Here is a 115343-nt window from a genome sequence, read left to right as displayed (position 1 = left end):
TGCTGCTAAGCCTCGATCGATTGTTGTTATTCCGCCAAAAAATAATACGGTAGAGGTAAATGCTCCCTATATTTATCTCTCTACTATCAGTCGCCCTTTAGCAGAGAAAGGCTATTATGTTTTTCCTGTTGCCGTGATTGATAATTTTATGAAGGAAAATGGGCTACCTACACCAGAAGAAATGAATCAGGTTCCGCTAGATAAGATTTATGAAAACATTGGTGCTGATGCGGTGCTCTATGTGGAAATTAATGATTGGGGACAAAAGTATAATGTGATTTCATCGGACACTGTGGTTAGCGTTACCATGAGATTAGTAGATGCACGTACTGGGAACTTATTATGGGATGCAAGTGCTCATGCTTCTACTGATAATAATTCTTCAAATAGTAGTCTTGCCGGAATGTTGATTAGCGCGGTCGTTAACCAAATTGCTGGATCCATTTCTGATCACACTCCTGTCATTGCTCGTACTGCAAATAACGCTGCCATTAATTCTGCTAATAGAGGTTTGCTCAAGGGGCCTTATGCTAAAAAGTAGAAAGACAATCTAGCTATTTATAGGTCTTACTTCAAAAAAAATAGCCTTTTATTGGATATAGGGGGAAGGATATATTTTTTCCCCCTAACCCTTTCAACTAATGTTTTAAATGAATAAAGACGTTATATAAAAATGCTCAATTCTCCGTTTTTGAATTTGATGAGACAGGGGAATTGAAAGACCACCGCCTGAGAATGAGTGACCATCTAACAAACGCATGAAATTTCGAGCGTTAGCATGACTCCACACAAAGCAAGCCCAGAGCTTACCCCACTTGATATGTCATGGCGCTGGCTTTACGCTAATCGGTGAAGTCTGAGGCGAGTTCTCATGATAAATTATTATGCAGATAGGATCGGAGGAGTATGGAAAAGTTAGCAGATGACATATGGATATTTAATGGTGACTCTGTTCAATTCTTGGGGTTGCCATTTTCCACTCGGATGACAGTGGTTCGATTAACGAGCGGTGAGCTTTGGGTTCATAGCCCAATTAAGCTGTCGGACTCAATCAAAGCGCAACTTGAGGGTTTAGGTCGCGTTAAATACTTGATTGCCCCTAATCATCTACATCACCTCTTCTTACCTGAATGGATCGCGTTTTATCCAAATGCTGAAGTCTATGGTACAAATGAGGTGATCAAAAAGCGTCGTGATATTTCCTTCCATGGCTCTCTTAATACTATTCAAGATTGGGCTTGGGGGGCGGATATTGAGCAAGAGTTATTTTCTGGGTCCCCTTTAATGGAAGAGTGTGTGTTTTACCATACAGCCTCAGGCACGTTAATTGTCACGGATTTGGTCGAAAACTTTTCAGGTAAGGACTTTACTTATTGGCAAAGGGGGGTTGCCAAATGCGTTGGTATTCTTGCGCCTAATGGGAAAACTCCTTTAGATTGGCGTTTAAGCTTTATATTTGGTAAGTCTGATGCTCGCAAACACTTCAAGCGGTTATTCGATTGGTGTCCAAAAATATTGGTCATGTCTCATGGTGAGATTGTAAGAGAGAATGCCGACCAATTTTTAGCTGAGTCGTTCAAATGGCTGAGGTGAAATAGGCTTAGTTTTATCTGATGTTGATTTTCTATCCTCAACAAAAAAGACGCTCCTCGGCGTCTTTTCCAATCTTAATAAACCTATCCACAATGAGCTCAAAAGCGCTTATTATTTCTGATCTGTTAATAACTTAGGCACTTATCCACTTCGTTGGCGGCACCTAAAATCACGGCCACACGTTGGTGAATGGCTTCTGGTTGGATGTCTAGAATACGCTGTGTATGAGTGTGGGCTTTACCGCCAGCTTGCTCTAGCAGCATGGCCATTGGGTTGGCTTCGTACATTAGACGTAGTTTGCCAGGTTTGCTTGGGTCTTTGTTGTCCCACGGGTAGATGAAGATACCACCACGGCATAAGATGCGGTGTACATCGCCGACCATAGCGGCTACCCAGCGCATGTTGAAGTCTTTGTTTCTACTACCATTTTTTCCAGCGACGAGATCGTTCACATAGTTTTGCATGCTGTTTGCCCAGAAGCGTTGGTTGGACATGTTGATGGCAAATTCTTGGGTGTCTTGGGCGACTTGTACGTTTTCTCTGGTGAGTAAAAAGGTATGAGTATCAGGGTCGAGGGTAAACATATTGACACCCTTCCCAGTCGTTAACACTAGCATACTGGATGGGCCATAGAGGACATAGCCAGCGGCCACTTGTTCTTTGCCTTGGATCAAAAAGTCTTGTTCTGTCGCAGGGTTATCCCCAGTTTGGCGGTAGAGGGAGAAAATGGTACCGACCATGGCGTTAATGTCGATATTGGATGAACCATCGAGCGGGTCAAAGGCGATTAGGTATTCGCCATCGGTGTTGGCGGGCACTATGTCGTCTTCTTCTTCAGAGGCAATGGCGCGAACTGCGGGGCAAGCTAAAAGAGCGTCTTTTAACATGTTGTTGGAAATGACATCCAGTTTCTTCTGTTCTTCACCTTGAACGTTTTCGTTGCCAGCCATGCCTAAAATGCCAGCAAGAGAGCCTTTTTTGAGTGCGTTGGAAATATCGACACAGGTACTGACGGTGACGTTCAGAACGGATTGTAACGACTCAGGGGTGGCGCTGGCTGCTAAAACTTGAGATAGGTTTTGCATGGTCTGCTTTTCCTTGTTTTTAGAGAATGTAGAAATTATGCCATTGCCTGAGGAAGGTGTCAGCCAAGTGATGAGTTGTCAGTAAAATAATTGTTCATGGCTTTGTATTTCGACTAGGCTATCTTGACTGGGTTACGGTGAAAGAATCGTTTAAGGAAACGCTATGTCTGAGTTTGTTTTGTATAATCTGGAGTTGGATGGTTCTGGTGGGGCAAAGGTATTAGCAGCAAGCGATCTTCCCGTTGCCTTGCCGCAGGAAGGGAGCCGTTGGATACATATGGACAGAAGTGATGATTTAGCAAAAGACTGGTTCGCCTCATTGCCTGATGTGCCATACAGCTTGGTGGAAGCCTTGTTTGCGGATGAAACACGGCCCCGTTTGGTGAAAATGGGAGCGGGGATCCTGTTAACGCTTAGAGGTGTTAACCTCAACCCCGGTTCTGACCCGTCCGATATGGTGTCTTTGCGCCTTTGGGTTACACCACACTTTATTATTTCCGTTCGCAAGCGCCGCTTACTATCGGTTCAAGATGTGATCGAGAACTTGGAGAATAATGAAGGGCCAGTGAGTACAGCAGATTTAGTGTCGACTTTGACGCATACCTTGATTAGCCGCATGGCATCGGTGATTGATGGCCTCGAAGATGAACTGGATGATTTAGAAGAGAATATGAGCCAGCGCATCGAAGCAGATCAGCGTAGCGAGTTGGTACAGCGACGCTTGGCGTCGATTCGTTTACGACGCTTTCTTGTTCCGCAAAAGGAAGCCATTAACAAATTGATAGTGGAATTCCAGACATGGATGACAAGAGATCATCTGGTTCGGGTGCAAGAAGCGGCTAACGAACTGACACGTTATGTTGAGGCGTTAGATTCACTGCGTGAACGCTGTATTTTGATGCAGGAAGAGTTCGTGAACGCGCAATCTGAGAAGATGAATGCGCGTATGTATGTTCTGTCCATATTGTCAGGTATTTTTATGCCTTTAGGATTTCTGACCGGATTGTTTGGTATCAATATCGGTGGCATGCCTGGCACAAATAATAGTGCCGCGTTCTGGATTTTTTGTGGTGCGTTGGCGCTGTTAGGCACCACTCAATTTCTGGTTATGCGTAAGAGTCGCTGGTTCTAGACGAAGTAAGCTAATTGAAAGAGATCAAAGCCTTTGATAGAGAATCTAAGGCTTTGTCTGATTTATTTTTTCAGGGTTTTGATGCCGTCTTTGGTGCCTAATAACAATACATCTGCTGGGCGGGCGGCAAATAAGCCATTGGTCACCACGCCTACGATGTTGTTGATGCTTTTCTCAAGTGCCACGGGATCGAGGATGTCGAGGTTGTAGACATCTAAAATCTGGTTACCGTTATCGGTAATGACGTTTTCACGATAAACAGGCGTTCCTCCCAGTTTGACCAGTTCTCGAGCCACATGACCGCGTGCCATTGGAATGACTTCAATTGGCAGCGGGAAGGCTCCCAATACATCCACTAATTTTGACTCATCCGCGATGCAGACGAATAGATCACTACAGGCGGCCACGATTTTTTCACGGGTAAGCGCCGCGCCACCGCCTTTGATCAGGTTTAAATGATGGTCTGACTCATCGGCACCATCGATATAAACACGTACTTCGTTGACGGCATTGAGGCTGTAAACAGGAATACCATGGCCTTTTAGGCGCTGCGCTGAGGCTTCAGAGCTGGCGACGGTGCCATCAAAACGATGTTTGTGTTTGGCCAATTCATCAATAAACAGATTGGCGGTGGAGCCAGTACCGACACCGACGATGGTATCGGCTTGTAGCATAGGGAGAATGTGCTCGATTGCCGCTTCAGCGACGGCTTGTTTTAATTCATCTTGCGTCATGGGTCGTTTCGCCTTGTCTTTTATTATAAGAGATAAGCGTTCTTTGCACTTGCCACGTGTGAGGGGGGCAAAGAACACATGATTTTGGGGCATTATTATGACAAATAAGCCTCCTCTGATGGTGGGGGTATTATAAGTGCTTCAGTTGTCTATTGTTAGCCTCGTATTTACCGATTTTCTGCGCTTTTGATGGTGTCTAAGGGGGGATCGGCCTTTGCGTGAAGTGAGCCAAAAGAGTATATTTCCTACTCAGTTTTTTTGACTAGCAGCGACAACGTAGGCGTCACCAAGAATGTTGCGTTGTCGATTTATTTTTCATTTAGGACACACTATGCCTCATACCATGATCAAAAAGATTCTACAGGCGCGCGTTTATGACGTTGCCGTGGAAACACCACTGTCTCGTGCCAATCAATTATCGACTCGATTAGGCAATGAGATTATTTTGAAGCGAGAAGATTTGCAGCCAGTCTTCTCTTTCAAAATTCGTGGGGCATACAACAAAATTTGTCAGTTAACACCCGAAGAACGCGCTCGTGGCGTGATTGCCGCTTCGGCGGGTAATCATGCACAGGGATTGGCTTTGGCGGCCAAAAAACTTGGTATTCAAGCGACAATTGTCATGCCTGCGACGACGCCAGAAGTCAAAGTGACGGCGGTGCGTAACCATGGCGCCGAAGTGGTGTTATTCGGTGATGCGTTTGATGAAGCGTCTGCCAAATCTCGCGAAATTATGGATAAGACGGGCCAAGTCTATGTGCATCCCTTCGACGATCTTGACACCATTGCGGGTCAAGGAACCATTGGTATGGAGATCTTGCATCAACATGAAGGCAACATTGACGCGATTTTTGTGCCTGTTGGCGGTGGTGGCTTAATTTCAGGGATTTCCGCTTATATCAAATATCTGCGTCCAGAGATCAAAATTATTGGCGTTGAGCCAGAAGATGCTGCTTGCCTAAAAATCGCTTTGGAAAAAGGCGAGCCCACTCGCTTGGCTACTGTGGGGATTTTTGCGGAAGGGGTTGCTGTGGCTGAAATCGGGAAAAACACCTTTGCCATTGCCAAAGATACGGTGGACGAAGTGATAACCGTGACCACAGATGAAATGTGTGCAGCGATCAAAGACATCTATGATGATACGCGTTCTATCACCGAGCCGGCCGGTGCATGTGCGCTTGCTGGTTTGAAAAAGTATATTGAGCGTGAAGGGGCGAAAGGACAAACGCTGATTGCGATCAACAGTGGGGCCAATGTGAACTTTGACCGTTTGCGCCACGTGTCAGAACGTGCCGAGTTGGGGGAAAAACGTGAAGCCATCATCGCGGTTAAGATCCCTGAAAAGCCCGGCAGTTTTAAAGATTTCTGTCAGGCACTAGTAGGGCGCAATATTACAGAATTCAATTACCGTTACGGTGATGATAACCAAGCGGTCATTTTTGTGGGGGTGGCGTTGGGTGGCAGTCCACATAGTCGCAAAGAATTATTGGCCGATTTGAAAGGCTATGAAATCATCGATTTGACCGACGATGAAACCACCAAAGTGCATGTTCGCCATATGATTGGTGGACACCTGCACAGCGATAAGGGCGAATTGATCTACAGTTTTGAGTTCCCTGAGCGCCCAGGTGCGTTGCTGAAATTCCTCAATACGCTGGGCGGTCATTGGAATATTTCTATGTTCCATTACCGAAACCATGGGGATGCCTATGGTCGTGTATTGGTGGGACTACAAGCCGTCGGTGAGGAAACCGATGTGACCCGTTATTTAGACGAGTTGGGTTATCCTTACCAAGATGAGAATGACAATCCAGCTTGTAAGCTGTTTTTCGCTAACTAGGCAAAAATCGGTTATTATTAAGCTAATTTTATAACATGCCACACAACCCGTGTTTTGCCAGAGCAAAACACGGGTTGTGTGGTTCTGATTCGGCACAAAATGTTGTGCATTAAGTCGAGCATTAAAGGTTTCCTGTGAACATTCAAACTTTGTTAAATCAACGTATTCAAGCGGCTATGGTGGCAGTTGGTGCACCTGAAGACGCCCCCGCACTGGTTCGTCAATCGGCGAAAGCGCAATTTGGTGATTACCAAGCTAATGGCATTATGGGGGTGGCGAAAAAGTTAAAGATGAACCCTCGCCAATTAGCGGAGCAAGTATTAGAAAAGCTTGAACTGGACGATCTTGCCGACAAAGTCGAAATCGCAGGCCCAGGTTTTATTAATATTTTTCTAAAAAATACTTGGTTGAGTGAAGCGTTGATGCGTTTGCGTCACAGCGATCGATTAGATGTGCCGATGGCCGACAACAAAGAAACCGTGGTAGTGGATTACTCTGCGCCTAACCTTGCCAAAGAAATGCACGTCGGTCATTTGCGTTCTACCGTGATTGGGGATGCAGTGGTTCGCACCTTGGAATTCTTAGGGCACAAGGTGATTCGTCAGAACCATGTGGGCGATTGGGGCACACAATTCGGTATGTTGTTGGCGTATATGGAGCGATTGCGTGCCGAAAACCAACAAGTCAGTATGGCACTGTCCGATCTTGAAACCTTCTACCGAGCGGCCAAACTGTGCTTTGATGAAGATCCTGAGTTTGCGAATCGTGCCCGTGAATTAGTGGTGGCGTTGCAATCTGGCGATAAAGAGTGCTTGGCGCTTTGGGATGAGTTTATCAATATCTCGCTGAATCACTGTGAAGAGACCTACACCATGTTGGGTGTCTCTTTAACACGAAAAGATGTGATGCCGGAGAGTGCTTATAATGATGATTTGCCACAGGTTGTCGATGATTTAAAAGCACAAGGATTATTAACCGAATCCAATGGGGCACAATGTGTCTTCTTGGAAGAGTTTGCCAATAAAGACGGTGAAATTACCCCGATTATTGTGCAAAAAAGCGGTGGTGGTTTCTTATATGCAACGACCGATTTGGCAGCCGTGCGCTACCGCTACAATACATTAAAAGCCGATCGTTGTTTGTACTTCGTCGACGCTCGCCAATCCTTGCATTTCCAGCAGATCTTCACGTTATCTCGTAAAGCGGGTTTTGCTCCACAGGACGCTCGTCTTGAACACATGCCATTTGGTACCGTGATGGGCAGCGATGGCAAACCCTTCAAAACGCGCTCTGGCGGTGTGGCAAAATTGTCGGCTTTGTTAGAAGAAGCGCAAGAGCGTGCTTTCAAATTGGTGGCGTCTAAAAATCCAGACATGCCAGAAGACGAGCAGCGTAACATTGGTCGTGTGGTGGGCATTGCGTCAGTCAAATACGCTGACTTATCGAAAAGCCGCACCAGCGACTACCAGTTTAACTGGGACAGTATGTTGAGCTTTGAGGGGAATACCGCCCCTTACCTGTTATACGCCTACTCTCGTGTGGCCAGCATTGTACGTCGTTCAGAAATGAAGATTGATGATTTACAAGGTGATATCGTAATCCAAGAGGCTCAAGAACGGGCGCTTGCGATGCAATTGGTGCAATTTGAAGAAGCGATTCAGCAAGTGGTGAACGATGGGATGCCCCATTTTCTGAGTGCGTATTTATACGACTTGGCGGGTACTTTTATGACTTTCTATGAAGCTTGCCCAATCTTGAATGCCCAAGACGATGTGAAAATCAGCCGTTTGCAATTGGCATTGGCGACCGCCTCGACGTTGCAGCAAGGCTTGAACTTGTTGGGTATTGAGACCTTGGAGCGTATGTAGTCGCTAACGAGGCGTTTGTCCGTCATGGTATGAGGTAGAAATTGTTGTATTCATACCTCGTTAAAAGGCGCTTTTCTCATGGGGAAACGCGCCTTTTTGTTTTTCGTGTTTCTTTGGCTATCACATAATTTGAGACCAATATGAAAATTTATATTGCTTACACTGGTGGCACCATTGGCATGGTACCTTCTGATAATGGTTTAGTGCCTGACGCCGCTTTTGCCGATCACTTAAGCCAGCATCTCAATGAATCGGACGAATTCGTGCATGAATTTGTGATTCAACGTTATGAGAATTTGATTGATTCTTCTAACGCGACACCAAAAGATTGGCAAAATATCGCCCATGATATTAAAAATAAATGGCATGAGTTTGATGCCTTTATCGTTCTTCATGGCACGGATACCATGGCCTATAGCGCCTGTGCTTTGTCTTTGATGTTTGCCAATAGTGACAAGGCTATTATCCTGACCGGATCACAAGTCCCTATGTATAAAGTGCGTACAGACGCCATGATCAATGTCATGGGGGCCATTTCAGCATGTGAAGAAGGGGTTCAAGGTGTGTTTCTCTTCTTTGCTGGTCGATTGATCGAAGGGGATCGAGCACACAAAGCTCACACCACGGATTGGCAAGCCTTTAGTTCTCCTAATTACCCAGAACGTGGCGTATTAGGCATTGATTGGCGTTGGCGTTCTGAAGACATTCATCAAGCTCCCATGAGTATTCACATTCCAGCGATGCAGGAGAGTGCGGTGACGATTCTTCCTGTCTTTCCGGGCGTACAAGCAATACATTGGCAAGGGTTGCTGAATGATAAGGTGAAGGGCGCTGTTTTATTAAGTTATGGTGCGGGGAACGCCCCAGATAAAGACCCTGAATTACTTGCCTTGCTAAAAACCGCGTCCGACCGGGGCGTGACCATTGTGAACGTTAGTCAATGTGGAGCGGGCAGTGTCGCGGCGGGCGCTTACGCTGCGGGGTCTGCGTTAGTTGAAGCGGGCGTGATCTCGGGTCTAGATATGACTTACGAAGCGGCTTTTGTCAAACTGCATTTTTTGATTGGTCTAGGACAGTCGCGTCAGCAAATTATCGCGGCTTGGTAGAAAATAAAATAGGCCATCTTAAGGAAGAGAGGCTAGCCAATGACGGGATAAAAAACTTACAATGCGATTATGTAAACTTTTGTTTCTAGTGAACCCTCTCTTTAAAACGGATTTTATATGGCGCTCTTGTATGTACTCTTGGTTCTCATTTGGTCGACTGGCTTTATTACCGGTAAGTTTTTAGTCGGCCTAATTGATCCGAATATCTACCTTACTATCCGTTTTTTAGGCGTGGGTGGGCTTTTTACTCTTATCGCCGTGTTTCAAAGGCGCCGCTTTCCTAGTTGGAATGAACTACCTAAGCACATTATCGCAGGGATGCTGATGAATGGCTTTTACTTAGCGTTTGCCTATGTGGCCATCGCGAAAGGTTTACCTGCAGGTATCATGGCGCTGATTGGAGCGCTACAGCCAGCGTTAGTCACCCTACTTGCCTTCTTGCTGATCAAAGAAAAAACCTCGATAAAAGGCATCATAGGGATGCTGATTGGTATGGTGGGGTTAGTGTTGGTCTTGAGTCCGGTTTTTGAGCTGGATTTGAGCCATGGTGGGGTTTCTTTTCTCACCTTATTGTTTGCGTGTTTAGGTATTTTATCCTTATCCCTAGGGGTGACTTACCAGAAAATGTCGATTTCTTCTTCCGATTTATTCTCATCAATGGCAATACAAAACTTGGCTGCCGCCGCCGTGACGTTCTGTTTTGCATTGGTGTTAGGTGAACATGTCTTTAAAGTACAACTTGAAACCTTCGCACTTATTGCATGGGGCATTATTGTTTTATCGTGTGGTGGCGTGTTCTTAATGGTTTGGCTACTGCGCAAAGTGAAAGCCTCGCAAGTCACCACCGTCATGCTATTGGTTCCACCCCTAGCGGCGGTCGAAAGCTACTTCTTATTTAATGAGCATATGACATGGGTACAAATCACGGGTTTTGTTGTGACCATTGCAGGTGTGTATTTAAGCCGAGCGAAGCCCGCTTAGAGTTCATTTTATGTTGGTTATTAAAAAGGCCTGGTGACGTACACCAAGCCTTCTAGAACATGAAAACCTGTTTACCAGTATCTGGTAAGCGTTCTATCAAGCGCGTTTTTTATCTAATAGTCGGACTTTTGCTTCGGTGCGGTCGAGTTGTGTGCCAAGGCGTTCCATATCGTCGACGAAGCTGTTGAATTCGATTTTGCTCGGTAGTAGTTTGCTGTTGGTTTGTAGGTATTGAACCAGTTGTAGACGAAGCGTGGTGGCGGTTTCTTTGCCCCAAGACCATTGCTTGCGAAGCAGACGAGCTAGGGCGGCGGCAGGCAGATCACCAAGATGGTCGGCAAGTAAACCTTCCCAATCCAGTTCAAAATTTTCCATGACTTTGTGTAGTGTCATTAAGGCTTGTGCGTTGCCTTGAATACGTAAGTCGCCATCGAACAGACCATCGCCTTCGAGCAGCTTACGATAGGCTGAGCTGGGTCCTTGAACTAGGGTGTCTAGGCGAGGATCCAAGTCTATTTCATCTAAGCTTTCTGGACGATGCAAAATAACGCCTTGTTCAAGAATATGAACTTGCAGCGTCAGAGAAAAGTCTTCGATATGTAGGAAAATTTGCTGGCCAGCCAGTTTGCTTAGACGTGTTTGAGAAGGTTCATCTTGTTTTAGGGCAAGATTGACGGCGCGTTCAATGGCGCTAATGGCAGACAGACTAAGCGAGCTCATGACAATTCCTAGTGATGATAAAACAACGGGTTAAACTTGATGAATTTGAATCACGGAAGTTTCTCGCGTCTGACCTTCTTTTTCAAGGCGCTCTAGGTATATTTGCCAAAGTTCATCATAGTGTTGGCCGAGATTATAGAGATAATCCCAAGAGTAGAGGCCAGAGTCGTGGCCATCATCAAAGGTGATTTTGAGGGCATAGTTGCCCGCCCCTTCAATATTGTTAATGGCGACGTCTTTTTTGCCAACTTGTAAGATGGGGATGGTTAAACCATGTCCGCGCACTTCCGCAGACGGAGAGTGCACTCGCAAGTATTCCGCGCTGAGGCGAAATACTTGCCCATCAGCAAACGCCAGCTCCAATTCACGGGACTGCTTATGATAGTGAACCTTGGTTGGAGCGGGTGTGGTTGCCATGTATGCTCTCTTGCTTATGTTGGGTTAAAGGATGTATTGGCTAAGGTCTTCGTTTTCAACAATCTCACCTAGCTGTTCATCGACGTAAGCGGCAGTAATGTCAACTTCTTGACCATCTGGCATGTCACTGGCCGAGTAAGAAACTTCTTCTAACAGTCGCTCTAACACGGTATGAAGACGACGCGCACCGATGTTTTCTGTCCGCTCATTCACTTGGAAGGCGATTTCCGCAATGCGATGAATCCCTTCTTTGGTGAAGTTGATGTTAATGTTTTCTGTCGCTGCCAAGGCAATGTATTGCTGAGTCAGTGAGGCGCTGGGCTCTACCAAAATACGCTCAAAGTCATTCACTGTGAGGGCATCCAGCTCAACTCGAATTGGTAAGCGGCCTTGTAGTTCAGGAATCAAGTCCGATGGTTTGGTTAAATGGAACGCTCCTGAGGCGATAAATAAGATATGATCTGTTTTGATCATGCCGTATTTGGTACTGACCGTACAGCCTTCAACAAGAGGCAATAAGTCACGTTGTACCCCTTCTCGGGACACTTCACCACCAGAGCGCTCAGAGCTTTTTGCCACTTTATCGATTTCGTCTAGGAAGACGATGCCATTTTGTTCAACGGCTTCGACGGCGCGGGCTTTTAGTTCATCTTCGTTAACCAGTTTAGAGGCTTCTTCGTCGCGAACTTGGCGAAGGGCATCTTTTAGTTTCATTTTGCGACTTTTGGTCTTTTGGGAACCTAAGCTTGAGAACATGTTCTGTAACTGACTGGTCATTTCTTCCATGCCAGGAGGGGTCATGATCTCGACGCCAACAGGCGTATCAGCCACATCGATTTCAATTTCTTTATCGTCTAGTTTGCCTTCGCGCAATTTTTTACGAAAAGCTTGACGTGTGCTGTTGTTTTCCAACTCAGGATCACCGCCACGAGCTGGCGGCAAGAGTGCATCCAGAATACGATCTTCTGCGGCGTCTTCTGCTTTATGACGCAGTTTAGCGGTTTCTTGCTCGCGTAGCATTTTGATCGACATTTCGACCAAGTCACGAATGATGGATTCTACATCACGACCAACGTAACCCACTTCGGTAAATTTCGTGGCTTCGATTTTGATAAAAGGAGCGTTGGCAAGTTTTGCTAAACGACGGGCGATTTCGGTTTTACCGACACCTGTCGGGCCAATCATCAAAATGTTTTTGGGAGTGATTTCGGCACGCATGTCTTCAGGGAGTTGCATGCGGCGCCAGCGGTTGCGTAAGGCAATGGCCACCGCACGTTTGGCTTTTTGTTGACCAATAATATGATTGTCTAACGCGTTAACCGTCTCTCTTGGGGTCATGCTGCTCATCTTGGCTCTCTTAATTATCTTTGTCAGAAGTGTCTTCTGAGGGAATGTTTTTAGTTGAGTTGTCTTCAAGCTTAGGGTCAATAATGATTTCTTCAATGGTTAAGCTATGGTTGGTGAAGACACAAATATCGGCGGCGATGTTTAGGCTTTTTTCAACAATTTCTTTCGCCGATAGATCAGTATTGTCGATTAGGGCGCGAGCGGAGGCTTCGGCAAAGTTGCCACCAGAGCCAATGGCTAAGGCGCCGTGTTGTGGCTCAACAACATCTCCCGTCCCTGTAATGATTAAAGTACTGTCTTTGTTAGCAACAATCAACATGGCTTCAAGGCGACGTAATGCCTTGTCGGAGCGCCAGTCTTTCGCCAGATCGACCGCGGCGCGTACCAAATGACCTTGGTGCTTTTCTAGCTGCCCTTCGAAGCGTTCGAATAAGGTGAAGGCGTCAGCTGTACCGCCAGCAAAGCCCGCAATGACTTCACCACGATATAAGCGGCGCACTTTACGTGCGTTGCCTTTCATGACTGTATTACCTAGAGACACTTGTCCATCGCCGCCTACGACGACTTGATTACCTTTGCGTACCGTTAAAATCGTTGTCATGGGTCTACTCCAGTTTCGATTCTAAACAAAGTGGGGGCGAGTTCGCTGATTTTCAAGCAGGGGAGACTATGACAAATGTCTTCCTTGTTATGTGCGAACTTTTGAGATGGCTTTTGCTTTATTTTTTTGTGGGGCTGGTGGTTCTGTAAGCGGCAGCTCTCTGCTTGTGATAAGGAGACTTTCTTCTGGCAACGGTCAAAAGGGCGCTGCCAGAAGAAAGTAATAATCGAAGATTATTGGTTTTCTTTTTTGATTTTGTAAGGGTAAGACTCGATGCGCATATCGACTAATTTATCTTCAATATGGTTCATGACAGAACGATCATTGAATGGCCCAATGACAACACGATACCAAGGCTTACCATCTTTCGTGCTAAGGGTTTTGCGCACGCTGGTGTCGACGATACCGGATAGAATCAGCTTAGCACGTAAACGATCCGCATCTTTAGGGTTTCTAAAGGAGGCCGCTTGAAGCATGTAGAGGAAGTCCTGTGCACCGCGAGGCTCGTACTGATAGGCCTTAACGTGTTCTGTTTTGACTTCGCTATCTTGTAAAATGCTATAAAAATCAAACGACTCTTTCTTTTTCGCCTCAGCTTTTTTGTGCTCAGCTTTCTTCGCTTCTGTTTTAGGGGCAGCTTTGCTTGCGACTTTTGGTTTCGCGGCTGGGACAGATTGAGTGACCGGTTTTTGTTTTACGTGACTTAACTTGGTTAAACCATAAATAAAGGCGACTAGAATCACCGGAACAATGATCCATAACCACCAAGGGGTTTTGCGTTTTGGTGGGGGGGGCGTCCGGCGAGTTGCACCCTTTTTCGGTCGATTTCCTTTGGCAGCAATATTGATTGGTGTAAACATAGTTTAGGCTTTATTAGAAATAGGGCACATTATGCTGGCTTGATCCTTAAGTTTCCAGTCTAGGTAAAGTAAATGATCCATGGATTGCCTATTTAGCCTTTTCTAATAGGTTTCCAGCGGGTCCACATCGACCGCATAGCGAACCTTATGTTGTTGGCGAGTGGCGTGCTCAAGCCATGCGGTCATCATGGCGGTCACTTGATGAAGCGGGGCGCGTTGGGCCGATTTGAGTGACAGCAGGGCGCGATGTTGGCCGGCTTTACGAACGATAATGGCGGTGTAAGGGCCAACCATAGAGATATCTGGAGGGAAATGGGGCTCAAGTTCTAAGCGCATATTGGTCAAGAGTTGCATGGCTTCTTGCTCATTACCGGATTCGGCCCGAATCAATACTTGGTGATAGAAAGGTGGCAGAGAGAGCGCTTTACGCTCTGAAAGGCCACTCAAAGCAAACTGTTCATAGCCTAATGTGCATAGGCACTCGATGGCGGCGTGGTCAGGATGGTAGGTTTGCAGTAACACATGACCTGGCTTTTTCGCACGTCCTGCTCTTCCTGCCACTTGGGTGATGAGCTGGGCCGTTCGTTCCATGCCGCGAAAATCCGCGGAAAATAATCCTGCGTCGGCGTCCATAACGATGACTAGAGTCACATTGGGAAAATGATGACCTTTGGCGAGCATTTGGGTGCCGATTAAGATGGCTTGGTCGTGCTCATGGATTTTTTGTGTTAGTTGCGTCATCGCCGATTTGCGTTGGGTGCTGTCTCGGTCAATACGCAAAATCGGTACGTCTTTGAATAAGGGGCTTAATTGCGTCTCGATTTGTTCTGTCCCTTCGCCCACGGTGAAAAGCTCGGTTGATTGGCATTCAGGGCAGGTATGAAGCAGTGCCTTTTGCGCATCACAATGATGGCAGTGGAGTTTATTGGCGCGCTTGTGCACGGTGAGGTTGACATCACAATGGTCACAACTGGCAATCCAGCCACAATCGTGACACATGAGCGTTGGGGCATAGCCACGGCGATTTAAAAAAATCAGCACTTGTTCACGTTGATCTAAGCAGCGCTTCATGGCTTGCAGAGCCTGTTCACTGAAGCCGTGAACCAGCGTTTGGCCGCGTAAATCCACACGCTCCATTTCTGGAATGTGGGCGTTGCCAGCCCGCTGACGTAGCTTTAGCCAAGTAAAGCGCTTTTGTAAGGCATTGGCGAGGCTTTCAAAGGAAGGTGTTGCCGACGCCAACAGTACCGGAATGCTTAGATTTTGGGCGCGTTTGATGGCCAAGTCCCGAGCGTGATAACGGAAGCCTTCATGTTGTTTGTAGGAAGCGTCATGCTCTTCGTCTATGATAATCATGCCAAGGTTGGCGGCGGGCACAAAGGCGGCTGAACGTGTGCCGATAATGACCTTGGCATGGCCACTTGAGGACAACAGCCAGGCGTCCAGACGCTCTCGATCCGTCATGTTGGAATGCATCAGTACAATATTGGTATTGAGGCGATTTTCAAAGCGCTTAAAGGTTTGTGGCGTCAAGCCGATTTCGGGCACCATCACGAGGATTTGTTTGTCCTCGGCGATCAGTTCTTCCATAACGCGTAAGAATACTTCGGTTTTGCCACTGCCAGTAATGCCATCCAGCAATGCCACGCCAAAGCGATTTCTCATATCAAGTATTTCTTCCATGGCCATGGTTTGCTCACGATTCAGCACGGGTGGGACTTGTGTTTGGTGAGAGTGCTTTTCGCCCGCGGTATTGAAAGCGCGCTGTTCGCGCCTGACTAGGCCTTTTTCTTCAAGAGACTTGCCTGCATTCGGCATGAGACCGAGTAAGGATATGGCGTTTTGGCTCATGCCATTTGGGTGTTGTTGTACAGCTTTTAAGAAGTCTTGCTGGCGAGGGGCTCGACTGAGCAATTCAATATCGATTGTTTGGCCAGCCTCAGTGACAAACCACCAGTTTTCCGTTCGAAACTCAGCGTTTTCGCCTTTTCGCAAGGAGACGGGCAGAGCATGAAAAATCACATCGCCGATGGGGTGGTGGTAATAACGTGCCGCCCATTCAGATAAGGCCATGAGTTCACCCGGAATAACAGGGGCTTCATCTTTCAAAGAAGTGAGGGATTTAAGCTGGCTTTCATCCCACTCGCTTGTCTGACTAAAGGAAACGATGACTCCTAGACGGCTGCCTTTTCCAAAAGGGACTTTCACTCGCATACCAGGCTGCAAGGCGTGACGTAATGCCATGGCCTTAGGGATTTTATAGTCAAATAGCGTACGCATGGGCACGGGCAGCGCCACTTGAGCGTATGGGTAAGGAGTAAGAAGCGCCTCTTGCATGCTTGGATTCGTAACCTTATATCGAAAAATACATCTAATGGATCCTAGTCTCTCTAGTGTACGTTACTCTGGCCAGTGGGGGCGAGAGAGAATTTTATTGATAAAGCGCTATAAAAAGGTTGCTGATTAGTCAATTGATCCCTAAAATACGCAGCTCTTGGAACCACTGTACAATGTCTGTACAACGAATCGTGCGGTGCTTGGCTAGGCGAAAGCCCATTTGTAGACGGCGAAAGCTAATTATTAGACTAAGTGGCGGCACACCAAACTTGAGGTAAACGCAATGAAAAAAGATATCCACCCAGATTACGCAACTATTACTGCAACTTGTACTTGTGGTAACACATTGACTCTTAATTCGACTGCTGGCAAAGACATGCACATCGACGTATGCAGCCAATGCCACCCTTTCTACACAGGTCAACAGAAAATGTTGGATACTGGTGGTCGTGTTGATCGCTTTAAGAAACGTTTCGGAGCGCGTCGTTCAACTAAGTAATTGGCTGAATAAACGTGTTTTTCCAGAAAAAGCGTCAAGTTATCTTGGCGCTTTTTTTGTTTGTATTTTGCACTACCGGGGTTGCCAAGACACTCCCAGATAATGCCTTATGTCACGCTAAAGGCCCACTTGAACGCGCCAAAGTGCAACGCATAGTCGATGGAGATACTTTGTATCTTAGCGATGGTAAAAGAGTGCGTTTTATTGGCATTAATACCCCAGAGTTAGGTCATAAAAAAGGCCACAATGAACCCTATGCTGTGGCGGCGACCCAGACGCTACGAGCTTTAGTGGGCAATTATGTCTATTTGCAGGCGGGGAAAGACCCCCGTGATCATTATGGACGTTATCTATTTTACGTTTTCGATAAAGATCGTATTTCATTATCAAGTCAGTTACTATCGAAAGGGCTTGGATATCGTATTGCGATACCACCTAATGTGGCTTATCAATCTTGCTTTATTCAAGCAGAGCAAACCGCCCGTAGGGCGGGGCTCGGTGTTTGGACACAATCACTGACGTGGCGACCGCATAGCGGTTTTGTTGTATCGCAGGTAGTGATCTCGTCCATCACAAAGAACCGAGGTGGTTGGTGGCTAGCGACAGATCATGATCTGGTTATTCATTTACCCCTCAGTTCTGAGGACTATTGGCCTGCCCAGAAGGTTTACTTTTTAAAAGGGCATAACGTCGAAGTCCGTGGTTGGCAACATCATAGAAAAAGCCGCTCATCGCGCTATAAATCTTGGATTTTGTCGGTCAAACACCCAAATGATTTACAGGATTTGGGTATGCCCGAATGAGAGATGTGATAGGCTGTTCTGTGACTATAATAATAAGGTGTCGTTTCTTGGCGTAATGTCGTCAGAATCAAGACCCAATTTGTACTTTTATTAAAACACCAAATTAGAGACGGAAACATCAAAATGGCAGAAGATCTAAAACAAGCTGCGCTGGAGTACCATGAACATCCAGTACCTGGAAAGCTAAGCGTCACTATTACCAAACCCACAGCAACCGCTCGCGATTTATCCTTGGCTTATAGCCCTGGTGTGGCAGAGCCGTGCCGTGAAATCGCCAAAGATCCAGAAGCCGTGTACCGCTATACGGGTAAGAGTAATCTTGTGGCTGTCATTTCAGATGGCACGGCGGTTCTTGGCCTTGGCAATATCGGTCCATTAGCAAGCAAACCTGTTATGGAAGGTAAGGGCGTTTTATTCAAGCGCTTTGCTGGCGTAAACTCTGTTGATGTGGAAGTTGAATCAGAAAGTCCACAAGCTTTCATCGATACAGTAGCACGTATTGCCAATACTTACGGCGGTATCAATTTAGAAGATATCAAAGCCCCTGAGTGTTTTGAGATCGAGCGTCAGTTGATTGAGCGTTGTTCTATCCCTGTTTTTCATGATGACCAACATGGCACGGCAATTGTCACCGCCGCTGGTTTATTGAATGCGCTTGAGCTGCAAGGTAAAGACATCGAAACAGCGAAAATTGTTCTGTCTTGGGGCGGGAGCCGCTGCAACGGCGTGTATGAAGCTGATCATTGCCTGTGGCGCGCAAATTGAGAACATTCTTGTGCTTGACCGCAAGGGTGTCATTCATTCTGGTCGCGATGACTTGAACCAATTCAAAGCGATGTTTGCGAATGAGACAGACAAGCGCACATTGGACGATGCCGTTGATGGCGCTGATGTGTTTATTGGTGTGTCTGGTCCAGATCTTTTAACTGGCGAGCAATTGGCTAAGATGGCACCCAATCCAATTGTCTTTGCTTGTTCTAACCCTGATCCTGAAATTAATCCAGACCTTGCCCGTGCGACTCGTGATGACTTGATCATGGCAACAGGCCGTTCTGATTACCCAAATCAGGTAAACAATGTTTTGGGCTTTCCCTTTATCTTCCGTGGCGCGTTAGATGTTCGTGCTACCAAGATTAATGAAGAGATGAAAATCGCCGCCGTTCACGCACTTAAGAACTTGGCCAAAGAAGAAGCACCCGCAGATGTGGTGGCCGCTTACGGTGGGGCAGCATTGAGTTTCGGTAAAGAATATATTTTGCCAAAACCAATGGACACTCGTTTGTTAACGGTCGTGTCTGATGCGGTTGCGAAAGCCGCGATTGAATCGGGAGTGGCAACTTTACCTTATCCTGATTTTTACCCGCTTCAGAGCCTGGACCACTTCGGAGTGTAAACCGAATGGGTCGTCTTGTGTGTCATAACAAGGCGATTGGCACGATGAAAAGACGATGTTGATGAACATCGTCTTTTTTGTTTCTGGTACTTGTGAACATGATAAAAAAGATACTCGATAGAACATCAACAGAATGAGGATGGATATGAAAGTTGCGATTTATTGTGGTTCTGCGAAAGGAAACAATCCTAATTTCGTTACGGGTGTGAAGGCACTGGCCACCTATTTTGCAGAGCAAGAGATTGAAGTGGTATACGGTGGTGGGAAAGTTGGGTTAATGGGTGAAATGGCCGATGCAATGATCGCCGCAGGCGGTAACGTCATTGGTGTGATTACCAAACACCTTGAAGACAAAGAGATAGCGCACCCCAATTTAACCGACTTATACGTGGTCGAAGACATGCATGAGCGTAAGGCCAAAATGGCGGAATTGGCCGATGCTTTTGTGGCGTTACCGGGTGGTATTGGCACCTTAGAAGAGATTTTTGAAGTCTGGACCTGGGCGCAGATTGGCCTTCATGAAAAGCCCTGTGCCTTTTATAACATAGAAGGCTTTTATGATCCCTTATTCACGATGGTTGATCGGATGTTTGAAGCAGGCTTTGTCAAAGCCCCTTATGTGGAGATGCTGATTCGTGCGGAAACCCCACAAGATTTGTTGGAAGCGTTTCAAAATTATCACGCACCGGCGCAAAAGTGGGTGTAATGTTGCCAAGAAGGGTATGAGCAGTAACAAGAAAGCCAAACAATTTGCTTGGCTTTCTTGTTACTAATAGAAATGATCTGTACCACCTGTATTGGATACATCGTTAAGCAACATGCTGTTCTCAAAGTTGATTTGTACTAGTTCAGACCTAAGCTAGTACAGGTAATATTATTGAGGTGGTTCTTCTCTTATTGATTCAGTTGCAAGTCTATCTGCAATACTCCATAAACTTCTTAGTTTGAAAAATACCGGTAAACAGGTTCGCTCTTCCGCACTTATAGATCGTTGAGATTCATAACCTCTGAGCATGGCCTCGCACTGCTCGCTGGGCAGGTATAAACAGATAGCTAGGTCATAGGCTCGCCATCCATAAGCACAATGATCAAAATCAAAGACCATCAATTCATTACCTTCAAAGTGGACATTCCCTGTATGTAAATCAGCATGAATTATTCCAAATTCATCTTGATTAAGCGGTATTTTATTAACGGCTTTAACGAGGTCTTCGATACTTCCCAATGACTCTATTCTATTGGTTAGCATCTTTTTTTCTTTTTCATTTAAGAAGCTGGGTTGTTTTTCATTTATTAGTTTGTGAAACAATTTTAAAGGTTCATCGAGCAAACATTTCAAATCTAAGTGATAGCGTTTGTGTTTCGAATGGAAATGGTTAGCAGAAAGATGTAGCTTCGCCATTGTGCTGCCAAGCTGAAAACATTTTTCTATTGTAAGGGTGTCACTTTTAATCTCGCTACCAGCGGCATAGGGAAATAATGCAAACGCTCTATCTCCAGTTTGGGTCGATACAGAACCAAGTAATTCACCATTATTATTACTCAGAGCATTGGCAACAGGTACACCGTCATGGTGTAAATGCTCTAGCAGGTCCAATTCAAATTGAAATGCGTCAAAGGACTCAATGTAGTACTTATGGTTTAGATAGACTCGAAAAACATATCTAGCATTTTCTAACTCCACTAAATAGTGATCATTAAATCTCCGTCTAATTAAATGACAGCTTTGAATCTTATCTAATGAATAATGGGCATTTAGAAGCGCTAGTACTTGTTCTGATTTTAATAACGTATTCAAATGATTTATCCACGATTTGTTGAAACAGCGAGGCCATTACCTATAAGGGTCGCTGCTTCTTGTTAGCTATTTGTTCTAAAAGAGGTTTTCCAAGGCGTTATCCGTTTGTTTTTCTTGCTGGGCATTACTATCTTGCCCGCTGTCTGATCCTAAACTACTTTGTTTACGGCGCGGTGGTACATGATCTTTACGGAAGATCTCGAAGATAGCATTTTTCTGGCCTGGTAACGCTCGTTGTCCCGTTTTTGGATCAATTCGAACGGTAACCAATGAGGAAGGCTTATAGATATAAGCAGGCGGTGTACCCGCCAAGGCTGGACGCATATAATCGATCCAAGTTGGTAAGGAAACCGATCCCCCCCATTCTTGATAGCCATTGGTGTTTGTCCCCAAACTGGTTGAATTATCAAAGCCACTCCAGACTGTTGCAACGATTTTGCCATTAAAGCCGGAGAACCACGCATCTTTACCATCGTTGGTGGTACCCGTTTTACCAGCAAGGTCGGGACGATCCAGTACTCGAGCGCGACGCCCCGTACCGAGTTTGATAACGTCTTGCATAATGCTGTACATGATGTAATCAACACTTGGACTCAGAACCTGCGGTGCGACAGGGAGGCTGCGTACGCCTTCTGGTGTATTAAATAAGCCCATTTGTTGATCGCTATCTGAGGACTTATCTAACAGAGTACAGCTATCGCATACCGTGACAGGGTTGGCTTGGAAAATGACTTTATTGTGACGATTCGTAATGTGATCAATCAAATAGGGTTTGACTTGATAACCGCCGTTGGAGAACACGGCATACCCTGTAGCAATCTGCAATGGCGATAGGTTCGCGGTACCTAGTGCAAGAGACAGGTTATGGGGTAAATCGTCTGGATTAAACCCAAAGCGACGTAAGAACTTCAGTGTGGGGGGAATACCTAGATCATCCAGCAGGCGCACCGACACAATGTTCTGAGAGCGATATAAGGCGGGTCTTAAACGTGTTGGACCATAAAATTTACCGCCGTCGTTGGTTGGCCGCCAGGCTTTGGCTAGTCCTGTATCACTAAATACCACAGGGGCATCATTGATCGTCGTCGCGGCGGTATAACCATGACTCAGGGCGCTGGAGTAGATGAAGGGCTTGAAATTAGAGCCTGGTTGACGCTTGGATTGCGTGACACGGTTATATTTACTTTCGTAGTAGTTAAACCCGCCAACCAAGGCTTGTATTGCGCCATCTTTGCTGCGTAAAGAGACTAGGGCACTTTGTAGTTTGGGGATTTGCGCTAACAGCCAGCCTTGGTTTTGATCGGGCCTGAGGCGGATAATATCACCCGCTTGCATAATATCCGTCGTTTTAGTGGGAGCTGGACCTTGCGAGTTTTCGTCAATATAAGGTTTTGCCCAACTCATGCCGTCCCATGGTAGGGTGTAGGTGGTGCCATCAGACAATAACAGGTTGGCTGTTTGATCCGTTGTAGAGAGTACCAGAGCAGTTCGCCATTTTTGTAATCCTGGATAGTCCTTAAGTGCTTTTATCTGCTCGGCTTGAGTGTCTTTTAATAAGCCTGGTTTTTTATCGAGTACGCCGCGATAGCCATGGCGAGTATCGTAGGCCAATACACCATTGTAGACCGCTTCATTCGCGTCTTTCTGTTTTTTGGAATTAATGGTGGTGTAGACCGTCAGACCAGCCGTATAGAGGTCGTCTTTATAGGTATCGTGCAGTTCTGAACGTACCATTTCAGCTACGTAGCCAGCATTCACCTGCGGTGAGATACCGTGGTCTTTGGCGGTAATTGGTGCTTCTACCGCATTTTGATATTGATCTTTGGTGATGTAGCCCAAAGAGAGCATACGCTGCAAAATCCAATTTCGGCGGATAAGGGCCCGAGAAGGGTTCGCCACCGGGTTAAAGCTTGATGGGGCCTTGGGGAGTCCAGCTAGCATGGCATATTGAGCAATGTCTAAATCTTTTAAGGGTTTGTTATAGTAAACCTGAGAGGCAGCTTGGAAGCCATAGGCACGATTACCCAGATAAATTTTGTTGACGTATAGGGTTAAAATATCGTGTTTGGTCAGCTCGTGCTCCATTTTTAAGGAAATAAAGATTTCGGTGAATTTACGGGTAAACGTCTGCTTGAAAGATAAGAAGTAGTTACGGGCGACCTGCATGGTGATGGTGCTGCCGCCACTTTGGATTCTCCCCGTGGTAATTAACTGCATGAAGGCGCGACCTAAGCCCATGATGTCCACCCCAGGGTGGTGATAGAAGTTACTGTCTTCTGCAGACAAAATAGCGTGTTCTAATCCTGGTGGTAACTGGGCATAGGTAATAGGGGTTCGACGCTGTTCGCCAAACTCACCAATTAATTTGTGATCCGCTGTGTATATCCGTAATGGGATTTGTAGCTTAATGTCTTTGAGCTCTGCCACAGTGGGGATGCGATCTTTGACGTGTTCATAGACGACAAATGTTGCAATGGCACCACTGACGATGCCAAATACCGTTAAATATAGGAAGATTTTGAGTGCTTTCAACATACAGATCCGATACAGATGGATTAAAAAAGCGTCATTATAGCGAACTTCATCACAATGTAGGTGCTTAACTTTGCAGCAAATCGTGTTATCTTGCTAGTATTTGGTAGGATACCTAGTAAATTGTGAGCTGCATACGTCAAGGATGAATAATGAAGCCGATTACGCCAGATTGTGTGGTGCTTTATAGCGCCACATCATGTCGTTTTTATGATATTGAGCATATTCCTGTTCAAAAAAATTCTCAATTAGACTTTTCTGATTCGCCACCAAGCGAGAGTAATCTAGCCGAACTTCAGACGCAGGTTGCCCCAGATAGCTACAAACACAAAGCGTTTGCTCTTATTGTTTTGCCCGACGAATGGCTGTCGAGCACCGAGCAGGATTTGGATTATCCGATGCCAAGGGAATTAGCCTCGTTAGCAGCACTGGCTTGTGCAGCAGAAAAGCACTTCTCTCCTCCCGAAACCCTGTGGTTCCATTATCATGTCTCCCGTCGTCGTCGGGGCTCTCATTTGGCCGTGCTGTCTTGTCATCAAAATTTAGTCGAGCAAGTCTGTCGACCATTTAAAACGGTGGGCTTACGCTGTTGCGTGGTGTCTTTATCCCATTGGAATGCTTATCAGTCGTTGCCATTTGGCCTATTTCGTTTACAGAAACAGGCGTTATTGCCGTTTGAACCGGATCGAGACATTGGTCATCGACATCGAATTGTATGGCTGGCGTTTTTTGTGGTTTGTGTGGTCTTAAATGTGGGGTTGCTGCTGTATGATGATTATTTAAACAAAGAGTTTGAGCATCTTGCGGGGGAGCATCATCAAGTGATTCATGACATCTCGCTTTATGATTCTCCCTCGCCTTTGCTGACGAAGGTATTAGCAGCGGTTCGTGCTTTACCAGAACCGGTGCGCTTATCCGCGCTGAAGAGTTACGACAATAAAGTCTTTGTCGCATTGAGTTTATCTATGGAAGAGATGAAATCATTATTAGCGCGTTGGCAAACGGAGTTTCCTGATTGGCAGCTTAATGTACAAGAAGAAGGGCACTCTTTAGTCGAAGTCAGAGGTACGAATAAGAGAGGTAACAAGGAGGTTATTAATGTGGGCATCTCGATTTCATCGGGCTAACTCTCTGTCCTTACCTACTCCCAGAGGGTCACTGTTGAGTCTTCTGGTGTTGCTACAACTTGGTGCATGGTATTCACCGATTAGATCAAGGCTGGACCAGGTGAATCGAGCAGAACAGCGGGTTCAGCAAGATGCACATGACAAAAAACAATGGCAGTGGCAGGTCCAACAATTACGTCATGATGCATGGATTGATAAGGCACTTTTTCAGACCCAGTTGCAGGTTATGCCGGCAACCCATCAGGCCCATTGGCAATTAACCGGAACGGCATCTTTGGTGGATTGGCAAGTATTGCAAGAAACGCTTCAGAAACAGGTATTTCTGCGTCTGCGGTCGGTTCGCTGGTGGTTGCAAAATGATGGACGATGGAAAGGTCGCCTACAATTTGATGTTGCCCCTGCACGGCCCAATGCCACCTACCAAAATTGGCTGCCAGTGCGTGTCGAAGTACGGTCTATCAAGCTAACGGGCTGGCAGTTGGTGTCGGTTATGCGGCAGCAGGGTAAGGCCTCAGCGCTGCTGAAAGATGGCTATCATCATTCTCTTTGGGTGACAGAAGGGAGCTGGTTGCCTGAGTTGGGAGCCTCTGTGGCGTCTATCACGTCAAAGCAGGTACGCCTTATGTCGCGAACCGGGGACTTAACCGCTTTGCGTCTCCATCCACAAGGAGGCGTTCATGAATAAGCGCGTCTTCCTACTGTTGGTGGGGGTGTATTGTTTTTCGCCTTTGCAGGCGATGGATGTGTTTTTTGAGTCGCGTCCCATTCAGGAAGTGTTGCCGTGGCTAGCCGCTAAAATGAATAAAAGTTTGGTGATTAGCCCCAAGATAGACGATGTACTCACTCTCTCCATTAAAAATGCCACTTGGAAAGAGGTGATCAATGCCGTGTCTAAAGAGCCTGATATTTCATTACAATGGCAAAATGGCGTGGCGGTATTGATGCCCGCTTCAACGGCCCCAGCGACCACAACAAGCTCCCAATCTTGCCAACGCTCTTTCTGGATGTTGCGTAATGCTAAAGCCAAAGAAGTGGGCAAGCAGCTTAAAATCTTGTACCCCAAGATGTCTATTGTGGTGGATGACAGAACCAACTCTATCATTACTTACTCCTGTAACGGGGCGGGTGGGCTGACGAAAACACTCGCCTGGCTGGATGTGCCGCTCAGACAAATTGAGATCAGTGCTCGTATTGCTCAAGTGAGCACCTCTGCCCAATCCCAGTTTGGGGTGAATTGGCAGGCGAACCTAGCTGATAGCGTACGGACTTCTGTGGGCGGAGCGGTGGATTTAGGGGCCTTGGCTCCGACAAGTCAGTTGTCTTTTGCCAATCACAATGGGCTGGGATTATTGTCTTTTACATTGGACATGTTAGAGAGTGAAGGGCTGGCAAAAGTATTGTCTAAGCCTAAAGTGGTGGCGTCGGAAGGGGAAAAAGCGCGGATTGAATCGGGCACCGAAGTGCCTTATCAAACGGTAGATGACGATAATGTGAAGGTGGAATTCCGTCAGGCGGCGTTGGTATTAGAGGTGACGCCTTATGTGAAGGAAAAGAATCGTATCTCTTTGAAGCTCACCATCCATCAAGATTCTGTCGGAGATCTGGTGAATGGTGTACCAAGTATCAAAACCAACATCGTAAGAACACAGGTGGTTGTGAAAGACCAAGAAACCTTGGTTTTAGGCGGGATTTTCCGTAAAGAAAAGTTCACAACCAACAGTCAAGTTCCTTTGCTAGGAGACATTCCTTATCTGGGGGCGCTTTTTAAAAAACACTCAGAACAAGAAGAAAAGGTTGAATTACTTGTATTTATTACACCAAAGCTGCTACAAATGTCAGTTAACTAGGCAATAGCCTGAATCAGCTAATTCCGATGTAATTGAATACAATGACAAACGTCCCCAATATTATTTTAGTCGGCCCAATGGGTGCCGGAAAAACGACAATAGGTCGTTTACTGTCCCAGTCTCTGGCCAGAGAGTTTTATGACTCTGATAAAGTCATAGAAGAAAATGCTGGGGCTGACATCCCATGGATTTTCGACAAAGAAGGCGAGGAGGGGTTTCGTAAGCGCGAAACCTGCACACTGGTTCAAATGCTCAACCATCAAGATAACCGTATCGTGCTCGCCACAGGCGGAGGTATCGTCACGCGAGATGAGAACCGTAAGCTTCTACACGACAGTAATGCACTGGTGGTTTATCTCTATGCTTCTGTTGCACAACAATTATATCGTACATCCAAAAGTAATCATCGACCGCTTTTACAGAATGGCAATCCGAAAGCTATATTAAAAAAGCTGTTTCAAGTACGAGACCCTTTGTATCGTGAAGTGGCGAATGTGATTGTAGAAACCGACTCTCGTCATCCTAAATCAGTGGCTAATAAAGCGTTAGAGGCCATTAAACGTCATTTAAAAACGGAGAAAACACTTTTCAATGCAAACGTTAACCGTTGAATTGGGTGATCGTAGTTACCCTATTTACATAGGCCATGGCATTCGTCAGCAAAAGGTACTGTTTGATGCGGCCATTCATGGTAAGCAGGTGATGGTGGTCACCAATGAGACGATTGCCCCTCTTTACTTGGATGCTTTGGTCAATTTGCTGTCATCAGATTATAAAGTGGATACATGCATTTTACCGGATGGCGAGGCCTATAAAAATCTAGAGACCTACGCCCGTATTATGACGGCTTTATTAGAAGCCAAACATAACCGTACGACCACCGTCATTGCGTTAGGTGGTGGGGTCGTTGGCGACATGGCGGGTTTCGCTGCGGCGACTTATCAACGAGGGGTGCCCTTTATCCAAGTGCCGACCACGTTACTCTCTCAGGTGGATTCGTCTGTAGGTGGGAAAACGGGCGTGAACCACCCATTGGGTAAAAATATGATTGGGGCCTTCTATCAGCCTCAAGCCGTGATTATTGACACGCAAACCCTAGAAACCTTGCCTCAGCGAGAATTGTCCGCTGGTATGTCAGAAGTCATTAAATATGGATTGATTTGTGATGCCTTGTTTTTTGACTGGTTAGAAGCAGAAATTGACGCTTTAATGTCGTTAGATACTGTTAAAATAAGTGAGGCCATTTACCGCTCGTGTGTTGCCAAGGCTAACGTTGTTGCTCAAGACGAAAGAGAAGGGGGGATTCGAGCGATATTAAACCTCGGACATACCTTTGGCCATGCCATCGAAACGCAAATGGGATATGGCCATTGGTTGCATGGTGAAGCCGTGGCGGCTGGCTGCGTGTTAGCGGCCGATTTATCTTGGCGTATGGGGAACATTACCGAGCAAGACCTTAGCCGCACGGTGAACTTATTTCACGCCGCAAAACTGCCCGTGTTGCCGCCACGAGAGATGACTCGTGATAATTTTGTTGCGCACATGGCATTGGATAAAAAAGTGTTAGATGGTAGTTTGCGTTTAGTGTTATTAGAGACGTTAGGGAGTGCGATGGTCACATCGGATTTCCCTATGGATGATTTCAATGCTTGTTTAAGCGATGCCATAGAGGCAAGTCAGTAACTTAGTTTAGTATCGACTCCAAAGGACAAATATGTCAGAGCCGAATTTTCAGTTCGATTTAGAAAAAGCCCTTGATCAGCCGCCCAAAGCGACGCTGCGGGATCCTTTCGGCTCGAAAGACACTTCTGCCTACTTTGCTAGTGAAGAAGGCAATCAACAGCTCGCACTTTTGGAGCATCTCAGTCGTTACAGCAATTTGTTATCTATCGTACTGGGCCCAAAAGGTAGCGGTAAAAGTCGCTTTTTAATGGAGTTTGCCCGTAATCAGGATGACAGCACCATTATTAGCGAAGTTAAAGCCAGCATGCTAATGACCGCTGGGCAGTTGTTGCAAGCTATCTATGAGGGCTTTTCTAAGTTCATGAAGGAGCCGCCAAATGAAGCAACGTTTGGTCCTTTATTGAAATTTGCTCATGACTTGGAATCCCGTGGGCAAAAGGCGCTGGTGTTGGTTGATAATGCCCAAGAGCTGAATACCGATGCCGTCACCATGTTACTGGATATGATGTCTTTGGCGACGGAGAGTCAGTCCGTGCCGCATGTGGCACTGTTTTCGGAGCATTCTCTAGGACGAAATCTGGATGCCTATCAGCGTACGCGTTATGAGCAGCTAAGCCATTCTTTGACAATGACACCCTATTCTTTGGAGCAGACGAGAGCGTATTTACTGCATCGGGTGCGCGCCGTAGGGGGCAATATTAATTTGCCCTTTAATGATAAGCAGATTAAACACATTCATCATGACTCTGGCGGTTACCCAGGACCCATTAATGAAATGGCTCAGGCCATGATGGGTAATGGTGGTAAAGCACCGAAAAAAGGCCGTTTTAATATCGCCATTGGGTTTCCCTTGGTTCACATGGCACTATTGTGCGTGGTGATGTTGGGCATTCTGGTCGCCGTTTTGTTTAATGGCTCAGGGTCGGACAAAGACGAGGATGGATTCGTATCGAAAGATGGTAATGTGATTCCTCTTACGACGCCGAAAATTGCGTCACAGCAGAAAAAGTCTGCCTCGGCTACGATGGCTAAAATTGACGAAATGCAGCGTAAAATCGGGGAAGGGAAAATTAACTTACCACCCATTCCCCCTGAACCTAAAGAAGACCAAGTTACTTCTGTTCAACCTTCAATGACTCAGTCTGTGCCGACTGCGCCTATTCGTAATGAGGCACCACAAGCCAAACCTGCGCCAACGATTGCGCCATCATCTGAATCGGCGGGGGGCTCGACAGTCGCATCCTCTACCCCCGTTCCCATCGCTGTCTCAAAAGAGAATGTTGATGTAGACAAAAGTGTAGACCCATTTAATAAAACCCAATGGTGGCTGACTCAAAACCCTAGAGATTACACCCTGCAGTTACTTGGCACTTACAGTCTCAGTACGGTGAAAGATTTTATTAAAGATCAGGGTAGCATCAGTGTGTTTAGTTATTTTAAAGCAAAACACAAGGGGCGCGACTGGTATGTCGTAGTATATGGTTTATACAGCAACCGTAGTGAAGCGATTAGTGCCTCTGAGTCTTTGCCAAAAGACTTACGCAAGTTGGATCCTTGGTCGCGAAGTGTGCGAGGCATTCAGCAAGACATCAAAAAAGCAGAATAATCTGCTAGTGATGGCAAACTTAGCCGAAACCTCTGAGAAAGGCGGGAATCTTCTCTTAGTCAGGGCGTTTTTGGGCTGAATCGACGCTTTTTCGTGTCAGTTTCGCGTCTATTTTTTATGCGCCATCCCAATAAAAAGTGTAAAAAACCATTTTTCTCTGAAAAAACTCAATGAACAGAGGATTTTTCTGTTTGTAAATTCTCCAACCATAGATAATTCTCTTTAGACGCTCTAATTCCTGTTAAAGCACTGCTAAATAACGCCAAATTAAGCGAAAAGGAACCGAACATGATTTGAGTCATGTCTCTTCGCGAGGTAGTATGATTTTCCTTTTAGGTAGATTGGACGCAAAAATAATCATTTCGAAGCGTGTGTTGAACTTTAATAAAGCTTCAATAAAGTCCATCTGTCCAACAAACTTTTAATTCAGTTCTATTCAAATTATTTACGTTTCAACTGTGGGAGTTGGTGTATGAATGCAGGCCTTTATCGTCCTGGCGAGTTCAAAGACAACTGTGGCTTTGGCTTAATTGCACACATGGAAGGCAATACGAGTCATGAATTGCTTAAGACTGCCATTGAGTCTTTGACATGTATGACACACCGTGGAGGTATCGCAGCCGACGGCAAAACCGGTGATGGCTGTGGTCTTCTGCTTCAGAAGCCTGATCTGTTTTTACGTGGCGAGGCACAAACCTTATTCAGCCATACCTTGTCTGATCTTTACGGCATTGGCATGGTATTTCTTGATCAAGACGAAGCGCTTGCCAGTGAGCAACGCGATACCGTCACCCAAAAGCTAACGGATGAAGGCTTAAATGTCGTGGGTTGGCGTGAAGTGCCAATCGATGCGTCTTGTCTTGGTGTGATCGCCATGGAATGCTTGCCTCGAATAGAGCAAGTGTTTGTTGATAGCAACCGTATGGACGCACGTACCTTTTCAACACGCTTGTTTGTGGCACGTCGTCAAAGTGAAATGGCGCTCGCGGAGTACGAAAACTTCTACATCTGTTCTTTGTCCGACAAAGTGTTGGCTTACAAAGGTTTGATGATGCCAGTGGATTTGCCTTTCTTTTATAAAGATTTGGGTAATGAAAAAATGCAAACGGCGATTTGTGTTTTCCACCAACGCTTCTCAACCAACACCTTGCCTAAATGGCCATTGGCTCAGCCTTTCCGTATGTTGGCCCACAATGGTGAAATCAATACCATCGAAGGCAACCGTAATTGGGCCTTGGCGCGCAGCAGCAAGTTGCGCACGCCACTGATTCCTGAGCTACAAGACCTTAAACCGTTGGTTAACCTAACCGGTTCTGACTCGTCTTCCATGGACAATATGCTGGAAATCCTCGTCACTGGTGGGGTGGATATTTTCCGTGCAGCTCGTTTGATCATTCCACCTGCGTGGCAAAACGTCGAAAACATGGATCCAGAGTTGCGTGCTTTCTACCAGTACAACTCGATGCATATGGATCCTTGGGATGGCCCAGCGGGTTTGGTGATGACCGATGGTCGTCATGCCATTTGTATGCTGGATCGTAATGGTCTACGCCCCGCGCGCTGGGTGGTCACTAAAAATGGTTTCATTACTTTGGCATCAGAAGTCGGCACCTATGGTTACAAGCCAGAAGATGTAGTGTCCAAAGGGCGTGTGGGTCCAGGTCAGATGCTGGTCGTTGATACGCAAAATGGTGAAATACTGCATACAGACGATATTGATAATCGCCTAAAATCCATGCATCCATATAAAAAATGGTTGAAACAAGAAGCCATTCGCATCGAATCCTTGTTGGAAGAGTCATCCCTTGAATTTGAACCTTTCACCAAAGATCAAATGTCCACCTATCAGAAGATGTTCCAAGTGTCTTTTGAAGAGCGTGAACAGATTTTCCGTCCTTTGGCCGAGAGCGGTCATGAAGCGGTTGGCTCCATGGGGGACGATACACCCATGGCGGTCATGTCGAGCCAGACACGCCCTGTGACGGATTATTTCCGTCAGAAGTTTGCCCAGGTGACCAACCCGCCCATTGACCCGCTACGTGAGTCTGTGGTGATGTCGTTGGAGACCTGTATTGGTGTCGAACGTAACTTGTTTGAAGAAACTCCCAAACACGCTAACCGTATTATTCTATCGTCGCCCATTTTGTCGGCACGCAAATACAGCCGCTTGTTAGCATTGGATGATCATCGCTTTCGTTTAGTGCGTTTGAGCACCTATTACAACCCAGAAGAGATTTCCCTTGAGCAAGCGATTAAAAACTTACAGTTGAGCGCAGAAGAGGTGGTGCGTAACGGTGCTGTGATTGTCGTTTTGACGGACCGCGATTTAGAAAAAGGCTTATTACCGATTCCTGCCCCCATGGCGGTAGGTGCGGTTCACCATTATTTGACCAAGAAAGGTCTACGCTGCGATTCGAATATCGTTGCCGACACTGGTTTTGCTCGTGACCCTCATCAATTCGCTGTGTTATTGGGCTTTGGTGCCACCGCTGTCTACCCTTATCTGTCTTATCGTTTAATCAACGATATGATTGATAAAGGTGAAGTGTTGGGGGACCCAATTGCCTGCCATGTGAAATACCGTAAAGGGATTAACAAAGGGTTGATGAAAATTATCTCGAAAATGGGTATTTCAACCATTGCCTCTTACCGTGGTGCACAATTATTTGAAGCGGTTGGTCTGGATGACAAAGTTGTCGACCTATGTTTTAAAGGGGTTCCTAGCCGTATTAAAGGCGCACGTTTTGAAGACTTCCAGAAAGAACAGCAGAAGATCGGCAATAATGCTTGGAAGATGCGTAAACCCATTCAGCAGGGTGGCTACTTAAAATACGTTCATGAATCTGAGTATCATGCGTTCAACCCTGATGTGGTGCGTAACCTTCAAGTTGCCGTGGGCAGTGGGCATTTTGAGGACTTTACTCAATACACCGAACTGGTGAACAACCGTCCAGCGTCAATGCTGCGTGATTTGTTTACCATTTCCGATAAAGCCAAGCCTATCGCCCTTGATGAAGTGGAGTCGATTGAAGAGATTTTGCCACGCTTCGACTCGGCAGGTATGTCCTTAGGAGCGCTGTCGCCTGAAGCTCACGAAGCCTTAGCTCAGGCCATGAACGAATTAGGTTGTCGCTCTAACTCTGGTGAAGGTGGAGAAGATCCCGCACGCCATGGGACAGAACGCCGTTCCAAAATTAAGCAGATTGCCTCTGGTCGTTTCGGGGTGACACCGGAATACCTGGTAAACGCAGAAGTGCTACAGATTAAAGTGGCACAGGGTGCTAAACCGGGTGAAGGGGGGCAGCTACCAGGTGGTAAAGTAAACGGGTTAATTGCTCGTCTGCGTTATGCGGTACCGGGTGTGACCTTGATTTCTCCGCCACCTCATCACGATATTTACTCTATCGAGGATTTGGCTCAGCTTATTTTCGATTTGAAACAAGTTAATCCCGATGCCCTAGTCTCAGTGAAGCTGGTTTCCGAGCCAGGCGTAGGGACGATTGCTGCAGGGGTTGCCAAAGCGTATGCCGATTTGATCACCATTTCAGGTTACGACGGTGGTACGGCGGCATCACCCATCACCTCGATTCGTCATGCGGGTTCGCCATGGGAACTCGGTTTAGCCGAAGCACAGCAAGCGCTGCGCTCTAACGACCTACGTGGCATGATTCGCCTACAAACAGATGGCGGCTTAAAAACGGGTCTAGACGTTGTGAAAGCAGCCATTCTAGGGGCAGAGAGTTTCGGTTTTGGTACCACGCCAATGATCGCGATGGGCTGTAAATTCTTGCGTATCTGTCACTTGAATAACTGTGCGACAGGGGTGGCGACTCAAGATCAAATGTTACGAGACGAGCACTTTATTGGCACCGTTGAGATGTTGAAAAACTTCTTCCGCTTTATGGCAGAAGATACTCGTCAATGGTTGGCGAAGCTTGGCGTGGCCAGTCTGCAAGATTTGATTGGCCGTACGGATCTATTGACCATTTTGCCAGGAGAGACGGAGAAACAACAGAATTTGGATCTGTCACCTATTTTAAAAAATGATCAGATCTCGGCTGAGAAAGCACAATATTGCCAGACACCGTTTAACCCACCCCACGACAAGGGCCTATTGGCGCTAAAAATGTGGGAAACGGTAAAAGACGCGGTCGAAGAAAAAGAAGGCGGTGAGTTTACTTTTGATGTGACGAACTGTGATCGCTCTATCGGTGCGCGTTTATCGGGTGAAATTGCTAAACGTTATGGCAACCAAGGGATGTCCGATGTGCCATTAACCTTGAAATTAACCGGAACGGCAGGTCAAAGTTTTGGCGTATGGAATGCGGGTGGTTTGAATATGTACCTTGAAGGCGATGCCAACGATTATGTTGGTAAAGGCATGACAGGGGGTAAACTGGTCATTCGTCCACCAAAGGGCTCAATGTTCCAATCGCAACAATCCGCCATTATTGGTAACACCTGTTTGTATGGTGCAACTGGCGGTAAATTGTTTGCCGCTGGTACGGCGGGCGAGCGTTTTGGGGTTCGTAATTCCGGGGCCTATGCAGTCATCGAAGGCGCAGGAGATCACTGTTGTGAATACATGACAGGCGGCTTGGTGACGGTACTAGGTGATACGGGCTATAACTTTGGTGCGGGGATGACGGGCGGTTTTGCCTATGTACTCGACTTAGACCGTACTTTCGTGGATAAGTACAACCATGAATTGGTAGAAATCCAACGAGTTGGTACTGAGATTACCGAAGAATATCGCTCACATCTTCGTAGTGTCATTGAAGAATATGTGCGCGAAACAGGCAGCGAATGGGGCCAAGAAATCCTAGAGAACTTCTATGACTACATTGGCAAATTCTGGCTAGTGAAACCAAAAGCCGCCAGTTTGGGTACCCTTTTGGCGAATACTCGTCAACGTCCAGAATAAAACACGCTGTTGGTTGGGGTGTCATTGGACACCGTATATGAATCAGTTTGACCCATTTGAAGAACAGTGCCGCTTGCAAGCAAGCGGCCACAGGAGATAGCAGCTTATGTCTGAGCGCTTGAACAACGCATTTCAATTCGTCGAAGTAGACCGTAAGGATCCGAAAAAGAAGCCTTTAATCACTCGGAAGTCTCAGTTCGTCGAAATTTATCGACCCTTTGAAGAGACCAATGCAAAGGATCAATCTCACCGTTGCCTAGAGTGTGGTAATCCCTATTGTGAATGGAAGTGTCCGGTTCACAACTACATTCCAAATTGGCTAAAACTGGTCAGTGAGGGCAGTATTATTGAAGCGGCGGAGCTTAGCCACCAAACCAACTCTTTGCCTGAAGTGTGTGGCCGTGTGTGTCCACAAGACCGTTTGTGCGAAGGGGCCTGTACCCTAGGGGAAGGGGGCTTTGGTGCGGTAACCATCGGCTCAGTCGAAAAATACATTACCGATACCGCATTTGCTTTAGGCTGGCGTCCGGATATGTCTCACGTGGTGCCAGTGAATAAAACCGTTGCCATTGTTGGTGCGGGCCCTGCCGGATTAGCTTGTGCTGACGTACTGGTTCGTAATGGCATCAAGCCCGTCGTTTTTGATAAACGTCCGGAAATTGGTGGCTTGCTGACGTTTGGTATTCCAGAATTCAAACTGGAAAAAAGCGTCATGACCCGTCGTCGCGAAATTTTTGAAGAAATGGGCGTTGAGTTTGTTTTGGATACGTCCGTTGGCGAAGATGTGCCATTTGATCATGTATTAGAAGAATATGATGCGGTTTTCCTTGGCATGGGAACCTATAAATACATGAAAGGGGGCTTCCCTGGGGAAGACCTGCCAGGGGTTTATGATGCTTTGGATTACCTGATTTCTAACGTCAACCACTGCCTCGATTTTGAAGAAAGTGAAGACGATTATATCAATCTAAAAGGTAAGCAAGTCGTTGTCTTGGGCGGGGGCGATACCGCGATGGACTGTAACCGTACGGCGATTCGTCAAGGGGTGAAAGGGGTGACATGTGCCTACCGTCGTGACGAAAAAAGCATGCCTGGTTCCCGTCGCGAAGTGAAAAATGCTCGCGAAGAGGGTGTGCAATTTGTCTTCAATCGTCAGCCAATTGAAATCATTGGTGATGGCAAAGTGGAAGGCGTAAAAGTTGTTGAGACCCAAATGGGCGAGCCAGATGAAAATGGTCGTCGAGTCGCAGAAGTGATCGAAGGCAGTGAGCAGATTATTCCTGCGGATGCGGTATTGATTGCTTTTGGTTTCCAAGCCAGCCCTGCGCCTTGGTTTGAAACCTTTGGCATTGAAACCGATTCTCGTGGTCGTGTGGTGGCACCGAAAAAAGGCGCTTTTATGTACCAAACGACCAATGAAAAAATCTTTGCTGGTGGTGATATGGTACGAGGTTCAGATTTGGTGGTTACCGCCATTGATGAAGGCCGTAAAGCCGCTGAAGGCATCATGGATTTCCTAGACGTATAAGCTGTTTCGATCTGTCCATGCTTCTGGATGGGTCAGAGTAATGAATAAGCCTCTCCTGATTGGGAGAGGCTTTTTTAATGTTTAGAAAGTGGGGCGAAGTAAACTTTGCTCTGTGTCTTGATCAAACAAATGGACGTTTGTTAGGTCAAGGGTGAGTGCTTGTGGACTGTTGATTTGAATATGCTCTAGGCCCTCTAACTCCATTCGAGAGATCCATTCTTGTCCTAACCATTCAAAGTAGAGGTATTGCTCATTTCCCATGGCTTCTACCACACTAATGACCACATCGATGGTGTTGTCATGCCTCGCTTCTGTTTTTGCCTGACGAATGTGCTCAGGACGAATACCCAGCCAAACAGGCTGAGAACTGTCTACGGTCAAACGTGTCGTCAACACATCCGGTAAGCGCCATGAGAGGGAGCCAATCGTAATAAACCAATGTTGGTCTTTACGCTCTAGCATGGCTTTGGCCAAATTCATTGCCGGTGAGCCGATGAACCCCGCCACAAACTTATTCGCAGGGTAATGATACAAATGCATGGGTTTATCCACTTGCATGATTTTACCCGCATTAAGTACACAAATGCGGTCCCCTAAGGTCATGGCTTCCACTTGATCGTGGGTGACGTAAATCATGGTGGCCTGTTGTCCAGAGGCTTTTAGGTCTTGATGTAATTTGGCGATACCAATACGAGTGGATACACGTAGCTTCGCGTCCAAATTAGACAGAGGTTCATCAAACAAAAAGACATCCGGCTTGCGAACGATGGCTCTGCCCAATGCGACACGTTGGCGTTGACCTCCAGACATTTCATTCGGCTTTTGCTGTAATAAATTGGTGATCTCCAAGCTTTGTGCCGCTTGATTAATGCGCGCTTGTATTTCTTCTTTAGGTAATTTTAGCTGCTTTAAGCCAAAGGCCATATTCTCATAAGCAGACATATGTGGGTAAAGAGCATAGTTCTGAAACACCATGGCAATACCACGGTCTTTCGGAGGTAAGTGGTTAACTTGCTTGTCGCCAATACTGAGCTTTCCTGAGCTGATGTCTTCAAGGCCTGCAATCATTCTAAGAGTGGTCGATTTAGCGCAACCCGATGGACCGACTAGTACCATAAACTCGCCATCTTGAACGTGCAGATCGATACCATGAACGGCTTGAAAGCCATTTGAGTAAGTTTTTTCTATTTGATTGAGCGTGACGGCTGCCATGTCAATTTCCCGTGTACGATTAAGACCAAAATAGGATGTTGTTTGTCTCAGACATCTAAAACAGACTAATGGTGTTAGCTAGGTTGAGATCGGACCAGTAAGAGGCCGTCGGCTGGTGGAAACAGGGACGGTTACCGTTGTAAACGGCATTGATGACGCCATCAATGTCGCCTTGCCCGTCATGCTTCTCTAGGTTTCGACGACGGATATCCACTCGTACCCAAGCATAATCTTCCATAGACACTTGGATGCTTTGCGCCTGAGCGGTGAGATCATGTTCTGCGATGAGTTCGCCATCAGCGATCCATTGGCCATAAAACTCATGATCTTGATTATCGACAGAAATTTGCCAAGTTACCGTCCCATCACCCACATCATCACCGGGGAGCGCGTTACCTTGGTTGATGGCGACATGCAGCTTACAGGTGCGTTCAAAATACACGTGCCCAGCCTGAATACCAGACAAAATAGCTTCGCCATTTAAGGTATTTGCCCAAACATAGGTCGATGGATCACCATAGATAGAAGGCTCAGTCGCTTTGGGGTTACGTTGTTCTGGAGTGAGATGGCTGTCGCTGCCGCCAACGGCGGTCACACGATGCCCTGCATTCCATAAGAGGGTTAATAACGCCAAGGCTTTTTCTGTGGCTTGAGGAGAGGTGGACCAAGTGGGGTCACAACAGATTTCCAAGGAGGTAATTGCCCTTAAAGGGAGACGGTCGTAATGCCAGTGCCAGGGCAGCATCATTGGATGGTTGATGCTTAAGTTGCCTCGTTGTTCTTTGATGGCAATGACTTGATCTAATAAGGTTTGACTGGTGATGTCAGAACCCAACATATTCAAGGTTCTGGCTGGGCCATGAATATTGCAATGCCCTAAATCTGTGGTGACTTCCATCGCTGGTAAAATAAGACAGTCTGGGTCTTCGGGTAATTGACCATGGCACATGTTGTGCTCAGTGATAAAGAGAAAATCGAGTTTTTGCGACTTGGCGATGGGCAGAACGTCCTCTAAAGGATTTTGTCCATCAGACAAGTTGGTGTGAGCATGTAGGTCACCTCGATACCAACGAGGTTCGGACGACAAGCTACGTTGCATATCGAAGTGAATGTGTTGGTCGCCCTTGAGCGATTCGACACCAACAAAGGCATTGTCTATTGGTCGATCAAAAGTGACCTCTAGACTGTATTGCATGGGTTTAAGTTGTCGGAACTCGCCTTCTACGTTAACAAACTCTAAACGCCAAGTGCCCGTTGGTAATTCGCCTTTAATCGCCCCGACACTCGCTTGTGCCTCGCTCATGGCCAATCGTTTGCGTCTTTTTTCTAATAAAATATTGGCCCGTAATGCCCCATTGGGATCAATAACCAATAGGTAAAGAAAGCCGCGTTTAACGGTCGAGCCTTCAATGGTGAGTGTCGAGATGGGGTCAGCGACGGTGAAGGTTTGCGTGTGACGTCCGAAACTAACGTCATCAGAGAATTGCAGCATAATTTATCTCCCGAGAATCGGCAGGCCAGAGGCCTGCCTGATCCGACTAATGTTGGCGATTAGCACGATCTAAAGCCCGTTGTGCTGTTCTGGCCGCTTGTTTGAGTGCGGTTGCCGCAGGAATATTTTGTACCTCCACTTGATCGGCCGCGATTCTCAGTGCATCTATAATTTTACCCTTGGTTGGATCAGTAAAGAGAGGAGTGGCCAATTTTGTTTGCTCTAACGGTACCAACGCTTGGGGATGATCTTTCACAAACGCTTGGTAATCGGCATCTTTTTCTGCGCTTTTGCGAACGGGAATATAGCCAGTGTACATAGACCAAGCAGCGGTGTTTTTGGCATCGGTATAAAAGGTCATAAAGGCGAAAGCCCCTTTGGCTTTAGCTTTACTGGTCCCCTTGGGAATTTGTAATACTAATGCACTGGCTTCTGGTGCCGCAGGGTGATTGCCCCAACCAGGTTGAATGGTTGCCGCCAGTTTGTTGAAGTTCAAATCCCCTTGGTCCCCCGATGACCCAGTGTATCCTAATGCTCTGTCTTTCATCACATCATCAATGGTTTTATACCAATATTCCCAACCTTGACCGCCGCTATGGATGCGCATGATGTGGTCTTTATGTATCCATTTTCGGAAACTGTCCCATACGGTAATCCATTGCGGAGAGTCGAAAAGGATTTTTTTACCATCTTTACTAATCACACGGCCCCCATTGGAATAAGCCGCATCCATGAGGTTACCCGCGCCCCACATCGGCTCCCAGCCGTAGAAGGTCACTTGGCCATCGCTGTTTTTTTGTGTGACGGCTTTAGCAACTTTCGCCAGACCTTGCCAAGTTGATAGGTCTTTTTTAGTGAAGCCATATTTGGCTAAGATGTGTTTGTTGTAGTACAAAATTTGTGTGGTGCCGTAAGCGGGTAAGCCAAAGATCATACCGTCTTTGTCTGTTACCTGCTTACGAAAGGCGCCCAAAAAATCATCCCAGTGAAAAGACGGCGTCATTAATGGGCGCAAATCTTCGACCAAATGACGATCGTTCATGATTTTGGCACGGTCGCCACCTAATAGCGTCAAGGCTGGTGCGGTACCAGAGGCAAGCCCTGCTTGCAGTTTTTGATAGGTCTCTGTGTAATTGCCCTGTAGAGACGGAACAATAGTGTATTGATCTTGGCTTTGGTTAAACTCCTTGATCAATTTTTTCATCATGATTTGTGGTTTGGTGCCGCCAGAATACCAAAATTCGACCGTCGTTTTGGCTTGTGCTATTTGGCTTACTAATAACGATGAGGCGATCAACGCGGAGCCAATCCAAGTTACTGTATTTCGAATCATAAAAGTCACTCTTTAATGCCATTATCGGCGATGCCAGACAGGATGATTTTTTGGCTGATCATGAACAGAATCAGCAGTGGAACAACGGCGATGGTGCTTGCCGCCATGATATGAGACCAGTTCAACCCGTAGTTCCCTTGCGCAATAAAAAATTGGCGTATTCCTGTCGCGATGAGGTTCTTATCCGCAGTATTGATGACCAAACTGGGCCACATATAACTATTGTAATTGGTGATAAAAGTGATCAGACCTAAGGTCGTTAGCGCCGCTTTGCACTGGGGAAGAACAATGGCCCAGAGGATTTTCAGCTCGCTCGCACCATCGATTCGAGCCGCTTCGATTAGCGATGGGTGAATTTTAAGAAACACCTGACGAAGATAGAACACACCAAAAACACTGGCGGCGTTTGAGAGTATTAACCCTGCATGGGTGTTCAATAAGTCCAGTTTGGCGAGCACAATATAAGATGGCACATAGGTGACCGCCGCAGGCAGCATATAGCTGGCCATCACTAAGCTAAACATGGCGGTTTTACCACGGAAGGTAAATCGCGTTAGGGCGTAGGCAAACAACGAGGAATTGGCGAGTACCAATAAAGTGGTGAAAAGCGCGACCTCGAAACTGTTAAAAATATACAAGCCAAAGGGGGCGCTTTGCATGGTCTCAACAAAATTGTACCAATGAAAATGCTGGGGGAGCAGTTCGAGAGGATTGGAAAAAATCTCATCATTGGTCTTGAGTGAACCAAAAAACATCCACAGAAAAGGAAACACCATAAAAAGACCGCAGGCCGACAAGAATAGGTACTTTACGGCTTGTTGGACGTGCTTTAGTGTCAGCCAAGGTGTTTTTTGACTTAATTGAGTTGGATGAGTACTTGCTTGAATCGATGTTGTCACAGGAATGCCTTTTAATAATAAACCCAACGTTTACCAATCCAGACGTTCAGAGAGGTCAATAACGCAGTAATAAGGAAGATGATGACCGCCGTGGCCGTGGCTGATCCCATGTCATATTGTTGGAAAGCTAACTGATAGAACCAGTAAAGTAGGGTTCTTGTTTCACCACCAGGCCCGCCTTGAGTTAATATTTGAAATTGGTCAAAAGCTTGTATGGCATTGATAATATTGACGATTAATAGGAAAAACGTGGTTGGCGACACAAGAGGGAGCGTGATTTTTAGAAAGCGTGTCCAAGCAGAGCAACCGTCGATTAACGAGGCTTCATAAATGCTTGAAGGAATCTTGTTAAGGGCGCTGATAAAAAACAGCATGGTCCAGCCAACGGCTTGCCAAATGGTTACTAATACCACAACAAACATGGCCGTATTGCCGTGTTCAAACCAACTGACAGAAGGAACACCTATTAGCCCTAGTAGTTCATTAGCAAGGCCATGTTTGCTATCAAACACCCAAGACCAAACAATGGAAACCGCCACGGTGGGGGTGATCCAAGGTGAAAAAATAATGGCGCGAAAGAAACTGCTGCCCGCGAAGCGCTTTTGCAAAAGCAGAGCAAACCCTAAACCGATGGCAACGGTGGGTATCACCACGGCTAGTGAAAAGACAAGAGTATTGTTAAGGGCTTGTAGGAATTGGCTATCATCAAGCATATAGCGATAGTTATCCATCCCCACCCAATCGTAAGTAGGCGAGATGTAATCCCAGTCCGTAAAACTGATGTAGATGCTGCAAATAAAAGGCAACACCCAAAATAACAGCAAAGGCAGCAACAATGGGGAAAGGAAAAAAAACAACTGCCAATACTGTTTCATTTTATTATTAACGCTCAGCATACAACCTGCCTATACTTTGTTTGGCTCTATCCTAAAGAGCATTTATGACAGTTAGATGTTTTTTTTAGGGAATTTTTTTGTTTATTTTTTAATCATGTGCCACTATTGATGGGATAATTTATAGCGTTGTGTATTAGAATTAGGGACGATTTTTTTATGACGGTAAAAACCCCTTGTATCCGACAATGTTGCTTAAACGACGAGGACATTTGTATTGGTTGCCACCGATCCTTACAGGAAATTTTAGATTGGCACACCGTAGACGATACGAGTAGACAACGTATTCTTGAGAGTGCGGAGAGTCGCAAGGAACAACAACCCATTTTAGGATTTGATGCAAACAAATTAAAACATCTAAAAACCCTTTAGGTGCGTATGAACTCGACACACATGACAAAAGGGCCAAGTATGTTTTCTTTTCTCAAGTCCGACCCTATCAAAAAGCTCGATAAAGAGTATGGCGTATTGCTGGAAAAAGCCATGCAAGCTCAGCGTGGCGGGGATATCAAACGCTATTCAGAACTCACAGAGCAGGCAGAAGCGGTAAAAGCCAAGATAGATGAGGCGACATCAGCGTAACTAGATGGAAAAAAACACGGTGTCATGTGCATGACTCCGTGTTTTTTTAATGGCATTTTTTTTATTTTTAAGCCGCGCCGATAGCGTCTGATCGGGTGGGGTTTACCAAGGCATTATGCCATTTGATGATCCTTCTGACTCTGAAAGGAAGCAACCCGTTGGACCATCTTCAGGAAGCGTTGCGGCATAGCTTATAAATTTCGCGGCCTTAGCTGGGTCATGTATCCCTTGAAAACCATTAAAGGCGGTTTTGACAAAGCCTGGATCAACAAGGTTAACTTTACAGCTCGTTGATTTAAGTTTGGCGGCGAGTGCCACACAATAAGCATTAAGGGCTGTTTTAGAGGGAAAGTAAGTCTCACTTTTGTATTGAGCAAACAACCAGTCTGGGTCGCTTTGATTCGTAAGTGATCCAAGTCCACTGCTAATATGGACAATACGTGGCGCCTCAGACTGTAGCAACAAGGGAAGAAAAGCACGTGTGACGCTTATCACGCCAAAAACATTGGTTTCAAAAACGCGTTTAATTTCTTCAATGGAGACGCTTCCATCTGAGTTGACGTTACCCAGAATCCCCGCGTTATTGATGAGCGCATCTAGGCTATTTGACTGCTTTAGCACCTCTTCTACCGCTAAATCAATTGATGCCTGATCGGTAACGTCTAATAGGACACAGGAGGCATTTTCAATCCCTTCTGCTTTTAGCGTTTCAACGGCAAATGCTCCAGCATCTGGGTTACGGCATGCCAAGTAAACATAATATCCTTGATGAGCCAAATGCTTCGCTGTTGCCAACCCTATTCCCTGATTTGCGCCAGTGATTAATACCCTCTTCATTACGACACCTCTTGATACATTGTGATAGAGGTAGTGTAGAAAAGCGGGCGGACATGACACAGAGACAGATCATTGTACTAGCTAGACATATCGTTAAATTTCATTAAAAAGTCTGTAATCGATTGCCCTGTTTGCTTTCGAAAAAAACGAGACAGGTAGTTTTCATCGGCAAAGCCTAGCCGCACCGCTAACTCTTTTACTGATAGATTGGAGTAAATCAGTAGGCGTTGAGCTTCTAAAACAACTCGGCGATTAAGGTATTCTTTCGGTGATACTCCAGCCCACTCTTTTACTAGCTGATATAGGCTGGTATCACTCAGTGCAAGGGTCTTTGCTATTTCAGAAATGGCAGGTTGTGCGATGAACTCGTTTTCAATCAGGGTTTGGAACTGAAGGAATGATTGAACCTGTCGTTTCTTGGGTTCCTTTTCAACGTTAGAAAAATAAGCATGCTCTAATTCCTGTAACACCGAATTTAAATACGCCATTCTGATAGTTAAAGGAGCGGCTGTTTGGATAGCGGTGCGCAAGAGCATTAATGCATCATTCATTCGTTGCCATGCCTGCGTTGACATAGCCACCTTTTGCTCATTCAGCGGATCCAACCAAAAACGGCAAGGGCTAGGTAATAAGCCATAGATTTCTTCATTGAAAATAACTTTGTAGTATTCTGCTTTGTTTTTACTACTTGGGGGAATGCGAATTTGCCCCGGCTTGATGAATAGCACTTGTCCTGCAGATACCGTGATATTTTTTAAATCCACGCAGTAATGAACAAGGCTGTCATTGACGAACATCAGAAAATAGTTGGCACTGGTATGAGGTTTTAACAGTTTCTGAATCATCTCTTCTGTCAATGGCGAGTCGAGATGAGACCACAGGCTAATGCCTGAACTTTCAAATGAAACATGATCATATAAGGGCGTCGTCATCGTCGCTCGAAATTGAAGGTAGTGTGTTTGAAAAGATAAAATGCTTTATGTTCAGCTGGTATCATTCATCATTATGTCGCGGCGTGCAAGTTCAACCGTGCAGCGGGGACATCAAGCAGTATTTAGCACTCATAGAGTGGCTTTGATAAAAGGCAGTCCTTCTTTTGAGATACTGCCTTTTGCGTTTTAAAATAGTCCATTTCAATCAGACTAAGTGGACATTTATTTGCTCGTTACGCTGTAGCGTTTTCTGGTGGACGAATCAGCGCCAAGCTTTCTTCCGCAAAACCAGTACCCGCTTCGGTGTAGAAGTTGAAGACGTTATTGATGCCGCTGTTGATAAGAATCTCTCTTTCGTCTTGGTAGCGGGCAATGGCGGCGATTTGACCTGTGTAGTTGGCTTTACGTAGCTGTATGGCGACATTGGTGGTGTCTTCTGCTGCTGGCAGAGCAAGCAGGACAAGGTGAATACAGGAGGTGTCTAAACGCTCCCACAAATCGGCGTCTTCCCCATCACCATAGAAGACATTTTCTTGTGCTTCTTGCATCTGGTTAATTCGGTTACGATCCGCATCCATACCTGCCACTGTGTCACCCACCAGTCCTTTTAACGAGTCGAAGGCGCCGCGTCCGACTCGGCCTAAGCCGACCACTAGAATTTCGGCATTGGGAGGCTGAATGAAACGATCCTCAGGTAAGCAGTCTGCACTTTCAAAGCGGCGAATCGTCTCTTTATTCTTACGATAGACGCGGTGCACATTACGATAGAGTACGCTGGTGATCACAAAGGAGAACGATACAGCAAGTGCCAATACGACCAACCATTCTTTGGCTAGCCAGCCATTTGCCACACTGAGCGCCACGACAATTAAGCCAAATTCACTGTAGTTAGATAGGACGGCAGACGACAAAAAAGCGGTTCGGCTGCGTAATTTGAGCTTGGTAAACACGCCAAAAAAGAGGGCGAATTTGGCGAGAATGATCAGGGTAATGATCAAACTCATGGCGACCATGCTTAAACTCGGCAGCGCGGTAAAGCCGATGGATAGGAAAAAGCCGATAAGAAACAAGTCTTTAAAATTCATCAACGATTTATTCATTTCTGAGGCTTTAGGGTGTGATGCGAGCAGTACCCCCATAATTAACGCCCCTAAATCCCCTTTAACGCCAACTAGGTAAAAGAGTTCGTAGCCGCCTAACGCAAGAAACAGCCCTGTTAAAGGGAGCATTTCACCGTGCCCCGCTTTATCGACAATTTTGTTGATCAGCGGACGGATCAGTAACAAGCCAAATAGCCCCAAAGCCCAAATCGATGGGATTTTTCCCGTTGCTACGACTAAGAAGACCACCGCGACGATGTCTTGCATAACCAGAATGCCAAGGGACAATTGACCGTGACGTGTTTTTAGTTCGCTGCTTTCTTCTAATAGTTTGATCACACACACGGTGCTTGAGAAGCTAAGCGCGAAGCCAAGCAAGGCGGCTGTTTTGAAATCGAGTATGTGAAAGTAAGGCAAACTCAGAATGCCAAGTAGCAGGGCGATGCCTGCAAAGAGTATCGACCATATCCCCATATGAGCCAGAGTAGAGGCCCAGACTTCGCGCTTTAATAAATCTTTTACATGGAGTTTTAAACCAATGCTAAACAGCATCAAGGTAATACCTAGACTGGCGAGAGAGTCCAAAATACTGCTCGGTTGCATACCAAGATAGTTTAATAAAAAGCCCGCTAGCAAAAAGCCAATAAGGGGTGGCAAGTGAATCATTTTAACAGCCAAACCACAGACAAAAGCGAATAAAATCCAAGTAAATTCCATAGTGTCCTTCTACTAAATGGGAGAATAAAACAGATCAAAAAAGCGCGCCTACATGATACGAAATATCCTTCTTAAGCTCATTAGGTAAAGCGTTGTTTTATGTAGACCCTATTGAATTTTCCATTATAAACGGTGATGCATACCAAAAATGGTATATCAAATGACCTATATTCTATTTGATTGGTATGCGAACTGATCCTAATGTGTAGCTTGGTCTTATGACCAGACAGGCTTTTAATAGCCAAAGTGCTCCAAACTTAGCTCAAAATAATGATAACAAACGCAACATGGCCTTGATGTGAAGGTGGTTAGTCCATCTTTTAGGTTGTGATAGGAGAAGCGAATGAACTATTTTAAAAAAATGGCCGCAGGATTGATCATGGTGGCAAGTATTTTCGGCACCAGTAGTGTTCTTGCTGCGCAAGAATACGTAGGCATTGCGATGCCTACCAAATCCTCTGCAAGATGGATTACCGACGGCTATACCATGAAGAAGCTGTTTGAGAAAGCGGGTTACAAGGTGGATCTTCAATACGCAGAAGACCAAATCCCTAACCAACTTGCTCAAATTGAAAACATGATAGTGAAAGGGGTCAATGTATTGGTCATTGCTCCAATTGACGGCACTACCCTAACCAATGTTTTAGCCGATGCTCATGCGTCTGGTGTCCAAGTCATTTCCTATGATCGTCTGATCAAAAACTCTCCTTATGTCGATTACTACGCGACGTTCGATAACTTTAAAGTGGGCGTATTACAGGCCAAGTCCTTGATGAGAGGCATGGAAAAACGTGGCAAAGGGCCTTACAACATTGAACTGTTTGGTGGCTCGCCAGACGATAACAATGCTTATTTCTTTTATAACGGCGCCATGTCGGTGCTTCAGCCTCTGATTGATTCCGGTAAGGTCAAAGTTGTATCAGGCCAAATGGGCATGGCGAAAGTCGGTACCTTACGTTGGGACGGGGCCACCGCTCAAGCACGTATGGATGATCTGCTGTCTGCTCATTACACCAATAAACGTCTTGACGGCGTCTTGTCCCCCTATGATGGTATTTCCATCGGTATCCTATCCTCTTTAAAAGGGGTGGGTTACGGTTCCGGTGATATGCCCATGCCGATTGTGACGGGACAAGATGCGGAAATCCCATCAGTGAAATCCATCATTGCTGGCGAGCAATACTCTACTATTTTTAAAGACACCCGAAAATTAGCGGCTGTGGCAGTAAATATGGCGCAAGCGATCGTGAAAGGGACGAAACCTCAAGTTAATGACACAAAGACCTACAACAATGGTGTGAAAGTGGTCCCCAGTTATTTACTTCAGCCAGTTACCGTTAATAAATCCAACTGGGAAAAAGTCTTGCTAGGCAGCGGCTACTACAAGAAAAGCCAAATCGAATAATTACTCACCTTATCGTTTAACAATAACAACAAGAAAGCAGCGGACACCGTAAAACGGGTCCGCTCACGGGATTCCTATGGAAAATATTATTTTGGAAATGCGCGGCATTACCAAGACGTTTCCTGGTGTGAAAGCGCTCGATAATGTCAATCTCAAGGTCAAGAAGGGAGAAATTCACGCCTTGGTTGGTGAAAATGGCGCGGGTAAATCCACCTTAATGAAGGTACTGAGTGGCGTTTATCCCTATGGAAGCTATCAAGGGGATATTCTATTTAATGGCGAGACAATGGCTTTTTCTGGCATCGCAAACAGTGAAAAGCAAGGCATTATTATCATTCACCAAGAACTGGCATTAGTGCCGCTGCTATCCATTGCAGAGAACTTATTCTTAGGCAATGAAAATGTTGAGGGCGGTATTATTAACTGGCCTGAAACCTTTAAAAGAACGCAAGAGTTACTCAAAAAAGTCGGCTTAAAAGAATCCTCAGCCACCTTGGTTGGGCGTCTGGGGGTTGGTAAACAACAACTTGTGGAAATTGCCAAAGCATTGGCGAAAGACGTGAAGCTGTTGATTCTGGATGAGCCCACATCCGCCTTGCAAGAAAACGACAGTGCCAAATTACTGGATTTGCTGTTGGAGTTTAAAGCCCAAGGTATCTCTTCCATTTTGATTACCCATAAGCTTAATGAAATCAGTCGCGTGGCAGACAGCATCACAGTGATTCGCGACGGTGCGTCAGTATCCACCTTAGATTGCCAAGTTAACGACATCAGCGAAGCTGACATTATTCGTGACATGGTGGGCCGAGATCTCGCCAACCGATACCCAGCACGAGACAGCCACATAGGCGAATTATTAATGCAGGTTCGTGAATGGAATGTATGGCATCCAGATTCCCTTGATCGACAAATGATTCATGACATTGAGTTCCATGTGCGTGCGGGTGAAGTGGTGGGCATTGCAGGGCTAATGGGCTCAGGGCGAACCGAATTGGCAATGAGTTTGTTTGGCAAAAGTTATGGCAAAAACATTCAGGGTAAGGTGAGCCTGCGAGGCCAAGAGGTCGATGTCTCAACCGTCCCGAAAGCCATTCAGTGTGGTTTGGCTTATGTGACAGAAGACCGTAAAGAGCTGGGTTTAATTCTCGAAGAAACCATTCAAACCAATACCACCTTGGCGAATTTAGAACGTGTCTCTTCCCGAGGTGTGATTGACGAAACCATAGAACGCCGAGTCTCGGAAGAATACCGCAAAGCCATGCGCATACGCACCCCCAGTGTGTTTCAAAAAGTCATGAACCTTTCCGGTGGGAATCAACAAAAAGTGGTGCTCAGTAAATGGCTGTATTCGCAACCGGATGTATTGATTCTCGATGAGCCCACGCGTGGCATAGATGTGGGGGCCAAGTTTGAGATTTACAGCATCATTAATCAATTGGCCGATGATGGCAAAGGAGTGGTGATGATTTCTTCCGAAATGCCGGAGCTATTAGGGATGTGTGATCGCATTTATGTGATGAACGAAGGTCGCTTTGTGGGAGAGCTCGACAAAGCACAAGCCAGCCAAGAAAAAATCATGTCGATGATTGTGAATGCGTAACGGGAGTAAACCAATGGATACAACAAAAGAAACCATCTCCACAGAGGCGCAAGCGGCACCGACTGTTGGAACTTATTTAAAATCGCACATGCGTGACTACGGCATGCTGATAGCGTTAATTGTCATTATGGGCATGTTTCAGTTTCTCACCGATGGCACCCTGATGCGTCCGGCGAACCTGACGAATTTATTCTTACAAAACAGCTACATCATTATTATGGCCATTGGTATGTTGCTGGTGATTGTGGCCGGTCATATCGATTTGTCAGTAGGGTCTGTGGTGGGCTTTATTGGCGCGCTTGCTGCCGTGATGTCGGTGAATTACCACCTGCCAACCATCGTTGTTGTGCCCGTTTGCCTCGTTGCTGGTTTGATCATCGGGGGAATTCAGGGCTACTGGATTGCCTATTGGCGCATTCCTGCCTTTATTGTCACTCTGGCCGGTATGTTGGTATTTCGTGGTTTGACGTTAACCTTACTGCAAGGCCAATCCGTCGGGCCCTTTCCAAGCAGTTTTCAATTACTAAGCACAGGGTTTATCCCGGACGTGTTTGGGGTTGGACGGCCTAATGTTACGGCGATTGCTATCGGTGTGATCACATCCAGCATTATTGTCTTTCTCGCGGCTCGTACCCGTTCTCGCGCCTTGAAGTATGGCATTCAAGATGAGCCGTTTGTTTTCTTTATCGTCAAAAATGCGCTGATTGCTGGGGCGATTATTTACCTGTGCTATTTACTGAGTACCTACCGTGGTTTACCCAATGTATTGATCACGATGGGTGTCTTGATTGCCATTTATACCTTTATCACCAACAGCACCGTTATTGGGCGTCGTATTTATGCGCTGGGTGGTAATGAAAAAGCCGCCAAACTGTCTGGTATTAATACCGAACGATTGACGTTTTTGACCTTTGCCAACATGGGGATGCTCGCCGCCGCCGCAGGATTGATTTTCGCCGCGCGCTTGAATACCGCCACCCCCAAAGCAGGCTTTGCCTTTGAGCTAGACGTAATCGCGGCCGTGTTTATCGGTGGGGCGTCCATGTCTGGCGGAGTGGGGAAAATCATCGGTGCGGTGATTGGGGCCTTTATTATGGGCGTCATGAACAATGGTATGTCGATTATGGGGATCGGGATCGATTGGCAGCAAGTTATCAAAGGCTTAGTGCTTTTGTTAGCGGTGATTTTCGATGTCTACAACAAACAAAAAGCACGCTAATAAGGGAGTGATTAAATGATGTTTTTATCCCAAATCAAACAAGGCGGGGTGGTGTGTCGCTATCCAGAGGGTGCAAATGGTATGGCCCATCAAGTGAACCATGCCGTCAGTATTTATCAATTGGCGTGTGATGCCATAGAACAAGGTATTTCGTTGGCGACCTTGGTTGAGCAATTAGGTCTAGGTGAAGAAGTGAGCTTAGCCGAGCTGGCTAAGGCCAATCGCTTGGATTGCCCGGTGCGTCACCCGGACCCTGCTCACATGTATCTGACGGGAACAGGCTTGACTCACTTAGGGTCGGCTGCCACACGTAACGCCATGCATGCCAAAAGCGAAGAGCTAACCGACTCCATGAAGATCTTTCAAATGGGGGTTGAAGGTGGCAAACCCGCCAACGGCGAAGTGGGGGTGCAACCAGAATGGTTTTACAAAGGGAATGGCGCAGGCGTCATCGCGCCGGGTGAAGCATTGCCATCCCCTGCGTTTGCATTGGATGGCGGCGAAGAGCCGGAAATCGCCGGTTTTTATCTGATTGGTAAAAACGGCAAGGTCCATCGCATTGGCTATACCTTGGCGAATGAATTCTCAGATCATGTCACCGAGCGCCAGAACTATTTATACCTAGCCCATTCGAAACTGCGTCCAGCGGCGTTTGGTCCTGAATTGCTGGTGGGGGACTTGCCTGAGCATATAGAAGGCCATTCGCGTATTGAACGAGGTGAGCAAACCTTATGGGAAAAAGGTTTTTTATCCGGCGAAGAGAATATGTCGCACACCTTTAAGAACCTTGAGCACCATCATTTTAAATACGACATTTTCCGTCAACCGGGGGATTTGCATGTGCATATGTTTGGCACAGCCACCTTGTCGTTTGCCGATGGTATTCAAGCAAAAGAAGGGGATGTGTTTGAAATTTCGTCACCCAGCTTCGGCTTACCGTTGCGTAATCCACTGGCGAAAGCAGACGAGCTGGACACAGAGGTTACCTCATTATGAATAAGCAAAATGACGCGGTTTACCCAGATTTAAAAGGTCGCACCGTATTTGTTTCTGGTGGCGCAACGGGCATCGGTGCGGCGATTGTTGAGGCCTATGCGTTACAAGGTGCCAAAACGGCGTTTGTCGATTTGGATGAAGCGGCGGGAAAAGCGTTAGAGAAACGCCTTAAAAAAGAAGGTGGCGAAGTGCGTTTTGAGGTCTGTGATATTACCAAGGTAACAGACTATCAACGGGTGATTCGTGATGCGGCAGAAGCGTTTGGGCCGATCAGTGTCTTGCTCAATAATGCCGCCAATGACGTGCGCCATTCTTTAGAGTCCCTGACCGAAGCGCGTTTTGATGAACTGGTGGCTGTCAATATGAAACATGCCATGTTTGCCGCACAGGCGGTGGCCCCCATGATGCGTGAACTAGGTGGTGGCTCGATTATCAATTTTGGTTCAGTGGGCTGGATGATGGCATCGGCCGGTTATCCAACCTATGGCGCAAGCAAGGCGGCAGCCCATGGTTTAACCCGTTGTTTAGCAAGAGATTTAGGCGGCGATGGTATTCGCGTGAATACCTTGGTGCCTGGTTGGGTGATGACAGAAAAGCAGCTGCGCCTGTGGGTGGATGACGCTGCTGAAGAGAAGATCAAACAAAGTCAGTGTTTAAAGGGCAAAGTACTGCCTAAACACGTTGCCAATATGGCGTTATTTTTAGGTTCTGATGCCGCAGCCATGTGCTCCGCCCAGAACTTTATTGTCGATGGAGGTTGGGTATGACAGATTCTAAAGAAAACAAGTTCGTACCAAAAGAATGGCCACGCAAATTACGTTCAACAGAATGGTTCGGCGGTACCTCACGGGATCATATTTATCATCGTAGTTGGATGAAAAACCAAGGCTTGCCAGCGGATTTATTTGACGGTCGTCCTGTGATTGGTATTTGTAACACTTGGTCGCAATTAACACCGTGTAATTCCCATCTTCGCGATCTTGCTGAGCGGGTCAAACACGGTATTTATGAGGCGGGTGGTTTGCCTTTGGAGTTTCCTGTGTTTTCCGTGGGGGAGAGCTCCCTCCGCCCAACGGCTATGATGTATCGCAATATGGCGGCCATGGATGTAGAAGAAGCGCTACGAGCCAATCCATTGGATGGGGTGGTGCTGTTAGCTGGCTGTGATAAAACCACCCCTGCTTTGATAATGGGGGCATGCAGTGTGGATATTCCTGCCATTATGGTGTCTGGCGGCCCCATGCTAAACGGTTACTTTCGAGGTGAGCCAGTAGGGTCAGGGACCGCTTTGTGGCAAATGTCGGAAGACATCAAAGCGGGCAACATGACGCAAGAGGATTTCCTTGAAGCCGAGCAGTCCATGTCTCGCTCTGTCGGGTCCTGTAATACCATGGGCACCGCCAGCACCATGGCGTCTATGGCAGAAGCCTTGGGCTTGGCGTTATCTGGCAATGCGGCAATTCCGGCCGTGGACAGTCGCCGTCGAGTCATGGCGCACCTGACCGGACGTCGTATCGTCGATATGGTGAAAGACGATTTGAAACCGTCGGACATTTTGACCCGTCAGGCCTTTGAAAATGCTATTCGCGTCAATGGTGCCATTGGCGGCTCGACCAATGCCGTGATCCATTTACTAGCGATTGCTGGCCGCGTGGGCGTGGATCTCACCTTAGACGATTGGGATAAGTTTGGCCAAGACATTGCCACCATTGTGAACCTGATGCCATCGGGCAAATATTTGATGGAAGAGTTTTTCTATGCAGGAGGCTTACCTGTGGTGATTAAGCATCTCGCCGAAGCAGGCAAACTGCATAATAACGCGCTGACGGTATCGGGCTCATCCATATGGGAAGAAGTGCAAAACGTCAAAAATTGGAACCCTGATGTCATCTTGCCTGTCGAAAAAGCCCTAACCCAGAAAGGCGGTATTGTCGTTTTGAAAGGGAATTTGGCACCTAAAGGCGCGGTGTTAAAACCGTCTGCGGCGTCCGAGCATTTGTTACAACATCGTGGTCGTGCGGTGGTGTTTGAAGACATTGACGATTACAAAGCGAAAATCAACGATGAGAATCTCGACATCGATGAAAACTGCGTCATGGTGCTGAAAAACTGTGGTCCGAAAGGTTACCCAGGTATGGCGGAAGTGGGCAATATGGGCTTGCCGCCAAAAGTGTTACGCAAAGGGATTAAAGACATGGTGCGTATTTCCGATGCGCGTATGTCCGGGACGGCCTATGGCACAGTAGTGTTGCATACCACACCAGAAGCCGCCGCTGGCGGGCCATTAGCGGTGATTCAAAATGGCGATATGATTGAACTGGATGTTAAGAATCGTCGTTTGCATGTGGATATTTCTGATGAAGAAATGGCCCAGCGCTTAGCCAATTGGGAAAGCCATTTGGAAAAACCCAAAGGCGGTTATATCAAGCTGTTTCACGACCATGTGCAAGGGGCGGACACTGGAGCCGATTTTGATTTCTTAAAAGGTTGCCGTGGTGCGGCCGTGCCAAAAGACAGTCATTAATCTCTTTGAGTGTAATTCCAATAAAACACAGATACCTTGCCTCTTTGGGCGGGGTGGTTCATTTTAAAAAGAGAAGGAGAAAGTATGTTAACAGGACAGCATTTTATCGCCGGTAAATGGGTAAAAGGCGACGCAACATTTTCTTCCAGTCCGGCCACGGGCTCCGCACATGAATTTGCTGTGGGTCGGGTAGCGGATGTCAACGCAGCGGCGGAAGCCGCCGAAGCGGCATTTGAGGTTTATGGTTATAGCGCTCGTGAAGACAGAGCGGCTTTTTTGCATGCTATTGCTGACGAAATCGATGTATTAGGTGATCAAATTACCGACATGGGTGTACAAGAAACAGGTTTACCCGCTGCGCGTTTGCAGGGGGAGCGGGGTCGTACTACAGGACAACTGCGTTTGTTCGCAGAGCGTATTGTGTCCGGCGAATACTTAGACCGTCGTTTTGATGAAGCCTTGCCAGATCGTGCGCCACTGCCGCGCCCTGATATGTATATGGTACAACGCCCGATTGGCCCTGTTGCCGTGTTTGGGGCATCCAACTTTCCGTTGGCGTTTTCAACGGCAGGTGGCGATACGGCAGCGGCGTTAGCAGCAGGTTGTCCGGTGATTGTGAAAGGCCACTCGGCGCATCCTGGCACTGGCGAGCTGGTGGCGCAGGCGATAGAAGCGGCCATCAAGCGTTGCAATATGCCAGCGGGTGTATTCTCGTTGATTCAGGGCGGTAATCGCCAAGTCGGGCAGGCGCTGGTGCAGCATCCGTTTGTCAAAGCGGTAGGCTTTACTGGCAGTTTAGCCGGTGGTCGTGCTTTGTTTGATTTATGTGCCGCACGCCCTGAACCGATTCCCTTTTTTGGTGAACTGGGGTCGGTGAATCCTATGTTTGTGATGCCAGAAGCGGTGAAAAATCGTGCGCAAGAGCTAGGTAAAGGCTGGGCGGGTTCATTAACCATGGGCGCAGGGCAGTTCTGTACCAATCCTGGTATTGCGGTGATGGTGGATAACGCTGACTCTCGCGCCATGATTGAAACGGCGAGCGCTGCGTTATCAGAGATACCTGTGCAAACCATGCTAACGGACGGCATTGCCGATGCCTACCGTTCAGGTGTGGCGGCGATGGATGAAAGTGGTATCAAGCCCGTGTTGCGTACTGAAGATAGTCAAGGACGTCGCGCATTACCGAACCTGTTTACCGTGTCTGCTCAGGCTTGGTTGGATAATCCGACATTGCACCATGAAGTGTTTGGCCCATTAGGCTTGGTTGTATTGGCAGACAGTGTTGAGCAGATGGTCGAGCTGGCCCGTCATTTGGAAGGTCAACTGACATGCACGATACACCTTGATGATGGCGATTATGCTGCATGTCAGAAACTCTTACCGATTCTGGAGCGCAAAGCTGGGCGGTTATTGGCGAATGGCTTCCCTACAGGAGTGGAGGTCAATGACACCATGGTACATGGGGGTCCTTACCCTGCGTCCACGAACTTTGGAGCAACCTCCGTGGGGACGTTATCGATTCGTCGTTTCTTGCGCCCAGTGTGTTATCAAAATATCCCCAAAGCCTTGTTGCCGAAAGATCTAGATTAGGTTTGTAGCACTTGCGTTGAGATCGCGTCGACGGCGGGCATTATCCCCCAGTCACTGGTGTTCAGTGGCTGGGGGATGGGTCAAGCACTGTGTGTTATGACGCAGGCGTTGACGCTGATTGTTCAGACAGCAGGCCCTTAGCCATCTCCATCGCTTCCTCACGGGACGCAGTAAGAAGCAAGGGGTAGCCCCAGAATTTGGCGAAGAGCACCGCAAACGCCTTGAAGCCAAGGCGTTTGGCTGAGTTGGATTCAATCAGAATCATGGCCAGAACCAGCTTGCGTAACTCGGTCTTGTGCTTTTTCATCCAGAGCGCGGTGCGTTTCTTCTCTGCAGGCGAGTGCTCGTGGCCTTCTTCTGGCGCACTATCGGTCAATATCACGAAGGGCTCCCCGCGTTGCAAAGTGGCCTCGAACGCTGCAAAGTCCTCTTCGTGGTCGTGCCCTGGCTCGTGCGAAAAACTCATCCAAACATAGGGGAAGTTTGCGCTATTCATTGACATAATGTGCTCCTTTTCTCTTGAGGTGGCGCCAGGTGGTCAAAATGGCGAACACGCCTGGTAAGGTGATAAAGAAAACGGCTGAGAAGGCAACGTACCAACCGTCGCGCAAGCCGTCGGAAATTCCGCCGAGGGTATTCAGGGCAACCATCAGGCCACCAAGAATTAATGCAGCCCATTGCGCTTTTGTGGTTCCGCTCAAGGCCAGCAGGATCGTGACAATCCAACAACCATAGAATGCGGAAAACACCCACAGTATGTGGGGGTCAAAGGTAATTTCTGGAGCCGCTCCATGGGCTCGCACAAAGTTGTTTACGTAAAAGAACAACTGGAAGGTGACATAAAGTACGGCACCTGCGCCAGTGGTCAGCCAGAACAAGGCGACCCTGTTCTGTTGGGGTAAGGTCGCGGGAGGCCGTTGGTAAGCGTTAGATTCGGATGACATAGTTTTCTCTCTTATAATGTTAGGATAGTACAGAGCGGGTGTGCCATGCAGGGCACACTCACAACTTGTAGTTCAGCGTTAGCATTACGTTACGCGGTGCGCCATAACTCACCGTGTCGAAATCGCCTTTTTGTAGCGCGTACTTCTTGTTGAACAGGTTATTGACGTTAACTGCCACGTTGATCTTTTTAGTGATGTCGTAACGTCCCATTAGCGATACCAGAGCATAGGAAGCTTGTTCCCCTCCCAAGGTGCTAGTACCAGTATTGGGCGCTTGATAGAAGCGGCTTTGCCATCTCACCCCTCCGCCGAGCGTCAACTTGTTCCACTCTCCAGGCAACTGGTAGGTGGTGAAAAGTTTGGCCGTGGTACGTGGAATTTGCGAATTCAAACGGACGCCATCACCATCATGCGCGGTGAAGTGGGAAAGGCCCGCGTAGATATTCCAGCCAAGCGCCAATTCGCCTTGTAAATCCAGTTCAAATCCGCGCGACTTCGTCCCATCAGAGCCTTTGTAGGCTTGGGCGCCGCTTGGCGTATAGGACCCGGCGACGAGCTGTGCTGCGTTGTTTAGCTCTGTCTCGAATAAAGACACCGACGCATTCAGACGACCGTTCAGATAAGTGCTTTTAAGGCCGGTTTCTTTGGTTTTCCCCTTGGATGGCGTGAGCAGATTGCCGTTTTTGTTCCGATAGCCTGTTTGCGGATTGTAGATAGCGGTGTAGCTCACGTAGGCCGAATAGGTCTTGTTGATGTCGTAGACCAAGCCCGCATATGGGGTGAATTCACTGCTTTTTTTGTAGTGTGACGGTGTACCGTTGACGTTTTCGTCGACTTCGTAACTGCTGAGGCGACCGCCGATAATGAGTTTTAAAGGATCAGCCAGCGAAAACCGGGCAGCACTATAGATACCATTCTGTTTGATTCGAGTGTTGGTCGGCGTTGGTGTCTTGGCGCTGAAGTTAGGTTCTGGGAAGGCTGGGCTCAATGTATAGATATTGACAGGCACAAGACTCGCATAAAACGGTGCGATATCCTCCCGGTCGGACGTGCGGTGGGAATGTGATGCCCCCACCACTAGCTCATGTTGGCGACCCAGTAGTTCGAAGGGGCCACTTGCCATCACATCGAAGGTGTTTTGGCGGCTATGACCGTCAGACGACAGTGCGACGGGGTAGGCTCCGTTGGGATAAGTGCCCAGTCCCGTGGCGCGATTAGGACGACCGACTAGGCCGAGCAGTTGAGTATCGAATTCCGTGCGGTATTGGTTAGCAATTCCGCGGACCTTCCAGCCGTTGTCAAAATGGTGCTCGATTTCGGCAAACGTCGTCTTAAGGGTGTTGTTCCAGTTACTCCAGCTCTGCGCGTAGTTTTTAGAGCGAGAATAATCAATCTGTGTGCCGTCGCTGAACCATAGCGGTAAGCCGCCCCAGGTTGAACCTTTTGGTTCGCTGTTCTGGTAGTCATAACCCAAGCTCAGAGTTGTGTCCTCGGTCAGATCCGCCTCGATAATACCGTAGAAGCCTTTTCTCTTCGGCTTATAGCCGTCAAGATATGAGTGTCCATTTTGGAATGTCCCCACTATACGGGCGCGAACACGGCCATCTTTGGTTAACGGGGTCGAGATGTCGGCCATGCCTCGATGGGTGTCCCAACTCCCCGTGCTGAGTGAGGCGGACCCAGAGAAGTTACGGGTCGGTCGTTTGCGTACTAGGTTGATGGCGGCCGAGGGGTTGCCTGTTCCAGTCAGTAAGCCGGAGCCACCGCCGACGACCTCTACGCGATCATAGAACGCGGTATCGATAGAGCCAATGCCGCTTCCATTGACAACGTTGCCGACGATGGTGGGGATACCGTCGTACTGAATATTGTTGATTAAGAAACCTCGTGAATAGAAACTCGTCCGCCCGGTGTCTGCCTGGTTCGCCGAGATCCCCGTGGTGTTTTCTAATACCTGCTGCACGGAATCCAATTGTTGGTCGTTCATGCGCTGACGTGTGACCACCGTCACCGACTGCGGTGTTTCCTTCGGTGACAGCGACAGGCCTGTTGCCGCCGATGTCACGCCCGTTGTGTAGGACCCCGTACCTTCGGTGGTCGCCATATCCGAGCGGCCCGTTACGGTGAGGGTAGGCAAGTCAGTTTCCGTTTGAGAATTTTTATCTGATTTGTCTTTGGTCTGTTCTGACTTAGCTTTGACCTGCCCTGAGTTAGCTTTGACCTGTCCTGATTCGGCGGCGAAGGCACTTTGCGCGCTGATGAGAATTGCCGCCGCAACGGCTGAGCTGAGCAGGGTACGAGGCGCAATTCTGATGGATCCTTTATACAACCCATCCAGATGAGGGTAGACGGCGGGCTCTACCCCCCTATCAACAGAGCAACGAAACTTTCCATTAGTTGTTAAATAAAACATTAATAATACTCATTTGCATTTAGATGCTTTATTTAATAATGAAACGCTATAAAGGTAATGGTGAAATTCGGCCATATTATTATTCATTTAGGCCAAATGTACTTGTCTCTCTATTTTTTGGCCGTATTGCCTAATCAATTGTCTTAATTTGGCAGTGTAGAAGTGTCTTCATGTGGTGAGACCGCGCTTCATCGTCGTTTGTCATACGTCAACCAAAGCGTGTTAGACCTTGGTTGGTTTCTGTTCTAATTCCGCGAGCACCAAACGCTTAAGCTGATTAGCAAGTGGAGAAAGCTGGCGGTCTCGCATTTGCAATAAATAGTATGGACTCATAATGATCTGTCGGTCCAGCTTCAGGGCTTTTAAATTGGCATCGACTAAGTCGCTGGTGAGCAGGTCGATGACTTCTCGCGCCATGGGGGCGATAGCGTTGGAAGACACCAGTATGGCCATGAGGGCCAGTAGGGAGGTACTGTTGATGATGCTAACGGGTAATTCTGCACTTTCCTCCATAAAGGCCGCTTCAACCGCTTCACGTATGGGGGCTCGATGTGACTGCATGACCCATTCGAAATGGGCGAGATCGTGGACACTGATACGCTCTTGGCCCGCTAATGGGTGATCTTTGCGAGCCACCAAGGTGACGGATTCGGTTCGTGCAGGATAGACGTGAAACATATTGGCATCGTATTGTTTGGGAATGCGAGCGAGGACAAAGTCATTGTTCCCGGCGATGAGGTCTTTTACAAGGGCGTCGCTGGTGTCGACATTGATATTGATTTCGGCTTTAGGGGCAATGGCTCTGAGTTGATGCATAGCAGGGATAACAAACCCCACGGCTGCGCCCGTTACGGCTCCAATGGCGGCGGTACCGCCGCCACCTTCTTTAAGCTCTTCCACTTCACGGGAGAGGTCTCTTAGTTCGACTAATAAATTGTGGGCACGTCGTGCAACCGATTGGCCTACGAGAGTGGGTTCCATGCCCTTGGCGTGACGGGTAAAGAGTCGCGCCCCCAAGGTGTTCTCAATATCGCTTAACATACGGGAGGCAGCGGGTTGCGTCATGGCCATTTCATCCGCCGCTAGACTAATTTGTCCATGCTCGGCGATTACCGAAATCAAACGCAGTTGGTTGAGCTTTAAGTGCTTGGCTAGACCAATGTCCATGTAACGAACTCCATTATTATTGTTCTGGTATTTTGTTATTTTATCGATATCGTATATTACTTGTTTTAGATGGCTTTACTGTAGGGAAAGTTTATATGGCGTTATCGCAAGGGGAAATAAAAACAATACAAAAACACTTGCCTGAAAAAGAGTTTATTATTTTATGTGCTTTGTTGATGTCGTTAACTGCATTAAGTACCGATGCCGTCTTACCGGCTTTCTCGCAAATAGCCCATGCCTTAGGGGTTATTGATTACCAAAAAACGCAATGGATAATCTCGGCGATGATTTTTGGTATGGCATTTGGTGAAATCACATTTGGCCCTTTGTCCGATGTGATTGGTCGAAAAAAAAGCATTAGTTTAGGCATCTGTATTTTTATTATCGGCTCTGTCGTGGCTTTATGCGCAACGTCACTGACCGGCTTATTAATAGGCCGCTGTATTCAAGGGTTTGGTTTGGCGGGACCGAAAATCGCTTCGCGCGCCTTAATTCGTGATTTGTATAAAGGCACGGCCATGGCACGCATTATGTCTTACACCATGATGATTATTATTTTAGTGCCTATGTTAGCGCCAGCGTTTGGGCAGTTGGTGATGTTACTCGGAAGCTGGCGTTGGGTGTTTGGGGTCTTGATTCTTCAAGCTTTGATTGCTGTGATTTGGTTGGCCATTCGACAACCGGAAACCTTGCCGCCAGCCATGAGGCATCCATTCCAGTGGGCTCGCTTAAGAAAAGATGCCCGATTTTTTCTCTCGCAACGAGAGGTGATGGCGTATACCTGTATCGCAGGTTGTATCTTTGGCTGTGTGATGTTGTATTTGAGTATTGCTCAGTCGATTTTTCAAGATATTTATCAGGCTGGCACCCGCTTTCCTTTGTATTTTGCTTTGCTTGCTGCAGGCTCTGTCTTAACCAATTTTTTTAATGGCAAAATCGTACAACGTGTTGGCATGATGCGTTGTTTAGTGGCGGCGTTAAGCGTGTTACTTTTTTCATCGTTTTTACTGTTTATGATTGCTTTGAGTTATTCTGGCAAGCCGCCTTTTATTTTATTTATGCTCATTGCTATGGTGATGTTTTCTTGCTTTGGCATGATCTTTGGTAATGTAAATGCCATGGCAATGGAGCCATTAGGGCATATGGCAGGCCTTGGTGCATCGATGATTTCGTCTATTTCTAGCTTGGTTGCGATTGTTTTTTCGGTCTTTATGGGACAGTTTTACCATTTTTCAGTGACACCATTAGCCGTGGCTTTTGTATTGGTCGCGAGTCTCACTCTAATATTATTGGCTTTCGCTAAATATGATGTTAAATATATTTTGCAAGGTTTCTTTAAATGATCATGATATTTGTCATAACGTGAGATAATTGACTAAGATAAAGTTTTCAAGGATTAAAAACGTTATCTAGATTGTTGTTTTTTAATCGGTTGATTTTATGAATGTATACCAAGGAAGGGGTTGAGTTTGTGTTAATAAGACGTTTGCCAGAACAAGAGTTTGTCGCCTTGTTTGCTTTAATCATGTCACTGACAGCATTGAGCATGGACGCCATTCTTCCTGCTTTTTCTTCTATTTCCTCCGATCTGAACATTCAAAACTACCAACACACACAATGGATCATCACGGTTCTGATTTTAGGAATGTCGTTTGGCGATATGCTATTTGGGCCGCTTTCTGATGCCATTGGTCGTAAAAACAGTATTTTTCTTGGTGTCGGTATTTTTATTAGTGGCTCCATTATCGTGGTGTTTTCGACCAGTTTATCCATGTTGTTGATTGGTCGAGCGATTCAAGGGATTGGCTTGTCGGGGCCAAAAATTGTTTCCCGAGCCTTGATTCGCGATTTATATTGCGGTGCTGCCATGGCGCGCATTTTATCCTATGTGATGATGGTGTTTATCCTAGTGCCTATGCTGGCGCCTGTTTTTGGGCAGTTCATTATGTCTTTGACGAGTTGGCGCGGGGTGTTTGTGGTGTTGATTGTGCAAGCCTTGATGGCTTCAGCGTGGTTGTTTTACCGTCAAATGGAAACCTTACCTTGTGAGTGTCGTGTTCCTCTGGATAGGGCTCGTTTGATGAAAGATGCACGTTTTATTTTATCGCGCCGCGATGTGATCGCTTACACTTTGGTTTCAGGCTGTATTTTGGGTGGGTTATTTTTATATCTGAGCATCGCTCAGTCCCTCTTCCAGGATGTGTATCAAGTGGGCAACAAGTTTACTGGGTATTTTGCCTTGCTTGCTGGGTTTTCTGGGGTAAGTAATTTCTTCAACGGACGCATTGTACAGAAAATTGGCATGATGAAATGCGTTGTTAGTGCTTTATCTGTGTTGTTATGTTCGTCTTTTTTATTGTTTCTCGCGACCTGGTACTACTCCGGTATACCTCCATTTTGGCTATTTATGGGGTTAGGGGCCGTGATGTTTTCTTGTCTTGGTATGGTGTTCGGTAATGTGAATGCCATGGCGATGGAGCCATTAGGTAAAATAGCGGGTCTCGGAGCGTCAATGATTTCGTCGTTATCCAGTTTCACGGCGATTGTTGCAGCGGCCTTTGTGGGTCAGTTTTATCACTTTAGTGTCATGCCGTTAGCCGGAGGATTCGTCCTTTTTACCAGTTTGGCCTTGTTGTTTCTTAAAGTTGCCAAACACGGCTCCACCGTATCCATTAGTGGCGTTTATTGGTTAGAAGAGATATATCGAGATAAAGCGAAATAGTCATTTTTTTCGCGTATAATGATGGGTCTTACTCATTTATTTCGAATCTGGTAACTCTCTCAATATGCGTCCTCATTTTTCTCCCCTTGCCCGCGAACTCTTCCACATGACTTGGCCAATGCTTTTTGGGGTATTGTCATTGATGAGTTTTCAGCTGGTGGACAGTGCCTTTATTGGTCAGTTGGGGGTATTACCCTTAGCGGCTCAAGGTTTTACCTTGCCTATCCAAATGATTGTGATTGGCTTGCAAGTGGGGTTGGGAATCGCGACTACGGCGATTATCTCCCGCGCATTAGGAGCGAAAAATACTCGCTATGCTAAGCAATTAGGGGGATTAGTACTGATGATGGGGAGCCTGGGTATTGCTTTCTTTACGGTGCTGATTTGGCTATTACGCCATCCCATTTTAGCCCTATTAAGTGCCCCCCATTCTGTCTACCCCGTGATTGATTCTTACTGGCCCCACTGGTTACTCAGTGCATGGGTTGGCGCCTTGATTTATTTTTATTACAGTATTTGTCGATCCAATGGCAATACACTCTTGCCTGGCATCATGATGATAGTGACCAGTCTATTGAACTTGGCGTTGGATCCTATTTTCATTTTTACATTGCATTTTGGAATTAATGGTGCCGCCATCGCGACCACCGTTGCCTTTGGCATTGGGGTATTGATTGTTGCCCCCCAAGTGGCTCGTAAGCGTTGGATTACCTTTGATTGGAAAGACCTTAAAGTCAGCAAAAGTTTGGCTGATATCGGTCATATCATGGGGCCAGCCATGGTGAGTCAATTACTGCCTCCCGTCTCGTCTATGCTGGCGACGAAATTGATTGCGGGCTTTGGAACTGCGGCCGTGGCATCTTGGGCGTTGGGCTCAAGGTTTGAGTTTTTCTCCATTGTCTCGGTGCTAGCGCTGACGATGTCCATGCCGCCAATGGTTGGGCGATTATTAGGAGAAAGGCGTTTAGGTGATGTGCGTTATATCGTGCGCCTGGCATGTCGCTTTGTGTTGGCGTTTCAATTGTTTATTGCGGTGGTGACCTTCTCTATTTCGGGGCTGCTAGCCGGTTTAATGACCAGCGATAAAGAGGTGTCGGGGATTTTACATTGGCATCTCATGATCATTCCATTGAGTTTAGGGGCATTGGGCGTTTGCATGCTGATGGTCTCTATTTCCAATGCATTGGGTAAATCCTACACCGCGCTTACCATTTCAGCCCTACGCCTGTTTGCCTTCTTCTTACCCTGCTTATGGATTGGCTCACAAATCGCTGGATTAAAAGGTCTCTTCTTCGGTGTTCTGATTGGCAACATTCTTGCAGGTATTTGTGCTTGGTTTATGTATCAAAGAGCACTGGTTCAAGTTGAGAATAGAGTTTAATACAGGCCTTCCTATTGTCTCTGCGTTGATTCGAGGTCGTCATGGATGACGTCTCATCCTTTCCTAATATTAAAGTGCTTCCTTCGATAAGCTAAACCATCAATTTGCTGTTATTCCGTGTAATTGGTGTGCCTATTTTCTCAGGATAGATTGCTTGATCGTATTTGAGCATCATCTAAAATGGGCGCTTATTTGCTTTGGTTGTTTTTCTGATTAAAAAAAAGACAAAGAAGTCGCGGGAAAAATTTATTCTTATTACTTACTAAATGGTAAAAATTTGAATGGATTAAATCTTGTTTTTTTAATGATCTCTTGAGAGTTTTATTATAGTTGATTGCTAAAGGTTGCACCTCATTTAGAAACGTCATATTTAGATGACGATACTCATTTCTAATTCAATAGAAACTCATAAATATCATGAAATTACATGTTGTTTTAAATGATATTTAGTTGATTAAACCAGAAAATTAAGCGTTGGAGCCGATTTTAAAATATAAGTCCATTTTAGCATAAATGCTTAATGCTATATTCTACTAATCAAACAAAAGGAATTTGAAATGAACGATCTAAATGTAATGTTTTTTTCTGAAAAAGACAGCCATGGAAAAGATTTTTTGAATCGAGGGCTATACCCGATTATGGGCTCTTCACATGCTATTTCTCGTGTTCGTGATCAAATTAAGTTTTCGGCAAATATGAGTTTCCCAATCTTCATTTCTGGCGAAATAGGTACTGAAAAATACTCAGTTGCTAAGACGATACATAATAAACGAGGGTTAGAAAACAAACCGTTTACCCATGTCTGCTCTAACATGCATGACGTAGAAAGTTATAAAAAAATATTAGAAAAGAGTATAGAAAATTCACAAGGTGGTACGCTCTACCTATCGGAAGTGGATCTTTTACCTGATGATTTAAAGGACTATTTGATCAGCTTTTTTGTGGAAGAGAAGGTCAGTGAGCAACTCTTTAAAAATGATATAAAATTGGTAATATCTTGCACTAACTCATTGATATACAGTAATTCTTGTTCTCAATATATTGCCAGGATTTTTAGCTGTAGCGTACCACATTTAGAAATTCGAATCCCCCCTCTACGAGAGAGGAAAGAAGATCTTCAAACCCATGTGAATTACATTCTTCAGAATATATTGCTAAGCCGACGTTTGTCTTTAGATAGTGACGCTATGGATCTGTTTCTGAGTTATCACTGGCCGGAAAATCTAGATCAGTTGCAGCGAGTATTATATCTATTGGCCTCATATTGCGAACACAATATTACGCTAGAAGATGTGGCTGCATTAAATCTGTTCGAAAAAGAGAAAGAAGAACGCGATGTTATTGAGCTGATACTGTCCCAAGATATGGAGCACTTTAAACATGTTCATCCAGGGCTTAAAAAAGCGCTTGCTTATATTGGGGAAAACTTCAAAGAAGATATTACCCTGTCCTCCTTGTCCAATTTTGCTTGTACTAGCGCCTCTCATCTCTCCTTTTTATTTAGAAATCATCTAGACCTTCCTTTTAAAAGTATTCTTGTTCAAGTTCGAGTGCGTTATGCCAAAAAACTGATTGAAACCTCACCACAAATGAAAATCACAGACATTAGTTTACAAGCGGGCTTTGGTGATTTAAGCCATTTTGAAAAAATGTTTAAACGTTATTTTGGTTGTACGCCAAGACAATATCGTCAAAAACTACGTTTAGATAAAAAAATATCTATTACCGCATGATTGCATTGAAACCTCCTAGTTTTTAGTGATTCTCACTGAGATGACAAGGAAAAAAATACTTAATATGAATGTTATCGAAGGCACTGAAAGAGATCAAAGATGCAGATTGATATAGAAAAAATGTTAGCAGAATGGTCACCGATTAGCTCTCGCGATATGTACCTGAATATGGTGGCGGATTCCTTGGGTAAAGCATCAGAAAATGCGACCCATGCTCAGCAACAGATGCAGACCATCACCGTGACGAACACTACGTTAGGATCTGGACTTATTTACTCCATTGCAGCAAAAGACTCTTAAATCGATTAGAACGCAATCTTTGCAACGGGGTTCTACTGTTTTATCACATAGTGCGGATCTCACTCTTGAAATCAATTCTGAGTGATATTGAATCAATTTTTAGGAGAAAGGTATGCCAGTAAATGAACAAATCACAGATTCCATCACACAGGTAAATACCAGTGTGATGGGTGAAACACCAGCCATGGCCATGGGGAATTTACTCATGTCAACCAGTCATGCATTAAGTGTTGCGGCGCATAATGCAACGGCGGCTCAGCAACAAGCTCAAATCACCATGCAAGCTGCCACTGTGCAAGGTGTGAATTCATTGATGGTGATTGGCTCTGCGGTCATTGGCCGGGGTACCGAAAGCATCATTGAGAAAGGCTAATTCGACGTTAGCGTTAGCTTCATATTGTTATCAATTTAAACAGTAAAGGAATAAAACATGCCAGTTAATGAGCAAATTACCGATTCAGTTACCCAAGTGAATACCAAAGTTGTTGGTGAAACGCCAGCTATGGCCATGGGCAATTTACTAATGTCTACCAGCCAAGCGTTAGGTACGTCAGCGCACAACGCAACGGCGGCACAGCAACAAGCGCAAATTACCATTCAGGCTGCAACTGTTCAGGGAATCAATTCCCTGATGGCAATCGGTTCAGCGGTAACCGGTCGAGGTGCTGAGAGCATCATCGAAAAAGGCTAATTCAGCCCACTAATCGTAAACATTCATAAAAGAAAGGAGTTAAACCATGCCAGTTAATGAACAAGTCACCGACTCAGTTACCCAGGTAAATACCAAAGTGGTTGGCGAAACACCCGCGATGGCGATGGGCAACTTGTTGATGTCGACCAGTCACGCGTTGAGTACTTCGGCACATAATGCGACGGCGGCACAGCAACAAGCTCAAATCACCATGCAGGCCGCCACAGTGCAAGGTGTTAACTCATTGATGTCCATTGGCTCTTCGGTTATTGGCCGCAGTGCTGAAGGCATCATTGAGCCTGGTTAATATCATTTCAATGCAACATTAATTTCTAATTAACCCCCTTAAAAAAGGATCGCAGAGTTCGTAAATATCGTCTCCTGTGATCCTTTCATTAATCAAAAAGGAGCATTTTTATGCCAGTTAATGAACAAGTCACCGACTCGGTCACCCAGGTAAACACTAAAGTCGTAGGTGAAACGCCAGCTATGGCGATGGGTAACTTATTGATGTCAACCAGTCATGCATTAGGTACCTCTGCCCATAATGCGACGGCGGCTCAACAACAAGCTCAGATCACCATGCAGGCCGCTACGGTGCAAGGTGTGAACTCACTTATGGCTATTGGCAGTTCTGTTATAGGACGAAGTGCTGAAGGTGTGATTGAAAAAGACGCCTAAGGTCGTTATCACGCTCTGACCCGTCTTAGCGGGCCAGAGTGACATTTTCGTAGGAGAATTAGATGAAGAGACTAAACGCACCGCCTGACGCAGATATGTCAGCATTAAACGCCGCCAATCAGTCCGTTGCTCAGTCGACCGCCATGGCGTTAGCGGATGCCACAGACAACTTGCGTAATTTGAATACTTTGAGCACCACAGCCATTGGCACTGCATTGAGTCAATTGCTCGAAACAGGTGATACCAAATATATGGATATCATCATTCAAGCGCAAAAGGTAGTCACAAATGGGGCTGAAAACTTTGGTGCAGTCGGTGAAAAAATTGCCAGTGTTCTATACGACAGAACCTCACAGTAGCGAGCCCTTTCTCAATGCTTATTGCATGAGATGGGATAAGCCATTGACTATTGATATTTGCATTTAAGGAGTGAAGATGACACAGCAGGACATGCGCTTTGAAAATGAGTTTGAACAAGAGCTGCCAGCTGCAGCCATGAAAGAATTTAATACGTTACAGTCTTTTTCGATGCAGCCTACTAGCCTGTTAGAAACGACGTTAATCGATACATTAGGTTTATCGATGCATAACGCCGTGACTAATCAGCAGCAGTCGCATATGACAACCGCAGCTTCCATCACCAATACTTGCGCACGACTGTTGCAAACGAAAATCGCTGTGACGCCTCCTTCTTCTGACCGCAAACTTGATGATGTTAGCCTCAAGGACCCACAAGAGGAGGACAAGGTGATGAAACCAACGAAGAAGACCAAAAAGAAAAGGGCGCGGCTGAGTTTATTTGGTTTTATGAGAAGAAAAAAAGGAGCGGATGATGGAAAAGCTGAGTGAACTTAAGTTTGACATGAGTGCACAGTTAGAGCAGGTCGAAGCTTTCACTAGTCAGCAATTGCAGGTTGTGGAAGAGATGATCAATAGTACTCATGAAAAGCTCTCTGTTTCAGATGCAAATAAAGCGGTGGAACAAGTCGGCCAAGAAGTCACCGGAATACTAAGTTCCCTAGAAGAGCGTCTCGAAGAAGAAATGGACAAAATTAACCAGCAGCTGGAAGGCTTGCTACCAACGAATAATCAATAGAGGTTGTTATGGCTAAGAAACCACTCGTCGTCAATGAACAAATTACAGACTCCCTAACCCAAGTAAATTCGCAAGTTTTAGGCGGTAGTCCCGCCAGCGCTATGGGCAATTTATATACTGCCATGGGATTAGCTATGTCTAATCTTAATAGCAACGCGACCAGCTCTCAGCAGCAAGCGAATATTGGAATGCAAGCGGCCACCGTACAGGGAGTGAACTCATTGACAGCCATTGGCGGCGCAGTACTGAGTCGCGCCTCTGAAAGTATCGTGGAAAAAGACGCTTAATAACAGCAGGTATAGACGCCGGGTCGTCAATTCTACTTGCTTATACCGTTTATTAATTCATTGTGGTCTGATCGTATGCGTTCTATCCGGCAAGATGATCAGATGAAAAAGGCCAATAATAGATTGGCCTTTTTCAGTGCCAACGCATGTTCAGCTCTGGAGAAATGATGAGTGAAGATAAATCCAAAGATTTGCAGCAAGTCACCGTGATGATTGATCAATTGGCTGACTCGGCCATGACCGACACCATGGGACTACAGATGCAAAATGCCGTCACCATCCAACAAGGCATGCAAACCATCAGCAATACCGCGACCTCAACTGCCTGCGCATTAATCCTTAAAAAAGGCGGCTAATGAGAGATGACCCATGGCCAATGAAAGTGCAGCTGACAAGGCTCGCCAGTCTATCGCCCAATCTACCGCCATTGCCGTACAAGACGCGGCGGACAACCTGCGCAATTTAAATACCATTAGCACCACGGCCATTGGTGTCGCTATGGCTGAACTGATCGCCACTGGCGACCCAAAATACATCACTGTCATAGAACAAGCGCAGAAAATCATGGAAAAAGGTACCGCCAACTTCGCCGATCTAGGTACCAAGGCCGCTGATGTTGCTAAAGGTTTTGGCTGATTTCCCCCTCGTTTAGACCAAGTAGCGACGGCTTGTCGTTGTTTAAACTCACCATCTTATTTCTCCACCCTATACCAAGAAAACCTTATGAGACTACTACTCAATTTAATCATGCTCGCCTGGCTTGGCGTTATTATGCTTTATCTCTTGGGCCCTAACTTTAAACTCATGGTAGATGTCCTTTTGTAAGCACTGTGTTTTACCAAGGCAACAATACACCAAGGGACAATACTAGAGTGCACTATTTTCAGCATAATCCACAGCAAGCTTGTCCGTTAGAGAGTAACCCATTAAATAGCCCCCTCTTGCCGACGCCGTTACGCTCGGCAAGAGGGGGCCTTTGTGCGTTACTCAAAACGAAAAGCAAAATGAAGGCCAGCAATACTCTGTAGTAAGTTTACGTCCTTTACAAGGCTCGGATGCCCCACAATTACTCGAATGCATGACTGATGAGCAATGCGCGGACCTTGCCATTGAACCGCTTCGCTCCTTAGCGCAAGCGGAGCGCCTGGTCACAGGGCTGGGCTATTCACAGAGTCTAAATATTTGGAAACACTGTGTTTAAAGTCTGTTACTCCGAGGTTAATAGTCTTAGATAACTTAACCTAGGTAATGGGAATTAAAAATTCAAAACCATTATCTAGGAGTAAGTCATGTCAGGTAAGATTACCAAATCAAAAACTAAAGCAGTTAAACAAAGAGTTGATGCTTATATAACCAATAAAGTATTAGAAATATTAGCAATACCAGTGAAAGAGGCTGCATTAGAAAGTGAACGTAAGATGGAATCAGCAAAAAAAAATCGTGATTTGTACTATTATTATCTCAAAGGCGGTAATGCGCTATCCCGTCTGAAAAAAGAGCCAGTTACTGGGGACTGGGATTTTCAACTTATCCCTCAACTTGACCTTTATCATGATTGGGCATCCTCCGTAAAGAATAATTCTAAGCTAAAAAAACTGACGGATAATATTCTTAATATTCTTATAGATAGCTCCAAAAAATTACAAAATATAGATGATAATATAGCAAAGAATGTTAAGAGATTTATTGATGAAGATGTAAAAATAAAAATAGCCGAAATCATTAAAGATGAAACGAATAGAGAAGTTAAAGTAAAATATAAAGGTAATGTCCTTCGTGCTTATAGTGTAGGGCAGGAATTTCAGTACTGTTCTGAATGGGTATTAAAAAACTGCTCAAAATTTGATAAAAAAGAATCAAGGATAATATTGAAGGATAATGCATCCACTAATTTAGATAAAACAAAAGAAAATTTAATGAATCTCGAATTTTCAGACTACTGTACTCCGGCGATTTATATAAATAATACCATCCCTGGTTTCTTGCTTTTCCGCTTGGCATTACAGTACGACTTTGAAGTTACTTTTGAATCGGAAATAGAAAACTTACGCTTTAAGTCAGAAATTGTTGATATCTCCATTCCACGCATCGGTAATCCAGAGACTTATCTGAGTGCTCAATCTGAGATGACTGTTTTAGGTAAAGATGTAAATACCGAGTTTACGATTCCTGGCTGGCGATATCATTTGTTTGAAAACTTGCTGTTGATAGGTGAAATTGAACTGGGTATCAGCGGTAGCCCACAAAAAGAACAAAAGCGCAAAGATCGTTCAATTGAAGCGATGTCCCAATTGATTGAGCTTAACCCCATTCCCATTGCTGGACAGTCCAATATACTGAAAAGTATATGTGAATGTGGTCATTTGAAAGAAAGAGATGCGCAGATAGAAAGTGACGCTAAATGTTCAGTGTATCCTCAGGTACAGAAAGACTTTTTGTGTGAATCTGATCACCATGCAGCCTCTATTTCATCCACGAGTTGGATTGAAGCAAAAACAAAAGCAAAAAAATGCTTAGAGTCACGTTTCAGCGCTCTTTATATGGAGACGGGCAAGAAGGATGTCAAAATATTGATGAACAAATTGCCTAAACTAAAATCCTTTGCTTTGAACCCAATGAAATTGTCTCAGATCCGTGGCGCTCTAAGCGCCTTAGTTGCTCCCGATCCGACAGTTAAAATGGGAGAATCGGTTGTATATACTATGCGTTTAGACCCTTTTCTTAGTTCAGCTTATCACTGTGGAGCGGAGTTTTGTCATGATGGCTCTAAGGTATTTGCAGTTAGCTCTGTATTTAAACAAGGTGAATTGAACAAAGTAAAAGAACTGGATTACCCTTTTGGTATTGTCAAAATTCAGCTTAGTTCTACAGGGATGACAGCCATTAAAGCCAAAAAAAATAAGACTGTGCAAGCAGGAGATGTAAAGGTGAAAGATATAACGTGGCTTGATAATGATAATGTGCTGGTTAGTTTAAATGGTGCTTCTGTTGGCCTATCGGCAAGTTTGCAAGGCACAACTTTCACGACATTGTTGCACTTCGAATACAACAAATTATTAGACAATCAGGTAACTGACTCTGAATTTCTTAAATATTGGGAGCTCACAAAAGAGCCACTAGAACAACATAACAATTATAAAATACAGTCTTACGTTTTGAAAGATGAACCTTGTTCTGATCTGTTAATGGAGTACTTAGAGAAAACGATGCTGATTCATATCCGTCACCCAATCATGGAACTATACCGTCGCTTTATGCAGTGTAATGCTGACCCCCTGACCTCCTGCCCCGTGTGTCAGGGTGGTTGTTATAAACAGACAGGGGACGGTAAGTGAAAACCAGTGGATTACCAGAGATATTCAAGTGCCTTTAAGAATTTGATATAAATAACAATTAGTTAACACAAGGAGGGAAGTTTGGGGTCAGATCAAAAACTGGAAGTTTGGGGTCAGATCAAAAACAACTGAACGGGACCGTCACCCGAAATGATACCCTAGTTTCTTGATCGGACCCCAACACTTCACCAACACTTCATTTGCTTTTCGGGCCGGGTTTTAGGGGGGTGACTCGGCGGTTGGCGAGTTGTTCTATTTGCTGTTTGAATTTATCGTTGCCGAGGGCCATGTTTTGTTGTGTGGCTTTGCGTATTTGTAGTGTGGTTTTTTCATCTATGTGGCCACGGAATAAAGATTGGTAATTTGCGGATCGTTGTTGTTGGTTTTTGCCTAGGCCGAGGTAAATTGGGTGTGGCTGCCAGAATGCGGCGCTGAGGTGAAGTTTGGGGTCAGATCAAAAACTAATCCTTTAGACTGTCACGTGACCGGCACTAATAAACTGAACGGGACCATCACCCGAAATGATACCCTAGTCGTCCCTGAATAATGGCGTTTCAAGCAAGAAACGCCATGCAATTTTTGGGTCTTTCCAGTAGAAAAGTTATTTTCAGCCATAATCGCCTTAAAAATTGCCCAAAATATGGGGCACAATAAAGCCACTTCAGTAGCTTACGTAGGTTCTGACCACAGGCACTTAAGATCACGTTAATCGCATCGCCTAGTACGCCTTTTAAGAAGCATCGTCTGAGTTTTCCATCTGATTTGAGGTGTCCTATGATGGGTTCTACGCTATTTCGTCTTCCCATCCATGGCTTCTCTTTCTTTGGTACACCACGTTTTTGACCTGCAACCAACACCTTAATATCGTCTACGCCCGATCCTTTATACCCTCTATCAACAAAACAGGTTTCCGGTTTTTTTCCTGTTAGGGTTTCAACTTGTTGAAGTTGATCTTTCAAGGTATGGCCATCATAAGGATTACCTGGATAGCTTCTGGCTCCCACAATGAAGGATTCTTTTGCTGTTACGGCTATGCTCGCTTTTACACCAAATTCGTAGCGTTTATGCGCTTTGCCTTTGGATATGCAGTCCACATTAGGTTCATGCAAGCTATACAGTTTGTTTTTGCTCTGGCGAGTTTGTTTTAGTAATCGATAGGCTTGGTTGAGTGTGTCTTCTTGCTTTTGAGTGAGCGTTAATCCTTGTCGTTTTACTTGCCGATCAACATCTCGCAGGACTCGCCCTAAAAAGCCTTTGACTTGCTTAATCGCTTTTCTCATCCGCTTATATTGTTTGGCGTGGCCATAGCGTCCAATTTTTGGCATTAACTCATGACAGGCTTTGTCGTAGGTTTGTCTTAACGTGATGTTTTGTTCTTTGGCGACCTGAGTGAGCTGCTCTCTAGCCTTGTTGTAGAGCTTGGCATCGGTTGGGAAGGTGATGTTTTTTTCTTGTACCGTGGTGTCTACCACGACTCGTTTTAGGCTCGCTGGTTTGATGACTTTTAGTTTCAATCCTGCTTGTATCGTCTGGGTAAGCAGCCATTCACAGCCTTCTTCTCCTAACCGTTTTCGCCATTTAACAAGACTGGTTGGATGGCACGGGAAGTCGTGCTGGAAAAAGGTTTCGCCGCAAAAGTATTGGTAATAAGGCGATTCAAGCCATTGCTCTAGCACCAGCTCATCAGACAAATTATGCAAGTGCTGCAAATACAGCAATCCCGCCATAAGACGCGTTGGCAACGCGGCCGCACCAACGCTTGAAAAATGGGCACTAAGCGTTGAGTCCAATTGCTTCCAATCAATGATCTTAGCCAGTCGAACTAAAGGATGATTGGGGTTAATGATGTCAACGAGCTGAGGTTGGAATAAATCCTTTTGCGGTATGGTCTGTGTCTGACGAGGCTTCATAAAACTCACCTGTTCTGCAACTTTTTGGGCCTTATGGCGTATTTATAGCAAGATTTAGATATTAACTATCTTATAAAAACACATTAGATTCAATAGGTTGAGAGTTTTTCAGGGGCGACTACCCTAGTTTCTTGATCGGACCCCAACACTTCACCAACACTTCATTTGCTTTTCGGGCCGGGTTTTAGGGGGGTGACTCGGCGGTTGGCGAGTTGTTCTATTTGCTGTTTGAATTTATCGTTGCCGAGGGCCATGTTTTGTTGTGTGGCTTTGCGTATTTGTAGTGTGGTTTTTTCATCTATGTGGCCACGGAATAAAGATTGGTAATTTGCGGATCGTTGTTGTTGGTTTTTGCCTAGGCCGAGGTAAATTGGGTGTGGCTGCCAGAATGCGGCGCTGAGGTTGTCGCTTTCTTGGGCATGGAAGCGGTAGCTTGACCATTTGTAGTCGGCAGGGTGGTTTACCATGTTTGCTCGGACTGGGTTGAGTTCTATGTATCGTTGGCAGATGAGTAAATACTCGGATTCGTTGATGAGGCAGGATTTGAATCGGCCTTCCCATAGTGTGCCGCTGCGTTGGTAGGCGTGGTTGAAGTATCTGACATACCGCCGGCCAAGGGCTTGCATCATTTGTGATATGCCATTGTTGGTCGTGGGGGTGGCTAGAAGGTGGATGTGGTTGGTCATGAAGACCCATGCGTGGATGGTGACATTAAATTTCTGTGAGTATTCTGCAAGCCAATGGGCGTAGGCGATAAAATCTTCTTCTGAAGCGAAACAAACCTGTCGATTATTTCCTCTTTGAATGATGTGTTGCGGTACGCCGGGCAGGCATAGTCTGGGTAGTCTGGCCATGAACAATCCTTGTATATGGTTGTATCGTTACTTTTAGAAAGTGAATGTGTGCATCCATTGCACTAGTATCTATCATAACGGGAAAGAATGGTGCGGATCAAAACCAGAGCTTGGGGTCAGATCAAAAACTTAAACAAATCACTCAACAAAGACTGATTTGTTTAAGTGCGGCCTTGACGGTTCAGGAGCGTGTTCCGACCTTGTGAGGTTACACATCACGATTATTTGAACGTACTCTTCAATCCAACAACACTAGGAGAGTTTGGGGTCAGATCATAAAATAAAACGTAGGGGCTCAAGTGAGTCTTTACTGGCTAGTCCTAATTGTCATCATGTGACAATGTGTCTCTAGTTTCTTGATCTGCCCCCACCGCTTCATGGGGTTTTCTGGCCTGGTTGGCGGGGTGTGGCTCGGTGGTTGGTGAGTTGTTTTATTTGTTATTTGTTATTTGTTATTTGTTATTTGAAATTATCGTTGCCGAGGGCCATGTTTTGTTGTGTGGCTTTGCGTATTTGTAGTGTGGTTTTTTTATCTATGTGGCCACGGAATAAAGATTGGTAATTTGCGGATCGTTGTTGTTGGTTTTTGCCTAGGCCGTAATGAATAAGCAAAATGGAGGTTATTTTGAATAAAAATATGACGTTTCTTGTCGTTGATGATAATCCGACAAAGCGCCGACTGACGAAGCTCTTACTGAGAGATATTGGTTACAGTAAAGTGCAGGAAGCAGATAACGGTGAGACGGCCTTAACTATGATGGAAGAAGGTCATGTCGATTTCCTGATGATGAGTTTGCCTATGCCAGATATGGATGGCATTGATATGATTAAAACAATGAAAGCCGACCCTAATTTAAAGGAAATCTTGATATTAATTGTCCTAGAGAAAGGCTTTTACAGGGAAACAATCATCCAGGCGGTGAATGCCGGTGCAAATGGTTATATTCTTAAGCCTTTTAATGCTGAGAAACTTGAAATGGAATTGGGAAAAATATTTGAACGCTCGTGACCCCAAGACTATCAGCGACTTGGCTACTCATAAGTAGTCCTTGGCACGAGCAGTTCGTAAACGAAGAAGACGAGTAAGGTGCTGCCGACGGTAACGAAGACGGCGGTCATGCCTTCTGGTCCAAAGGTGTCTAGCATTATGCCAATAATGAGTAAGCCGGCCATACCGCCGAGTGAGTCCATAATGGAATGACTCATGTTGGCGGTCATTTGGTCCTGCTTAGCGAATCGCTCCCCTAACGAGGCTAATCCTATACCATAAATCCCGCCTAACGAACCGCCCCAAAAAAATAACAGCGCCAGAGCCAACCAGTATTGGGTGTAGATGGAAAGAGATAGATACACGGCGCAAACCACTGAGCAGAAAAGGCAAATCAGCACAATGATGCTGCGGTTGATCAGAGAGGACAGTGTGCTCATGAGCATGCCTAAACTGACGCTGCCAATCATAAACATGGTGAGTAATAATTGCGACTGAGGTTCGCTTAGGCCGTTTTGCATGCCATATAAGGTGAGAAAGCTAGGCAAACCGAAGAAGCTGATTCCCCCCACAAAGGCGGCCGTTAAAATGACTTTGGCATGACGAAAAGCGAACAAGAAGCGTACTTTACCCATTTCATGGGTGGTACTTTGTTGTTTGCGCATCAGGATGTAGAGGCATAACGGAATGCAGGTAATGATCGTTCCGAGTTCAAATGGCCAGATGTGCTTAAGCATTGGTAGTTGTAAAGCGACCGGGCCTAATGCGACGCCGCAGGAAAGTGCTGAAGAGAAGAGCCCCATGAACAAACCTTTCGACTTTCCTTGGGCCAGCATGTTTAGCCAGGTTTGTGTGATGACCAGCGCCAAGCCGGTGGATAAACCGTAGCAAAAAATGCTGGCTAGCCACAATGGATAGTGGGTGCAGTAGGTCATCGCATATAGGCTAGCGGCTCTGATTAGGGTGAAAGTGGCTAATGAGTGAAATATACCCCATTTACCGATGTAGTGGGACAGTGGCCGGAACAGCAATAACATGCCGACGATTTCAAATGACATGGCGGTGCCTATCATGGTGTTGTCATAGCCTTGCTTGTGCATTTCTACTGGTATGGTGACGTAGTTGATGCCAGATGAAAGCTGCACAAATAAAGTACTAATAATCAATAGAATAGGGGCGATGCGTGTCATTCCGCTTTCTCCTTAAAAATACTCCAGCTCATGTCTATTTGAACGGTTTCATGAACGGTGAACTGACAGTCCATGTGCTGTAGACGATTAATGGTGGTCATAAGATTGATCTCTGGAATCGTATAATTTGAGGCTAGGTTGGTGCCATCAGCATGGCTATCATGGTAGAAAAATAGCCTTTCTAAACGTGCTTGTTTGGTTGTGCTGTCTTCTAACTTTGGTTTTTGGTGTGTGATGAGTGGCTGGAAGCTTGTGTTTAGTGTCCAAGCATCGAGCCGTTCTTCTGTTAGTTTGGTTTCGGCAATGATGGGGGTTTGGAGCCATTCAGACAGTTGTTGATGAAACATTGCAAGTTCGTCTGCCAGGTTATTACTGGGAAACAATGCTATGGTGTCGAATGAAACCTGCCATTCTATATGCCCACATCGACGCGGTTTTAACATGCTCTCTAACTCTTTGAACCAAGTCTGAATGCCGTGTTGGCTTTTTTCGGGTGTTGTGGTTTTTAAACTCTGTGCGTATTGATACAAGGTGTTGAGAACCGCTAACTCACTGGCGTTTTCAGGCTCTGCTTGAACACTTTGCAGGTAAAAGTAGTGGTTTAGGTTAGATAGTGTGTTGTTTAGATTGTTGACATGCGATAGACGCTTTGTTGTGTCTATTTCTTTGTCTCGGTTTGAATTGAGGTGGTTAATATGGGAGCGGCGAATCCACCATACAGTGAGGCCAAAAGTTAAGCCAAGAAATAAAATAATGATTTTAGCTTTATCGAATACACGATTGATGGGCATTAATCGTGCGTAAAAATGGCTTAGTTCAAGATCCATTGCCAGCACGCCAATAAATTTACCATGGTTATAAAATGGCGCGTAGCCACTAATAAAGGTGCCCCATTTGTCTTTGTAAGGTTTGGATGATGTCATAATAAGATGATCTTTTAATGCTTTTTTGAGCTCTGGTGGTGCGTCTGTATAGGGCGTCATTAAGGCGGGTGGCGTATCAGGGATACCGTCGCCATTGGCGTCGTTTTGCGGGCTGGGATTAACCATAAAGTACACCACGCCGTTTTTTAATATACAGGTGTAGATATAGCGAATGTTGGGGGTCGCTTCGCGAATACGTTCCATTTTCCTTGCCGCTTTTTGGTAGCTAGGGTCAGAGACGACGGTTTTGTCATTAAAAGAAGCATGTAACTTGCCGTCTAAGGTAGAGGCCGCCGCACTGACCGATGAAATTAAGCCAATTTTTATTTGATCCTCCAACGCTTCTATGGATTTTTTATAGAGTAGGTCGATGGTAGTGCCAAGCAAGACAATAAAAATGGCACTACAGAGCACGGATTCGAAAATGGTTTTAAGGGTATGTGAGTTCTTCATAATAGGTTATTCACTCCCGCCATGATTAAAATAGAAAGCAGATAAAACCCTGGGAAAAGGTATCGACAGTAGCGCATGATTTGTTCTGCGCTGTGGCCGTTTTGCTCACGTACCTTGACAAAAATGATGATGAGAATAGAGGCGAAAATACTGAGATACCCCATAATGATCATGCGTTGGATAAAGGTGGTGTAGGGTAATCTAGGTAAGATATTGCTGGTGTAAAAAGTATAGGCGACCACGGTCAGCATCATGGTGAATGAGGTGTTGAGACGTTCAGGAAACCCTCTGACCCAGAAGACAGACCAGCTGGCCGCTAAGATGATGGAAAGTGGGAGTATAAACTGCCACAAGTAATAGTCGGCCTTGCGTTGTGCTTTAATACTGATGGTCAATCGTGAGAAAAAGGTGTTTTCGGCATCATCAAGATGATGATAAACGTGTTGACTTACGGTGGCTTTAGGCTTGTCTTCTATCTTCCATTCGCTGAGGGATTTGTTATCCGGCTTTTCTAGGAAGATGTGGGCGCTGCCAAAAACTAGTTGGTTTTTTTCATAAGAGAAAGGTTCCATGATGATTTCAAAATTTTGTTCATCAAATGGAAAGCGCCTAAAGTCCATCTCGGTTGAAAAGGTGCCCTGAAAGCGTTCGTTGTAAGTCACTTCCCCTGTGCTTGAAATAATAAGGCGTTTGTTTGCTGTTTGGCGCTTGCCGACGGTATTGATGAACTCAAAGGCCGGAAACCAGACATTATCCTTGCTAATGATTTTGTCAGCACTTTGGTTTTCATAGATGCGTTGCCCCGTTTTGGGTTTCAACTTGATGGTATTATCTTGCCAGGAGGCGACTAAATAGCCGTCTATTTTATAGGTTTGGTCGACCGTGTTAATGCCATATATTTTGTTGATTGAGATAGAGACATTCACAATGTGCTTTGCTTGAGCAGGTAGGGAGATGAAATATCCCACCAAGGCGATGGTTAACCATTTTAGGCTTAATTTTTTCATGAACTCTCCTTGCTTCATTTAAAAAAGCCAAAATAATTAACCGTCAGGGGATGCTGTCTGATCTGTGTATTCTTAAAGGCATAAGGGCTGGATAACTCACGCAGTAATGCGTCTATCATGTTGCGTTTTACATGGCTTAGCACAACCACATGGCTCATTCGTTGCGTTTTACCTTTTACGTCAACATCGTCTTGAGCCAGTGAGAATTGTCGGTTTATCTTGTCGTTTGGCGTGCTAAAACGGACGATGTTGGAGCCATTTGGTTTTGGCATGACCGTGATATTTGGCTGAAATCGAGCAAGCCTTGTTAGCTGCTGGTGGAGGTAGTGGGCATTGTGCTCATTTTCTAAGGCGATTTTTTTTAAACCCTGAGTACCAAGTGTTGTTAATCGCTCCCATAAGTAGAGTGCATAAATGCCTTGTCTTGATCCCGAAACGGTCGAGTCTCGACCAGCGATGTAAGCTGGCCGATGTGATGAACCCACTTTGTATTGTTCGTGCATTAAAAATATGCCGCAGGCCCAGGGGGCGCCAATCCATTTATAAGGGCTAGAGCAGATGGACATGACGTCTGGATGGCGAAACTCGTAAGGATCTTGCGTAATGTTAAATGGATCATCGTTTAGGTAAGGCGAAAAGTTTGCGGACAAGGCGCCATCTAGGTGTACCCAGTAGCGTCGGTCATGCTCTGTATTTGTCCCTAAGATGGGTTTTAAATGGTTGAGTATTCGGCTCGTTGCATCACTGCCACCACTGAATGTGGTACCGTGGTTGAGAATTAAGATGACGGGGTACTCGCGCTCTACAAAAAACTCGGTTAGTTTGTAGAGGTCTTCTTCTTTCACTGCCCCAGATTCTTTTGTTGCAAGGGCTTGTTGCCAGTCCCCCTGATTGATCGGACAGGTGCCTAAAAAAGGTCCCGCTTTATTGAAGATGGTAAGGCCAAGTATCTGACAGGCTTTTTTTATTGAGTAGTGCGCCGCCTTCGAGAAAATCGCGATGGGGGGCTTTTGAACGTAAACCTCTTGTTGGTAACCCTCTACTGCGTATCCGCTCAGATAGTCTCTTGCATTCCATAGAGCATACAAATTGCCTTCTGTGGAGCCCATTGCGGTAATGTGGCCCCAATAGCGTCTTGGACTGAATGGGGAAGAAAATCCCCATAGCTGGGCGTAATAGTCAATGACTGCCCGTTCAAATTGTTTGGCGTTTATTTCGTAGGAACCGTCTTCAAAGCCATCGCCAAGGTTGAGTATATTCAAGGTGAGAAAAGGCTGTAGAGAAGATGAAAACGACACGTCTTGATTGGTCTGGTAGCCTAAAAAATTCTGTTTCTTTTCGCTCATCTCATTAAAAAAATCGGCAAGCAGGGCTTCTTTCTTAGCAGGTGAAAGCCCCTGCTCGCTTATAGCCAGGTGTTCGGAGTGCATCATATTTGGTTACCAATCTATAGGGTGGAAGATGTCTCTAATCTAAAACCTATAGGGCTGAGGAGATCGGGGAAACGTGGGTAAAACACCGTAGGATCAAGGGACTTGGCATCGAGTCCATGTCATTTAGTAATGTGACGCCGTGCTCAATGGTCTGGTTAAAATACTCTCCTGACGATTAAAACGCCGCTAAAAGGAAGCGTTTATCAGAGGTTTTTTTCATCTGACTTAATCTTGCTATTTGTGTGCTGCCGCTGAGGCTACTATCGATGACATAAGCGCATTGACTGTTGTTGTCGAGAGGTTGGAAATGATGCATGTCTGCATTGTTAAAGCTGCCCCACAACCCTACCAATAAGAGAACATCGTTCTGTGACAATGCTTGTCGCAAAGTACTGACTCGCTTCGCATCGGCGTAAAGTTTGTCGCATTTTTTTTTGATGGATAAGTCATTTTCATGAAGCATATGGAATTCAATCCAGATATTTTTTTGGGCTGTGATCAATTTTAGGTCGGCCTTTGAGGCGAACCGTTTGTCACAATGTTCGGCTAGGTTACTCTTGGCGTTGTATTTTAAATAGTCACCATCTTGCTGATATTGGGCGGCAAAATCCATGCTATTGGCGCCAACGGATTGGGCAATGGGTTGGCTTAGATCTAATGCCATCCAAGCGCGAATAAAGGGCTTGGTTTGTGACAGTGCCGCAATTTGGTTGGCCTTTTTAAAATCATAGCAGTTCGCCAATTGAGAGAGTAGTGTTTGTTGTAGCATCGAAGTCTCCTTGTCTATTGTGCAGGATATTAGGCTGAATGCGGCGTTATGCCGCATTGTTATTGCTACATTTAATCGTCTTGGCTATCTGGGCCGCTAAGTGCAGTGGCTGAGTAATCCTTGTTCTTGCTGTATTGAGATAGGTTTTCTATAAAACGATTGATCAGTTGTTCGGCAGTATTTTCGTCGACGGTTTTTTCACTGATATAGGTATCGATTTCAGTACGAATGTGCCCACCTGTTAAATCGTCTTTTTCCCGTTGAATGATGATGGCATAAAGGGCCTGACAGAATGCAAAGGAATCCGTTTTACTATAGATACGGTGCTGTCTTCCTGTGTTACTGCTGTTTGGATAACGAGGTTCAGAATAAGACACAGTATAAGGCTGGGTCCTTGGGTCGTTGCCTATCATTTCTTCACATGAAAAAAGTACAAAATCGGTAGAGCGGTACTTTTCTAATACGTCGTTACAGATAGGTTGGTTTGCTGAGATGGCCAAATTGTAGTCGCAGAAAAAAATATCGACACCTTTGATTAAGCTCGACATTAAAACGTTGAAGGCATTTTGCAAGTTATCCGGCAACCCGTCTTCTTCGGGGAGCTTTTCAAACTCTGCCGATTTCACCATATAAGAGCTGCGCCAACGGGCGAGCAGCTCTACGCCGTTTGATTGATCGCGGAATTTATAGGCGACTTTATAACCACTGTCGAACATGTCTTCGACATTGGGTTGGTCGGTAAGGAATGCAAATTTACGTCCGTCTGACGCTTCACACAAACGAAATAATAATTGACTCATGGAGTTCTCCTGTTAGGTAGTGACGTTGGGAGAATATAAAGCTTTGCGGTTTGTTTCTTGGTGGGGATATTTATAAACGCAGGGAAATAGATTATTCGATGCAATAGGGTTTATTGCTCGCCAGTATTCCGTCGACATAGAAGAAAATGATGTGTCTATGTTTTGCACATAGTGAGTTTTAACTATTTTCCCTCGAATTTTTTGTCGTCTTTAGGGGAGAATATTGGTTTTGATGCAAGGAAGCAGGTAGGAATACCTGTGAGATATCGCAAGTTGGGGCTGATTGGTAATTTTTTTGTTTTGGGCTCAATCGCGTCTTGATGGGGAAGAGCACTCTTTGTTTGACGACTTGACTCAAGGGGATCTTGAGAGATACGAGTGGCTTCGGCCGTTTTCTCCTCCATTGTGAGTTCTTGCTTTTCTTCATCTGCCTTGGCTACTGTTTCCGTTGGCCTTGCTGCTCCGGTAAATACCTCTGTTGGTAAGTTTGTCAGGCTAAAGGATAAATTATCAACAAATTGCTGGTATGGATTATAGGCACTATCTAAGCTAGCTAGGACGCTGGATTGCTTATTCGTTGCTTTGTTCTCAAACGGTATATTCTGATCTTTTGATTGATCCTTTGAGGTCATATCTTTTCTATTACTAGGTGTATTTTTTGGTCGTACCGATCTAGATACGATTCTATATCGATAAATAACTCTTATAAGGCGACGTTTTGATTTTTTCATAATGATTCTCGTAAGAAAATATAGAAGTAAGCTGCACACTTACTTCTATAGAATGTTTCTATACCATCGTTGAACATTCTAACTGTTTATCATAGCAGCACGTCATAATTGTTAGACAAGGCCTTTCGTAAGCGTCGCAATGGCATCATTGACAAGCTTTTGAATGACGGCTTTCGCTGCAATTTGTTTAGTCAACATTTCTGCTTCTAATATTTTTTTTTCCCTTTCAATTTCTATTTCAAAAACTTCTTTGGATATAAGGCCCTGTTCTTTTACCAAAAGTAGTTCTTCAAAGGCGGATTTATGCTTCTCTAAACTTTCTTTTAGGGCATCTCCCAGTAAGTTTTTTATTGGTGAGTCTTCTACTTTATCCAGAGTATTTTCAACTAAATTATCAAGTATTGATTTCATGGTTATATTTCCTATTGTTTTTTAGCTAACTCGCCTTTAATTAAAGCACTCATTAAACGCTGATATTGAGCCATTCGACGTTTAATCATAAAGTCTGATATGGTGTTTTTTTTCTTATGTGCAGTAATATCTTGCTGCCATAAAGAGGCTAATATTTTAGTCTGCTTTAGTGTTTCCTGATTTTTGTCGCGTATCTCTTGACGTCGTTCTAGACTTCGTATTTGTGCATCGATGTCTAAATATCCGTAAGAGAAGTCTTTAAAGCTGCGTTCTTTTATTGGTACTGACTGTAAGATCAAATAAAAATGATCAATCTTTTGATCAATTTTTTCCATTTGTTCTACTGTCCTTTCGTCATAAGGTGATAGAATCTGAACAGAACAACCAGCGGTTAAGAGAAAACAGAGAAGTAAATACTTTATCGTGATGAGTTTTTTCATGATGATCCTGTGTATATTGAGTGGAGTATTCATCATGGCCTATCTCGTTTTTAAAGACTCTGGCGTATCAATGAATTTTCCCCCCCCGAGATACTTGAGGTTTTAATTTATATGATAAGTTTTTATTCGCTATCGAGAGAATATTTAATAACTCAAATGATCACTTCAACCTTGTATTGGTAGAGGAGTCATGAATAAAATCAAGAAGTCACTTAAAGTCGCTCAGAAAATGCTTAAAGCTAAACCTCAAAGTTGAAATTAACACCAGAACAGTTCAAACAATTAGCTAAGGTAAACAGTACGCTTAAAAAAGTGTTACAAAATGAACTCGCAATGAAAGATCTTGAAGATGATACGAAAGATATGTTGGTAAAGTTTGCTGAAACCTTTATAGAAGAAGCCGCGCAAAAAGCGACTAAGAATGTTGATTCGTAGAAGGGGTATTAGATTGCTTGCGGATGCCATCGATCAGCTTATCAAGTAGGGTGAATAAGACTTCAATGCTATAGCCTGCTAAAAAGGCGAGAGCCATTGGGGATAGTGCCATTTCTCCCATCCCTGGTTTGAGAAACCAGCCTGTAATCATGCCAGCGAGGCAACCTAATGTTAGACGCAGTCGGTAGCCGATTTCCCTACTTGATGTGTAAGTCAGATTACGTACCTGCTGCAATAAGGTACGAAGAACAAAAATCAACGCACCTAACAACCCATAAATGAGAGGTAGCAAATAGTTTTGCAGCATTTGTATAAAGGATTGGGCGGCAATTAAGTTTGTTGAGAAGGCAATACTGAGATCGCTACCTGATGCATTATTTGTTGAAACCCTTTTAAAATGCAGTTCTTGGCCAAGCATCCATATATGGTTCCAATTCTTCAATAACAGATAGTGTGCTTCAATATCAACGGGGAGTGTGTTTGTGATCGGGTCAGAATAGGCGGCTAGTGTTTGGATCAAGGAGTAACCAAATAGATAGAACATTTGAACTGAGAGTAAAAAGAGCAAAGTAAACACAGTGTAGTAGCGATACCAAGTAATGGTTTTTGATGCCGTTGGGTGCGAGAGCTTACCGCTTAGCGTATCGGGAACAACGGCTTTAATACTCTCGATTGTGACGGGATAAACTTGACGTGCAAGCCGGTCATAGCTGTGTATGAGTTGGATTTCATCGCTGATCGTCCAGCTATTATTCTCGATTTTTGCACTGATGCTGATGATGCCTTTTGCAATGTCGTTATTGATGGTTAAATCCCCGTGACGTGCGACATATTGTAAGAGTCGGCGACCATCTTCAGCTAGCATAGCAAGCTCTTTGTTTGACGATGGTGTTGATTTTATCGGTGCATCGTTTGCCACGGGGTCTTTTTCTCTTTATTTAGTGGTTATGCTTATATTAGTAATGGTAAATGGATACGTCGTCATCTCGATAGTTGATTAACTTGCAACCGCCACGGGCATTATTCCAAGTGGCAGTTGGGCTGTTAAAACTGTATTCATTGCGCTGCAAATCTGCTTTATTGGTATAAACTTTTAGGGAGGTGTAAGCCTCTAGTTTAGTGCCTTCTGGGAAGTGAAAAATATGATTGTTCGTCAATGCTTCGAGACGCCACCCAGACAGCATCACATCGTCATTCGAAAGATTGCTTATCTCGACAAACTCATCGCCTTCATTACGGAACTCTTGACCATCGTAGTTCATGTGACTAATGAGAGTTTTTCTACTCGCGTTGTCACCGTAAGATAAGGTGGAAATAATTTGGCCTTCATCATCAAACAAGGTTCCGGTGTCACCTCGATTGTTCCAAATAGGTCGATTTGTATTAAAGCTATGCTCAGTGTTGCCTGACGTGTCTACGCAAATACTGTCGTTAGGTAAGATAACGCTACCCTCAGGGAAAATATAAATTTGGTTTGGTGACCCCGCTTGAATTCGCCAACCACTGATGTCTATTATCAAGCCACCGAGATTTCGAATCGTTATGGATTCATCTAAGGGAGTTGGATTGCCTTTAAAGTCAATGTTCTCAATTTGAACTTGGCTTAAGGCCTGTATCTTATTAAGTTGTTGCCAGTATTCATTGGCTTTTTGCCGCGTTAGAGGCGAGCAAGAGGCAAATGAGCTGAGTAATTCATTGATCTCTTTATGTAGCTGTTTATTGAAAAAAGACATGGTTGCTTCCTTATAGATAATCCGTTTTGGATTCATCGTATTTGTTATTGATTTAAGTGTTAGCAGTGTTTGTTGTAAGCATTTCCTAGCTTTTCATCGTAATGATTTTCAGCATAGCTCGGGCCATTGTAATAACGCGCAAAGGTCGGCCAATCTAGATTTTGAATTGCTTCGAGTAGTCGACTGTTTGATTTGAGGAAATGAACAAATGCCATTAGGTGGTGTCGCTCAGCCAAAAACATATCTCTCACAAAAGACTCGACGTCGTCATAGCCTGCGGCTTGGTGATTGAATCCCATAATTTGATAGCGCCCAAAAGAGGCCGATTTGAGAGCAGCAATACGGTCAAGTTTCATTGCCGCTTGTAGTCGCTCGTATTCTTTTTCACCACCAAGATACAAAGAACGATCCCACTTTGCAGACGAGATCTCAGGGTGGGATTCATCAAAACGATGGTCACTGTATTTTGAAAACTGGTGGGCTTCGAACAAGATACAAGGCGCATCATTATCGAAGTAACCGCTGCCTGAGGATTCCACCTCAGAAACAGCTTTGATAGCCGCTACTTCGCAATTTAATAGCGCCGCAGCATCGTTATAATCTTCGTCTTTTAAGCCTTTTTCTGGCTCAATTTTAGGTAAAAATAGATTCGATGTAGAAGACGTTTCTTGAAGAGCTTTGTTTAACGCTTGGTGAGTTTTGCCGTTGCAACTGATGAGACTATCCGGGTTTTTAAAGCCTAGAATCTTTTCTTGTATGAGGGCTATAGCATGGCAGGTCTTTGATGCGCTAACGTCTTCACCAAGCTCCCCGTCTTCGGCTAACGGCTCATTAAGACCAATTTTTTCTTGAATTGTATTGAGCGCTTTTTGTATGTTTAATACGTCTTCTGTTTTATTTTCTCCACCAATACCAACGGACGATAAAAGGACTAGTTCAGACATAGTGTATTCCTATTAAGTTATGAATTAGTCTTAAATCTTAAAGAGAGTGGTTATTCGTTAATTGGGGAAAATTGGGCATTTATCAGGTAAATCAATGGGGTGAGATCTGGGAAAAACGCCCCATTCACGGTTTCTACAAGAAGTTTTTCGATTATCAGCGTGGTGATATAAGGAGTTCTAAATTCTCTAGTCTTTTGATTTGATTTCAATACCTTGGGAGAGGTTAAATGTCTACTTTCAAAGCCTGAACTATTTGCTCGTAAATCACATCCACCGCCGCCGATTTGTGTGATCGTTTGCTACGAAAGACGGCCACCTCCATAGCAGTCAATTTGGGTAAATCATATTCAGCAGGTAAGTTTTGTAAGACTTGCAATTCGGTAGGAACACTGCAACGAGTCAAGGCGGCAACGGCTAATCCACTTTCCACGGCGGTAAGCTGGCCTGCAAGCCCAGAGCTTTTATAGACGATGCGATACGCTTTGTTAGCCTTATTTAAGGCCGACAATGTTTCAATTTGCGCCATGCTGTCTGCTTCGTAGACCGCAATAGGTAGAGGGTTGCGCCGCCACACTTCGTATTTTGAAGCCCCCACCCAAACGAGCGGCTCGTGAAAAAGCCGTTCTCCATGCTCTGGTTTGTCGCGAGAGACCAGTGCGATATCCAGTTCGTTGCTCTTGATACGTGGAATAAGAGAGGTGGATTGCTCACAGGTTAATTCGATTTCTACGCCCATATAACGGCTAGCAAAGTGGCGCAATATGGGGGCTAGATACATGGCATAGTCATCTGGAACTCCGATGCGAATGAGCCCCGTCAATTGCTTGCCAAACAGGGCGTCATAGGCTTCAGACTGTAATTCGAGCATGCGTCGTGAGTAAGTGAGTAATTCAATGCCTTTGGATGTGACCTCTAAATGACGAGGCCCTCTGGATAAAATAGCCGTACCAATAATGTCTTCTAACTTTTTGATATGCATGCTGACGGCGGATTGAGAACGATGTACTAAAGGCGCGGCGGCGGATAAAGACCCTGTATCGACCACCGCCACAAAGGTTCGTAACCAGCTTATTTGTAAGTCAGGGTAATTCATCGATACCACCTATTCGTTTTTCGAATGATTGATTAGTAAATTATGCGTTTTACTCTTTTATATAACTGAGCGACGCTTGCTGCAAGACAAAAAGTATAAACAAACGGAGGGGTTAACATGGTTTCTGAAGCGGCAGGTGTAAAAGCGATTTCTTCGACTTTATCGGTGAGTCGTGGCTTGCTCTATGTGTGCTTTGCCGCCATTGCGTGGGGCACGGGCGGAGCTGTCGCGGCTATTCTCTATCGCAGTGGGCTTGGGCCAGTTGCTGTGTCGTTTTGGCGTTTCGCCATTGGTATGTTGGTTCTTGCTATTGTGGCAGTTATTATGAATTCGAAAGAGAAAAGACATGCTATGGGCGCTTTCATTCGTGAACGCTGGAGGCGGATGATAGTTATTGGTATGGGATTAGCGATTTACCAGACCGCTTATTTTGCCGCAGTACAATACAGTGGTTTAGCGGTGGCCACCATAGTGACGTTAGGGCTGGGACCCATTTTGATGGCTATTGGTTCTTACCTAACAATGAATGAACGAATTAGCAGGACTGGGGCACTGATCATGGCCTTTGCGATTCTTGGCCTCGGTTTGTTAACGTGGGGCGGAGAGATTGGATCTCATTCACTATTAGGATTGGCTTTTGCTTTCCTATCTTCTATTTGTTACACCTGTGTGACACTTATTACCAGAGCGATGGGGAGGCATGCTTATATTGATCGGTTTAATGTGACCTTTTTTGGCATCGTTATCGGAACCCTTTGTATGCTGCCATTTGCCTTATTTGAGGGGCTAACGCCTCGCTCAGGCACGATTTTTCAGAGTGTGGTTTTTCTCAGTTATCTAGGTGTGGTGCCGACCGCTGCCGCCTATATACTATTCAATGCAGGTCTTTCTTCTGTCCGAGCCACAACGGCATCGGTGATGGTTCTTATTGAGCCTGCCACTGCTGCGCTGATTGCCGTGCTATTTTTGGGCGAGACACTGCCGCCTATCGCGGTGTTTGGTGTCACTATTTTAATGGCATCCGTTGTTGTTTTAGCGCTTTCTGAACGTCATGGTGGGGTGGTTGTGGCTAAACAAAAAGTGAGCTAAGAAAGCGTATTTCGCAATATTGTCCAATCTTTTCCTCAGATAATTGGTTAATCTGTCACTGTTGTTTCGGGTTATTCAAAGAGGCTTGTGATGTCGGCAGAAAATCGGTTTCAGTTTGCTAAAAGTGCGGCCCTCGATGAGGTGATGTTGCTGGAAGCCTCTATGAGCGATTTTTCCTATGGTACTCATGCCCATGAGGAGTTTTCTTTTGGGGTGACATTATCGGGGCGTCAGGACTTTTTTGCTTTAGGCGAACATCATAAAAGTTATTCTGGCAATGTGATTGTGTTTAATCCAGAGGACGCCCACGACGGTCATTCTGGGGCTGACGATCCGCTTCACTACAAAATGTTGTACATTCATCCTGATCAGTTAAATCCCATGCTGGAAAGTGCTGGCGTGCGTAGAGCAAAGGACGTTCGTATCGAGCATCCGGTGCAAAACGACCCTTTGTTAAAGCATCATATTTTGCGTTTGGCCGCTTTGGTTGAAAACGACATGTCATCTGCGCTCGAATATTCGTCTGTGCTGTTTGAGTTTGCCGAATATTTAGCGCGCCGAAAAGGAGTGGTGATGGAAGCGAAACGACGGGTGAAAGACCCTGTTTTTGAGCGAGTCCGAGACTATTTGCATGCCCATGTTAGTGAGGAATTCTCCCTAGATGAATTAAGCCAAGTGGCGCATATGTCGAAATACCATTTGTTGCGTTGCTTTCGGGATTATTTTGGGATGACGCCCCATCAGTATTGGCAAAACTATCGGATTAACCGTGCCAGAGAGGCATTGGAACTGGGGATTCCATTGGCTGATGTGGCCTTTGCTTTTGGCTTTACCGATTTGAGTTACTTTAATCGACGTTTTAAGCCCATGTTTGGGCTCACACCTTATCAATTCAGGCGAACTTTGCTGCGTAGCTAGCAGCCATACTCGCTTTAGCTCTTATTCTTTTTTCTATTCGTTATTTTTATCAAATGTCTGTTTGAGGGATTCCTATGCTCGCAATCATCATCTACGCCTTTGGAGTTATGTACAGTCCTGGTCCGGCCAATATGCTCGCGCTTTTTGCTGGGATTAATGGTCAAGGCTGGCGTGCTTTTCTGTATTGTGTTGGTGTGGGGCTTGCTATGTTGATCTTGTTTTTACTGATCGGCTATCTTGGTAGTGAGATTATTCCTAAAGAATATCAATCGGTTATTGCTGTTGTAGGCGGACTGTATATTGCCTATCTTGGCGTAAAAATTCTCAAAGCGAGCTTCCAAAAAGAGTCGTCTACAGCCCAAGAGACGTCGGTGAGTTTTAAAACGGGATTGGTATTGCAGCTTTGTAACCCCAAATCGCTGGTCGCCATCGTGCCCATTGTGACCGTGCAGTTCCCGCGAGCGCACATTGAAGGTGGACAGATAGCACTTTGGTCAGTGGGGCTTTCCATCATGGCTTGTGGCGCACCGAGTGTCTATTTGTTGGCGGGGGCGCGTCTTAAAAAAGCGGCAATGAACCCCAAGGTGATGGCTTGGATCAATCGTGTGATGGCCTGTTTACTCTTCTATGTGGCTTATCGCTTTATTATGAATCTGTAAAATACACAGAGCACACTGATAATCACAATACAGATGTGCTGTATTGCATTCTGTGTGCTTTTGAAAGGGGTTGTCTGCGTCTGTTGGGCTGGTGTGAATGCGCTTAGTATTGTTCATTCACTCATCTCATTTGGCAAGCGAGGTTGATATGATCATCATTGCGTTACTGCATCATTTTGCTCATTGTTTTGAACGCTACAGCACACGAAAAAAGCTCAGTGCGTTACCCCATGATTTACGTAAAGACCTTGGCATCATGCAAGACCGCTTCGAAGCTGAAGTCGCCAAAGGGAATGTCTTTACCTTGATGAAGGAATTAAGCTCGTTATCAACAATAAACCTACGTGACAAGCGTAAATAAGCACGGCTTGTTGCAACAACCTGTATGGATGAGACCCTAAGCGCTTGTCGTGAATCACAAGCGCTTAGGGAAGGTGAATTCTTTGGTTTGTAGTTACGACACAAAGGGTTTTAATCTTTACTGTCAGCGCCTATTTTATGGATGGAAAGGTCAGCACCATTGTATTCTTCCTCCTCGCTTAAGCGTAACCCACTAACGGCTTTAACCGTGCCATACACCACCAAACCACTGACGACGGCGATTCCTATGCCAGTCAAAGAGCCGATAAGTTGAGACATAAAGCTAACATTGCCCACCCCGCCTAATGATTTTAGGCCAAAGATACCTGCTGCCAGACCGCCCCAGGTTCCGCAAATACCATGTAAAGGCCATACACCAAGCACGTCGTCTATGTGTTGGTATTTTTGTTGGATGAGTGTGAATAGCTTGGTAAATAGGGCACCCGCGATCAGGCCAGTGGCCAATGCGCCAATGGGATGCATGATGTCTGATCCAGCGCAGACGGCAACGAGACCCGCGAGAGGACCATTGTGAATAAAACCAGGGTCTTTGTTGCCTAGAACCATGGCCGCGATAATCCCGCCGACCATCGCCATTAGAGTATTGACAGCCACTAACCCACTGATGCCATTCATTGTTTGTGCTGACATCACATTAAAGCCAAACCATCCAATACAGAGAATCCACGCGCCTAGTGCTAGAAAAGGAATATTGGAGGGCGCAAACGCAACTAATTTGCCATGTCTAAAACGACCATTACGAGTACCTAGTAACACGATGGCAACCAGAGCAACCCAGCCACCAAACCCATGCACGACAATAGACCCTGCGAAATCATGAAATGGCGCGCCATATTGATGAGCTAACCAGCTTTGAAAACCATAGTTTCCGTTCCATACCAAACCTTCTAAGAAAGGATAAGCAATTCCGACGATGATGGCTGCGGATATCAGCATAGGGTAAAACTTCGCGCGTTCTGCTACGCCACCGGAAATAATGGCGGGGATGGCTGCCGCGAATGTCATGAGAAAGAAAAATTTTACCAAGGCGTAACCACTGTTTTGTGACAGCGTGGCGGCGCTTTGGAAAAAACTTATACCATAGGCTATGTGATAACCAATGAAAAAATAGACCAGTGCGGAAACGGCAAAATCCGTCATGATTTTGACGAGCGCATTGACTTGGTTTTTGTGGCGTACGGTGCCCACTTCTAAAAATGCAAAGCCCGCATGCATGGTAAACACCATGATGGCGCCGAGAAGAATAAAAAGTGTATTTGAATTGGAAATCAGCATGTCTACTGCACTGTTTGTGACTGTCACGAAGCGCCCCTAAGTTAATTGCACCGAATAAGTGCTAAAAATTTTTATTTTTGCTCTTTTTTAGAACCGAATTAACGATAAATGATTGAATATTTACCTGGAAGCACTGTTTTAAGCAATTTTCATTCCATATTTGCATTATATTGGTGCTTTTTTGTTGGTGGCTGCACCATCTGGGTGGATGTAAATTGACTGGGGGAGGGTGGATGTAAATTGAGAAAGGGTAATGTTGATCTAAATACCGCCACCTTCGTTGCATCGCAACATCGCAGGGATACTTGAATGTGAAGCCCCATTCAGGTGCAGCATCTCTGGAAAGGGCTAACGCATCTGAGTTGGTGTATTACGCGATTTTATCGGATGTGGAGAGCCTCTCCTGTAGGTAAATCTTTTCTATCAAAGAGAAAAACACCGCTCAAACCAGTGCTTACCATAAGGCGTCTCAGTATTTACAGAATTAAATATTGAAAACGATATTGATAATGAATATCATTTGTTATGTTTTGTTATCACTCCGGAGCCAGTCGTGGAAAGTTCAGTACAGCAGAAAGTAATCGATTTTTTACAGGTCGGCGGGCCTGTTGTTTGGATTCTAATCGGGTTTTCCGTTATTGCTTTGACCATTGTGCTGTTGAAATTATGGCAGCTGTCGTCATTGCGAGCAGAAAGCCGGAAAACCGTCGATCAAGCGTTGGTCGCTTGGCGTAAAAAAGAGGGCGAGCAAGCCCTTGAATTGCTTGATGAAAAACGTCCAATCGATTCGCTGGTTGGCTTCTCCATGCGCTCTTTGCAAGCTGGCAATATGGATGTGAGTTTGATCCGGGAAGAAGTTGAGCGCTTGGCGATAAATCAATTGAACCAGTTACGTTCCTACCTTCGTCCCTTAGAAATTATTGCTAGCTTGAGTCCTTTATTAGGCTTGCTCGGTACGGTTCTGGGGATGATTACGGCTTTCCAGCAAATGCAAGGGGCGGGTAACCAGGTCGATCCCTCGGTGTTGTCTGGTGGTATTTGGCAGGCCTTGTTGACGACAGCCGTTGGCTTGGCGGTGGCGATTCCTGTGGTGAGTTTACATAGCTGGCTTGAACGTAAAATCGAGCGTATTGCTCATAATATCAATGATGCGGTAACGCAAGTATTCACCAGTAAGGAAGCGGAGCGTTTGGTAGCGAAAGCCGCCAAAGAGGTTTTGCATGCCGCTTAACCTGAGTCAGCCAAAGCGTAAGCAGGCGATTAGTCTAACGCCACTCATTGATGTGGTGTTCATTTTATTGTTGTTTTTCATGCTGACATCCAGCTTTGTGCCATGGCGTAGTGTGAATACGCCGCTTTCGGTGCCTGCTCATGATACCGCCACGCCAGATAAAGACGACTTTTTGGTGCTGACGCTCAAGCAAAATGATGGGCGAGTTTGGCTGAATGGTGTTGCCCATTCTTTAGCGGACACGGCTTGGTTAAGTTCGATGATTAAAGCACACAAAAAGGGCGTGTTCGCGATTAAGGCTGACAATGAGGTGAACTTGCAAAGTTTAATGAACTTGGCTGATCGCTTAAAAGTCAATGGGGCGAAAACCGTGTCCATTGCCAATGCTTTTTCGGGTCAGACCACGCCATGAAAATAGATCAAATGTTTGCGTTAAAAACCAAGTCTGATGATGACAGTTTGGTGCCTTTGATCAATGTCGTTTTCTTGATGTTGGTGTTTTTTATGGTGGCGGGGCAAATTCGTAAGGCTGATCCGATCCCCATTGTTCCACCGACTTCCATTAGTGAAAACCGTCCCAAATCGGATCCCAACGTGTTGATTGTTGTTGGTGCGGATAAGCGTATTTATTTGGATGACAACTTGGTAAAGATCGATGCGATTAAACCGTATTTAGAGAGGAAGTTCGCACAATCTTCTAATAAAGAGGCGTTCTGGGTGCAAATCAAAGCGGACGGTTCTGTTCCAGTGGAAGCATTGCGTCCTGTGTTTAGCCAGATTCGTTTATCTGGGTTAACAAAAGTCAGCTTAGCAACACAATTAGCAAAAGGGTCATGATGATTTCCAAACGTCATTGGTTAGTGGCTGGGGGGATAGCGGTTTCTCTTCATGCGGCGGCTTTTTATGGTTTTTTTTATCCCTCTTCCGAAGGTAGTAAAGCACCAGGTCAGCAAGGCATTGAGTTCGATCTTGGTATGATGGGCGACATGGGGGCTTCCAAGAAAAACAGTGTGCAGAGTGATTCCGATAACAAAGAGAAGAAGCAGGTTGCGAAAGTAGAAAAGACGCAACAAGAAGTGGTTAAACCAGAGCCGAAAAAGGTAGAGAAAAAGCCCAAACCAGTCGTGGAAGAAAAGCCGATTCCTCAGCCTGAAAAAGCCCCATTACCTAAGACAGAGCCCAAACCCACGCCCAAAAAAGTGGTGAAAGAAAAGCCTGTTATCAAACCGAAGACTGTGGTGAAAGAGAAGCAAAAGTCGCCTATTGTCGTCCCTAAGAAAGAGCCTAAAAAAACACCTAAAAAAGAGCCCAAAAAAGAAGTGGCTAAAAAGGTTGAGCCGAAACCAAAGCCTCAAAAGGTTGAACCTAAAAAAATAGCGCCTAAAAAAACGTTAAAACAAACCACGGCGCCGACTGCCTCAAAGGCGATATCGCAACAGACGACTTCACAAAGTGTGAAAAATGCTGGCGCTAAGTCGCAAGCCAGTCAAAAAGCCACAACAGGCGTGGGCAATGCCGCTTCTTCGGGAGGACATAAAGGTGCGATAACCTCCTATTACAGCAAATTAGCCGCCGTATTGGCACAGCATAAGCGCTATCCTCGAGCGGCGCGACGTCGTCATGAAGAAGGTGTGGTAACGGTTTCCTTTGTTGTTCATGCTGATGGTCAGGTGACGAATACGAATATCATTAAGAGCTCAGGTTATCGTCGTTTAGACGATGCCGTGTTAGATATGCTAAAACGGGCAAGCCCTTTGCCTAAGTTTCCAACAGACATGCATAAATCATCATTAACCATCACGCTGCCAGTATCTTATAAGTTGAGCGATTATTGATGTTTCTCTCTAATTTAGAAAGGGGCTAATGGCTCCCGCTCTTTATCTTTAAAAGAGAAGCCGATGGCTCTAAGCAAAAGGCTAGCAGGTATAAAAGCGGGCAGACAAGCCATCTATCACAGATGGTCTTGTCTTATTGACTCTTTACTCTGTGAAAGCATCACGTTGTTTGAGCCATTGTGCCAGATACTCTGGGAGATCGGTTTGAATGGCACCCACGCCTGCATTAATGAGTGTTCCCCATACTTTTTCAGGATTAATGAGCGCGGTTGAATCCATCATATCGAGAGGATGGACGGGGTCTAAGGTGTTGATCCAAATACGACAGTCCATGCTTTCTAATAAGGGTTTAGCCTGTTGTAATTCATGCAAATCATCAAAAGACAATTCAATCATAATAGGGCGTTTTGGGGCGAGTGTTTGTAAATCATCGAGGAAATGTCCCCGTCGGGCATGCATCATGGGCATGTGTTTGACGGTATCCGTCAGTGTTGCCCATTCGGCCTGCTCGGGATCATACGGTGATTTAACGACGGCGATGTCTTGCATATTAAGACGTTCAACTTCGGTAATAATATCCGGTAAGTCTTCTGGGTGCTTGGCATCAATGTTGACCAGAATTTTGCCTTTTGCATAGGCCAGTAAGTCAGACAATAGTGGCAGGGGCTGAGTCGTTACTTCACTGCCTTCACCGCCAGCGCCTTGGCGAAGGTGCAGTGTTTGTATCTGCTCAAGTGTGGTTTCAGACACGAGCCCTTTACCATTTGTGGTCCTGTCCAAGGTGTCATCATGAATGACCACAAACTCACCTGTTAAACACTTTTGCGTGTCAATCTCGACCATATCTGCACCTGCCATGATGGCATGCTCTACGGCCAGGAATGAGTTTTCAGGGGCGTTTTTCCAAGCGCCCCGATGGGCGATGGTCATGATTTTAGGGTTGGTACGTGAAATAGCAAACAGCTCAGAATGGGTTGTCATAATGGTTCCTATCGAGAGTAATGAATGTTGCTCATGGACGATCATGAGCAACATAAAAATAAATTAATGAGATTTTTGCACGACTACTGCGCTTGCCGCGTCTTGGCGTCGCTCGTGACATCGTGCAAAGGTCTCTAATGGAAAATAACGTGATTGATAAACGCTTTATTTATGGCATCCGATAATGGCTTGTCAGGCCAGAGGCTGCTGTTTTTACGTTCTGCCTTAGTGACTAAGGCATAGTGGCTGTTGGACTCGGTATTTTGTGGTACAGAGCCGAAGTCTTTATTGAAGGTTACTTGCGTTTTCGCGCTGGTTAACCAGTGAATAAATAGCAAGGCGGCCGCTGGGTGTGGCGCATTCTTTGGAATCATCACAACATTACCGCCTCCTGGCATGGTGATTTTAGGGATGTAGAATTTTATGGCTTTGGAAATATCGCCCTCTTTTTGTAAAGAGGCGGTGAGGTCTTCCCAGCTTGCTACCATGGCGAACTCGCCGCCATTTAAACGTGTCATACTGTCTGAGTTAGAGGCGGCGATAATGTATTGACCTCTGCGCTGGTTAAACCATTTCCAAGCGGGTTTCAATTTTGCCATGGTATTGGCTGTGGGTTGTGCCGTTTGATAATCAATATCAGGCACCACATTGCGGACAATTGATTGGAAAAAAGCGGGGCCTGAACCGCCTTTTTCATAGTTGAAGCCAAACATGCCAGGATGTTTGGCAAAATAAGCAGAAAAGTCAGCCAGGGTTTGAGGCAGATCTTTTTGGCTTATTAGGCTTGGGTTATAGGCGATGCCAGTTTGATTCCCCCAATAGGCGACGGCATAACCTTTTGAATCAACACCTTCCATTTTATATTTTAGTGTATTGCTTTGTGGCAGTAGGTTCGATAAGGGACCAATGAGCATTTTCTCTGGCTTGAACTTGGCAAGATCACTGCCTCCTAGAGAGAGCACGTCAATGTCGCCTGTTGGACGGGATGATTGGGCGAGAAACTTGTTCATGTTGGCATTGTGACTGCCGTCAGGAATGATAACCTTGATGCCGTAGTGGTTTTCAAAGCTTTTTACTTCCCCTCGAAAACGGTCTTGATAAAACCAGTTATACCAAACGACGGTTCCTTCTTTTTTGGCTTGAGCAACAACCTGTGGCCACGTCATGTTAGACAAATCATCGCTGGCCTGTGCTGTGGTAGCAAAGGTTAATGTCGCGACAGTCAAAGACAAAAGTAACGATTTCATAATAAAGCCCTCTTGAGTGAGTGAATAAAGTAACTGACACAACATCATCCCTTGCCAGTGATGACCGCTGTGTTTCTTGCTTTTAGGAAACGCTCCATTAGCAACATCAAAAAGATATTGGGTACCACGAGGATTAGTGAGACTACCGCAGCATTTGAGCGAATAAAGTTATAACCCAGGTAGGAATACAAAATGGTCGGTACGGTGACAAAGTCCGGTGACCCCACCACAAACGCAATGGCAAATTCTTCAATGCTGAGAATAAAAATCATGATGATGCTGGCTAATAAACCGGGTTTGAGAACGGGTAAATAGGCGGTTTTGAAAACCGTGATGGGGCCACCCCCTAGGTCTCTGGTGGCATCAATAAGCTCTTGACGAATCAATGAAAACGACACGCTGAGGATACGAATCGCATAGGGAATAAATAAGACGGTTTGACCTATTAATATGCCCAGAAAGCGAGAGTAAATACCTAAGACGTTTAATAGAGAAGAGAAGAATAGCGCCACAACAAAACTGGGCACAATCAGTGGCAACAGGGAGATTAATTGAGCGGCCTGTTTGCCGGGAAACTCTAAACGTCCAAAAGCGTAAGCGGTGGGAAGCGCCAGTAATACCGAGCATAAAGCAACACAAGGGGCTAGTAGGTAACTGTGTAGCAAGGCTTGAGGCAATGACGTTGTGGTCCAAATGTCTACCCAACGCTGCAAGGACAGAACCGGCGGTAAAATATGTGGATAAGACCAAGGATGGCCTGGGTCTACCAAGGACCAGAGCATGGCTAGAGAAAAAGGAAGCACGAGGCTGATACAACAAAAGCCTATCACTAAGAGGATGATGAGGCGGTTCGTACAAGGCTTATTCATCGTTTCGCTCCCCATTTGATGACTTGTTGGGTGATGAGTGCCAGTAAGGCTGAGCCAATTAATGCTGTTAACATAAGGAGAATGGCAACCGTTGCAGAGAGGTTCCAGCCGTTTGCATCGTTAGCTTGTATTCTCAGCATGAGCTGGGAAAGTGAACTGACGTCGATAGGGCCTGCGACAACTTGAAAGGAGTAATCGCCAGCAGCCCCAATAAAAATGATAATAAGGGCCGCCTGTAACGCTTTCAGAGTGAGCGGTAAAATGATTTTAACAAACCGAGTCCAAGCGCCAGCCCCTAGATCTTTTGCTGCATCGGTTATGTCATGGCCGATGGATTGCACTGCCCCGGTTAATAGTAATAGAGCGAAGGGCATTTGTTTCCAGACTTGTAGAATAATAACCCCTATGCCATAGGAATCGTTTTGCATCCGTATAGGGCGGGAGACCAAGCCTAGGTGTACGAATATTTGATTTAAGAAACCATTGAAAGAAATGAAGTTCACGTACAGAAAGGCTGCTACAAGCCCATGTACCAGTAACGGGGCTTTGAGTAAGCTGCTGACGAATTGCGATCCACGAAAAGGATCGCGAAGCCATAGGGCCAATGGATAAGCAAAACTGACGGATAGGATGGCGCTGATGGTGGCGATTTTTAAGGAATAGAAAAAAGCCCGTGAGAGCTGATTATCTGCCAGTATTTGTTGCCAGAACCGCCAGGTAAAGGTACTGCTACCAGAAAAATTAAAATAACCAACAGATTGGGCCAGAGCCATCGAAATAATGACAAAGATAAAAACGATGATGAGCCCAAGCCCTGGCAGTAGCAGACAATAAGCCAGTAAGGTTTGCTTATTCATGTTTAAAATGCCTCCGCCAGAAATCGAATGTTCGACGAAGGAACTCTGATAAGAACTTGCTCACCTTCCTCGGCACGTTGAAAACCCAGGTTTTGAATTCTAATACTGGGTTTTTTATCACAGGTTAGGGCGGTGTTGGCATCATCGTGAGAGTGGGGAAGCGGGTCAAGGAGGCACTCGGTAATATTGCCGAGAAACGTTTTGGCAATAATGCGTGACTCAAAGATATTGTCTTGCCCATTAGGACTGGCGTTTTCACTGTCAAAGCACATATCCTCTGGTCGCCAGAAGATATACGTTTGTTTGGCAATAGGGGCTTGATCCGATTGAACCTGTAACTGACCAAGTGCTGTTTGTACCCGGTAAAGGTTGCCATGTTGTTCTAGTACTTGGGCTGGGAGAATGTTCGCGGCACCAACAAAGTCGGCCACAAAGCGATTAATCGGACGATGATAAATGTCGTTTGGTGAGCCTATTTGCTCAATGGCCCCCTTGTTCATGACGACAACAATGTCCGACATGGCCAACGCCTCGGCTTGGTCATGGGTGACATAGATCGCAGTAAAACCTTGTTGTTTTTGTAATTGGCGGATCTCAAAACGCACCGAATCTCGTAATTTTGCATCAAGGTTTGATAACGGTTCGTCGAATAGCATGATGCCGGGCTGAATGGCGAGCGCCCGCCCTAAGGCAACCCGTTGCTGCTGACCTCCAGACAATTCCGGAGGGAACTTATCCAGTTGTGAGGTGAGCGAGACCTGTGAGGCAATGTCTTGTAGTCGTGTGGCTTGTTCTTGCTTTGAAAGCTTTTTTTGTTTGGGTCCAAAGAGTAGATTATTGGCAACAGAGAGGTGGGGGAAGAGGGCGTAGGATTGAAAACACATGGCTGTGTCTCTTTTCTCCGGTGGCAGGTTATGGGTTTCTTTGCCCCCGATGAGCATTTTTCCTGAAGACAACGGGGTAAAGCCTGCAATGGTTTTGAGCAAGGTGGTTTTGCCACAGCCCGATGGTCCAAGCAAGGTGACAAATGTACCGCTATCGATGTTTAAAGAAATGTTGCGAAGGGCTTCAAAGTCACCAAACCTGACGTTCACTGAGTCAATTAGTACGCTAGTCATGACATTCTCGTATTGTTTCTTGTTGGTTTAGCTCAGGTTGATTTTCAACCAAGCCTTATTAATACACTTATAGAGTACTAATATAACAATATTATTACAAACTAAGTTTAATATTTGTTTTCTCGATACTAAGTCGGTAAATTATGAAAAGGACAATGACTAAGGGAAAAACGCTATTAGATGAATGAAATAGAAAAAGAGCAGACAGTATCAGCCAACGAACGCATGATTTTAGACATAGTGCGTCGCTCGAAAGGCCTTGCACGCTCTGCCATCGCAGGACAAACCAACCTTACGCAACAGTCGGTTCACCGCATCATTGATCATTTAGTTAAGCTTGAATTTTTACAGCTTGGTGAGCCTATTATTCAGGGACGAGGCCAGCCAAGTCCACATGTGAGCCTTAACCCTGAGGCATTTTTTAGTATCGGTGTGTCGCTCAACACCGATGATATGTCGGTGAGTTTGGTGAATTTCTGTGGCGAAACCCTGTTGGAGGAAAACATTCCTTTTGCTCCAGTTAAGCGTCTTGAGACACAAGCATGGTTAAAAACCTTGCTTGAGCAGTGGTGTCAACAGAACCCTTCTATTGAGAGTCGTATTGTTGGGGTTGGTTTTGCCATGACGGGGTATTTTATCAAAGAACAAGGGCACATTCGTCCACCTGATCCACTGTTTGATTGGTCTGGGGTGGATCTTCAAGCAGAGCTGGAAGCACTATTGGGGTGGCCTGTTATTTTGATCAATAATGCGACGACTGGTGCGATTGGAGAGGCATTTCACGGTGCGGGGTTGACCTATCAGACCTTTGGCTATTTATCGTTTAACTTTGGTTTTGGTGGCGGTATTGTGATTGATGGTGAACCGTTCTTTGGTGCCTATGGGAATGCTGGGGAGATTGGCCGTATTTTTACGACGGAAGAGGCTCCGCAGCGCCCAGCATTGTCTATGTTGATCAAAGCGCTGTCTCGGCAGGGTATTGATGTGCCGTCAGTGGCGAAATTGAAAACGCTGTTTGACCCCACATGGCCTGGGGTTGCTGAGTGGGTCGAGCAAACCACGCCGTATTTTTTACGTGCTATCAATGCGTTACGTGGTGTGATTGACCCTGATGCAATTGTATTGGGTGGAGAAATTCCCAAGTCGCTTGCCCATATGTTATTGGATTCTTTGGAGCGGCGTGGGATGACCTCATCACAAGATATTTCTGTTTGGCCCCAGATGATCGTCAGTGAATTAAAAGGCGATTCCGCAACATTAGGGGCTGCCCTTCAACCATTGAGACAAACCTTTTTTCGTAAATAAGGGATGAATGGATAGTAGGAATAAAAGGGGCCTATGATATAGCCCCTTTTGCGCACTATTTTTTCACTACTGGCGTAGCTTGATTGGCTGTATTGTTGTGCGGCGTATTGCTGTTGGTGGTGACCTGGCTTGTCGCGGGTGTGTTTGCCGCTGATGTGTCAGATGGAGCAGTAGACGATTTTGTCGCTGCTTTTTCGATTATTTCTTTCTCTCTTGGCAGTAACAGCCATATTTTGCCAAAGTGCTTGAGTTGCCCTGCGTGAATTTGGGCTTCTTTGCCGATGCCTTGATACCAGTCGATATGACCTGGGCCCTTGATGGCTCCACCTTTGTCTTGTGCTAACAGCAAATGATATTCGTGGCCGATAAGGTTGCCCTTCTTATCCAATTTAGGCAGCTCTCCCAATAGAATCGAACCCAGTGGAATCACAGCAGGGTCAACGGCAACAGAATAAAGTGGTGTTAACGGAACATTGGCGGCACCAATTGGATCGGGTTGTCCTTCAGAAAAAAACAAGTAGCTCTCATTGGTAGAGAACAGTTCGCGGACCTGATTAGGGTGAGCTTTTAGCCACTGGCGAATACTTTGTGCAGAGATCTTGGCTTTATCAATTTCTCCACGCTCGATTAACTCCTTGCCAAGGCTTCGATAGGCGCGTCCGTTGACGCCCCCCCAAGAGAGCAGTTCTCGTTTGCCATTTTTAAATTCCACCACACCAGAGCCTTGAACTTGCAGGAAAAAGTTATCCACTAAACTTTTGCTGTAGGCAATTTCTAGACCTTGACCTTTTAAAGCCCCTTCAAAATCAATTTGCTCGCGAGTGGGTAATTGGCCATTGGCATCGGTCTTGGGTGGTTTACGATATAAGGGATAACGGTACAGACTGTCTGGATGGCGACGTACCTCAATAATGGGCACATAATAGCCTGTTATTTGAACATTGCCTCGCTGATCCTGCCCTGCCAGCTGTAAGGCTTCTAGTTTGGGAAAATATTTCGGGTTGGTGAGCCAGTGTTGGATTTCTTGGGTGACGGTTTTCAGCTGACCCACACTGACCGTGGTGTTATCTAAGTGATAGGTGGTCTTCTCTGGTAGCCGAGCTAAGTAGGTTTCTTGTTGTTTGAGACCCGTTTCAAAAATAGCGTCGGGATAAGGTAAGCCAGGTGGCAAGCTTTCTTTTAAATATAGCGTATCGCGTTTTAAGCCATTTTTATCGCGACCATTATTATCAAAGGCATTGGATTGATCGATTTCAAATTGACTACAACCCACCAGAGTGATGACGGAAAATACGCCGAGTATTTTACAGGCCGTTCTTAAAACGTGTGAGTAAAACGAAAAATAGGATGGAAAAATTGACAGCATAACCAATATCTTATGATTTTTGAGTAAAACGTAGCTTCCTTAGATCGCTACCAGTAAGGGGACATCTTGATGCTTGTTAGTCATCTAAACAATAGGGTTTACACTTTTCTCGCCTACACTTTGAATGTTAGAGAGAGTTAACGCTACTTTGTCAATACATAAGACACTCATAGGCCTGCCTTAACGAAATAAACTGTTCCGTATTACCACCACGGTCAGGGTGGGCTTGATGGGCGAGTTTTCGATATTGCCTTTTGATTTCTTCTTTGGTTGGGTTTTTATTGTTAATATTCAGTATTTCTAGTGCTGCTGCTTTGTTATCTAAGTTATTGATGCCTTTATAAAAGCTATCTAATAGGCGCATAACATCGTCTTCACTGGTTTTTTCGTACTCACTCCAATCAAGATAATAAGCAGCGAGTTTGGCGTCCACACTGTCACTTACGTCTTGGCTCGCGGAGATGGTCATATCATGATTTGCTATAAGACGAATGTGCATGGCGTTGATCGAGAGTGTCAGGGATTCTTCTTGCCATAAGTTGCTTTGTAACTGATACAAGGCATTCATGATCAAAAAATGCTGACGGAACAACTGTAGATTGGGGTCGTCAGCTAAGTGATGTAATTCCGGTACCTGCTCTCTAAGGTTTTTCAGAATAAAAAACTCGCCAACCCCTTGAGGATGATCTCGCAATATACTGAGTATTGGGCCTATTAAGGGATTTCTCATGCTAAATCACCTTCATGCAAATACTAGCAGTGTAGGTGATGACTAAGCGGTGGGTCAAAGCCGACCATGCAACAATATGTGTCGCTTGGTTAATAATCGTAGCAAAGGCTGTTCAAGTCGACATTTTAGCGTTACAAAACGAAAAAATAGTCTATGTTTAAAACATAATGCGTTAGGAATTGTTCTTGTCTGCTTAGGTCGATAAACGTTATTTCAGTTTATAATAATAAGGATGTCGAATATGACATTTAAGAAACAAGTTCTGATTATTTTGATGTTAGTAGGGCTGGTTCCCGCATTAATCGTGACAGGCATTGCGTTTTATATTTCGTCTTCCTCCATGCTTAATATGGCCTATAACCAACTATCTACTGTAAGAGATACGAAAAAAGAAGCGGTTCAGGACTATCTGAACGGGTTAGAAAATGAAGTGTCTGCTTTGGCTCGTACCCCTGAAACCCAACAATACATGGTGAGTCTGAATCAGGCGTTTGAGTCTTATCAAGCCTCTGCTGCAGGACATTTACCGACGGTTAGTGAGGCTCGCCAGGCGCTTTTAACCTTCTATCAAAAGAACCTTCTGCCGCCCCTTGAGAAAAATGCTCCCAATAAAAAAAACATACCAACGATGTCATCTATTTTGGGGCAATTATCTGATAACAGCGTGTTAATGCAATACAGTTATATCGTGAACAATCCAAATGCGGTGGGTAAAAAAGATAATATGACCATGCCGGATACGAATTTACCTTATGATAAGTTGCATGCGCAAATACAACCTTATTACTCCTATATACAAAAGCTATTCGGTTTTTATGATTTATTTTTGATCAATCCACAAGGGGATATTGTTTATACAGTTTATAAGGAAGTGGATTTTGCAACCTCGTTAACTAAAGGTCCTTATAAAACAAGCGGCTTAGCGACTGCGTTTAAGGCCGCTCTAAATGCGCCGCAAGGGACACGAGTGTTTAGTGATTTCACCTTATATTTGCCTTCCTATGATGCCCCCGCAGGATTTATTGCGACACCTATTATCGGCGACAATGGTCAACGTTTGGGCGTGTTGGCGGCTCAGTTTCCGATTAGTCAGCTAAATGCCTTAATGAAACAACGATCTGGACTGGGTAAAACAGGGGAAACCTATTTAGTGGGCAGTGACGGGCGCATGCGCTCGGATTCTTTTTTAGACCCTGTTAATCACTCCATTGAGGCGTCATTTAAAAATGGTGACAAAGGCTTGGTGGAAACGGATGCTGTAAAGCGTGGCTTACAGGGTGAAACAGCGATAGCCATGATGAAAGATTATACCGGTGGCTTGGTGTTATCTGCTTTTACGCCTTTGACTATAGACGGACTGAAATGGGTGTTGATTGCGGAAATGGACAAATCCGAAGCATTAGCGAATGTGAATAAGCTGATGACAGTCGTATTTCTGGTGATTGGGGCGCTCATTATTGTGGTGGTATTGATTGCCATTAAAGTAGTACGAATGGTGTTAGATCCGCTGGGGGCAGAACCCAAAGAAATGCAGAGAATTGCTGAACGTATTGCGAATGGGGATTTAACACTAGAGTTTCAAGAAAAGGTGAAAGCACAGAGTGTGTATGGTGCCATGCGTAGTATGTCCCATAACCTTCATCAGTTGGTATTGGGGATTCGTAATGGAGTAGACTCTCAAGCGGCCACCTCGCAAGAACTGGCCGCCATTTCTGAGCAAGCGAGTGCGAATATTCAAAACCAACACTCGAATATGGCACAAGTGGCGACAGCAATGAGTGAAATGTCTGTTTCCGTTACTCAAGTTGATAAGACAATCCAAGAGGCGGCACAAAACACTCGCCAAGCGAAGCAGTATGTTAACGAGAGTGTGGATGCGGTGCGACAAGCATCAAAACAAATGAGTGACGTGGCGGCGGGGTTGCGCGTGTCACAAAAAAGTATGGATGACTTAAATCTTCGTACGGATGATATTTCCGCCGTGATCAGCAGTATTCAAGGCATTTCAGATCAGACGAATTTACTGGCGCTTAATGCGGCGATTGAAGCCGCCAGAGCGGGGGAGTCTGGTCGAGGTTTTGCCGTTGTGGCAGATGAAGTGCGTACGTTGGCTCAAAATACCCAAGAACAAACCGAACATATTGCTACTATTATTGCCGCTTTACAGCAAGGAGCCCGTGAATCTCAAACGGTACTTAATAATAATGTTGAGCAAGCGGAGGTGGTTTCTAGGCAAGCAACGCAAACGGTGGAGACATTGCAACAGGCCGAATCGTATGTGGATCAAGTAGATGAAATGACCATTCAAGTGGCGAGTAGCTCCCAACAGCAAAGTCAGGTGGCGAATGACATCAGCGAAAACCTTGAGGTCATCAATGAGGCATCGGCGCAGAATGAACAAGCGGTTCTTGAAATATCTAAGTCCAGTGAGCAAATTGCTCAGTTATCGACGGAGCTGAATGATTTGGTGATGCGTTTTAAACTGAAGCCTTGATGGCTGGGCGTTACTTTGGTTGACTGTGGTAATGGATCTCGCATTTCTATAGAAACTTTCTGTATAGAAAATCGATCTCCCTTTTTCTTGGAATGAATACAAAGAAAAAGGGAGATGAATACCATTAGAGGTAAATCCAACTAGATGGTAAATCGAGCGATTTGCTCTTCTAATTTGTTCGCTAACTCCGCTAACGATTCAGCGCCTTTCGCGCTTTCTTGTGACTCAACGGCCAAATTATTAGCTATTTCTTTAATCGAGTGGCTGTTGTTCGAGATATCCGTTGTCACGATGTTCTGCTCTTCCGCAGCACTGGCAATTTGCAACGACATGTCACTAATGCGTTGCACGGACTCTTGGATCGCTACCAAGCTTTCGGCGGCAGATACCGCTTCTTGCACAGAATCATTAGCAATCGACTGACCAGACTGCATAATGTCAACGGCTTTGCGCGTTGTGCTATTCAATCCATCAATCATTTCTTTGATTTCTTCTGTCGAGTTGTGGGTTCTTTGAGACAAAACGCGAACTTCGTCCGCGACCACGGCAAACCCTCGACCTTGGTCTCCTGCGCGCGCCGCCTCAATGGCAGCGTTTAGTGCAAGTAGGTTAGTTTGCTCCGCGATATTTTGAATGGTTACCAAAATACCACTAATACTCTGCACTTGATCGTCTAAATTCCCAATGATGCCAGACGCCTCATTGACTTGCCCTGCAAGGCGACTGATTGACTTCTTACTCTTAAGAACCTGATCATTACCCGCTTGGCTATTCTGGAAAGCTTCTTTCGACACATTTGCGGTATTTTCTGCGTTGCTGGCAATATCGTTGGTTGCCGTCGACATTTGGCTAACTGCGGTGGCAACCGAGGTGACTTCATCCAATTGTACCTTCAAATCACGGGAGGATTGGGTCGCTAGGCGATGTGAGTCCTGAGCCAATGAGTTTAAGTTGGTCGAAAGAGATTTAATCTCGGAAATAATGCCCGCTAGGGTTTGCATAAATCCGTTGAAGTGGCGTGCCAAATCGCCAATTTCGTCATTGCTGGTTTCAGGGATACGGGTTCTAAGGTCTCCCTGACCATTATTCATTTCCGCTAGAACCGCATTAACCTGACTAACGCCTTTAAGCAGTTTGCGGCTCAATAAGCTCATAAGAAAACTCACCAATAGCGCGGCAATCACCATGGCAATAACAAGCGCTATCAATAGGTGTGTTAAAGGTGCCATTGCTGTTGCTTTATCCAATTGAAAGCAGATTACCCAGTTGGTATTTGGAATAGCAACGCCTGTCACTAACACATCTCCTTGGGTAGATTGTGTCTCCATTAAGGTTCCTTGAGACTGCAAATCGATATTCACACCATAGCCCAAAACGTCTTTCATTTGCTTGTTAACAAACTGGGGATTTGGGTGGGCGATAATCAAACCTTTATTAGTGGCTAAAAAGACTCGGCTATTGGCTATCATTTTAATGTCTAGAATGCCCTTGGCAATGCTCTTCAAATTAATGTCTGCACCGACAACCCCCTTCACACTTGTGCCATCGGTTACTTTTTGTGCGGCACTAATGATCATTTTTTTAGTCGATGCGTCCACATAAGGGTCTGTGTATTCAACTTGATCAGAGCTCAATGCGTCTTTATACCAAGGGCGTTTACGAGGATCATAACCGGCAGGCAAGGGAGCATCCCAACTTTGAATCATTTTCCCATCACTGGTTCCCATATAAGCCAAATCGAAATCACCCGACTTCTGAGCTTGCAACAGTGCGTCGGTGGTTACGTCATGTGTTCTAAGATAATTCGTTAATGCTTCGACTGAGGACGTTTTCGCGTGAACCCATTCTACAATCGTCCGGGATTCTCCATGTGCGATAGACGAAACTTGTGTGTTTAGTCCTTCAGTAAGGGTCTTTTTAAGTTGAAAATAGCCGAAACCGCCAACAATTAAGGCAACGATAATGGCCGATGCAAAGACTACTAGCGAAAACTTGCGTTGCAATGTCATGAAGACGATCTCCAAAAAATATTAAAGGAAATGTGTACAAAATATTGATTATGCCTTTTGAGTATAAAGAACATAATGTGCTTTCACTATTAATAATTTATGACTGGTTCATGATGGCAAGTAACGACCTAGCAACGGTTACATTAGAATTGATTAATCCGTTATGCAGTCCATCATCTGTAGCGTATTTTGTGTTGATAACACCTGATAAGTCGTTCTGGTGCTGCTTCTGTGCATTGAGATGGCTCGTTTTATAGAGTGTTGATGCTAGTAAAACCTAGAAGTTATAAAGGGAGCAAATGGGAACTAAGGGAAGAGACTTCCCTTAGTTAATGTTGAAGTAGGATGTGTGATATCCAAATAGACTTAGCGCTGTTTGCTTTCAAACTCTGGATGAATCCAAACGGGTGCATCCAAACTGGGTAAGGCCTCTCTGCCCAGAATCATATCCGCGGCTTTTTCCGCGACCATAATCGTCGGAGCGTTTAGGTTACCGTTAGTGATGGTTGGGAAAATAGAGGAATCCACCACACGTAGGTTCTCTAAGCCACGCACTCGACAAGCTTCGTCCAGTACGGCCATAGGGTCATCTGCGGTGCCCATTTTGCAGGTACAAGAGGGATGGTAGGCGCTTTCCACGTTCTCCTTCACCCATTGGTCGATATCTGCATCGCTCTGAATATGTATGCCTGGCTGAATTTCATCGCCACGATATTCATCCAAGGCAGATTGTTGCAGAATTTCACGGGTCAGACGGATGGTATCGCGCCAATCTTGTTTGTCCTGCTCGGTAGTGATGTAGTTGAATAAAATGCGTGGCTTGGCTGTTGGATCAGCGGACTCAATCCATATTTTGCCACGACTTTCCGGTTTATTCGGGCCAACATGGACCTGAAAACCGTGACCTTCTACTGCGGCTTGGCCGTCATAGCGCATGGCCGCCGGTAGAAAGTGGTATTGGATGTTAGGCCATTTAAGACCTGCACGAGAACGAATAAAGCCACAGGATTCAAAGTGGTTGGTCGCACCAAGGCCTGTTTTAAATAGCATCCAGCGTGTGCCGATTAAGCCTTTGCTAATCAAGCCCAGCTTACTGTTTAGCGTGACCGGTTTTTTGCAGTAGTACTGGAAGTAAACCTCCAAGTGGTCTTGCAAGTTTTCACCGACACCGGGCAGCTCATGAAGCAATGGCACGCCCGCTTTTTCAAGCACGTCTTTTGGGCCCACTCCAGACAGCTGCAACAATTGCGGAGAACCAACGGAACCCGCTGACAAGATGACTTCTTTATTGGCGCGAACCTGTTGAGTGTTGCCGTCTTTACTGTACTCAATGCCAACCGCTTGTTTGCCTTCAAAGATGACTTTGTGGCTCAACACACCTGTTTTTAGCGTGAGATTAGGGCGTTGCAGGGCGCGACGCAGATAGACATTTGATGTGGAAGCACGCACACCGTTTTTGACCGTCATGTGCATGGGGCCAAAGCCTTCTTGGCGTTGACCATTGTAATCGTCTGTTTTGCCATAACCTGCTTCGGCACCGGCCTCGATAAAGGCTTGGTAAAGCGGATTATAGGTCATGTCATTGCCGTTGTTGGTATGCAATGGCCCATTGCCACCACGGTATAAATCCGCTCCACCGGACCAAGTTTCGGCTTTTTTAAAATAGGGCAGACAGGCTTGGTAATTCCAGCCTTTGGCACCGTTTTCTTCCCATTGGTCAAAATCGCAAGCGTGACCTCGAACATAGACCATGCCATTAATGGATGAGGAGCCACCTAAGACTTTGCCTCGCGGGCAATGCATCTCACGGTTGTCCAGGCCTGGTTCCTTTTCTGTGTGGAATTGCCAAGCGTATTTTTCTGTATTCATCGGATACGATAAGGCGGTTGGCATTTGGATGAAGACGCTCTTATCAGAGCCGCCCATTTCCAATAGCAGTACCTTGTTGTCGCCGCTTTCGGTTAAGCGATCCGCCAGCACACAGCCTGCGGAGCCTGCGCCGACGATGATGTAGTCATACATTTCGTTTGCCATTTTTCCTCCAGGTTAGTATGGGTTGGGGATGTCGTTCAAATCCACAAAGACACTCTTGGTTTGGGTATAGTGGTATAGAGTTTGAATACCGTTTTCACGTCCTACCCCAGAACTCTTATAGCCGCCAACTGGCATTTCTGCAGGAGAGGCACCCCATGAGTTAATCCAGCAGATACCGGCTTGCATCTGTGCAATCACACGGTGAGCACGGGCAATGTCTTTGGTGAACACGCCAGCGGCTAAGCCATATTCGGTGTCATTGGCGCGGGCGATGACTTCGTCTTCATCGGTGAAGCTCAGTACGGACATTACTGGGCCAAAAATTTCGTCACGCACTTGTGGCATGTCGTCGGTACAATCCGTGAAGACGGTTGGTGCAACAAATGCTCCGTTTTCTAGACCATTTTCCGTGACTTGGTAGCCGCCGCACAGCAAGGTGGCTCCGGCTTCTTTTGCCGCATCGATATAACCAAGAACTTTCTTCATGTGATCTTTAGAGATCAACGCGCCCACTTGGGTTTCCATGTCCATTGGGTTGCCAATGACCATGGCTTCAGTACGGGCTTTAAGCTCTTGGGTAAACGCGTCTAGTATGTCGGCATGGACAAACACTCGGGTACCGTTGGTACAGACTTCGCCTTGTGTATAAAAATTTGCCAACATGGCGGCTGAAACGGCTTGGTCGATCGGCATGTCTGGGAAGATGATCATCGGCGACTTTCCGCCCAATTCCATGGTCACGTCTTTTAGAGACTGGGCTGACGCGGACATGACTTTTTTACCTGTGCCGACTTCTCCCGTAAAGGAAACTTTGTCGATCTCAGGATGACTGGTGATCAGCTGACCAGTACGTGCATCCCCTTGGACAACATTGAATACCCCATCGGGCAAACCTGCTTTCGTATAGATTTCGGCCAGTTTCAGGGCGGTTAATGGGGTTTCTTCTGATGGTTTAAAGATCATTGCATTGCCTGCTGCCAAGGCTGGGCCAGATTTCCAACAGGCAATTTGAATAGGGTAGTTCCAAGCGCCTATTCCCGCACAGATGCCCAATGGCTCTTTACGTGTGTAGTAGAAGCTACCGTTTCCTAAGTCTTGGTATTCACCTTGGATTTTATCGGTTAGTCCGGCGTAATACTCAATGACATCCGCTCCGGTTTCGATATCAACACAAATGGCTTCTTGAAGTGGTTTACCCGTGTCTAGCACTTCTAAACGAGCCAGCTCTTCGTTGTGCTCACGTAGTAGTTCAGCAGCCCTTTTCAAAATACGGCCGCGTTCAACAGGACTCATCGCGGCCCATACTTTCTGGCCTTCTTTTGCTGATGCAATGGCGGCATCAAGCTCTGCTTGGCCTGCATGCTCTATGGTGGCGATCACTTCACCCGTTGCCGGATTTAAGGTATCGAAGTGCTCTCCACTGGTGGATGCATAGTAGCGGCCGTGAATGTATTGCTGCTGATGTGCCATGGTAAACCTCTCTTGTAGTTTGGTTTATCGTAGAGACAACTTTTCTAACGGATGCGTTGGCTACCTCGAAAAAGGTCTCAAAAAAATTAATAGTGTTTTCTCGTACTGGAGGATAAACACCTTTTTCTTTAGTCTCACAGGTACTTTGTTTTCTATAAAAAGAATCGCACGTTATTTTTTATTAAACGCGCGTTTAATAAAAAGCAATTGTACACATTTTAGCTATAAATTGCAGCCCGTCTTTGTGAGAGGTTGTTAATGAAGAGAGGGAGGGAATAGAGAAAAAGGCGCAAAAAAGCCCTAAAAAGATGAAGAAACATCTTTTTAAACAGTAGGATAGTACTTTATGCCTTTCTTAGTGTCGGAAGTAGGAAAGGCATAAAAAATATTTATTTGTTGCCTTATAGGCTGAGCACGCAGTTGTTATCAAGGCTGACAGGGCTGGGAACATAATCGTCAGCCATGTCATCGTTAAGCCATTTTTCACCGTCAATGACATAGCGAAACTGATAAGCATTATTCACTTGCAAGTTCAGGGTAGAAGCAAATAGTCCTGATTTTTGTTTGCGCATCGGGTTGGCTTTGCTATCCCAGTTATTAAAATCACCGACCACTGAGACGGATTTTGCTCCACTGACTTTGTCAGCGGGAAGCGCAAACTTTACTTTACATTCTGGTTTTGTCTTTAAATAGGTTTTCTCGATCATTTCCAGCTCCTATGTTCATTTTTGAAGTGACAGCTAAGGTATCGAACAAGTTCTAGCAAGACCTGCGCCAGATAGTATTCACTGTCACGTTAAGAAATAAAGAAGTGAGAGTCATTTCCTGAGTCTCAGTACTATGCGCCACACCCCTAAGAGACTGTTGCTCGCGACCTCATGCATAGGTCTCTTATAGTTTATAAGCAAATAACCCTTTTGCCATAACTTAGTGCATGACCGTTTAAAAAACAAACAGTTTAGGGCATTTTTTTGACTATACTTACTATTGAGAAGTAAAAAACAAATATAGAGTAAGAGGAGTCATGTGATGAGCCCTGAAGCCATTGTCCTCATTGTGTTGGTCTTAATGTTGTTGGTCAAAATCACCTATAAGATTGTGGTCAAACGTCATCATGATAAACATGGTCGACACCACCACACCCATGGTCATCATCATTGATGTCTAGGGATTAAGCAATTGTTTATTAATCCCCCAAGTAGCGGTTACGCTTGGTTTCTTTGACTTTAGTAAGATCGACTAACACCAAACCATCAATGCAATAGCCGAAGTCGACATCCACGCCAAAGTCTAGAAAGCGAACGCCACCGGGCTCGCACAGTTCCGAATATTGCTTGAATAAAGTCGGAACGCTGGCACCCAAATGACCCAATTGCTCTTTTAGTGTGCGAAAATCTTCTTCGTAACGCTCGCCTTTTAACAGCCCCGAGATGATATCTTGGTGCTCTTGAGAGACTTGGTAGGGGTTAAAGGAGCGAGCTAGGTACTCTGTGTCAGGAAAGTATTTTTTATAAAAACTGACGATCAAGTCTTTCGCTATTTGCGGATAGCTATTACTTAAGCTCACTGGGCCAAACATGTAACGAATTTCTGGATGGCGCTTCAAGTAGGCGCCAATGCCATACCATAAGTAATCCAGACTGCGCATGCCCCAGTATTTGGGCTGTACAAAACTTCTACCCAATTCAATGCCCTGCTCAAAATAGGCTTCCATATCGCAGGAGTAAGAGAAGAGTTCTGCACTGTAAATACGGTTTTGATCGTCTTCTTTCATGTAGCGAGCCACTTCGCCAATGCGATAGGCCCCAACAATTTCAAGTGCTTCTTCATCCCATAAAACCAGGTGGCGATAATACTGATCATACTTATCTAAATCTGAGCGTTCCCCCGTTCCTTCTCCGACCTTGCGAAACGCGATCTCACGTAAGCGGCCGATCTCTTTCATAGTGACGGACATAGGGTCGTAATCCACTAAGAAGATTTGTTTATTATCCTTGGTTGAGCCCAGGTGTTCCGCTTTTTTCAATTCGGTTTTAATTGACTGGCGATTTTGTGGATGTTCAACCGTCTTTTCTGTTTTTAATAGGGGCTTTTTACCTTTGGCAATACGATATAAATGGCGTTTGACCAGTTTATTCTTCTCTTTATCACTCAATGGCAGCTTGGACAACTCTTGAACCGGTATTGCCTGGCCTACTTGCATTGGAATCTTACGATTGCGCTGACGAAACATTTCATTTGGTAATTGAATCGTAGACAGAGGACGATACAAAATAGAGCTGGTGTAAAACATCATGGAATTACGACCACCAATATGCACGGGTAAAATTGGACTGTTGGTCTTTTTCGCCAGTTTTAAGTAGTTTTCATTCCAGCGCTGGTCTTTTACGCCACTGGGTGAGATACGAGAGACCTCACCAGCCGGAAAGATAATCACGGCTTCATCATTATGTAGACTATTCATTATGGCTTTTAGTTGCTGGCGCCCTGTTTTACCGCCCATATTATCCACTGGTAACACTAAACTTTTTAAACCATCTAGGCTCATCAATAAGTCATTGGCGACGATTTTGACATCAGGGCGAATTTCCCCAATTAAGCGTAATAAAGCCAGACCATCCAAGGCGCCAAGAGGGTGGTTTGCGATGATCATGACACGACCAATAGCGGGAATATTACGGCGGTCTACTTGACTGACCTGATAGCTAAAATTGAAGTGATCCAAGACGCGATCAATAAATTCAAAACCGACAGAGTCTTTATTTTTTTCTAAAAACTGATTCACTTCACTTTCATGGAATAAGCGTTTTAAAAAACTCAAAGTAGGGCGAGTGATTAGTGGGCTTTTATCAAAAAATTGTGGCGATTTATTGGCAATCAATTGCTCGACTTCTATCACAGTGTTGCTCCGTTCAATCA

General features: G+C 45.5%; 107 protein-coding genes and 1 pseudogene (1 of these 108 running past the window's edge). 58 read left to right on the top strand and 50 right to left on the bottom strand.

The genetic code is table 11. The features are described from left to right. Both AC0VYG_RS22180 and AC0VYG_RS22175 read left to right on the top strand, forming a co-directional pair. A protein-coding gene (locus tag AC0VYG_RS22180) for a DUF799 domain-containing protein (protein WP_475430043.1) crosses the window boundary here: on the top strand, window positions 1-541 show its 3' portion. The gene continues 101 nt to the left of window position 1, outside the view; the window shows 541 of its 642 coding nt (coding positions 102-642); the start codon falls outside the window, past its left edge; its stop codon occupies window positions 539-541. 365 nt (window positions 542-906) lie between these two features. Then, entirely contained in the window at window positions 907-1593 is a 687-nt protein-coding gene (locus AC0VYG_RS22175; protein WP_475430042.1) for a DUF4336 domain-containing protein, read from the top strand. 125 nt (window positions 1594-1718) lie between these two features. Here the strand turns inward: AC0VYG_RS22175 and AC0VYG_RS22170 are convergent, their stop codons facing one another. Further along, window positions 1719-2678, bottom strand: a complete 960-nt coding sequence (locus tag AC0VYG_RS22170; RefSeq protein WP_475430041.1) for a class 1 fructose-bisphosphatase — start codon at window positions 2676-2678, stop codon at window positions 1719-1721. Window positions 2679-2841: 163 nt separating this feature from the next. On the opposite strand from AC0VYG_RS22170, the gene AC0VYG_RS22165 reads away from it, so the two are divergent. Then, complete coding sequence (locus AC0VYG_RS22165) at window positions 2842-3810, top strand: zinc transporter ZntB (protein WP_475430040.1); 969 nt, start codon at window positions 2842-2844, stop codon at window positions 3808-3810. A 62-nt stretch (window positions 3811-3872) separates the two neighbouring features. On the opposite strand, the gene rpiA is transcribed toward AC0VYG_RS22165, so the two are convergent. Beyond that, window positions 3873-4544, bottom strand: a complete 672-nt coding sequence (gene rpiA / locus AC0VYG_RS22160; protein WP_475430039.1) for a ribose-5-phosphate isomerase RpiA — start codon at window positions 4542-4544, stop codon at window positions 3873-3875. A gap of 331 nt (window positions 4545-4875) precedes the next feature. Between rpiA and ilvA the strand changes: the two genes are divergently transcribed. From ilvA to AC0VYG_RS22140, 4 genes are all read left to right on the top strand, one after another. Continuing rightward, entirely contained in the window at window positions 4876-6384 is a 1509-nt protein-coding gene (ilvA, locus tag AC0VYG_RS22155; protein WP_067018991.1) for a threonine ammonia-lyase, biosynthetic, read from the top strand. A gap of 134 nt (window positions 6385-6518) precedes the next feature. Beyond that, window positions 6519-8252 carry an arginine--tRNA ligase gene (gene argS, locus AC0VYG_RS22150; RefSeq protein WP_475430038.1) on the top strand — a complete coding sequence of 578 codons (1734 nt, stop codon included), beginning with the start codon at window positions 6519-6521 and terminating at the stop codon, window positions 8250-8252. Window positions 8253-8392: 140 nt separating this feature from the next. After that, a complete protein-coding gene (locus tag AC0VYG_RS22145; RefSeq protein WP_475430037.1) occupies window positions 8393-9358 on the top strand; it encodes an asparaginase in 966 nt (321 codons plus the stop codon). A 117-nt stretch (window positions 9359-9475) separates the two neighbouring features. Then, window positions 9476-10339: a DMT family transporter gene (locus AC0VYG_RS22140; RefSeq protein WP_067018982.1), complete on the top strand. Its 864-nt coding sequence runs from the start codon at window positions 9476-9478 to the stop codon at window positions 10337-10339. Window positions 10340-10435: 96 nt separating this feature from the next. Here the strand turns inward: AC0VYG_RS22140 and AC0VYG_RS22135 are convergent, their stop codons facing one another. The 6 genes from AC0VYG_RS22135 to AC0VYG_RS22110 all read right to left on the bottom strand — a co-directional run bounded on the left by AC0VYG_RS22135 (window position 10436) and on the right by AC0VYG_RS22110 (window position 16621). After that, window positions 10436-11059: a ubiquinone biosynthesis accessory factor UbiJ gene (locus AC0VYG_RS22135; RefSeq protein ID WP_475430036.1), complete on the bottom strand. Its 624-nt coding sequence runs from the start codon at window positions 11057-11059 to the stop codon at window positions 10436-10438. A 30-nt stretch (window positions 11060-11089) separates the two neighbouring features. Next, complete coding sequence (locus AC0VYG_RS22130; protein ID WP_067018976.1) at window positions 11090-11476, bottom strand: gamma-butyrobetaine hydroxylase family protein; 387 nt, start codon at window positions 11474-11476, stop codon at window positions 11090-11092. Window positions 11477-11500: 24 nt separating this feature from the next. Then, window positions 11501-12823, bottom strand: coding sequence for an ATP-dependent protease ATPase subunit HslU (hslU, locus tag AC0VYG_RS22125; RefSeq protein WP_475430035.1), 1323 nt, complete (start codon window positions 12821-12823; stop codon window positions 11501-11503). Window positions 12824-12833: 10 nt separating this feature from the next. Beyond that, window positions 12834-13424: an ATP-dependent protease subunit HslV gene (gene hslV / locus AC0VYG_RS22120; RefSeq protein ID WP_475430034.1), complete on the bottom strand. Its 591-nt coding sequence runs from the start codon at window positions 13422-13424 to the stop codon at window positions 12834-12836. Window positions 13425-13657: 233 nt separating this feature from the next. Next, window positions 13658-14284, bottom strand: a complete 627-nt coding sequence (locus AC0VYG_RS22115) for an SPOR domain-containing protein (protein ID WP_475430033.1) — start codon at window positions 14282-14284, stop codon at window positions 13658-13660. A 102-nt stretch (window positions 14285-14386) separates the two neighbouring features. Beyond that, on the bottom strand, window positions 14387-16621 hold the full coding sequence (locus AC0VYG_RS22110; protein ID WP_475430032.1) for a primosomal protein N': 2235 nt from the start codon (window positions 16619-16621) through the stop codon (window positions 14387-14389). Between the two features lie 283 nt (window positions 16622-16904). Between AC0VYG_RS22110 and rpmE the strand changes: the two genes are divergently transcribed. From rpmE to AC0VYG_RS22090, 4 genes and pseudogenes are all read left to right on the top strand, one after another. After that, complete coding sequence (gene rpmE, locus AC0VYG_RS22105) at window positions 16905-17120, top strand: 50S ribosomal protein L31 (protein WP_475430031.1); 216 nt, start codon at window positions 16905-16907, stop codon at window positions 17118-17120. 56 nt (window positions 17121-17176) lie between these two features. Then, on the top strand, window positions 17177-17923 hold the full coding sequence (locus tag AC0VYG_RS22100; protein WP_475430030.1) for a thermonuclease family protein: 747 nt from the start codon (window positions 17177-17179) through the stop codon (window positions 17921-17923). Between the two features lie 123 nt (window positions 17924-18046). Continuing rightward, a pseudogene (locus AC0VYG_RS22095) lies at window positions 18047-19316 on the top strand (malic enzyme-like NAD(P)-binding protein). A 145-nt stretch (window positions 19317-19461) separates the two neighbouring features. Beyond that, window positions 19462-20022 (top strand): LOG family protein, encoded by a 561-nt coding sequence (locus AC0VYG_RS22090; protein WP_475430029.1) that lies wholly within the window; start codon window positions 19462-19464, stop codon window positions 20020-20022. 168 nt (window positions 20023-20190) lie between these two features. Here AC0VYG_RS22090 and AC0VYG_RS22085 read toward each other — a convergent pair whose 3' ends face one another. Then, window positions 20191-21114, bottom strand: a complete 924-nt coding sequence (locus AC0VYG_RS22085; protein ID WP_475430028.1) for a phosphotransferase enzyme family protein — start codon at window positions 21112-21114, stop codon at window positions 20191-20193. Window positions 21115-21189: 75 nt separating this feature from the next. Continuing rightward, complete coding sequence (locus tag AC0VYG_RS22080; RefSeq protein WP_475430027.1) at window positions 21190-23649, bottom strand: penicillin-binding protein 1A; 2460 nt, start codon at window positions 23647-23649, stop codon at window positions 21190-21192. Window positions 23650-23798: 149 nt separating this feature from the next. Here AC0VYG_RS22080 and AC0VYG_RS22075 point away from each other — a divergent pair, with 149 nt between their 5' ends. The 8 genes from AC0VYG_RS22075 (at window position 23799) to AC0VYG_RS22040 (ending at window position 36361) form a co-directional block, all read left to right on the top strand. After that, window positions 23799-24773, top strand: coding sequence for a hypothetical protein (locus AC0VYG_RS22075; RefSeq protein ID WP_475430026.1), 975 nt, complete (start codon window positions 23799-23801; stop codon window positions 24771-24773). Then, window positions 24745-25458 carry a hypothetical protein gene (locus tag AC0VYG_RS22070; protein ID WP_475430025.1) on the top strand — a complete coding sequence of 238 codons (714 nt, stop codon included), beginning with the start codon at window positions 24745-24747 and terminating at the stop codon, window positions 25456-25458. Before AC0VYG_RS22075 ends, AC0VYG_RS22070 begins: the two co-directional genes overlap by 29 nt. After that, on the top strand, window positions 25451-26620 hold the full coding sequence (locus AC0VYG_RS22065; RefSeq protein WP_475430024.1) for a type IV pilus secretin PilQ: 1170 nt from the start codon (window positions 25451-25453) through the stop codon (window positions 26618-26620). Before AC0VYG_RS22070 ends, AC0VYG_RS22065 begins: the two co-directional genes overlap by 8 nt. A 41-nt stretch (window positions 26621-26661) precedes the next feature. Continuing rightward, complete coding sequence (locus tag AC0VYG_RS22060; RefSeq protein ID WP_475430023.1) at window positions 26662-27231, top strand: shikimate kinase; 570 nt, start codon at window positions 26662-26664, stop codon at window positions 27229-27231. Further along, window positions 27212-28303, top strand: a complete 1092-nt coding sequence (gene aroB / locus AC0VYG_RS22055) for a 3-dehydroquinate synthase (protein ID WP_475430022.1) — start codon at window positions 27212-27214, stop codon at window positions 28301-28303. Before AC0VYG_RS22060 ends, aroB begins: the two co-directional genes overlap by 20 nt. A gap of 31 nt (window positions 28304-28334) precedes the next feature. Continuing rightward, window positions 28335-29909, top strand: a complete 1575-nt coding sequence (locus AC0VYG_RS22050) for an AAA family ATPase (RefSeq protein WP_475430021.1) — start codon at window positions 28335-28337, stop codon at window positions 29907-29909. A 472-nt stretch (window positions 29910-30381) separates the two neighbouring features. After that, a complete protein-coding gene (gene gltB / locus AC0VYG_RS22045) occupies window positions 30382-34833 on the top strand; it encodes a glutamate synthase large subunit (protein WP_475430020.1) in 4452 nt (1483 codons plus the stop codon). 106 nt (window positions 34834-34939) lie between these two features. Then, the gene (locus AC0VYG_RS22040) at window positions 34940-36361 is read left to right on the top strand and encodes an FAD-dependent oxidoreductase (RefSeq protein WP_475430019.1); all 1422 of its coding nucleotides are present in this window, start codon (window positions 34940-34942) and stop codon (window positions 36359-36361) included. A gap of 81 nt (window positions 36362-36442) precedes the next feature. Here the strand turns inward: AC0VYG_RS22040 and AC0VYG_RS22035 are convergent, their stop codons facing one another. The 5 genes from AC0VYG_RS22035 to AC0VYG_RS22015 are packed head-to-tail and all read right to left on the bottom strand — an operon-like array spanning window position 36443 to window position 42193. After that, on the bottom strand, window positions 36443-37573 hold the full coding sequence (locus AC0VYG_RS22035) for an ABC transporter ATP-binding protein (protein WP_475430018.1): 1131 nt from the start codon (window positions 37571-37573) through the stop codon (window positions 36443-36445). Window positions 37574-37628: 55 nt separating this feature from the next. Further along, on the bottom strand, window positions 37629-39065 hold the full coding sequence (locus tag AC0VYG_RS22030) for a CehA/McbA family metallohydrolase (RefSeq protein WP_475430017.1): 1437 nt from the start codon (window positions 39063-39065) through the stop codon (window positions 37629-37631). 46 nt (window positions 39066-39111) lie between these two features. Next, the gene (locus AC0VYG_RS22025) at window positions 39112-40398 is read right to left on the bottom strand and encodes an extracellular solute-binding protein (protein WP_475430016.1); all 1287 of its coding nucleotides are present in this window, start codon (window positions 40396-40398) and stop codon (window positions 39112-39114) included. A gap of 5 nt (window positions 40399-40403) precedes the next feature. After that, window positions 40404-41297: a carbohydrate ABC transporter permease gene (locus AC0VYG_RS22020; RefSeq protein WP_475449880.1), complete on the bottom strand. Its 894-nt coding sequence runs from the start codon at window positions 41295-41297 to the stop codon at window positions 40404-40406. An 11-nt stretch (window positions 41298-41308) separates the two neighbouring features. Next, the gene (locus tag AC0VYG_RS22015) at window positions 41309-42193 is read right to left on the bottom strand and encodes a carbohydrate ABC transporter permease (RefSeq protein WP_475430014.1); all 885 of its coding nucleotides are present in this window, start codon (window positions 42191-42193) and stop codon (window positions 41309-41311) included. A gap of 156 nt (window positions 42194-42349) precedes the next feature. Here AC0VYG_RS22015 and AC0VYG_RS22010 point away from each other — a divergent pair, with 156 nt between their 5' ends. Both AC0VYG_RS22010 and AC0VYG_RS22005 read left to right on the top strand, forming a co-directional pair. Beyond that, on the top strand, window positions 42350-42562 hold the full coding sequence (locus AC0VYG_RS22010) for a DUF1289 domain-containing protein (protein WP_475430013.1): 213 nt from the start codon (window positions 42350-42352) through the stop codon (window positions 42560-42562). A 39-nt stretch (window positions 42563-42601) separates the two neighbouring features. Then, on the top strand, window positions 42602-42772 hold the full coding sequence (locus tag AC0VYG_RS22005) for a DUF6435 family protein (RefSeq protein ID WP_475430012.1): 171 nt from the start codon (window positions 42602-42604) through the stop codon (window positions 42770-42772). A 102-nt stretch (window positions 42773-42874) separates the two neighbouring features. On the opposite strand, the gene AC0VYG_RS22000 is transcribed toward AC0VYG_RS22005, so the two are convergent. The 3 genes from AC0VYG_RS22000 to AC0VYG_RS21990 all read right to left on the bottom strand — a co-directional run bounded on the left by AC0VYG_RS22000 (window position 42875) and on the right by AC0VYG_RS21990 (window position 46358). Then, a complete protein-coding gene (locus tag AC0VYG_RS22000) occupies window positions 42875-43609 on the bottom strand; it encodes an SDR family oxidoreductase (RefSeq protein ID WP_475430011.1) in 735 nt (244 codons plus the stop codon). Window positions 43610-43686: 77 nt separating this feature from the next. After that, window positions 43687-44541 (bottom strand): helix-turn-helix domain-containing protein, encoded by an 855-nt coding sequence (locus tag AC0VYG_RS21995; protein WP_475430010.1) that lies wholly within the window; start codon window positions 44539-44541, stop codon window positions 43687-43689. Between the two features lie 233 nt (window positions 44542-44774). Beyond that, on the bottom strand, window positions 44775-46358 hold the full coding sequence (locus AC0VYG_RS21990; RefSeq protein ID WP_475430009.1) for a cation:proton antiporter domain-containing protein: 1584 nt from the start codon (window positions 46356-46358) through the stop codon (window positions 44775-44777). Between the two features lie 343 nt (window positions 46359-46701). On the opposite strand from AC0VYG_RS21990, the gene chvE reads away from it, so the two are divergent. The 7 genes from chvE to AC0VYG_RS21955 all read left to right on the top strand — a co-directional run bounded on the left by chvE (window position 46702) and on the right by AC0VYG_RS21955 (window position 55692). Then, entirely contained in the window at window positions 46702-47763 is a 1062-nt protein-coding gene (gene chvE, locus AC0VYG_RS21985; RefSeq protein WP_475430008.1) for a multiple monosaccharide ABC transporter substrate-binding protein, read from the top strand. A gap of 76 nt (window positions 47764-47839) precedes the next feature. Then, window positions 47840-49363, top strand: a complete 1524-nt coding sequence (mmsA, locus tag AC0VYG_RS21980) for a multiple monosaccharide ABC transporter ATP-binding protein (protein WP_475430007.1) — start codon at window positions 47840-47842, stop codon at window positions 49361-49363. Between the two features lie 13 nt (window positions 49364-49376). After that, window positions 49377-50582 (top strand): multiple monosaccharide ABC transporter permease, encoded by a 1206-nt coding sequence (gene mmsB / locus AC0VYG_RS21975; protein ID WP_475430006.1) that lies wholly within the window; start codon window positions 49377-49379, stop codon window positions 50580-50582. 15 nt (window positions 50583-50597) lie between these two features. Beyond that, entirely contained in the window at window positions 50598-51578 is a 981-nt protein-coding gene (gene araD1, locus AC0VYG_RS21970; protein ID WP_475430005.1) for an AraD1 family protein, read from the top strand. Then, on the top strand, window positions 51575-52345 hold the full coding sequence (locus AC0VYG_RS21965) for an SDR family NAD(P)-dependent oxidoreductase (protein WP_475430004.1): 771 nt from the start codon (window positions 51575-51577) through the stop codon (window positions 52343-52345). The genes araD1 and AC0VYG_RS21965 overlap by 4 nt, the downstream gene beginning before the upstream one ends. After that, the gene (gene araD / locus AC0VYG_RS21960) at window positions 52342-54102 is read left to right on the top strand and encodes an L-arabinonate dehydratase (RefSeq protein WP_475430003.1); all 1761 of its coding nucleotides are present in this window, start codon (window positions 52342-52344) and stop codon (window positions 54100-54102) included. Before AC0VYG_RS21965 ends, araD begins: the two co-directional genes overlap by 4 nt. 84 nt (window positions 54103-54186) lie before the next feature. Then, window positions 54187-55692, top strand: a complete 1506-nt coding sequence (locus tag AC0VYG_RS21955; RefSeq protein WP_475430002.1) for an aldehyde dehydrogenase (NADP(+)) — start codon at window positions 54187-54189, stop codon at window positions 55690-55692. 94 nt (window positions 55693-55786) lie between these two features. Here the strand turns inward: AC0VYG_RS21955 and AC0VYG_RS21950 are convergent, their stop codons facing one another. The 4 genes from AC0VYG_RS21950 to AC0VYG_RS21935 all read right to left on the bottom strand — a co-directional run bounded on the left by AC0VYG_RS21950 (window position 55787) and on the right by AC0VYG_RS21935 (window position 60216). Next, the gene (locus tag AC0VYG_RS21950; RefSeq protein ID WP_475430001.1) at window positions 55787-56194 is read right to left on the bottom strand and encodes a hypothetical protein; all 408 of its coding nucleotides are present in this window, start codon (window positions 56192-56194) and stop codon (window positions 55787-55789) included. Next, entirely contained in the window at window positions 56181-56636 is a 456-nt protein-coding gene (locus AC0VYG_RS21945; protein ID WP_475430000.1) for a hypothetical protein, read from the bottom strand. Before AC0VYG_RS21945 ends, AC0VYG_RS21950 begins: the two co-directional genes overlap by 14 nt. Window positions 56637-56694: 58 nt before the next feature. Next, complete coding sequence (locus AC0VYG_RS21940; RefSeq protein ID WP_475429999.1) at window positions 56695-59049, bottom strand: TonB-dependent siderophore receptor; 2355 nt, start codon at window positions 59047-59049, stop codon at window positions 56695-56697. A gap of 222 nt (window positions 59050-59271) precedes the next feature. Next, window positions 59272-60216, bottom strand: a complete 945-nt coding sequence (locus AC0VYG_RS21935) for a LysR family transcriptional regulator (RefSeq protein WP_475429998.1) — start codon at window positions 60214-60216, stop codon at window positions 59272-59274. Window positions 60217-60311: 95 nt separating this feature from the next. Between AC0VYG_RS21935 and AC0VYG_RS21930 the strand changes: the two genes are divergently transcribed. From AC0VYG_RS21930 to AC0VYG_RS21850, 17 genes are all read left to right on the top strand, one after another. Next, complete coding sequence (locus tag AC0VYG_RS21930; RefSeq protein ID WP_475429997.1) at window positions 60312-61559, top strand: multidrug effflux MFS transporter; 1248 nt, start codon at window positions 60312-60314, stop codon at window positions 61557-61559. 128 nt (window positions 61560-61687) lie between these two features. Further along, window positions 61688-62938 (top strand): multidrug effflux MFS transporter, encoded by a 1251-nt coding sequence (locus AC0VYG_RS21925; RefSeq protein ID WP_475429996.1) that lies wholly within the window; start codon window positions 61688-61690, stop codon window positions 62936-62938. A gap of 64 nt (window positions 62939-63002) precedes the next feature. Next, window positions 63003-64319: an MATE family efflux transporter gene (locus AC0VYG_RS21920; RefSeq protein ID WP_475429995.1), complete on the top strand. Its 1317-nt coding sequence runs from the start codon at window positions 63003-63005 to the stop codon at window positions 64317-64319. A gap of 557 nt (window positions 64320-64876) precedes the next feature. Then, entirely contained in the window at window positions 64877-66052 is a 1176-nt protein-coding gene (locus tag AC0VYG_RS21915; protein WP_475429994.1) for a helix-turn-helix domain-containing protein, read from the top strand. Between the two features lie 99 nt (window positions 66053-66151). Then, window positions 66152-66352, top strand: coding sequence for a RebB family R body protein (locus tag AC0VYG_RS21910; RefSeq protein ID WP_475429993.1), 201 nt, complete (start codon window positions 66152-66154; stop codon window positions 66350-66352). A 112-nt stretch (window positions 66353-66464) separates the two neighbouring features. Continuing rightward, window positions 66465-66725, top strand: coding sequence for a RebB family R body protein (locus AC0VYG_RS21905; protein ID WP_475429992.1), 261 nt, complete (start codon window positions 66465-66467; stop codon window positions 66723-66725). A gap of 57 nt (window positions 66726-66782) precedes the next feature. After that, window positions 66783-67043, top strand: coding sequence for a RebB family R body protein (locus AC0VYG_RS21900; RefSeq protein WP_067342298.1), 261 nt, complete (start codon window positions 66783-66785; stop codon window positions 67041-67043). Between the two features lie 46 nt (window positions 67044-67089). After that, window positions 67090-67350: a RebB family R body protein gene (locus AC0VYG_RS21895; RefSeq protein ID WP_067342295.1), complete on the top strand. Its 261-nt coding sequence runs from the start codon at window positions 67090-67092 to the stop codon at window positions 67348-67350. A 110-nt stretch (window positions 67351-67460) separates the two neighbouring features. After that, on the top strand, window positions 67461-67724 hold the full coding sequence (locus tag AC0VYG_RS21890; protein ID WP_212653690.1) for a RebB family R body protein: 264 nt from the start codon (window positions 67461-67463) through the stop codon (window positions 67722-67724). Window positions 67725-67786: 62 nt separating this feature from the next. Next, window positions 67787-68083: a hypothetical protein gene (locus tag AC0VYG_RS21885; protein ID WP_475429991.1), complete on the top strand. Its 297-nt coding sequence runs from the start codon at window positions 67787-67789 to the stop codon at window positions 68081-68083. A gap of 76 nt (window positions 68084-68159) precedes the next feature. Then, window positions 68160-68573, top strand: a complete 414-nt coding sequence (locus AC0VYG_RS21880) for a RebB family R body protein (RefSeq protein WP_475429990.1) — start codon at window positions 68160-68162, stop codon at window positions 68571-68573. After that, window positions 68554-68820, top strand: a complete 267-nt coding sequence (locus AC0VYG_RS21875; protein ID WP_475429989.1) for a hypothetical protein — start codon at window positions 68554-68556, stop codon at window positions 68818-68820. The genes AC0VYG_RS21880 and AC0VYG_RS21875 overlap by 20 nt, the downstream gene beginning before the upstream one ends. A gap of 8 nt (window positions 68821-68828) precedes the next feature. Then, window positions 68829-69107, top strand: coding sequence for a RebB family R body protein (locus AC0VYG_RS21870; RefSeq protein WP_475429988.1), 279 nt, complete (start codon window positions 68829-68831; stop codon window positions 69105-69107). Between the two features lie 146 nt (window positions 69108-69253). After that, a complete protein-coding gene (locus tag AC0VYG_RS21865) occupies window positions 69254-69463 on the top strand; it encodes a RebB family R body protein (protein ID WP_475449879.1) in 210 nt (69 codons plus the stop codon). Window positions 69464-69476: 13 nt separating this feature from the next. Then, window positions 69477-69743, top strand: coding sequence for a hypothetical protein (locus AC0VYG_RS21860; protein ID WP_475429986.1), 267 nt, complete (start codon window positions 69477-69479; stop codon window positions 69741-69743). A gap of 340 nt (window positions 69744-70083) precedes the next feature. Beyond that, a complete protein-coding gene (locus tag AC0VYG_RS21855) occupies window positions 70084-70308 on the top strand; it encodes a hypothetical protein (protein ID WP_475429985.1) in 225 nt (74 codons plus the stop codon). 88 nt (window positions 70309-70396) lie between these two features. Beyond that, window positions 70397-72442 (top strand): hypothetical protein, encoded by a 2046-nt coding sequence (locus AC0VYG_RS21850; RefSeq protein WP_475429984.1) that lies wholly within the window; start codon window positions 70397-70399, stop codon window positions 72440-72442. 554 nt (window positions 72443-72996) lie between these two features. Here the strand turns inward: AC0VYG_RS21850 and AC0VYG_RS21845 are convergent. Both AC0VYG_RS21845 and AC0VYG_RS21840 read right to left on the bottom strand, forming a co-directional pair. Further along, window positions 72997-74352, bottom strand: a complete 1356-nt coding sequence (locus AC0VYG_RS21845) for an IS5 family transposase (protein ID WP_475428916.1) — start codon at window positions 74350-74352, stop codon at window positions 72997-72999. A 161-nt stretch (window positions 74353-74513) separates the two neighbouring features. Next, on the bottom strand, window positions 74514-75206 hold the full coding sequence (locus AC0VYG_RS21840) for a transposase (protein WP_475429983.1): 693 nt from the start codon (window positions 75204-75206) through the stop codon (window positions 74514-74516). A 625-nt stretch (window positions 75207-75831) separates the two neighbouring features. On the opposite strand from AC0VYG_RS21840, the gene AC0VYG_RS21835 reads away from it, so the two are divergent. Next, window positions 75832-76215 carry a response regulator gene (locus AC0VYG_RS21835; RefSeq protein ID WP_475429982.1) on the top strand — a complete coding sequence of 128 codons (384 nt, stop codon included), beginning with the start codon at window positions 75832-75834 and terminating at the stop codon, window positions 76213-76215. Between the two features lie 23 nt (window positions 76216-76238). On the opposite strand, the gene AC0VYG_RS21830 is transcribed toward AC0VYG_RS21835, so the two are convergent. From AC0VYG_RS21830 to AC0VYG_RS21790, 9 genes are all read right to left on the bottom strand, one after another. Further along, on the bottom strand, window positions 76239-77384 hold the full coding sequence (locus AC0VYG_RS21830; protein WP_475429981.1) for an MFS transporter: 1146 nt from the start codon (window positions 77382-77384) through the stop codon (window positions 76239-76241). Then, window positions 77381-78760, bottom strand: coding sequence for a PDC sensor domain-containing protein (locus tag AC0VYG_RS21825; RefSeq protein WP_475429980.1), 1380 nt, complete (start codon window positions 78758-78760; stop codon window positions 77381-77383). Before AC0VYG_RS21825 ends, AC0VYG_RS21830 begins: the two co-directional genes overlap by 4 nt. Beyond that, window positions 78757-79767, bottom strand: a complete 1011-nt coding sequence (locus AC0VYG_RS21820) for a hypothetical protein (protein ID WP_475429979.1) — start codon at window positions 79765-79767, stop codon at window positions 78757-78759. Before AC0VYG_RS21820 ends, AC0VYG_RS21825 begins: the two co-directional genes overlap by 4 nt. A gap of 14 nt (window positions 79768-79781) precedes the next feature. Then, complete coding sequence (locus AC0VYG_RS21815) at window positions 79782-81200, bottom strand: pyridoxal-dependent decarboxylase (RefSeq protein ID WP_475429978.1); 1419 nt, start codon at window positions 81198-81200, stop codon at window positions 79782-79784. 175 nt (window positions 81201-81375) lie between these two features. After that, a complete protein-coding gene (locus AC0VYG_RS21810; RefSeq protein ID WP_475429977.1) occupies window positions 81376-81969 on the bottom strand; it encodes a hypothetical protein in 594 nt (197 codons plus the stop codon). A gap of 71 nt (window positions 81970-82040) precedes the next feature. Continuing rightward, entirely contained in the window at window positions 82041-82769 is a 729-nt protein-coding gene (locus tag AC0VYG_RS21805; protein WP_475429976.1) for a hypothetical protein, read from the bottom strand. Between the two features lie 182 nt (window positions 82770-82951). After that, a complete protein-coding gene (locus AC0VYG_RS21800) occupies window positions 82952-83500 on the bottom strand; it encodes a hypothetical protein (RefSeq protein WP_475429975.1) in 549 nt (182 codons plus the stop codon). A 111-nt stretch (window positions 83501-83611) separates the two neighbouring features. Then, complete coding sequence (locus AC0VYG_RS21795; protein WP_475429974.1) at window positions 83612-83911, bottom strand: hypothetical protein; 300 nt, start codon at window positions 83909-83911, stop codon at window positions 83612-83614. 11 nt (window positions 83912-83922) lie between these two features. After that, window positions 83923-84351 (bottom strand): hypothetical protein, encoded by a 429-nt coding sequence (locus AC0VYG_RS21790; RefSeq protein ID WP_475429973.1) that lies wholly within the window; start codon window positions 84349-84351, stop codon window positions 83923-83925. A 252-nt stretch (window positions 84352-84603) separates the two neighbouring features. Here AC0VYG_RS21790 and AC0VYG_RS21785 point away from each other — a divergent pair, with 252 nt between their 5' ends. Next, window positions 84604-84786 carry a hypothetical protein gene (locus AC0VYG_RS21785; RefSeq protein ID WP_475429972.1) on the top strand — a complete coding sequence of 61 codons (183 nt, stop codon included), beginning with the start codon at window positions 84604-84606 and terminating at the stop codon, window positions 84784-84786. Here AC0VYG_RS21785 and AC0VYG_RS21780 read toward each other — a convergent pair. The 4 genes from AC0VYG_RS21780 to AC0VYG_RS21765 all read right to left on the bottom strand — a co-directional run bounded on the left by AC0VYG_RS21780 (window position 84767) and on the right by AC0VYG_RS21765 (window position 88556). Continuing rightward, window positions 84767-85651: a hypothetical protein gene (locus tag AC0VYG_RS21780; protein WP_475429971.1), complete on the bottom strand. Its 885-nt coding sequence runs from the start codon at window positions 85649-85651 to the stop codon at window positions 84767-84769. The two genes, AC0VYG_RS21785 and AC0VYG_RS21780, sit on opposite strands and share 20 nt — an antisense overlap. A 91-nt stretch (window positions 85652-85742) precedes the next feature. Continuing rightward, a complete protein-coding gene (locus AC0VYG_RS21775) occupies window positions 85743-86519 on the bottom strand; it encodes a lamin tail domain-containing protein (protein WP_475429970.1) in 777 nt (258 codons plus the stop codon). Window positions 86520-86578: 59 nt separating this feature from the next. After that, on the bottom strand, window positions 86579-87463 hold the full coding sequence (locus AC0VYG_RS21770; protein WP_475429969.1) for an N-acetylmuramidase family protein: 885 nt from the start codon (window positions 87461-87463) through the stop codon (window positions 86579-86581). 223 nt (window positions 87464-87686) lie between these two features. After that, complete coding sequence (locus tag AC0VYG_RS21765; RefSeq protein ID WP_475429968.1) at window positions 87687-88556, bottom strand: LysR family transcriptional regulator; 870 nt, start codon at window positions 88554-88556, stop codon at window positions 87687-87689. Window positions 88557-88673: 117 nt separating this feature from the next. On the opposite strand from AC0VYG_RS21765, the gene AC0VYG_RS21760 reads away from it, so the two are divergent. The 4 genes from AC0VYG_RS21760 to AC0VYG_RS21745 all read left to right on the top strand — a co-directional run bounded on the left by AC0VYG_RS21760 (window position 88674) and on the right by AC0VYG_RS21745 (window position 91583). Beyond that, the gene (locus AC0VYG_RS21760; protein ID WP_475429967.1) at window positions 88674-89645 is read left to right on the top strand and encodes a DMT family transporter; all 972 of its coding nucleotides are present in this window, start codon (window positions 88674-88676) and stop codon (window positions 89643-89645) included. A gap of 90 nt (window positions 89646-89735) precedes the next feature. Continuing rightward, window positions 89736-90563: an AraC family transcriptional regulator gene (locus tag AC0VYG_RS21755; RefSeq protein WP_475429966.1), complete on the top strand. Its 828-nt coding sequence runs from the start codon at window positions 89736-89738 to the stop codon at window positions 90561-90563. 74 nt (window positions 90564-90637) lie between these two features. Continuing rightward, on the top strand, window positions 90638-91222 hold the full coding sequence (locus tag AC0VYG_RS21750) for a LysE family translocator (RefSeq protein WP_475429965.1): 585 nt from the start codon (window positions 90638-90640) through the stop codon (window positions 91220-91222). 97 nt (window positions 91223-91319) lie between these two features. Next, the gene (locus tag AC0VYG_RS21745) at window positions 91320-91583 is read left to right on the top strand and encodes a hypothetical protein (protein ID WP_475429964.1); all 264 of its coding nucleotides are present in this window, start codon (window positions 91320-91322) and stop codon (window positions 91581-91583) included. 110 nt (window positions 91584-91693) lie between these two features. Here the strand turns inward: AC0VYG_RS21745 and AC0VYG_RS21740 are convergent, their stop codons facing one another. Next, window positions 91694-92905 (bottom strand): ammonium transporter, encoded by a 1212-nt coding sequence (locus AC0VYG_RS21740; RefSeq protein ID WP_475429963.1) that lies wholly within the window; start codon window positions 92903-92905, stop codon window positions 91694-91696. Window positions 92906-93431: 526 nt separating this feature from the next. Between AC0VYG_RS21740 and AC0VYG_RS21735 the strand changes: the two genes are divergently transcribed. The 4 genes from AC0VYG_RS21735 to AC0VYG_RS21720 are packed head-to-tail and all read left to right on the top strand — an operon-like array spanning window position 93432 to window position 95944. Further along, entirely contained in the window at window positions 93432-94109 is a 678-nt protein-coding gene (locus AC0VYG_RS21735) for a MotA/TolQ/ExbB proton channel family protein (RefSeq protein ID WP_475429962.1), read from the top strand. Continuing rightward, window positions 94099-94521, top strand: a complete 423-nt coding sequence (locus AC0VYG_RS21730; RefSeq protein WP_475429961.1) for an ExbD/TolR family protein — start codon at window positions 94099-94101, stop codon at window positions 94519-94521. Before AC0VYG_RS21735 ends, AC0VYG_RS21730 begins: the two co-directional genes overlap by 11 nt. Continuing rightward, window positions 94518-94946, top strand: a complete 429-nt coding sequence (locus AC0VYG_RS21725) for an ExbD/TolR family protein (RefSeq protein WP_475429960.1) — start codon at window positions 94518-94520, stop codon at window positions 94944-94946. The genes AC0VYG_RS21730 and AC0VYG_RS21725 overlap by 4 nt, the downstream gene beginning before the upstream one ends. Then, window positions 94943-95944: an energy transducer TonB gene (locus tag AC0VYG_RS21720; protein WP_475429959.1), complete on the top strand. Its 1002-nt coding sequence runs from the start codon at window positions 94943-94945 to the stop codon at window positions 95942-95944. Before AC0VYG_RS21725 ends, AC0VYG_RS21720 begins: the two co-directional genes overlap by 4 nt. 144 nt (window positions 95945-96088) lie before the next feature. On the opposite strand, the gene AC0VYG_RS21715 is transcribed toward AC0VYG_RS21720, so the two are convergent. The 5 genes from AC0VYG_RS21715 to AC0VYG_RS21695 all read right to left on the bottom strand — a co-directional run bounded on the left by AC0VYG_RS21715 (window position 96089) and on the right by AC0VYG_RS21695 (window position 101016). Further along, on the bottom strand, window positions 96089-96925 hold the full coding sequence (locus AC0VYG_RS21715) for a glycerophosphodiester phosphodiesterase family protein (RefSeq protein WP_475429958.1): 837 nt from the start codon (window positions 96923-96925) through the stop codon (window positions 96089-96091). A 134-nt stretch (window positions 96926-97059) separates the two neighbouring features. After that, on the bottom strand, window positions 97060-98172 hold the full coding sequence (locus tag AC0VYG_RS21710) for an extracellular solute-binding protein (RefSeq protein WP_475429957.1): 1113 nt from the start codon (window positions 98170-98172) through the stop codon (window positions 97060-97062). A 44-nt stretch (window positions 98173-98216) separates the two neighbouring features. Next, complete coding sequence (locus AC0VYG_RS21705; protein ID WP_475429956.1) at window positions 98217-99041, bottom strand: ABC transporter permease; 825 nt, start codon at window positions 99039-99041, stop codon at window positions 98217-98219. After that, a complete protein-coding gene (locus tag AC0VYG_RS21700; RefSeq protein WP_475429955.1) occupies window positions 99038-99898 on the bottom strand; it encodes an ABC transporter permease in 861 nt (286 codons plus the stop codon). The genes AC0VYG_RS21705 and AC0VYG_RS21700 overlap by 4 nt, the downstream gene beginning before the upstream one ends. Before the next feature lie 2 nt (window positions 99899-99900). Continuing rightward, a complete protein-coding gene (locus AC0VYG_RS21695; protein WP_475429954.1) occupies window positions 99901-101016 on the bottom strand; it encodes an ABC transporter ATP-binding protein in 1116 nt (371 codons plus the stop codon). Window positions 101017-101196: 180 nt separating this feature from the next. On the opposite strand from AC0VYG_RS21695, the gene AC0VYG_RS21690 reads away from it, so the two are divergent. After that, window positions 101197-102321, top strand: coding sequence for an ROK family transcriptional regulator (locus tag AC0VYG_RS21690; protein WP_475429953.1), 1125 nt, complete (start codon window positions 101197-101199; stop codon window positions 102319-102321). Window positions 102322-102376: 55 nt separating this feature from the next. Here AC0VYG_RS21690 and mltA read toward each other — a convergent pair whose 3' ends face one another. Together mltA and AC0VYG_RS21680 are read right to left on the bottom strand one after the other, a co-directional pair. Continuing rightward, on the bottom strand, window positions 102377-103687 hold the full coding sequence (gene mltA, locus AC0VYG_RS21685) for a murein transglycosylase A (RefSeq protein ID WP_475429952.1): 1311 nt from the start codon (window positions 103685-103687) through the stop codon (window positions 102377-102379). 151 nt (window positions 103688-103838) lie between these two features. After that, window positions 103839-104417, bottom strand: coding sequence for a DNA-J related domain-containing protein (locus tag AC0VYG_RS21680; RefSeq protein ID WP_475429951.1), 579 nt, complete (start codon window positions 104415-104417; stop codon window positions 103839-103841). Window positions 104418-104658: 241 nt separating this feature from the next. On the opposite strand from AC0VYG_RS21680, the gene AC0VYG_RS21675 reads away from it, so the two are divergent. Then, window positions 104659-106911 carry a methyl-accepting chemotaxis protein gene (locus tag AC0VYG_RS21675; RefSeq protein WP_475429950.1) on the top strand — a complete coding sequence of 751 codons (2253 nt, stop codon included), beginning with the start codon at window positions 104659-104661 and terminating at the stop codon, window positions 106909-106911. A 140-nt stretch (window positions 106912-107051) separates the two neighbouring features. On the opposite strand, the gene AC0VYG_RS21670 is transcribed toward AC0VYG_RS21675, so the two are convergent. From AC0VYG_RS21670 to AC0VYG_RS21655, 4 genes are all read right to left on the bottom strand, one after another. After that, window positions 107052-108920 carry a methyl-accepting chemotaxis protein gene (locus AC0VYG_RS21670; protein ID WP_475429949.1) on the bottom strand — a complete coding sequence of 623 codons (1869 nt, stop codon included), beginning with the start codon at window positions 108918-108920 and terminating at the stop codon, window positions 107052-107054. A gap of 366 nt (window positions 108921-109286) precedes the next feature. Beyond that, window positions 109287-110954, bottom strand: coding sequence for a choline dehydrogenase (betA, locus tag AC0VYG_RS21665; RefSeq protein ID WP_475429948.1), 1668 nt, complete (start codon window positions 110952-110954; stop codon window positions 109287-109289). Window positions 110955-110966: 12 nt separating this feature from the next. Beyond that, the gene (gene betB / locus AC0VYG_RS21660; protein ID WP_475429947.1) at window positions 110967-112424 is read right to left on the bottom strand and encodes a betaine-aldehyde dehydrogenase; all 1458 of its coding nucleotides are present in this window, start codon (window positions 112422-112424) and stop codon (window positions 110967-110969) included. A 401-nt stretch (window positions 112425-112825) separates the two neighbouring features. Next, window positions 112826-113131, bottom strand: coding sequence for an isoamylase early set domain-containing protein (locus tag AC0VYG_RS21655; RefSeq protein WP_475429946.1), 306 nt, complete (start codon window positions 113129-113131; stop codon window positions 112826-112828). Window positions 113132-113453: 322 nt separating this feature from the next. On the opposite strand from AC0VYG_RS21655, the gene AC0VYG_RS21650 reads away from it, so the two are divergent. Further along, complete coding sequence (locus tag AC0VYG_RS21650; RefSeq protein ID WP_475429945.1) at window positions 113454-113585, top strand: hypothetical protein; 132 nt, start codon at window positions 113454-113456, stop codon at window positions 113583-113585. 25 nt (window positions 113586-113610) lie between these two features. Here the strand turns inward: AC0VYG_RS21650 and olsF are convergent, their stop codons facing one another. Beyond that, the gene (gene olsF / locus AC0VYG_RS21645; protein ID WP_475429944.1) at window positions 113611-115323 is read right to left on the bottom strand and encodes a bifunctional ornithine lipid synthase OlsF; all 1713 of its coding nucleotides are present in this window, start codon (window positions 115321-115323) and stop codon (window positions 113611-113613) included. Window positions 115324-115343: the final 20 nt, after the last annotated feature.

This window comes from Marinomonas sp. 63XJN7_7_ISO-PGPR-S23-202, from assembly GCF_056173505.1.
Note: the sequence above shows the minus strand (reverse complement) of the source record. Positions and strands in the feature narration are given on the sequence as shown.

Coding starts and splice junctions, on each gene's coding strand:
- AC0VYG_RS21945 (WP_475430000.1), bottom strand. CDS start 56,636: ATGTCATCCGAATCTAACGCTTACCAACGGCCTCCCGCGACCTTACCC.
- AC0VYG_RS22145 (WP_475430037.1), top strand. CDS start 8,393: ATGAAAATTTATATTGCTTACACTGGTGGCACCATTGGCATGGTACCT.
- AC0VYG_RS21840 (WP_475429983.1), bottom strand. CDS start 75,206: ATGGCCAGACTACCCAGACTATGCCTGCCCGGCGTACCGCAACACATC.
- AC0VYG_RS22130 (WP_067018976.1), bottom strand. CDS start 11,476: ATGGCAACCACACCCGCTCCAACCAAGGTTCACTATCATAAGCAGTCC.
- AC0VYG_RS21725 (WP_475429960.1), top strand. CDS start 94,518: ATGAAAATAGATCAAATGTTTGCGTTAAAAACCAAGTCTGATGATGAC.
- hslU (WP_475430035.1), bottom strand. CDS start 12,823: ATGAGCAGCATGACCCCAAGAGAGACGGTTAACGCGTTAGACAATCAT.
- rpmE (WP_475430031.1), top strand. CDS start 16,905: ATGAAAAAAGATATCCACCCAGATTACGCAACTATTACTGCAACTTGT.
- AC0VYG_RS21795 (WP_475429974.1), bottom strand. CDS start 83,911: ATGAAATCAATACTTGATAATTTAGTTGAAAATACTCTGGATAAAGTA.
- AC0VYG_RS21920 (WP_475429995.1), top strand. CDS start 63,003: ATGCGTCCTCATTTTTCTCCCCTTGCCCGCGAACTCTTCCACATGACT.
- AC0VYG_RS22110 (WP_475430032.1), bottom strand. CDS start 16,621: ATGCAAGAGGCGCTTCTTACTCCTTACCCATACGCTCAAGTGGCGCTG.
- chvE (WP_475430008.1), top strand. CDS start 46,702: ATGAACTATTTTAAAAAAATGGCCGCAGGATTGATCATGGTGGCAAGT.
- rpiA (WP_475430039.1), bottom strand. CDS start 4,544: ATGACGCAAGATGAATTAAAACAAGCCGTCGCTGAAGCGGCAATCGAG.
- AC0VYG_RS22090 (WP_475430029.1), top strand. CDS start 19,462: ATGAAAGTTGCGATTTATTGTGGTTCTGCGAAAGGAAACAATCCTAAT.
- mmsA (WP_475430007.1), top strand. CDS start 47,840: ATGGAAAATATTATTTTGGAAATGCGCGGCATTACCAAGACGTTTCCT.
- AC0VYG_RS22005 (WP_475430012.1), top strand. CDS start 42,602: ATGTTTTCTTTTCTCAAGTCCGACCCTATCAAAAAGCTCGATAAAGAG.
- AC0VYG_RS22115 (WP_475430033.1), bottom strand. CDS start 14,284: ATGTTTACACCAATCAATATTGCTGCCAAAGGAAATCGACCGAAAAAG.
- aroB (WP_475430022.1), top strand. CDS start 27,212: ATGCAAACGTTAACCGTTGAATTGGGTGATCGTAGTTACCCTATTTAC.
- AC0VYG_RS21800 (WP_475429975.1), bottom strand. CDS start 83,500: ATGAAAAAATCAAAACGTCGCCTTATAAGAGTTATTTATCGATATAGA.
- AC0VYG_RS21730 (WP_475429961.1), top strand. CDS start 94,099: ATGCCGCTTAACCTGAGTCAGCCAAAGCGTAAGCAGGCGATTAGTCTA.
- AC0VYG_RS22170 (WP_475430041.1), bottom strand. CDS start 2,678: ATGCAAAACCTATCTCAAGTTTTAGCAGCCAGCGCCACCCCTGAGTCG.
- AC0VYG_RS22040 (WP_475430019.1), top strand. CDS start 34,940: ATGTCTGAGCGCTTGAACAACGCATTTCAATTCGTCGAAGTAGACCGT.
- AC0VYG_RS21850 (WP_475429984.1), top strand. CDS start 70,397: ATGTCAGGTAAGATTACCAAATCAAAAACTAAAGCAGTTAAACAAAGA.
- AC0VYG_RS21810 (WP_475429977.1), bottom strand. CDS start 81,969: ATGCTACAACAAACACTACTCTCTCAATTGGCGAACTGCTATGATTTT.
- AC0VYG_RS21955 (WP_475430002.1), top strand. CDS start 54,187: ATGTTAACAGGACAGCATTTTATCGCCGGTAAATGGGTAAAAGGCGAC.
- AC0VYG_RS21700 (WP_475429955.1), bottom strand. CDS start 99,898: ATGAATAAGCAAACCTTACTGGCTTATTGTCTGCTACTGCCAGGGCTT.
- AC0VYG_RS21760 (WP_475429967.1), top strand. CDS start 88,674: ATGGTTTCTGAAGCGGCAGGTGTAAAAGCGATTTCTTCGACTTTATCG.
- AC0VYG_RS22080 (WP_475430027.1), bottom strand. CDS start 23,649: ATGTTGAAAGCACTCAAAATCTTCCTATATTTAACGGTATTTGGCATC.
- AC0VYG_RS21765 (WP_475429968.1), bottom strand. CDS start 88,556: ATGAATTACCCTGACTTACAAATAAGCTGGTTACGAACCTTTGTGGCG.
- hslV (WP_475430034.1), bottom strand. CDS start 13,424: ATGACAACGATTTTAACGGTACGCAAAGGTAATCAAGTCGTCGTAGGC.
- AC0VYG_RS22030 (WP_475430017.1), bottom strand. CDS start 39,065: ATGCTGCAATTCTCTGATGACGTTAGTTTCGGACGTCACACGCAAACC.
- AC0VYG_RS21830 (WP_475429981.1), bottom strand. CDS start 77,384: ATGACACGCATCGCCCCTATTCTATTGATTATTAGTACTTTATTTGTG.
- AC0VYG_RS21815 (WP_475429978.1), bottom strand. CDS start 81,200: ATGATGCACTCCGAACACCTGGCTATAAGCGAGCAGGGGCTTTCACCT.
- AC0VYG_RS22165 (WP_475430040.1), top strand. CDS start 2,842: ATGTCTGAGTTTGTTTTGTATAATCTGGAGTTGGATGGTTCTGGTGGG.
- araD (WP_475430003.1), top strand. CDS start 52,342: ATGACAGATTCTAAAGAAAACAAGTTCGTACCAAAAGAATGGCCACGC.
- AC0VYG_RS22060 (WP_475430023.1), top strand. CDS start 26,662: ATGACAAACGTCCCCAATATTATTTTAGTCGGCCCAATGGGTGCCGGA.
- AC0VYG_RS21950 (WP_475430001.1), bottom strand. CDS start 56,194: ATGTCAATGAATAGCGCAAACTTCCCCTATGTTTGGATGAGTTTTTCG.
- AC0VYG_RS22035 (WP_475430018.1), bottom strand. CDS start 37,573: ATGGCAGCCGTCACGCTCAATCAAATAGAAAAAACTTACTCAAATGGC.
- AC0VYG_RS22075 (WP_475430026.1), top strand. CDS start 23,799: ATGAAGCCGATTACGCCAGATTGTGTGGTGCTTTATAGCGCCACATCA.
- AC0VYG_RS21910 (WP_475429993.1), top strand. CDS start 66,152: ATGCAGATTGATATAGAAAAAATGTTAGCAGAATGGTCACCGATTAGC.
- AC0VYG_RS21790 (WP_475429973.1), bottom strand. CDS start 84,351: ATGAAAAAACTCATCACGATAAAGTATTTACTTCTCTGTTTTCTCTTA.
- mmsB (WP_475430006.1), top strand. CDS start 49,377: ATGGATACAACAAAAGAAACCATCTCCACAGAGGCGCAAGCGGCACCG.
- AC0VYG_RS21825 (WP_475429980.1), bottom strand. CDS start 78,760: ATGAAGAACTCACATACCCTTAAAACCATTTTCGAATCCGTGCTCTGT.
- AC0VYG_RS21780 (WP_475429971.1), bottom strand. CDS start 85,651: ATGCTAGCTGAAGATGGTCGCCGACTCTTACAATATGTCGCACGTCAC.
- AC0VYG_RS22010 (WP_475430013.1), top strand. CDS start 42,350: ATGACGGTAAAAACCCCTTGTATCCGACAATGTTGCTTAAACGACGAG.
- AC0VYG_RS22050 (WP_475430021.1), top strand. CDS start 28,335: ATGTCAGAGCCGAATTTTCAGTTCGATTTAGAAAAAGCCCTTGATCAG.
- AC0VYG_RS21745 (WP_475429964.1), top strand. CDS start 91,320: ATGCGCTTAGTATTGTTCATTCACTCATCTCATTTGGCAAGCGAGGTT.
- araD1 (WP_475430005.1), top strand. CDS start 50,598: ATGATGTTTTTATCCCAAATCAAACAAGGCGGGGTGGTGTGTCGCTAT.
- AC0VYG_RS21750 (WP_475429965.1), top strand. CDS start 90,638: ATGCTCGCAATCATCATCTACGCCTTTGGAGTTATGTACAGTCCTGGT.
- ilvA (WP_067018991.1), top strand. CDS start 4,876: ATGCCTCATACCATGATCAAAAAGATTCTACAGGCGCGCGTTTATGAC.
- AC0VYG_RS22025 (WP_475430016.1), bottom strand. CDS start 40,398: ATGATTCGAAATACAGTAACTTGGATTGGCTCCGCGTTGATCGCCTCA.
- AC0VYG_RS21965 (WP_475430004.1), top strand. CDS start 51,575: ATGAATAAGCAAAATGACGCGGTTTACCCAGATTTAAAAGGTCGCACC.
- AC0VYG_RS21865 (WP_475449879.1), top strand. CDS start 69,254: ATGTTCAGCTCTGGAGAAATGATGAGTGAAGATAAATCCAAAGATTTG.
- AC0VYG_RS21935 (WP_475429998.1), bottom strand. CDS start 60,216: ATGGACATTGGTCTAGCCAAGCACTTAAAGCTCAACCAACTGCGTTTG.
- AC0VYG_RS21885 (WP_475429991.1), top strand. CDS start 67,787: ATGAAGAGACTAAACGCACCGCCTGACGCAGATATGTCAGCATTAAAC.
- AC0VYG_RS21655 (WP_475429946.1), bottom strand. CDS start 113,131: ATGATCGAGAAAACCTATTTAAAGACAAAACCAGAATGTAAAGTAAAG.
- AC0VYG_RS21690 (WP_475429953.1), top strand. CDS start 101,197: ATGAATGAAATAGAAAAAGAGCAGACAGTATCAGCCAACGAACGCATG.
- AC0VYG_RS21995 (WP_475430010.1), bottom strand. CDS start 44,541: ATGACGACGCCCTTATATGATCATGTTTCATTTGAAAGTTCAGGCATT.
- AC0VYG_RS21705 (WP_475429956.1), bottom strand. CDS start 99,041: ATGAATAAGCCTTGTACGAACCGCCTCATCATCCTCTTAGTGATAGGC.
- AC0VYG_RS21905 (WP_475429992.1), top strand. CDS start 66,465: ATGCCAGTAAATGAACAAATCACAGATTCCATCACACAGGTAAATACC.
- AC0VYG_RS22065 (WP_475430024.1), top strand. CDS start 25,451: ATGAATAAGCGCGTCTTCCTACTGTTGGTGGGGGTGTATTGTTTTTCG.
- betB (WP_475429947.1), bottom strand. CDS start 112,424: ATGGCACATCAGCAGCAATACATTCACGGCCGCTACTATGCATCCACC.
- AC0VYG_RS22000 (WP_475430011.1), bottom strand. CDS start 43,609: ATGAAGAGGGTATTAATCACTGGCGCAAATCAGGGAATAGGGTTGGCA.
- mltA (WP_475429952.1), bottom strand. CDS start 103,687: ATGCTGTCAATTTTTCCATCCTATTTTTCGTTTTACTCACACGTTTTA.
- AC0VYG_RS21675 (WP_475429950.1), top strand. CDS start 104,659: ATGACATTTAAGAAACAAGTTCTGATTATTTTGATGTTAGTAGGGCTG.
- AC0VYG_RS21680 (WP_475429951.1), bottom strand. CDS start 104,417: ATGAGAAATCCCTTAATAGGCCCAATACTCAGTATATTGCGAGATCAT.
- AC0VYG_RS21755 (WP_475429966.1), top strand. CDS start 89,736: ATGTCGGCAGAAAATCGGTTTCAGTTTGCTAAAAGTGCGGCCCTCGAT.
- AC0VYG_RS21710 (WP_475429957.1), bottom strand. CDS start 98,172: ATGAAATCGTTACTTTTGTCTTTGACTGTCGCGACATTAACCTTTGCT.
- AC0VYG_RS22175 (WP_475430042.1), top strand. CDS start 907: ATGGAAAAGTTAGCAGATGACATATGGATATTTAATGGTGACTCTGTT.
- AC0VYG_RS21805 (WP_475429976.1), bottom strand. CDS start 82,769: ATGAGTCAATTATTATTTCGTTTGTGTGAAGCGTCAGACGGACGTAAA.
- AC0VYG_RS21875 (WP_475429989.1), top strand. CDS start 68,554: ATGATGGAAAAGCTGAGTGAACTTAAGTTTGACATGAGTGCACAGTTA.
- AC0VYG_RS21670 (WP_475429949.1), bottom strand. CDS start 108,920: ATGACATTGCAACGCAAGTTTTCGCTAGTAGTCTTTGCATCGGCCATT.
- AC0VYG_RS21715 (WP_475429958.1), bottom strand. CDS start 96,925: ATGACAACCCATTCTGAGCTGTTTGCTATTTCACGTACCAACCCTAAA.
- AC0VYG_RS21720 (WP_475429959.1), top strand. CDS start 94,943: ATGATGATTTCCAAACGTCATTGGTTAGTGGCTGGGGGGATAGCGGTT.
- AC0VYG_RS21895 (WP_067342295.1), top strand. CDS start 67,090: ATGCCAGTTAATGAACAAGTCACCGACTCAGTTACCCAGGTAAATACC.
- AC0VYG_RS21880 (WP_475429990.1), top strand. CDS start 68,160: ATGACACAGCAGGACATGCGCTTTGAAAATGAGTTTGAACAAGAGCTG.
- AC0VYG_RS21930 (WP_475429997.1), top strand. CDS start 60,312: ATGGCGTTATCGCAAGGGGAAATAAAAACAATACAAAAACACTTGCCT.
- betA (WP_475429948.1), bottom strand. CDS start 110,954: ATGGCAAACGAAATGTATGACTACATCATCGTCGGCGCAGGCTCCGCA.
- AC0VYG_RS22135 (WP_475430036.1), bottom strand. CDS start 11,059: ATGAGCTCGCTTAGTCTGTCTGCCATTAGCGCCATTGAACGCGCCGTC.
- AC0VYG_RS21890 (WP_212653690.1), top strand. CDS start 67,461: ATGCCAGTTAATGAACAAGTCACCGACTCGGTCACCCAGGTAAACACT.
- AC0VYG_RS22070 (WP_475430025.1), top strand. CDS start 24,745: ATGTGGGCATCTCGATTTCATCGGGCTAACTCTCTGTCCTTACCTACT.
- AC0VYG_RS21845 (WP_475428916.1), bottom strand. CDS start 74,352: ATGAAGCCTCGTCAGACACAGACCATACCGCAAAAGGATTTATTCCAA.
- gltB (WP_475430020.1), top strand. CDS start 30,382: ATGAATGCAGGCCTTTATCGTCCTGGCGAGTTCAAAGACAACTGTGGC.
- AC0VYG_RS21770 (WP_475429969.1), bottom strand. CDS start 87,463: ATGTCTGAACTAGTCCTTTTATCGTCCGTTGGTATTGGTGGAGAAAAT.
- AC0VYG_RS21775 (WP_475429970.1), bottom strand. CDS start 86,519: ATGTCTTTTTTCAATAAACAGCTACATAAAGAGATCAATGAATTACTC.
- AC0VYG_RS21940 (WP_475429999.1), bottom strand. CDS start 59,049: ATGTTTTATTTAACAACTAATGGAAAGTTTCGTTGCTCTGTTGATAGG.
- AC0VYG_RS22015 (WP_475430014.1), bottom strand. CDS start 42,193: ATGCTGAGCGTTAATAATAAAATGAAACAGTATTGGCAGTTGTTTTTT.
- AC0VYG_RS21915 (WP_475429994.1), top strand. CDS start 64,877: ATGAACGATCTAAATGTAATGTTTTTTTCTGAAAAAGACAGCCATGGA.
- AC0VYG_RS21695 (WP_475429954.1), bottom strand. CDS start 101,016: ATGACTAGCGTACTAATTGACTCAGTGAACGTCAGGTTTGGTGACTTT.
- AC0VYG_RS21870 (WP_475429988.1), top strand. CDS start 68,829: ATGGCTAAGAAACCACTCGTCGTCAATGAACAAATTACAGACTCCCTA.
- AC0VYG_RS22140 (WP_067018982.1), top strand. CDS start 9,476: ATGGCGCTCTTGTATGTACTCTTGGTTCTCATTTGGTCGACTGGCTTT.
- AC0VYG_RS21650 (WP_475429945.1), top strand. CDS start 113,454: ATGAGCCCTGAAGCCATTGTCCTCATTGTGTTGGTCTTAATGTTGTTG.
- AC0VYG_RS21990 (WP_475430009.1), bottom strand. CDS start 46,358: ATGGAATTTACTTGGATTTTATTCGCTTTTGTCTGTGGTTTGGCTGTT.
- AC0VYG_RS21900 (WP_067342298.1), top strand. CDS start 66,783: ATGCCAGTTAATGAGCAAATTACCGATTCAGTTACCCAAGTGAATACC.
- AC0VYG_RS21860 (WP_475429986.1), top strand. CDS start 69,477: ATGGCCAATGAAAGTGCAGCTGACAAGGCTCGCCAGTCTATCGCCCAA.
- AC0VYG_RS21820 (WP_475429979.1), bottom strand. CDS start 79,767: ATGAAAAAATTAAGCCTAAAATGGTTAACCATCGCCTTGGTGGGATAT.